At 69.8% G+C, this 113,556-nt stretch carries 105 protein-coding genes (2 of these 105 running past the window's edge); 62 read left to right on the plus strand and 43 right to left on the minus strand.

The features are described 5' to 3' along the window. On the plus strand, nt 1-1,065 hold the final stretch of the coding sequence (locus AB0395_RS00280) for a transglycosylase domain-containing protein (protein WP_366275582.1). It extends 1,155 nt beyond the left edge of the window; 1,065 of the gene's 2,220 nt are visible here — the last part of the coding sequence; the start codon falls outside the window, past its left edge; its stop codon occupies nt 1,063-1,065. Nucleotides 1,066-1,083: 18 nt separating this feature from the next. On the opposite strand, the gene AB0395_RS00285 is transcribed toward AB0395_RS00280, so the two are convergent. Together AB0395_RS00285 and AB0395_RS00290 are read right to left on the minus strand one after the other, a co-directional pair. Continuing rightward, nucleotides 1,084-3,150, minus strand: a complete 2,067-nt coding sequence (locus tag AB0395_RS00285) for a thioredoxin domain-containing protein (RefSeq protein WP_366275584.1) — start codon at nt 3,148-3,150, stop codon at nt 1,084-1,086. Nucleotides 3,151-3,306: 156 nt separating this feature from the next. Then, nucleotides 3,307-4,518, minus strand: coding sequence for a pyridoxal phosphate-dependent aminotransferase (locus tag AB0395_RS00290; RefSeq protein ID WP_366275585.1), 1,212 nt, complete (start codon nt 4,516-4,518; stop codon nt 3,307-3,309). A 958-nt stretch (nt 4,519-5,476) separates the two neighbouring features. Between AB0395_RS00290 and AB0395_RS00295 the strand changes: the two genes are divergently transcribed. Beyond that, the gene (locus AB0395_RS00295) at nt 5,477-6,616 is read left to right on the plus strand and encodes a hypothetical protein (RefSeq protein ID WP_366275586.1); all 1,140 of its coding nucleotides are present in this window, start codon (nt 5,477-5,479) and stop codon (nt 6,614-6,616) included. A gap of 60 nt (nt 6,617-6,676) precedes the next feature. On the opposite strand, the gene AB0395_RS00300 is transcribed toward AB0395_RS00295, so the two are convergent. Both AB0395_RS00300 and mca read right to left on the minus strand, forming a co-directional pair. Beyond that, nucleotides 6,677-6,856: a hypothetical protein gene (locus AB0395_RS00300; protein WP_366275587.1), complete on the minus strand. Its 180-nt coding sequence runs from the start codon at nt 6,854-6,856 to the stop codon at nt 6,677-6,679. Nucleotides 6,857-6,993: 137 nt separating this feature from the next. Further along, nucleotides 6,994-7,878, minus strand: a complete 885-nt coding sequence (gene mca / locus AB0395_RS00305) for a mycothiol conjugate amidase Mca (protein WP_366275589.1) — start codon at nt 7,876-7,878, stop codon at nt 6,994-6,996. Between the two features lie 226 nt (nt 7,879-8,104). On the opposite strand from mca, the gene AB0395_RS00310 reads away from it, so the two are divergent. The 3 genes from AB0395_RS00310 (at nt 8,105) to AB0395_RS00320 (ending at nt 10,626) form a co-directional block, all read left to right on the plus strand. Continuing rightward, nucleotides 8,105-8,533, plus strand: coding sequence for a DUF4307 domain-containing protein (locus tag AB0395_RS00310; RefSeq protein WP_366275590.1), 429 nt, complete (start codon nt 8,105-8,107; stop codon nt 8,531-8,533). Between the two features lie 105 nt (nt 8,534-8,638). Next, complete coding sequence (gene greA / locus AB0395_RS00315) at nt 8,639-9,139, plus strand: transcription elongation factor GreA (protein WP_271220028.1); 501 nt, start codon at nt 8,639-8,641, stop codon at nt 9,137-9,139. A gap of 200 nt (nt 9,140-9,339) precedes the next feature. Then, nucleotides 9,340-10,626, plus strand: coding sequence for a C40 family peptidase (locus tag AB0395_RS00320; RefSeq protein ID WP_366275592.1), 1,287 nt, complete (start codon nt 9,340-9,342; stop codon nt 10,624-10,626). A 32-nt stretch (nt 10,627-10,658) separates the two neighbouring features. Here AB0395_RS00320 and AB0395_RS00325 read toward each other — a convergent pair whose 3' ends face one another. Beyond that, on the minus strand, nt 10,659-11,261 hold the full coding sequence (locus tag AB0395_RS00325; protein WP_366275593.1) for a TetR family transcriptional regulator: 603 nt from the start codon (nt 11,259-11,261) through the stop codon (nt 10,659-10,661). A gap of 29 nt (nt 11,262-11,290) precedes the next feature. On the opposite strand from AB0395_RS00325, the gene AB0395_RS00330 reads away from it, so the two are divergent. From AB0395_RS00330 to AB0395_RS00375, 10 genes are all read left to right on the plus strand, one after another. Continuing rightward, nucleotides 11,291-11,455 (plus strand): hypothetical protein, encoded by a 165-nt coding sequence (locus AB0395_RS00330; protein ID WP_366275594.1) that lies wholly within the window; start codon nt 11,291-11,293, stop codon nt 11,453-11,455. A gap of 10 nt (nt 11,456-11,465) precedes the next feature. Then, nucleotides 11,466-11,993: a hypothetical protein gene (locus AB0395_RS00335; RefSeq protein ID WP_366275595.1), complete on the plus strand. Its 528-nt coding sequence runs from the start codon at nt 11,466-11,468 to the stop codon at nt 11,991-11,993. A 290-nt stretch (nt 11,994-12,283) separates the two neighbouring features. Then, the gene (locus AB0395_RS00340; RefSeq protein ID WP_366275596.1) at nt 12,284-14,083 is read left to right on the plus strand and encodes a phosphoenolpyruvate carboxykinase (GTP); all 1,800 of its coding nucleotides are present in this window, start codon (nt 12,284-12,286) and stop codon (nt 14,081-14,083) included. Nucleotides 14,084-14,331: 248 nt separating this feature from the next. Continuing rightward, complete coding sequence (locus AB0395_RS00345; RefSeq protein WP_366275597.1) at nt 14,332-15,327, plus strand: TIGR04222 domain-containing membrane protein; 996 nt, start codon at nt 14,332-14,334, stop codon at nt 15,325-15,327. A gap of 197 nt (nt 15,328-15,524) precedes the next feature. Beyond that, nucleotides 15,525-16,400, plus strand: coding sequence for a TIGR04222 domain-containing membrane protein (locus tag AB0395_RS00350; RefSeq protein ID WP_366275598.1), 876 nt, complete (start codon nt 15,525-15,527; stop codon nt 16,398-16,400). Between the two features lie 7 nt (nt 16,401-16,407). Further along, nucleotides 16,408-17,220 carry a DUF692 domain-containing protein gene (locus AB0395_RS00355; protein ID WP_366275600.1) on the plus strand — a complete coding sequence of 271 codons (813 nt, stop codon included), beginning with the start codon at nt 16,408-16,410 and terminating at the stop codon, nt 17,218-17,220. Further along, nucleotides 17,213-17,626, plus strand: coding sequence for a hypothetical protein (locus tag AB0395_RS00360; RefSeq protein WP_366275601.1), 414 nt, complete (start codon nt 17,213-17,215; stop codon nt 17,624-17,626). The genes AB0395_RS00355 and AB0395_RS00360 overlap by 8 nt, the downstream gene beginning before the upstream one ends. Before the next feature lie 177 nt (nt 17,627-17,803). Continuing rightward, nucleotides 17,804-18,313, plus strand: coding sequence for a hypothetical protein (locus AB0395_RS00365; RefSeq protein ID WP_366275603.1), 510 nt, complete (start codon nt 17,804-17,806; stop codon nt 18,311-18,313). 47 nt (nt 18,314-18,360) lie between these two features. After that, a complete protein-coding gene (locus tag AB0395_RS00370; protein WP_366275604.1) occupies nt 18,361-19,128 on the plus strand; it encodes an isoprenyl transferase in 768 nt (255 codons plus the stop codon). 222 nt (nt 19,129-19,350) lie between these two features. Then, nucleotides 19,351-20,697: a PhoH family protein gene (locus tag AB0395_RS00375; RefSeq protein ID WP_366275606.1), complete on the plus strand. Its 1,347-nt coding sequence runs from the start codon at nt 19,351-19,353 to the stop codon at nt 20,695-20,697. Nucleotides 20,698-20,713: 16 nt separating this feature from the next. Here AB0395_RS00375 and AB0395_RS00380 read toward each other — a convergent pair whose 3' ends face one another. The 3 genes from AB0395_RS00380 to AB0395_RS00390 are packed head-to-tail and all read right to left on the minus strand — an operon-like array spanning nt 20,714 to nt 23,420. Continuing rightward, nucleotides 20,714-21,322 (minus strand): hypothetical protein, encoded by a 609-nt coding sequence (locus AB0395_RS00380; RefSeq protein WP_366275607.1) that lies wholly within the window; start codon nt 21,320-21,322, stop codon nt 20,714-20,716. Next, nucleotides 21,319-22,749 (minus strand): ATP-binding protein, encoded by a 1,431-nt coding sequence (locus AB0395_RS00385; protein ID WP_366275609.1) that lies wholly within the window; start codon nt 22,747-22,749, stop codon nt 21,319-21,321. The genes AB0395_RS00380 and AB0395_RS00385 overlap by 4 nt, the downstream gene beginning before the upstream one ends. Further along, nucleotides 22,746-23,420, minus strand: a complete 675-nt coding sequence (locus tag AB0395_RS00390) for a response regulator transcription factor (protein ID WP_366275610.1) — start codon at nt 23,418-23,420, stop codon at nt 22,746-22,748. The genes AB0395_RS00385 and AB0395_RS00390 overlap by 4 nt, the downstream gene beginning before the upstream one ends. Nucleotides 23,421-23,813: 393 nt before the next feature. Between AB0395_RS00390 and AB0395_RS00395 the strand changes: the two genes are divergently transcribed. Then, nucleotides 23,814-24,455, plus strand: coding sequence for a lytic transglycosylase domain-containing protein (locus AB0395_RS00395; protein WP_366275612.1), 642 nt, complete (start codon nt 23,814-23,816; stop codon nt 24,453-24,455). A 60-nt stretch (nt 24,456-24,515) separates the two neighbouring features. Beyond that, a complete protein-coding gene (locus tag AB0395_RS00400; RefSeq protein WP_366275614.1) occupies nt 24,516-26,492 on the plus strand; it encodes a glycosyltransferase family 2 protein in 1,977 nt (658 codons plus the stop codon). A gap of 67 nt (nt 26,493-26,559) precedes the next feature. Here AB0395_RS00400 and AB0395_RS00405 read toward each other — a convergent pair whose 3' ends face one another. The 10 genes from AB0395_RS00405 to AB0395_RS00450 form a co-directional block, all read right to left on the minus strand. Further along, nucleotides 26,560-28,452, minus strand: coding sequence for a helix-turn-helix domain-containing protein (locus AB0395_RS00405; RefSeq protein WP_366275615.1), 1,893 nt, complete (start codon nt 28,450-28,452; stop codon nt 26,560-26,562). Between the two features lie 38 nt (nt 28,453-28,490). Continuing rightward, on the minus strand, nt 28,491-29,237 hold the full coding sequence (locus tag AB0395_RS00410; RefSeq protein ID WP_366275616.1) for a 3-hydroxybutyrate dehydrogenase: 747 nt from the start codon (nt 29,235-29,237) through the stop codon (nt 28,491-28,493). Between the two features lie 142 nt (nt 29,238-29,379). Next, a complete protein-coding gene (locus tag AB0395_RS00415; RefSeq protein ID WP_366275617.1) occupies nt 29,380-29,943 on the minus strand; it encodes a GyrI-like domain-containing protein in 564 nt (187 codons plus the stop codon). A gap of 108 nt (nt 29,944-30,051) precedes the next feature. After that, nucleotides 30,052-30,438, minus strand: a complete 387-nt coding sequence (locus AB0395_RS00420; protein WP_366275618.1) for a tautomerase family protein — start codon at nt 30,436-30,438, stop codon at nt 30,052-30,054. Continuing rightward, nucleotides 30,435-31,856 (minus strand): class II fumarate hydratase, encoded by a 1,422-nt coding sequence (locus tag AB0395_RS00425; RefSeq protein WP_366275619.1) that lies wholly within the window; start codon nt 31,854-31,856, stop codon nt 30,435-30,437. The genes AB0395_RS00420 and AB0395_RS00425 overlap by 4 nt, the downstream gene beginning before the upstream one ends. Nucleotides 31,857-32,195: 339 nt before the next feature. Next, entirely contained in the window at nt 32,196-34,001 is a 1,806-nt protein-coding gene (locus tag AB0395_RS00430) for a protein kinase (protein WP_366275620.1), read from the minus strand. Between the two features lie 35 nt (nt 34,002-34,036). Continuing rightward, nucleotides 34,037-35,191, minus strand: a complete 1,155-nt coding sequence (locus AB0395_RS00435) for a serine/threonine-protein kinase (RefSeq protein ID WP_366275621.1) — start codon at nt 35,189-35,191, stop codon at nt 34,037-34,039. 69 nt (nt 35,192-35,260) lie between these two features. Then, nucleotides 35,261-35,869: a superoxide dismutase gene (locus AB0395_RS00440; protein WP_366275623.1), complete on the minus strand. Its 609-nt coding sequence runs from the start codon at nt 35,867-35,869 to the stop codon at nt 35,261-35,263. Nucleotides 35,870-36,370: 501 nt separating this feature from the next. Then, nucleotides 36,371-36,787, minus strand: coding sequence for a TIGR03668 family PPOX class F420-dependent oxidoreductase (locus AB0395_RS00445; RefSeq protein WP_366275624.1), 417 nt, complete (start codon nt 36,785-36,787; stop codon nt 36,371-36,373). 262 nt (nt 36,788-37,049) lie between these two features. Beyond that, nucleotides 37,050-38,702, minus strand: coding sequence for a fumarate hydratase (locus AB0395_RS00450; RefSeq protein WP_366275625.1), 1,653 nt, complete (start codon nt 38,700-38,702; stop codon nt 37,050-37,052). Between the two features lie 279 nt (nt 38,703-38,981). Here AB0395_RS00450 and AB0395_RS00455 point away from each other — a divergent pair, with 279 nt between their 5' ends. Next, nucleotides 38,982-39,218 carry a hypothetical protein gene (locus AB0395_RS00455; protein WP_366275627.1) on the plus strand — a complete coding sequence of 79 codons (237 nt, stop codon included), beginning with the start codon at nt 38,982-38,984 and terminating at the stop codon, nt 39,216-39,218. Here the strand turns inward: AB0395_RS00455 and AB0395_RS00460 are convergent. After that, entirely contained in the window at nt 39,187-40,074 is an 888-nt protein-coding gene (locus AB0395_RS00460; protein ID WP_366275629.1) for a DMT family transporter, read from the minus strand. The two genes, AB0395_RS00455 and AB0395_RS00460, sit on opposite strands and share 32 nt — an antisense overlap. A gap of 67 nt (nt 40,075-40,141) precedes the next feature. On the opposite strand from AB0395_RS00460, the gene AB0395_RS00465 reads away from it, so the two are divergent. After that, nucleotides 40,142-41,659 carry a PLP-dependent aminotransferase family protein gene (locus AB0395_RS00465; protein WP_366275630.1) on the plus strand — a complete coding sequence of 506 codons (1,518 nt, stop codon included), beginning with the start codon at nt 40,142-40,144 and terminating at the stop codon, nt 41,657-41,659. A gap of 90 nt (nt 41,660-41,749) precedes the next feature. On the opposite strand, the gene AB0395_RS00470 is transcribed toward AB0395_RS00465, so the two are convergent. Further along, the gene (locus AB0395_RS00470; RefSeq protein ID WP_366275631.1) at nt 41,750-42,505 is read right to left on the minus strand and encodes a GntR family transcriptional regulator; all 756 of its coding nucleotides are present in this window, start codon (nt 42,503-42,505) and stop codon (nt 41,750-41,752) included. Nucleotides 42,506-42,889: 384 nt separating this feature from the next. On the opposite strand from AB0395_RS00470, the gene AB0395_RS00475 reads away from it, so the two are divergent. From AB0395_RS00475 to iolB, 5 genes are all read left to right on the plus strand, one after another. Then, nucleotides 42,890-43,105, plus strand: coding sequence for a hypothetical protein (locus AB0395_RS00475; protein ID WP_366275632.1), 216 nt, complete (start codon nt 42,890-42,892; stop codon nt 43,103-43,105). Continuing rightward, nucleotides 43,102-43,518 (plus strand): hypothetical protein, encoded by a 417-nt coding sequence (locus tag AB0395_RS00480; RefSeq protein WP_366275633.1) that lies wholly within the window; start codon nt 43,102-43,104, stop codon nt 43,516-43,518. The genes AB0395_RS00475 and AB0395_RS00480 overlap by 4 nt, the downstream gene beginning before the upstream one ends. Before the next feature lie 80 nt (nt 43,519-43,598). Next, entirely contained in the window at nt 43,599-43,826 is a 228-nt protein-coding gene (locus AB0395_RS00485; protein WP_366275634.1) for a hypothetical protein, read from the plus strand. A gap of 296 nt (nt 43,827-44,122) precedes the next feature. Beyond that, nucleotides 44,123-44,320 carry a BldC family transcriptional regulator gene (locus tag AB0395_RS00490; protein ID WP_366275636.1) on the plus strand — a complete coding sequence of 66 codons (198 nt, stop codon included), beginning with the start codon at nt 44,123-44,125 and terminating at the stop codon, nt 44,318-44,320. A gap of 320 nt (nt 44,321-44,640) precedes the next feature. Then, nucleotides 44,641-45,462, plus strand: coding sequence for a 5-deoxy-glucuronate isomerase (gene iolB / locus AB0395_RS00495; RefSeq protein WP_366275638.1), 822 nt, complete (start codon nt 44,641-44,643; stop codon nt 45,460-45,462). A gap of 60 nt (nt 45,463-45,522) precedes the next feature. Here the strand turns inward: iolB and AB0395_RS00500 are convergent, their stop codons facing one another. Beyond that, nucleotides 45,523-46,719: an MFS transporter gene (locus tag AB0395_RS00500; RefSeq protein WP_366275639.1), complete on the minus strand. Its 1,197-nt coding sequence runs from the start codon at nt 46,717-46,719 to the stop codon at nt 45,523-45,525. A gap of 217 nt (nt 46,720-46,936) precedes the next feature. Between AB0395_RS00500 and AB0395_RS00505 the strand changes: the two genes are divergently transcribed. Then, nucleotides 46,937-47,503: a DUF1707 domain-containing protein gene (locus tag AB0395_RS00505; protein ID WP_366275640.1), complete on the plus strand. Its 567-nt coding sequence runs from the start codon at nt 46,937-46,939 to the stop codon at nt 47,501-47,503. A gap of 96 nt (nt 47,504-47,599) precedes the next feature. Here the strand turns inward: AB0395_RS00505 and glpX are convergent, their stop codons facing one another. Next, entirely contained in the window at nt 47,600-48,634 is a 1,035-nt protein-coding gene (gene glpX, locus AB0395_RS00510; RefSeq protein WP_366275642.1) for a class II fructose-bisphosphatase, read from the minus strand. A gap of 84 nt (nt 48,635-48,718) precedes the next feature. Here glpX and AB0395_RS00515 point away from each other — a divergent pair, with 84 nt between their 5' ends. Both AB0395_RS00515 and AB0395_RS00520 read left to right on the plus strand, forming a co-directional pair. After that, complete coding sequence (locus AB0395_RS00515; RefSeq protein WP_366275643.1) at nt 48,719-49,324, plus strand: TetR/AcrR family transcriptional regulator; 606 nt, start codon at nt 48,719-48,721, stop codon at nt 49,322-49,324. Between the two features lie 38 nt (nt 49,325-49,362). After that, the gene (locus AB0395_RS00520) at nt 49,363-49,911 is read left to right on the plus strand and encodes a DUF4245 domain-containing protein (protein ID WP_366275644.1); all 549 of its coding nucleotides are present in this window, start codon (nt 49,363-49,365) and stop codon (nt 49,909-49,911) included. 35 nt (nt 49,912-49,946) lie between these two features. On the opposite strand, the gene AB0395_RS00525 is transcribed toward AB0395_RS00520, so the two are convergent. After that, nucleotides 49,947-50,177, minus strand: coding sequence for an exodeoxyribonuclease VII small subunit (locus AB0395_RS00525; protein ID WP_366275645.1), 231 nt, complete (start codon nt 50,175-50,177; stop codon nt 49,947-49,949). A 63-nt stretch (nt 50,178-50,240) separates the two neighbouring features. Between AB0395_RS00525 and AB0395_RS00530 the strand changes: the two genes are divergently transcribed. Beyond that, a complete protein-coding gene (locus AB0395_RS00530) occupies nt 50,241-50,711 on the plus strand; it encodes a GNAT family N-acetyltransferase (RefSeq protein ID WP_366275647.1) in 471 nt (156 codons plus the stop codon). Here the strand turns inward: AB0395_RS00530 and xseA are convergent. Further along, nucleotides 50,689-51,897 carry an exodeoxyribonuclease VII large subunit gene (gene xseA / locus AB0395_RS00535; RefSeq protein WP_366275648.1) on the minus strand — a complete coding sequence of 403 codons (1,209 nt, stop codon included), beginning with the start codon at nt 51,895-51,897 and terminating at the stop codon, nt 50,689-50,691. The two genes, AB0395_RS00530 and xseA, sit on opposite strands and share 23 nt — an antisense overlap. Before the next feature lie 28 nt (nt 51,898-51,925). Then, nucleotides 51,926-53,176: a hypothetical protein gene (locus AB0395_RS00540; RefSeq protein WP_366275649.1), complete on the minus strand. Its 1,251-nt coding sequence runs from the start codon at nt 53,174-53,176 to the stop codon at nt 51,926-51,928. Between the two features lie 121 nt (nt 53,177-53,297). Here AB0395_RS00540 and AB0395_RS00545 point away from each other — a divergent pair, with 121 nt between their 5' ends. Beyond that, complete coding sequence (locus tag AB0395_RS00545) at nt 53,298-54,266, plus strand: 4-hydroxy-3-methylbut-2-enyl diphosphate reductase (protein ID WP_366275650.1); 969 nt, start codon at nt 53,298-53,300, stop codon at nt 54,264-54,266. A 142-nt stretch (nt 54,267-54,408) separates the two neighbouring features. Here the strand turns inward: AB0395_RS00545 and AB0395_RS00550 are convergent, their stop codons facing one another. Together AB0395_RS00550 and AB0395_RS00555 are read right to left on the minus strand one after the other, a co-directional pair. Further along, nucleotides 54,409-54,933, minus strand: coding sequence for a DUF6542 domain-containing protein (locus AB0395_RS00550; RefSeq protein ID WP_366275652.1), 525 nt, complete (start codon nt 54,931-54,933; stop codon nt 54,409-54,411). A 130-nt stretch (nt 54,934-55,063) separates the two neighbouring features. After that, nucleotides 55,064-56,368, minus strand: coding sequence for a DNA recombination protein RmuC (locus AB0395_RS00555; RefSeq protein WP_366275895.1), 1,305 nt, complete (start codon nt 56,366-56,368; stop codon nt 55,064-55,066). A gap of 97 nt (nt 56,369-56,465) precedes the next feature. Here AB0395_RS00555 and ychF point away from each other — a divergent pair, with 97 nt between their 5' ends. The 11 genes from ychF to AB0395_RS00610 all read left to right on the plus strand — a co-directional run bounded on the left by ychF (nt 56,466) and on the right by AB0395_RS00610 (nt 73,037). Further along, the gene (ychF, locus tag AB0395_RS00560; RefSeq protein WP_366275653.1) at nt 56,466-57,554 is read left to right on the plus strand and encodes a redox-regulated ATPase YchF; all 1,089 of its coding nucleotides are present in this window, start codon (nt 56,466-56,468) and stop codon (nt 57,552-57,554) included. 773 nt (nt 57,555-58,327) lie between these two features. Then, nucleotides 58,328-59,104 carry a conjugal transfer protein gene (locus tag AB0395_RS00565; RefSeq protein WP_366275654.1) on the plus strand — a complete coding sequence of 259 codons (777 nt, stop codon included), beginning with the start codon at nt 58,328-58,330 and terminating at the stop codon, nt 59,102-59,104. Between the two features lie 149 nt (nt 59,105-59,253). Then, the gene (locus AB0395_RS00570; RefSeq protein ID WP_366275896.1) at nt 59,254-59,529 is read left to right on the plus strand and encodes a hypothetical protein; all 276 of its coding nucleotides are present in this window, start codon (nt 59,254-59,256) and stop codon (nt 59,527-59,529) included. Nucleotides 59,530-59,576: 47 nt separating this feature from the next. Continuing rightward, nucleotides 59,577-62,339: a TcpE family conjugal transfer membrane protein gene (locus AB0395_RS00575; RefSeq protein WP_366275655.1), complete on the plus strand. Its 2,763-nt coding sequence runs from the start codon at nt 59,577-59,579 to the stop codon at nt 62,337-62,339. A 207-nt stretch (nt 62,340-62,546) separates the two neighbouring features. After that, a complete protein-coding gene (locus tag AB0395_RS00580) occupies nt 62,547-65,039 on the plus strand; it encodes an ATP-binding protein (protein WP_366275656.1) in 2,493 nt (830 codons plus the stop codon). Next, entirely contained in the window at nt 65,036-67,471 is a 2,436-nt protein-coding gene (locus tag AB0395_RS00585) for a hypothetical protein (protein WP_366275657.1), read from the plus strand. The genes AB0395_RS00580 and AB0395_RS00585 overlap by 4 nt, the downstream gene beginning before the upstream one ends. A 2-nt stretch (nt 67,472-67,473) precedes the next feature. Beyond that, entirely contained in the window at nt 67,474-68,133 is a 660-nt protein-coding gene (locus AB0395_RS00590; protein ID WP_366275658.1) for a hypothetical protein, read from the plus strand. Continuing rightward, nucleotides 68,130-69,218, plus strand: a complete 1,089-nt coding sequence (locus AB0395_RS00595) for a bifunctional lytic transglycosylase/C40 family peptidase (RefSeq protein ID WP_366275660.1) — start codon at nt 68,130-68,132, stop codon at nt 69,216-69,218. The genes AB0395_RS00590 and AB0395_RS00595 overlap by 4 nt, the downstream gene beginning before the upstream one ends. Before the next feature lie 13 nt (nt 69,219-69,231). Next, on the plus strand, nt 69,232-69,624 hold the full coding sequence (locus AB0395_RS00600) for a (deoxy)nucleoside triphosphate pyrophosphohydrolase (protein WP_366275661.1): 393 nt from the start codon (nt 69,232-69,234) through the stop codon (nt 69,622-69,624). Nucleotides 69,625-70,855: 1,231 nt separating this feature from the next. Continuing rightward, a complete protein-coding gene (locus AB0395_RS00605) occupies nt 70,856-71,200 on the plus strand; it encodes a hypothetical protein (RefSeq protein ID WP_366275663.1) in 345 nt (114 codons plus the stop codon). 82 nt (nt 71,201-71,282) lie between these two features. After that, complete coding sequence (locus AB0395_RS00610; protein ID WP_366275665.1) at nt 71,283-73,037, plus strand: hypothetical protein; 1,755 nt, start codon at nt 71,283-71,285, stop codon at nt 73,035-73,037. Between the two features lie 204 nt (nt 73,038-73,241). Here the strand turns inward: AB0395_RS00610 and AB0395_RS00615 are convergent, their stop codons facing one another. The 7 genes from AB0395_RS00615 to AB0395_RS00645 all read right to left on the minus strand — a co-directional run bounded on the left by AB0395_RS00615 (nt 73,242) and on the right by AB0395_RS00645 (nt 81,252). Continuing rightward, nucleotides 73,242-74,003, minus strand: coding sequence for a succinate dehydrogenase/fumarate reductase iron-sulfur subunit (locus tag AB0395_RS00615; protein ID WP_366275667.1), 762 nt, complete (start codon nt 74,001-74,003; stop codon nt 73,242-73,244). A gap of 2 nt (nt 74,004-74,005) precedes the next feature. Then, entirely contained in the window at nt 74,006-75,901 is a 1,896-nt protein-coding gene (locus tag AB0395_RS00620) for a fumarate reductase/succinate dehydrogenase flavoprotein subunit (RefSeq protein WP_366275669.1), read from the minus strand. A 9-nt stretch (nt 75,902-75,910) separates the two neighbouring features. Further along, the gene (locus AB0395_RS00625) at nt 75,911-76,696 is read right to left on the minus strand and encodes a hypothetical protein (RefSeq protein WP_366275671.1); all 786 of its coding nucleotides are present in this window, start codon (nt 76,694-76,696) and stop codon (nt 75,911-75,913) included. 290 nt (nt 76,697-76,986) lie between these two features. Then, nucleotides 76,987-77,436 carry a response regulator gene (locus AB0395_RS00630; protein ID WP_366275672.1) on the minus strand — a complete coding sequence of 150 codons (450 nt, stop codon included), beginning with the start codon at nt 77,434-77,436 and terminating at the stop codon, nt 76,987-76,989. Further along, nucleotides 77,429-79,012, minus strand: a complete 1,584-nt coding sequence (locus tag AB0395_RS00635; protein ID WP_366275673.1) for an ATP-binding protein — start codon at nt 79,010-79,012, stop codon at nt 77,429-77,431. Before AB0395_RS00635 ends, AB0395_RS00630 begins: the two co-directional genes overlap by 8 nt. Next, the gene (locus AB0395_RS00640; protein ID WP_366275674.1) at nt 79,009-80,163 is read right to left on the minus strand and encodes a SpoIIE family protein phosphatase; all 1,155 of its coding nucleotides are present in this window, start codon (nt 80,161-80,163) and stop codon (nt 79,009-79,011) included. Before AB0395_RS00640 ends, AB0395_RS00635 begins: the two co-directional genes overlap by 4 nt. 156 nt (nt 80,164-80,319) lie before the next feature. After that, the gene (locus AB0395_RS00645; protein ID WP_366275676.1) at nt 80,320-81,252 is read right to left on the minus strand and encodes a LysR substrate-binding domain-containing protein; all 933 of its coding nucleotides are present in this window, start codon (nt 81,250-81,252) and stop codon (nt 80,320-80,322) included. A 327-nt stretch (nt 81,253-81,579) separates the two neighbouring features. Here AB0395_RS00645 and AB0395_RS00650 point away from each other — a divergent pair, with 327 nt between their 5' ends. The 11 genes from AB0395_RS00650 to AB0395_RS00700 all read left to right on the plus strand — a co-directional run bounded on the left by AB0395_RS00650 (nt 81,580) and on the right by AB0395_RS00700 (nt 92,398). Continuing rightward, nucleotides 81,580-82,245 carry a succinate dehydrogenase cytochrome b subunit gene (locus AB0395_RS00650; protein WP_366275897.1) on the plus strand — a complete coding sequence of 222 codons (666 nt, stop codon included), beginning with the start codon at nt 81,580-81,582 and terminating at the stop codon, nt 82,243-82,245. Beyond that, nucleotides 82,242-84,167 carry a fumarate reductase/succinate dehydrogenase flavoprotein subunit gene (locus AB0395_RS00655; protein WP_366275678.1) on the plus strand — a complete coding sequence of 642 codons (1,926 nt, stop codon included), beginning with the start codon at nt 82,242-82,244 and terminating at the stop codon, nt 84,165-84,167. The genes AB0395_RS00650 and AB0395_RS00655 overlap by 4 nt, the downstream gene beginning before the upstream one ends. Before the next feature lie 84 nt (nt 84,168-84,251). Beyond that, nucleotides 84,252-84,989, plus strand: a complete 738-nt coding sequence (locus AB0395_RS00660; RefSeq protein ID WP_366275898.1) for a succinate dehydrogenase/fumarate reductase iron-sulfur subunit — start codon at nt 84,252-84,254, stop codon at nt 84,987-84,989. A 217-nt stretch (nt 84,990-85,206) separates the two neighbouring features. Beyond that, a complete protein-coding gene (locus AB0395_RS00665) occupies nt 85,207-85,530 on the plus strand; it encodes a hypothetical protein (protein WP_366275680.1) in 324 nt (107 codons plus the stop codon). A 237-nt stretch (nt 85,531-85,767) separates the two neighbouring features. After that, nucleotides 85,768-86,988: a helix-turn-helix transcriptional regulator gene (locus AB0395_RS00670; protein WP_366275681.1), complete on the plus strand. Its 1,221-nt coding sequence runs from the start codon at nt 85,768-85,770 to the stop codon at nt 86,986-86,988. Nucleotides 86,989-87,277: 289 nt separating this feature from the next. Beyond that, nucleotides 87,278-87,508, plus strand: coding sequence for a hypothetical protein (locus AB0395_RS00675; RefSeq protein WP_366275683.1), 231 nt, complete (start codon nt 87,278-87,280; stop codon nt 87,506-87,508). Nucleotides 87,509-87,629: 121 nt separating this feature from the next. After that, the gene (locus AB0395_RS00680) at nt 87,630-87,812 is read left to right on the plus strand and encodes a BldC family transcriptional regulator (RefSeq protein ID WP_366275899.1); all 183 of its coding nucleotides are present in this window, start codon (nt 87,630-87,632) and stop codon (nt 87,810-87,812) included. 139 nt (nt 87,813-87,951) lie between these two features. Continuing rightward, on the plus strand, nt 87,952-89,997 hold the full coding sequence (locus tag AB0395_RS00685; protein WP_366275685.1) for a PQQ-binding-like beta-propeller repeat protein: 2,046 nt from the start codon (nt 87,952-87,954) through the stop codon (nt 89,995-89,997). A gap of 385 nt (nt 89,998-90,382) precedes the next feature. After that, on the plus strand, nt 90,383-91,294 hold the full coding sequence (locus tag AB0395_RS00690) for an ABC transporter ATP-binding protein (RefSeq protein WP_366275687.1): 912 nt from the start codon (nt 90,383-90,385) through the stop codon (nt 91,292-91,294). Continuing rightward, complete coding sequence (locus AB0395_RS00695) at nt 91,281-92,045, plus strand: ABC transporter permease (RefSeq protein WP_366275688.1); 765 nt, start codon at nt 91,281-91,283, stop codon at nt 92,043-92,045. The genes AB0395_RS00690 and AB0395_RS00695 overlap by 14 nt, the downstream gene beginning before the upstream one ends. Then, on the plus strand, nt 92,042-92,398 hold the full coding sequence (locus AB0395_RS00700; protein ID WP_366275690.1) for a hypothetical protein: 357 nt from the start codon (nt 92,042-92,044) through the stop codon (nt 92,396-92,398). Before AB0395_RS00695 ends, AB0395_RS00700 begins: the two co-directional genes overlap by 4 nt. A 71-nt stretch (nt 92,399-92,469) precedes the next feature. Here AB0395_RS00700 and AB0395_RS00705 read toward each other — a convergent pair whose 3' ends face one another. Next, nucleotides 92,470-93,138, minus strand: coding sequence for a TetR family transcriptional regulator (locus tag AB0395_RS00705; protein WP_366275691.1), 669 nt, complete (start codon nt 93,136-93,138; stop codon nt 92,470-92,472). A gap of 91 nt (nt 93,139-93,229) precedes the next feature. Between AB0395_RS00705 and AB0395_RS00710 the strand changes: the two genes are divergently transcribed. Next, nucleotides 93,230-94,030, plus strand: coding sequence for an SDR family NAD(P)-dependent oxidoreductase (locus AB0395_RS00710; RefSeq protein ID WP_366275693.1), 801 nt, complete (start codon nt 93,230-93,232; stop codon nt 94,028-94,030). Nucleotides 94,031-94,089: 59 nt separating this feature from the next. Here AB0395_RS00710 and AB0395_RS00715 read toward each other — a convergent pair whose 3' ends face one another. Both AB0395_RS00715 and AB0395_RS00720 read right to left on the minus strand, forming a co-directional pair. Continuing rightward, nucleotides 94,090-94,647, minus strand: coding sequence for a Clp protease N-terminal domain-containing protein (locus AB0395_RS00715; protein WP_366275694.1), 558 nt, complete (start codon nt 94,645-94,647; stop codon nt 94,090-94,092). Between the two features lie 2 nt (nt 94,648-94,649). Next, nucleotides 94,650-94,883 carry an RNA polymerase subunit sigma-70 gene (locus AB0395_RS00720; protein ID WP_366275695.1) on the minus strand — a complete coding sequence of 78 codons (234 nt, stop codon included), beginning with the start codon at nt 94,881-94,883 and terminating at the stop codon, nt 94,650-94,652. 110 nt (nt 94,884-94,993) lie between these two features. On the opposite strand from AB0395_RS00720, the gene AB0395_RS00725 reads away from it, so the two are divergent. From AB0395_RS00725 to AB0395_RS00740, 4 genes are all read left to right on the plus strand, one after another. Next, the gene (locus AB0395_RS00725) at nt 94,994-96,766 is read left to right on the plus strand and encodes an ABC transporter ATP-binding protein (protein WP_366275696.1); all 1,773 of its coding nucleotides are present in this window, start codon (nt 94,994-94,996) and stop codon (nt 96,764-96,766) included. Further along, nucleotides 96,763-98,508, plus strand: coding sequence for an ABC transporter ATP-binding protein (locus AB0395_RS00730; RefSeq protein WP_366275697.1), 1,746 nt, complete (start codon nt 96,763-96,765; stop codon nt 98,506-98,508). The genes AB0395_RS00725 and AB0395_RS00730 overlap by 4 nt, the downstream gene beginning before the upstream one ends. A 141-nt stretch (nt 98,509-98,649) precedes the next feature. Further along, entirely contained in the window at nt 98,650-100,488 is a 1,839-nt protein-coding gene (locus tag AB0395_RS00735) for a hypothetical protein (protein WP_366275698.1), read from the plus strand. Between the two features lie 170 nt (nt 100,489-100,658). Further along, nucleotides 100,659-101,045, plus strand: coding sequence for a hypothetical protein (locus tag AB0395_RS00740; RefSeq protein WP_366275699.1), 387 nt, complete (start codon nt 100,659-100,661; stop codon nt 101,043-101,045). A 245-nt stretch (nt 101,046-101,290) separates the two neighbouring features. Here AB0395_RS00740 and AB0395_RS00745 read toward each other — a convergent pair whose 3' ends face one another. Beyond that, nucleotides 101,291-102,457: a hypothetical protein gene (locus AB0395_RS00745; RefSeq protein ID WP_366275701.1), complete on the minus strand. Its 1,167-nt coding sequence runs from the start codon at nt 102,455-102,457 to the stop codon at nt 101,291-101,293. A 538-nt stretch (nt 102,458-102,995) separates the two neighbouring features. On the opposite strand from AB0395_RS00745, the gene AB0395_RS00750 reads away from it, so the two are divergent. Then, nucleotides 102,996-103,676: a hypothetical protein gene (locus AB0395_RS00750; protein ID WP_366275702.1), complete on the plus strand. Its 681-nt coding sequence runs from the start codon at nt 102,996-102,998 to the stop codon at nt 103,674-103,676. Between the two features lie 158 nt (nt 103,677-103,834). On the opposite strand, the gene AB0395_RS00755 is transcribed toward AB0395_RS00750, so the two are convergent. After that, nucleotides 103,835-105,895 carry a prolyl oligopeptidase family serine peptidase gene (locus tag AB0395_RS00755; RefSeq protein WP_366275703.1) on the minus strand — a complete coding sequence of 687 codons (2,061 nt, stop codon included), beginning with the start codon at nt 105,893-105,895 and terminating at the stop codon, nt 103,835-103,837. Nucleotides 105,896-105,980: 85 nt separating this feature from the next. On the opposite strand from AB0395_RS00755, the gene AB0395_RS00760 reads away from it, so the two are divergent. From AB0395_RS00760 to AB0395_RS00770, 3 genes are read left to right on the plus strand one after another with little or no spacing between them, the layout of a single operon-like run. Further along, a complete protein-coding gene (locus tag AB0395_RS00760) occupies nt 105,981-107,498 on the plus strand; it encodes a hypothetical protein (RefSeq protein WP_366275704.1) in 1,518 nt (505 codons plus the stop codon). Further along, complete coding sequence (mshB, locus tag AB0395_RS00765) at nt 107,458-108,366, plus strand: N-acetyl-1-D-myo-inositol-2-amino-2-deoxy-alpha-D-glucopyranoside deacetylase (protein WP_366275705.1); 909 nt, start codon at nt 107,458-107,460, stop codon at nt 108,364-108,366. Before AB0395_RS00760 ends, mshB begins: the two co-directional genes overlap by 41 nt. A gap of 5 nt (nt 108,367-108,371) precedes the next feature. Continuing rightward, nucleotides 108,372-108,830 (plus strand): DUF6113 family protein, encoded by a 459-nt coding sequence (locus tag AB0395_RS00770; RefSeq protein WP_366275707.1) that lies wholly within the window; start codon nt 108,372-108,374, stop codon nt 108,828-108,830. A gap of 21 nt (nt 108,831-108,851) precedes the next feature. Here AB0395_RS00770 and AB0395_RS00775 read toward each other — a convergent pair whose 3' ends face one another. The 3 genes from AB0395_RS00775 to AB0395_RS00785 form a co-directional block, all read right to left on the minus strand. Next, on the minus strand, nt 108,852-109,241 hold the full coding sequence (locus AB0395_RS00775; protein WP_366275708.1) for a PPOX class F420-dependent oxidoreductase: 390 nt from the start codon (nt 109,239-109,241) through the stop codon (nt 108,852-108,854). A 135-nt stretch (nt 109,242-109,376) separates the two neighbouring features. Then, nucleotides 109,377-110,654: a glycosyltransferase gene (locus AB0395_RS00780; RefSeq protein WP_366275710.1), complete on the minus strand. Its 1,278-nt coding sequence runs from the start codon at nt 110,652-110,654 to the stop codon at nt 109,377-109,379. 94 nt (nt 110,655-110,748) lie between these two features. Further along, entirely contained in the window at nt 110,749-111,678 is a 930-nt protein-coding gene (locus tag AB0395_RS00785) for a WecB/TagA/CpsF family glycosyltransferase (RefSeq protein WP_366275712.1), read from the minus strand. Nucleotides 111,679-111,906: 228 nt separating this feature from the next. Between AB0395_RS00785 and AB0395_RS00790 the strand changes: the two genes are divergently transcribed. Next, complete coding sequence (locus AB0395_RS00790; protein ID WP_366275713.1) at nt 111,907-112,332, plus strand: hypothetical protein; 426 nt, start codon at nt 111,907-111,909, stop codon at nt 112,330-112,332. Nucleotides 112,333-112,395: 63 nt separating this feature from the next. Next, on the plus strand, nt 112,396-113,364 hold the full coding sequence (locus AB0395_RS00795) for an MBL fold metallo-hydrolase (protein WP_366275715.1): 969 nt from the start codon (nt 112,396-112,398) through the stop codon (nt 113,362-113,364). Between the two features lie 62 nt (nt 113,365-113,426). Here the strand turns inward: AB0395_RS00795 and AB0395_RS00800 are convergent, their stop codons facing one another. Then, a protein-coding gene (locus tag AB0395_RS00800; RefSeq protein WP_366275718.1) for a hypothetical protein crosses the window boundary here: on the minus strand, nt 113,427-113,556 show its 3' portion. 443 nt of this gene lie beyond the right edge of the window; 130 of the gene's 573 nt are visible here — the last part of the coding sequence; the start codon falls outside the window, past its right edge; its stop codon occupies nt 113,427-113,429.

The raw sequence follows: 113,556 nt of genomic DNA on the forward strand, positions 1-113,556 counted from the left end.
GGCCTCGACACCCGGGTCGACGGCAACTCCCCGCTGCGGATCACCTCTGACGGTAAGGGCATCCCCAACTCCGGTGGTTACTCCTACGGCCAGATCAACCTGGTCAAGGCGACTCAGAGCTCGGTCAACACCGCGTTCGTCGACCTGGGCCAGAAGGTCGGCCTGGACAAGGTCGTCGAGACCGCGGAGAAGTCCGGCATCCCCGCCGACCAGCTGGCCCCGCACCGCGCCGCCGCCACGCTCCCGCTGGGAGTCGCGTCGGTGAGCGCCGTGCAGAACGCCTCGGGCTTCGCCACGTTCGCCGCGGAGGGCGTCCACCGCGAGGCCCACGTGATCCGCTCGATCACCGACACCGACGGCAGGATCACCAAGACCGAGACCAAGGGCAAACGGGCCTTCGCCGCGCAGGCGGCGATCGACGCCACCTACGCGCTGACCCAGGTCGTCACCGCGGGAACCGGCTCCGCCGCCCGCCTCTACGACCGTCCGGTCGCCGGGAAGACCGGCACCACGGACAAGTCGGCGTCCGTGTGGTTCGCCGGGTTCACCCCGCAGCTCGCGACCGCCGTCGACATGTTCCGCGACGACAACAAGCCGGTGGTCGTCGACGGCAGCGCCCTGTACGGCGGGACGTACCCCGCCCAGATCTGGCGCGCATTCATGACGGAGGCGATGGCGGGCAAGCCGGTCAAGGAGTTCGGCGAGCCGTCCAGCTACGGCTACTCGACCTACGACGACTCCTACGACTCGGGCACCGACGACTACGGCACCGGCGACGGGAACCAGGACAGCACCCTCCCGCCGACGCAGCGCTCCGACGAGACGGCTACTCCCGTCCCCGACTACACCTCCTCGTCTGACGGCACGGGTGACGGGACAGGCGCAGACAACACCGGACCCGGTGACGGCACCGGGAACGGAACCGGGAGCGGCGACGGGAACGGCGACGGCACGGGGAACGGACCCGGTGACGGCACCGGCACGGGAACCGGCGACGGCACCGGGATAGGCGGCAGAGACCAGTCCCCGGCCCAGGACAACCCCACCCAATCACGTCCGAACTAACCGCCTCCCCGGGTGGGTTTAGGAGGTCAGTTCGGCTCGCAGGGCTGCCGGGGTGGTGACGGGCATCCTGCAGGTGAACCCGCGGCACACGTAGGCCGCGGGGACGCCCCCGGCCAGGCCCCGGCCCTCGAGCAGCGGGACCCCGGCGGCGCCGGGCTCGCCGAGCGCGATGACCAGGCCGGGGACGGACGACAGCAGGGCGGTCCTGTGCAGGGCCGAGGTGGCCGGGTCGCCGGGCGAGCCCACGACCGCCACCTCGACGGGCCCCGAGACGGCGGCCTGCGCCACCGCGAGGCCCCATCCGGCGAAGCGCGCGTGCTTGCCCGCCAGGACCGTCACCGTGCCGAGGGCCGCCTCTGCCGCCTCCCTGTGCCTGGCGGAGCCGGTCAGGGCGGCGTAGGAGAGCAGCGCCCCCGCGGCGGCGAACTGGCCGGACGGGGTCGCGTTGTCCGTGGGGTCCTGCGGGCGCTGGAACAGCCGCTCCGCGTCGTCCGCGGTGTCGAAGAACCCGCCCGCGCCGTCGGTGAACCGGTCGAGCACCGTCTCCAGCAGGATTCCCGCCCGATCGAACCAGCGGACCTCTCCGGTCACGCCGTACAGGGTGAGCAGCCCTTCCGCCAGATCCCCGTAGTCCTCGAGGACCCCGGCGTTGCTCCCCGCTCTGCCGTCGCGGGAGGTGCGCAGCAGCCGGTCGCCGTCCAGGTGGAGCTCGTCGAGCAGCGTGGCCGCCGCCCGCGCGGCCTCGACCAGGTCGGGCCGTTCGAACACGGCCCCGGTCTCGGCGAGCGCGGCGATGGCGAGCCCGTTCCACGCGGCCACGATCTTGTCGTCCCGGCCGGGCCGTACGCGCAGGGCACGCGCGGCCAGCAGCGCGGCGCGTACCCGGGCGAAGCGTTCGGCGTCCTCGGGGTCGGACGGCAGCTGGAGCACCGAGGTGCCGTGCTCGAACGTGCCGGTCACCTCGAACAGGCCGATCGCCCAGGCGCCGTCCTCCTCGCCCAGGACCTCGCGGATCTCCTCGGGGGTCCAGACGTAGAACTTGCCCTCGACGCCCTCACTGTCGGCGTCCAGGGCCGAGGCGAAGCCGCCCTCGGGGGTGCGCATCTCGGCCAGCAGCCAGTCGGCGGTCTCCAGCGCGACCCGCCGGGCCAGGACCGACCCCGTCGAGCGCCACCAGTGCGTGTAGACCCGCAGCAGCAGCGCGTTGTCGTAGAGCATCTTCTCGAAGTGCGGCACCACCCAGTCGGCGTCCACGCTGTAGCGGGCGAACCCACCGGCGAGCTGGTCGTAGATCCCGCCCCTGGCCATCGCCTCCAGCGTCTGTTCCGCCATCGACGTCGCCAGGCTCGCGCCGTTCCCCGACGAGAGTCGCCCCTGCGCCGTCTCGCCGTTTTCCGGTGAGAGCCGCTCCGCCGTCTCGTCGTTCCGGGAGGCGGGGCGTCGTTCGGTCGCGGCGCCGTACCGCAGCAGGAACTCCAGCACCATCGACGGCGGGAACTTCGGCGCCCCACCGAACCCGCCGCGCACCGGATCGAAGGATCGGTTCAGCGTCTCGACGGCCTCGGTGAGCGTCTCGGCCTTCGGCAGCGGGCCCGCGGGCAGCGCGGTCCGCTCGTTCAGCGCCTCCACGATCTTCGAGCCCTGCTCGAGAACCGCCTCCCGGTCGCCGGTCCAGGCGTTCGAGACTCCGGCGAGCAGCCGCTGGAAGTGCGGTCTCGGGAAGTAGGTCCCCGTGTAGAAGGGGTGGCCCTCCGGGGTCGCGAAGACCGTCATCGGCCAACCGCCCTGACCCGTCATGGCCTGGGTCGCCGCCATGTAGACCGCGTCCACGTCGGGCCGCTCCTCGCGGTCAACCTTCACGTTGACGAACCGCTCGTTCATCATCGCGGCAGTCGCCCCGTCCTCGAACGACTCGTGCGCCATCACGTGGCACCAGTGGCAGGCCGAGTAGCCGACGGAGACCAGCAGCGGCACGTCACGCCGCCTGGCCTCGGCGAACGCCTCCTCGCCCCACTCGAACCAGTCGACGGGGTTGTCCGCGTGCTGCAGCAAGTAGGGACTCGTCGCGTCCTTCAAGCGGTTCATCAACGCCTCTCCCGCGTACGCGGTGCGTACGTTCTGCTCGCGCGAGGCGCGCGGAGGCCGCACGCCACGGTTCTACCTGGTCCTGCCTGCACGGTCCTTCTCACAGTAGACCGGGAAGGGGAAACGCCGCGGCCGACTGTCCGGGGGCGGTTCGGGTCAATGCCGGTAGGTGGTCAGGAAGTCGCCGAGCCGTCCGATGGCCTCCTCCAGGTCGTCGGCGCGCTGGAGGGTGACGACGCGGAAGTGGTCGGGGCGGGCCCAGTTGAACCCGGTGCCCTGGACGACGAGGAGCCTCTCCCGCTCGAGCAGGTCGAGGGCGAACCGGACGTCGTCCGAGATCGGGTGGACCTCGGGGTCAAGGCGGGGGAAGACGTACAGGGCGCCGCGGGGCTTGACGCAGCTCACCCCGGGGATGTCGTTGAGCAGCTTCCAGGCGCGGTCGCGCTGCTCGCACAGCCGTCCGCCGGGCCGTACCAGGTCGTTGATGCTCTGGTGTCCGCCGAGCGCCGCCTGGATGGCGTGCTGGCCGGGCACGTTCGGGCACAGGCGCATGTTGGCGAGGATGTCGAGACCCTCGATGTAGGACGACGCCCGGGCCTTGGGGCCGGAGATCGCCATCCAGCCCGAGCGGTACCCGCACACGCGGTACGTCTTCGAAAGGCCGGAGAAGGTCAGGCAGAACAGGTCGGGAGCCAGTGACGCGATCGAGGTGTGGACCGCGCCGTCGTAGAGGATCCGGTCGTAGATCTCGTCGGCGAGGACGACCAGGCCGTGCCTGCGGGCGAGGTCGGCGAGGCGCTCGAGCACCGCGGGCGGGTAGACCGCGCCCGTCGGATTGTTCGGGTTGATGATCACCAGGGCCTTCGTCCGGTCGGTGATCTTCGACGCGATGTCGTCGACGTCGGGCAGCCAGTCCGCCTGCTCGTCGCAGACGTAGTGGACGGGGGTTCCTCCGCTGAGCGAGACCGCGGCCGTCCACAGGGGGTAGTCGGGGGAGGGGACCAGCACCTCGTCCCCGTTGTTGAGCAGCGCCTGCATGGCCATCACGATCAGCTCGGAGACGCCGTTGCCGAGATAGACGTCCTCGACGTCGAGACCTGGGATGCCGTGCTCCTCGTAGTGCTGCACGACGGCCCTGCGGGCGCTGAGAATCCCCTTGGAGTCGCCGTATCCGTGGGAGACGGGAAGGTTGCGGATCATGTCCTGCAGGATCTCTTCGGGAGCCTCGAAGCCGAAGGGGGCCGGGTTGCCGATGTGCAGCTTGAGAATGTGGTGGCCCTGGGCCTCCATCTCGGCCGCTCGTTTCAGCACGGGACCGCGGATGTCGTAACAGACGTTTGCGAGCTTGTCTGACTGCCTTACGTGCATCGTCACACTTTAACGTCGTATGAGCGTGACAGATCTACGTGAGGTGGCCCCCGGAACGGCCCTTCCGGTTCCCGGAACGGGCTCCGCGCTGGGCACGCCACACAGCGCCACACAGCGCCACACAGCGCCACACAGCGGTCCGGGAGCTCGCGGGGCGCGCAGTCCGATGGTCCGGGGCCTCGTGGGGAGGGCGGGATGCCGTTCCGTGTCCGTATCCATGTCCGTACCCGCCCCCGCCGGTGGGGTCTCGCCCGGCGGGGACGGGAGTTCAAGGTGATGTCGGCGGATCTCCCACGGGGTCAGCGGGCCGCCGTGGGAACCTGGTCGGCGTGCCGTTCCTGCTCATCCGCGCGAGGTAATCGACGCAGAAAACGCGGAAGCCCCGGTAGTGCCGTTCGAATCGGACGATTTCCTTGAAATCATCACGAACCATATCGAATGGCACTGGATTGGTGTCCACCCTCTGTATTTCGTACCGTCTGTCGCAGAGACGATCCCGGGTAGCGGGGTCACCGCTCACCGGCGCCTCGCCGAGACCGCTCGCCAGGCCGGGGCGCCGGTGTCGACACGGGCCTCCACCTGGGCGGGAGGGAAGGCGGGAGTGTGAGAGGGGTCCCTGTCGCGAGAAGGAGCGCCACGGCCGGAGGGGCGGTCGTGGCGAGAAACGCGGAGGGGGGTGACACGGGTTCTCCTGACGTCTCGAGGTGCTCCGAGATTGACCGGTTCGGCGACACTATGATTTATCAGGAGTCTGGTAAAAAACCATGACTATCAGTCGTGATCATTGTATGTTAACGTGAGAGTAAAGAGAAATTTCCTCTTTCTTGACTTTATGGCCCCCTTGCGGTACGGACGTCCCTTCGCGGAGCGTCGGAGGCTCCTGGTGGCTAGAACGGGAAAAGGGCGTTTCCGGGGTGGGAGATGTGTTCGCGCGGCTTCGAGCGTAGGCTCACTGGGCGTGGATCTCGACTTCGTCTGTGTGCATGCGGGGCGGCCTGCCGCCGAGCTGACCCGGCGCGACGTGGCTCGCGCGTTGCTCGCGGTGCCCTCAGGGGTGGCCCTGGTGGCCGTTCCCGACCTGCGGCGGGCGCTGGTGGCGCTGGGCAACCCGCTGTCCTCCCCCTTCTGGGACTCCGCCAAGACGACGCTTGGCGCGATCGAGTCCGGCAACGCGACGGTCGGCGACGTGCAGCGGTGGCTCGAGTCGACCGGCACTGAGCCGCTCCTGCTCACCCGGAGCTTCTTCGTCTGGCCGGAGGAGGACGAACGGGGCCCGGTCGCCAGGGAGATGTTCCTGAGGCTGGTGGCCTATCTGGAGGAGCGGGTCGCCAAAGGGGAGGTCGACCCGGACGCGCTCGCGCTGCGGGAGGAGGAGGCGAGAGAGGCCTACGAGGACCTGCAGGAGCGCTGGCTCAACAGCCCGCTGCCCGACGGGCGCGTGCCGGGGGTCGCGGTGAGCGACGAGCAGGATGAGGAGCTGTTCGCGGCCTGGGACGAGGAGGAGGCCTTCGCGCTCAGCGAGCTGCGGCGCATCCTGGCGGAGCTGCCCGCCCCCGAACGCCCCGCCGCCGACCTGCGGGCCGCCTGCGTACGGCTCCGCGAGGTGCTGGCCGATCCCGGCTACCCGGGCAACGTGCTGCGGGCGTGCGCGGGCTACGAGGGGGAGCCGCTGCCCGCCGACGACGAGGAGCTGTGGCTGAGCGTCACCGCGGGCATCGCGGGGCCCGTCTCCGACCTGCCGGAGGACGAGGAAACCCCTGAGACGTTCGCCGACCTTGAGGGCGAGCTGAGCCACGAGGACGCCGTGCTGGCCGCACTGTGCGCGATCCACCACGCCGACTGGCTCGCCGTGGTCGCGACGCTGGCCAGGCGCGGGCCCGGGGTGCTCGCCTCCCCTGAGCGGATCGCCCGCTTCATCGCCGAGTCCGAGGACATCGACGTCCAGATGGACGACCCGGAGGACCTGGACGCGGCCGAGACACTCTTCAGCTCGGTCACGCCGCTGTGGGCGTGCCTGGGGATCGTGGACAAGAGCGAGGTGCTCACCCCGCTGGGCCGCTGGGGCCTGCCGAAGGCCCTGGAACGGGCCTGGTCATAGGCCGAGGCCCTGGAACGGGCCTGGAACAGGCCTGGTCACAGGAGGACGGAGGCAGGGGCGCTAGCCGACGGTGCCCTTGCCCTGGTTCCTCAGCTCGGCCTCTGACGGAACCTCGATCTTGGAGATCTGCCGTCTCATCGACTTGACGAGGAGGTAGAGGGCGAGCCCCAGGGCGGCCACGACCAGGAAGCCGAGGAGACCGGGGCTGACCATGTCGTTGAGGGCGTTGGTGTCTGTCACACCTCAAGTCTGCCACCGGGACCCCGTGGTCCCGCCGTCGGCGTGTCGGCGGCGGGAGCGAGACGTCCCGTTCGCCCGCGCGTCGGCGGGCCCCGGGGCCGCTGACAGAGCCCGCGCGCCGGCGGCGGATCCGCGGATCAGTGGCAGGCGCGTGAGACCTCTTCCGCGTGGATGCCGGTGAACAGGTCGTCCTCGGGCAGCTCGGTGTCGACCAGGGAGCGGGCCAGGTGGTAGTCCTCCGTCGGCCAGATCTCCTCCTGCAGCTCACGCGGGCAGACGAACCAGAAGCCGTCCGGGTCGACCTGGGTCGCGTGCGCGAGAAGCGCCTGGTCGCGAACCTCGAAGTAGTCGCCGCAGGGGACCCGGGTGGTCACCGGCCACTTCTGCGGGCGGTCCTCCCAGCGGGAGATCCAGTCGGCGTACGGGGAGCCCATGCCGCGGGCGTCCATGGCCGCGTGAAGCGCCTCGAACCGCTCCTTGGTGAACCCCATCTGGTAGTAGAGCTTGAGCGGCTGCCAGGGCTCGCCCGCCTCCGGGTAGCGGTCGGGGTCGCCCGCCGCCTCGAAGGCCTCGACCGAGACGCGGTTGGTCATGATGTGGTCGGGGTGCGGGTAGCCGCCGTCGTCGTCGTAGGTGAGGATGACGTGCGGCCTGAACTCGCGCATCGCGGCGACCAGCGGAGCGGAGGCGACCTCCAGCGGCTGCAGGGCGAAGCAGCCCTCGGGCAACGGCTCGCTCTCGTCGTCGGGGAGGCCCGAGTCGACGAAACCCAGGAAGCGCTGCTTCACGCCGAGGATCTCCCGGGCGCGCTCCATCTCAATGCGCCTGACCTCGCCGATGTTCTCCAGGATGTCGGGGCGGTCCATCTTGGGATTCAGGATCGAGCCGCGTTCCCCTCCGGTGAGGGTGCAGACAAGCACGTCCACGCCTTCGGCGACGTAGCGCGCCATGGTCGCGGCACCTTTGCTCGACTCGTCGTCGGGATGCGCGTGAACTGCCATCAGCCTCAGCGGTGCACTCACGGACTCGATGTCTCCTCTTTTTCGGTCGCGCTCGGATCCGCGCCGGTCCTACGGACGGCTCCTCGCCGTGTCGTCCGCTCGGCCCGCGTCGGTGCCGCGCCGCTCCCCCGGTTGGGCTGGGTCACTCTAAAGAGAGGTTAGTTTCTCTTGGGCGGTCGCGAGGGCAAGGCCCCCGCGAGAGACAATTGTCTTGGATAACGCCGAGGTAGTGCAGGGAGATTCCGTCATGGCCACCAGCGAGGCCGAGCGGGGCCGTCAGACCGGTCCCGTGCTCGGCACCCCCGGCGACTTCCCCGACCGCCCGGAGCGTAGAGGGCGCTTCGTCGTGCATGTCGTGATCGCGATCCTCTGCGCGGTGTGCGCCGGAGGGTGGGGCTACGTGATGTGGGCCTCCAAGGGCAACACCCAGGTCATCGATCAGGTCATCGCTTTTGACGCCAGCCGCGGAGATTCTCTTCAGATCACGTTCGAAGTGGTCAAGCCGTCCGACCGCAAGGCCGTCTGCAGGATCCGGGCCACGGACGTGGGGCACGCGGAGGTCGGAAGTCGCGAGGTCAGTATTCCGGCTGGTGAGGGATATGTCCGCCTTACCGAACGGCTAGAGACCAGTGCCCAGGCAACTTCTGGCGACGTCCACTACTGCTATCTCGTATAGTGAGACATTTGGGGAAGCGTTCGAGCCGTTAACTTGTTAGCCTGTCGAAATTCGAACGACCGCTACCCCAAGTACGAAGCCCCACAGAGGAAGCAAGGAGAACCCGTGGCCGACTCCCACAACGAGAGCGTCACCTGGCTAACTCAGGAGGCGTACGACCGCCTGAAGGCGGAGTTTGAGTACCTCTCGGGGCCCGGGCGCGTCGACATCGCGAAAAAGATCGAGGCCGCCCGGGAAGAGGGCGACCTGAAGGAGAACGGCGGCTACCACGCCGCCAAGGACGAGCAGGGCAAGATGGAGGCCCGCATCTTCCACCTCCGTCAGATCATCGACAGTGCGAGGGTCGGCGAGGCGCCCCGCACCGAGGGCGTGGTCGGTCCCGGCATGACCGTCACCGTCCGCTTCGAAGGCGACGACGAAGAGGTCGCCTTCCTTCTGGCGTCCCGCGAGGAAAGTGGCGCCCCGATCGACGTCTACTCGCCCAAGTCGCCGCTCGGTGCGGCGATCAACGGCAAGAAGATCGGGGAGAAAGCCACCTACACCATGCCGAACGGCCGTTCCAACACGGTCGAGATCCTCGAGGCCGTGCCGTACATCGGCAACTGACCTCGACCTGACCCGCTGATCCGCCGGGACCGCGTCCCGGCGGATAGCCATCTTCCGCCCGAACCGTAGCCAGAGCCGAATCCCTGCCGCCGCTTCGCAGCGTGTCGTGTTTGGAGCGTTTTGGTGAGTTCCTATGCATCATGGCGTCGTGTGCGGCACCCTCATAGGGCTGGATTCGAACGGGTGAAAGGGAAGATGTCGTGCCCGACAGACGGACGCGTGTCTCCCAGCTCATCGACGAGGCCCGGCAGGACCTCGCCTACAGCCCGCGCATCCGGTACGGCAGGCAGGATCAGCCCGGCCAGTACGGCACCACTCGCACGCTGAGACCGGCCATCCCCATCATCGCGGTCCTTGTCGTCGCGATGCTGACGGCGGCGGTGGTGATCGTCGTGCGGCTGCCGGACGACTCGCCCGAGACGGTCCTGCGCAGGCCCGTCTCCAGTCAGACCCTTCAGGGGGCCCTGCAGAACCCGCCCAAGGACGTGGTGGCGGCGCCGTCGAAGAGCGCGCCGCCTCCCGTCGCCCCGCTGACCTCCATCCGCAAACCACACCTGTTCGTCGTGGCGAACAAGCCGCTGAGTTCGGCGGTCGTGGCGAAGGTGACCCAGCTCGCCGGGGTGCGGGCGGTCGAGCGCGCCGACGCCGCCGAGGTCGCCCTCGACGGCAAGCGGGTGCAGACGCTGGGGGTCAACCCCTCGACGTTCCGCGCCTTCACCCCGAAGCCGACCGCGCGCTCCGACAGGCTCTGGCGCAACGTCTCCGCCGGGGAGCTGGTCGTCTCCTTCGTTCTCGGCAACGACGGCGGAATGTCCCTGGGCAAGACCGTCTCGACGGCCGGGCTCAACCTGCGCGTCGGCGCGTACGCGACCATGGGCATGGGCGCCATCGACGCCGTGGTCTCACGCGCGACCGCGCGCGCCCTGGGCATCCCCGAGGACAACGCGCTGGTTGTGAGCGCACCGAACACCGACTCCGCCGAGCTGCGCCGCAAGCTGCTGCGCGTCCTGCCGAAGGGCAGCCAGGTCGCGACCATCAACCCGGTGTTCACGGAGCCCCGGCGTACGGTCTGGCCGGAGGGCGCGTTCCTGACGGTGCCCCAGATCAAGATCGTCCTCACCGCGGCGGCCAGTAAGCTGGGCCGCCCGTACGTGTGGGGGGCGGAGGGGCCGGACACCTTCGACTGCTCGGGACTGGTCCAGTGGGCCTACGCGCAGGCGGGCGTGCGGGTCCCCAGGGTGACGCACCAGCAGTTCGTCGCCGGACCGCAGATCCCGCTCTCCCAGGCCCAGCCCGGAGACCTGCTGTTCTGGCGCCACGACCCGACCAATCCGGGCTACGTCTCACACGTGGCGATCTACTGGGGTAACGGCCAGATGCTGCACGCGCCCAGGACCGGGGACGTGGTCAAGATCGTCCCGGTCAGCACCCGCAACTTCGCCGGCGCGGTACGGATCAGCCCCCAGATCGCCGCCCGCGTCCGCTAGCTGTGTTCCCGCGACGCCGCCAGGCGGCGCCATCAGTAGGGCCGCAGGGCTGTTTCCAGGAGGGAGAGGGCCTCGTCCACGGTTTCGGCGAGGCGTCCTGCGCCGTCCGACTCGGCCCAGCCGAACAGAGCGGGCAGCATCGCGCCGACGACCGCCCCCGCGGCCGTACGGCTCAGCGGGTCGGCGATCGCGCGTCCCCTGCGCGCCGCGAGGCTCTCGGCAAGCATGTCGATCGTGCTGATCATGCTGTCCACGGCCCTGGCGCGTAGCGCGGTGTGGCGGAGCTGCAGTCTGGTCCTGGCGAGGATCCGCGCCTCCTCCTCCGGAGAGATCTGGGTGAATGCGGCGTGTACGGCGGAGCGCAGCGCCGGGATCGGAGCCAGGTCCGCAGGCTGTACGGCCAGCACGGCCATCACGAGGGGGGCGTAGTCGTCCTGGACGACGACGTCCTCCTTCGTGGGGAAGTAACGGAAGAAGGTGCTCGCCGAGACCTCCGACGCCTCCGCGATCTGCTCGACGGTCGTCTCGTCGTAGCCCTGCCCGGCGAACAGGCGCAGTGCCTGTTCCTGGATGGTTCGCCGGGTTCTGGCCTTCTTGCGTTCGCGTAGTCCCTCAGGGCGTGGAGGTGAGCTCATGTACCGATTGTCGCGTCTCGACCACGCACATGAACACTGCAGCCAGCGCCGCCCTCGCCGGTCCCGCCGATGGCCGTGCGGTTCCCGGGGCGATGGCTGAGGGCATGTTCCGGAGCGGCATGTTCCGGAGCGGCTCCGTGAAGGTCGTGCTTATCGATGCCGGAATGATGGCCATTGAGGATGAAGCGATGTAATCTCGATTACATGGATACCGATGAAGCAGTGGAGAAGCTGCGAGGCTGGTTCTCTGGACGGCTGCCCGAGGGGTGGTTCGACGGTCGTCCCGAGATCGTTCTCGACCGTGAGGAGATCACGGTCGTCGGCAAGCTGGCGCCGCCCGCGCTCGCCGAGGGCGTTTCCGAGGTCGAGCGGGCCGCCGCCGTCGAGGGCGGGGTGCAGCGCTTCCGTGAGGAGACCAGGGAGCGGCGCATCGAGATCGCGCGGGAGGCGGAGCACCGCTTCCGCAGGAAGGTCTCGTGGGGGGTCACCTTCGGTGACGAGACGGTGATGTTCACCACACTGTCGGTGCCGGTGATGACCCGGTTGCGCCAGTCGGAAAGGCGGGTCCTGGACACGCTCGTGGCTGCCGGGGTCGCCCGCAGCCGCAGTGACGCGCTCGCCTGGTGCGTGCGTCTGGTGGGCACCCACACCGACACCTGGTTGGCCGATCTGCGGGACGCGCTTCAGCACGTTGACCGTGTGCGCGCCTCGGGGCCCGACATCGGTTCCTGAGGCGGGCCAGGGACAACGGCCGGAAATTGGTCTGAACCTGTTCATCGATTGGTTTAGACCTCTGCGATTGGCCTATACCACTGGCCAAACGAGCTCCTTTAGATTCGCTTCTTTTGGGTAAGTCACTCAGAACGCCGCGACTCCTGCCAGCTCATATGCCCGTGACCATGGGCGGTTCGGAGGCGTTGCGACGACGGACCACGTCTATTCACTGGTCTATGCCAATTGGATTAACGGTGGTTTGGTCGTCAATGATGATTTGGCCCTGAGGAGTGTAAGGAGCCGTAGCAGTGTCCGTTATCGAGGACGTAACCGCCCCCAGTCCCACCACCCACGAAGAGTTGGCCGCGTGGGTCAAGGAGATCGCCGAGCTGACCCAGCCCGACCGGATCGAATGGTGTGACGGCTCGGAGATCGAGTGGACGCGCCTGACGAACCTGCTGGTCGAGCAGGGCACGTTCAAGCGCCTGGCCAAGCGGCAGAACAGCTTTTATGCTGCCTCGGACCCGACGGACGTCGCCCGTGTCGAGGACCGGACCTACATCTGCTCCGAGCGTGAGGAGGACGCCGGGCCGACCAACAACTGGATCGCTCCAGATGAGATGCGCCGTACCTTCGGCGGCCTCTTCAAGGGCTGCATGCGCGGCCGCACGATGTATGTCGTGCCGTTCTGCATGGGCCCGCTGGGCGGCGAGATCTCCCAGCTCGGCGTTGAGATCACCGACTCGCCGTACGTCGTCGTCTCGATGCGGATCATGACGCGCATGGGCGAGCGGGCGCTGCGGCTCATCGAGGAGCGTGGTGGCTACGTCAAGGCCGTCCACTCGGTCGGCGCCCCGTTGGAGCCCGGCCAGGCCGACGTGCCGTGGCCGTGCAGTTCGACCAAGTACATCAGCCACTTCCCCGAGACGCGCGAGATCTGGTCGTACGGCTCCGGTTACGGCGGCAACGCGCTGCTCGGCAAGAAGTGTTACGCGCTGCGCATCGCCAGCACGATGGCGCGTGACGAGGGCTGGCTGGCCGAGCACATGCTCATCCTCAAGCTCACCCCGCCGTCCGGGCAGACCCGCTACATCGCGGCGGCCTTCCCCAGCGCCTGCGGCAAGACCAACCTGGCCATGCTCCAGCCGACCATCCCCGGCTGGAAGGTCGAGACGGTCGGCGACGACATCGCCTGGATGCGCTTCGGCGACGACGGCCGCCTGTACGCCATCAACCCCGAAGCGGGCTTCTTCGGCGTCGCGCCCGGCACCGGCGAGTCCACCAACGCCAACGCGATCAAGACGCTCTGGGGCAACAGCATTTTCACCAACGTCGCCCTGACCGACGACGGCGACGTGTGGTGGGAGGGGCTCACCGACGAGCCCCCGGCGCACCTGACCGACTGGAAGGGCCGTGACTGGACACCGGACAGCGACGAGCCCGCCGCCCACCCCAACGCCCGCTTCACCGTGCCCGCAGGGCAGTGCCCGACCATCGCCCCCGAATGGCAGGACCCCAAGGGCGTGCCGATCTCGGCCATCCTCTTCGGCGGACGCAGGGCGACCGCCGTCCCCCTGGTGACCGAGTCGCTGAGCTGGAACCACGGTGTCTTCACCGGGGCGAACATCGCCTCGGAGAAGACGGCCGCCGCCGAGGGTAAGGTCGGCGAGCTGCGCCGCGACCCGTTCGCGATGCTTCCGTTCTGCGGTTACAACATGGGCGACTACTTCGCCCACTGGATCAGCCTCGGCAAGCGTGCGAACGTCCAGCTCCCGCGCGTCTACTACGTGAACTGGTTCCGCAAGAACGAGGACGGCAGGTTCATCTGGCCGGGCTTCGGAGAGAACAGCCGCGTCCTGAAGTGGATCGTCGACCGTCTCAACGGTGAGGCGGAGGCCGTAAGGACCCCCATCGGCCTGCTGCCCGCCGAGCTGGACAGCGAGGGTCTCGACGTCTCCGCCGAGGACCTGCGCACCCTGCTCACCGTCGACGAGGAGGTCTGGCGGCACGAGGCGTCGCTGATCCCGCCCTTCTTCGAGACCTTCGGCGACCACCTGCCCAAGGAACTCTGGGACGAGTACAGGGCCCTGGTCGAGCGCCTGGGCTGATCGCTCGCGGAATCCGGCCCGGCCCCCTCGTCGGGGGCCGGGCCTTCGCGTGTTCCGTGAGATGGCGGCGACCGGACGCGCCCCGGCCTCGACGGGGGTGTGAACGGCGAGTCCGGGGCGGTTGGCCACGCGATCCGGCGGACATCCATGGTCATCGGACTCGAACCCGATTCCCGCAACTTTCGGGAAGCTCCACACGTCTACAAGACAGCGAGGCACAGGCCTCGCTTTCCCTCCCGGAGGCGGACATGGGAGTCACACTGCTTGTCGTAGCCGTCGTGCTTCTCGCAGCGATCTGGGTGACGGCGGTGGCGGTGCGTACCGAGCATCGCAGAGTGAGTTCGGCCGCCAAGGGGGGCGCCGGTGTGAGCCTGAGCCCGTACGAGCTCGCCTACCTGTCCGGCGGGCCGCTCAGGGTGGTCAACACCGCTGTCGGCGTGCTGTCCAGGGCCGGGGCGGTACGGGTGTCCAGGGGCGGCCAGGTCGGCCTCGTGACGGGCGCCCTGTCGCGTTCCGAGGCGATCGAGCAGACCGTCCTCGACACCCTGCGCAGCCGCGGCGGCTCCTGCTCGGCGACGGAGCTGCGCCGTACGGTCGCCGAGGGCGTGGTCATGGACGGCCTGCGGTACCGCCTGCTGGGGATGGGCCTCCTGTTGCCGGAGAACACGCTCGGCGAGGCGCGCAGGCTGCTCGGCCGGTTGCGGGTCCTCATGGTGGTCACGGTCGTGTTCGAGCTCTACCTCCTCTACTCCCTCGTCTTCCTCACTTCGAGCGGCTCCCTCACCCCGGTCTCGGCACTGGTCGGTGGAGTGGCATCGGCGGTCGGCATCGCCTCCCACGACAGGATGAGGCGCGTGCTGCGGGGAGTCGTCAGCGAGGCGGGGAACCAGGCGCTCATCTCCGCCCGCAAAATCCACGTGCGCGGCCTCCAGTCCTCGACCTCCAACCTGGCCCTCGCGGTCGCCTTCCCCGTCGCCCTGTACGGCCTCGGCGAACTGGGCGACCCGACCCTGGAGGAGGAGCTGAACCGGACCAACGCCCAGAACGCCTCAAGTGGCTCGAACTGCGCGTCGGGCGCCTGCGGCGGTGGTTCCTCAGGTTCGTCGGACAGCGTCTCCTACGGAGGGGGCGGTGACTTCGGCTCCGGCGGCTGGGGTGGAGGTGACTCCGGCGGCGGGTCGAGCTGCGGAGGGGGATCGAGCTGTGGAGGTGGTTGCGGCGGAGGTGGTTGCGGCGGAGGCTGAGCGATTCAAGCGAGCTCCGCGACAGTGATCTGAAAGTGACCTGAAAGGTCTGAACGGTAAGGATCGGGGCGGGTGTCACATGCCGATTGGTCGGCTGTCCAATCGGCTGAGGGCCTGAGAACAGCACTTCACGCAAGGACCCGTACTTCTTCTGACATTGGGGCGGAGGCCCCGTTCGCCCAAGAGGTGATTTGAGGATGGAAGTCGTGCTGTTTGTCCTGGCTCTTCTGATTCTCCCGGTGGTCGGCTCGACGGTGGTGGCGCTGCGCGCCGAACGGCGGCGGATCCTCTCGACCGGGTCCTACGACGGCCGAGAACCGCTCGGCCACTACGATCTGGCCTACCTGTCCGGCGAGTCCGGCCGGGTGACCGACACCGTGCTCGGCCTGCTGGCCAGGTCTAAGGCGATCCAGGTGACGCCGGACGGCGAGGTCAGTCGCGGGGTCGAGGGGACTCCCTCCTCTCCCGACGAGATCGAGCGGATCGTTTTCGACGCGCTCGACACCCAGGGCGGCTCCGCTCACGTGGTGCGGCTTCGCTCCGCGATCACCAACGACCCCGCCGTGCGCGGTTTGCGTGATCGGCTGAAAGGCCTGGGTCTGTTGCTGTCCTCCGACATCCTCGCCGGGAAGGCGAACGGCCTGTGGAGGAGACTGTTTCAGGCTCTCTGCCTGGAGGGCGTCCTGGTCGCCCTCGCGATCTACCTGTCCGGCGTCACCTGGTCGTTCTCCGTCGCCGTGCTGGTCGGCGTCGCCGTTTCCACATACGGATTCGTTCACTACAACCAGCTGAGGCATGAGACGGAGAAAGGTCTGAGCAACGCCGGACACGAGGCGCTCGCCGCCGCTCGCGGGGCCCACGCGCAGGGCTACGAGCGGTCAACTGCCCCGGAAGACTCCGAGATCGGTGTCCTGGTCGCTCTGTACGGCCTGGGCGAGCTGGGAAACCTCGTCATGTCGGTGGGGCTGAGAAATGATGGAGTGCCCAGACGGAGAGCCGGCGGCTCTTCCCTCAGTTTCCACGTCAGTGCCGACGGCTTCGGCATCGGCTTCGGCACTCGGGATCGGGAGTGAGGTGACAGTGGCCGGATCGGGATCGTTGGGGGTCGGGATCGGGTGGCGGCCGGAGATCGACCTGACCGTCGAGCGGCTGCCCGGCGTCGACTTCGTGGAGGTGATCGCGGAGAACGTCCGTCCCGACCGGCTTCCCGAGTCGTTGCGGGTGCTCCGTGCCCGTGGGGTCCCGGTGATCCCGCACGGGGTCGGGCTGGGGATCGGCGGTGCGGAGCCGCCGGACCCGGCCAGGCTGGCGCATCTGGCGGCCTGCGCGCGGGCCCTGGACGCCCCTCTGGTCAGCGAGCACCTGGCCTTCGTGCGGGCGGGCGGCATGGAGGCGGGGCACCTGCTGCCGGTGCCGCGCACCAGGGCCGCCCTCTCGGTCGTCGTGGAGAACGTACGGCGGGCCCAGGACGCGTTGGCCGTACCGCTGGCGCTGGAGAACGTGGCGGCCCTTTTCGGCTGGCCGGAAGACGAGATGACCGAGGCGCGGTTCCTGGGTGAACTGGTCGAGGCGACCGGGGTCGGGCTGCTGGTCGACGTGGCCAACCTCTACACCAACCAGGTCAACCTGGGGCTGGGGGCCGTCGCGGCGCTGGACGGTCTGCCGCTGTCCGCGCTGGCCTACGTTCATGTGGCGGGCGGCCACTCCCACCACGGCCTCTGGCATGACACCCACACCACCCGCGTCCCCGACGACGTGCTGGACATCCTGTCGGAGCTGTGCGCCAGGGTCGAGCCGCCCGGCGTGCTGCTCGAATGGGACGGCGACTATCCCAGCGACGCCGTGTTCGAGACGGAGCTCGGCCGCATCCGCGGCGCGATGAGCCGTGCCTGACCGTTCCTCGGAACCCCAGGCAGGCGCGCGGGAGGCGTTGGGGAGGGCTCAGGCGGAGCTGGTGGCCGCTCTGGTCGCGGGCGGCGAGGTGCCGGAGGGGTTCGACGCGGGGCGGCTGCGGGTCCAGGAGGCCGCGCTGATCTCCAAGCGGCGCGGGACGGTGGCCCGGCTCAGACCGGACCTGGTCGCGCTGCTCGGCGGCGGCTTCGTGGCGGAGTTCGACGGTTACGCCCGTGGCCGCCCCAAGCCGCAGGGGGGCTCCAGGGCCGACGCCGCCGATTTCGCCGTCTGGCTCGGGGAGAGGGGGCTGCTGCCCGAACCCGAGCCGGAACCCGGGCGGCCCGCCCGGCCTCGCCGAGGGCTCTGGTTTCTGCGAGGGTTCCTCCGAGGTCTCTCTCGATCTTGAGATTGCGCGCTCGAGAGAGGGGCGGGGCTGGGGAGTCTGTCCTGTCCTGCGGTGAGGTCTGCGGCCCGTGGGGCGCTTCTCGCGCTTGAGCACGTTTTGGCAGCCTGTGCCGGGGATACCCTCTCTGAGGTGGGGGGAGTGCGTTGCCTTGATGGGTCATATCTGACCGTTACACCGGTGGCGTGCCGGGACAGCATCGGTTCGCCGTACGAGATCACGCTCGAACTTCACCGGGACGGCGCGCTGTACGGGACGGTGGGCGAGCGGTGCGGCTGGTTCCTCGCCAGGCTGGCAAAGGGCGTCGCGGAGGCTCGCGCGGGCCAGCAGGAGCAGTGGCCGGACCCCGACGACCGCTTTCCCGAGGACGAGGAACTGTTCGCCTTTCGTTACCGGACGAGGAAGGGGATCGTCAGCGGCGGCGAACTCCGATGTCAGCTGCGCACCATCCCGATCTGGATCCCCGGGCGGCGGGGCCCCGCCGGAGAGTGGCGGCTGGCGAGAAGGGCCTTCTTGGAGGCCTGGGGCGGCGGCGGGGTCGGGATGCGAGCGGTGCTCACCTCTGCTGAGCTGGGAGCCTTCGTGGACGGTCTCCTCGCGGAGGCGGAGGAGTGCCTGGGGGCGCAGAAGTCCGGCAACTCATCCAGAACCCCGATAGAGGGGGCGGAGAGGTCCCCGGGGCGGCGATAATTGCCTGTCAGCGCCCTTCGACGGTGGGCGTTTAGGGGAGGGCTCCAATGGGCGTGCGTGATCTCGTCTACCGGCTCTACGAACGACGGCTTGAGGGAAAGCTGTCCCGGCAGAGCGAGATGGTTCCCCGGCATGTCGGGGTGATCGTCGACGGGAACAGGCGTTGGGCGCGCTCGATGGGTCTCGACGACGTCAGCCGAGGTCACCGCAAGGGTGCGGACAAGATCTCCGAGCTGCTCGGCTGGTGCCGGGAGGCCGGGGTCGAGGTGGTCACCGTGTGGCTGTTGTCCAGTGACAACATCAATCGGCCCAAGGACGAGCTCGACCTGCTGATGAAGATCATCGAGGACGTGGTCCAGGAGCTCGTCGCTGACGGATGGCATATCAAACCCATGGGAGCGCTTGATCTCCTGCCCGATCACACGGCCCGTGTCCTGAAAAACGCAAAAGAAGCAACATCACACCGTCCGGGTTTGATTGTGAACGTTGCCGTTGGGTATGGAGGAAGGCGTGAGATCGCTGATGCGGTGCGCTCCCTTCTCCAGGAGCACGCCAGCAAGGGCGCGAGCATCGAGGACCTCGTGGAGGTCCTCGATGTTGAGCACATCGCGGAGCATCTCTACACGCGCGGCCAGCCCGACCCTGATCTGGTCATCCGGACCTCGGGAGAGCAGAGGCTGTCCGGCTTCCTGCTCTGGCAGAGCGCCCACTCCGAGTTCTACTTCTGCGAGGCCTACTGGCCTGACTTCCGCAGAGTCGATTTCCTGCGGGCTCTCCGCTCCTACGCCGCGCGGCATCGGCGGTACGGCTCCTGAAACAGGACATGAACACCCGCTTTCGGCCAGGATTGCCCTGTTGGAAGACGGGTATTCAGGACGTACCGTAACAAGTAGGCGGGCGCAGCTCGCCTACTCCGGAGAGGGCCCACCTTTGCGTCACGACCTGCCAAGGAGGGCCGGCCATCGGTGCCTCCTCGGCAAGCCGCGAGCGTGGTCCCGGGTCCGGTCCGCATCCCAGCTCATGGCAGGGCGCCCCCCATGGCGCCCGGGGGAGAACGCGTGGCAAACCCTTCGTCCTCACCCACGTCGCCGGTCACCAATCGGCGTACGTACGTCCTGGACACTTCGGTCCTCTTGGCGGATCCAGCGGCGATAAGCCGTTTCGCCGAGCACGAGGTCGTCCTCCCAATCGTCGTCATCACCGAGTTGGAGGGCAAGCGCCATCATCCAGAACTCGGATACTTCGCGCGCAAAGCGCTGAGGTCTCTCGACGACCTGCGGGTGACACACGGACGGTTGGACGAGCCCATGCCGATCGGTGAGGGCACCATCCGGGTGGAGCTCAACCACAGCGATCCGTCGATCCTTCCCGTCGGCTTCAGGCTCGGCGACAACGACACCCGCATCCTGACCGTGGCACGCACGCTCGCCGCCGAGGGACACGACGTGGTGCTGGTCTCCAAGGACCTGCCGATGCGGATCAAGGCCGCCTCGATCGGTCTCGCCGCCGAGGAGTACCGCGCCGAGCTGGCTCCCGTCGAGTCGGGCTGGACGGGCATGGCCGAGCTTCAGGTGACCACGGAGGACGTCGAGGCGCTGTTCGAGCACGGCACCGCCGAGCTGCTTGAGGCCCGCGACCTACCGACCCACACCGGTCTGCGGCTGCTGTCAAGCCGCGGCTCCGCGCTTGGCCGGGTGCTGCCGGACAAGTCGGTCCGTCTGGTGCGCGGCGACCGGGAGGTCTTCGGACTGCACGGCCGCTCCGCCGAGCAACGCATCGCCCTCGACCTCCTGATGGACCCCGAGGTCGGCATCGTCTCGATGGGCGGAAGGGCGGGCACGGGCAAGTCGGCCCTGGCCCTCTGCGCGGGTCTCGAGGCGGTCCTCGAGCGCCGTCAGCACCGCAAGGTCATCGTCTTCCGCCCGCTGTACGCCGTCGGCGGCCAGGACCTGGGCTACCTGCCCGGTTCTGAGAACGAGAAGATGGGCCCGTGGGCGCAGGCCGTCTACGACACCTTGGGCGCGGTCACCACGCCCGAGGTGATCGAGGAGGTCATCGACAGGGGAATGCTCGAGGTGCTCCCCCTCACCCACATCCGCGGCCGTTCGCTGCACGACGCCTTCGTGATCGTGGACGAGGCGCAGTCGCTGGAGCGAGGGGTGCTGCTCACGGTCCTGAGCCGGATCGGCGCCAACTCCAGGGTCGTGCTCACCCACGACATCGCCCAGCGCGACAACCTGCGGGTCGGCAGGCACGACGGCGTGGTCGCGGTGGTCGAGAAGCTCAAGGGACACCCGCTTTTCGCCCACGTGACGCTGACCCGTTCCGAGCGTTCGCCGATCGCCGCGCTGGTCACCGAGATGCTTGAGGACGTCACGCTGTAACGGGCGGCCCGTGTGATCACGGGGGGAGCCGCACTCCTTTGGCCGCGAGATCGCGGTACTCAAAGCAGGTGTGCTCCCCCCACGTCTTCGGCTGGCCGGGGAACAACCGGGTGACCTCGACGCTCCAGATGCTCTCCTGCTTGTTCTGCCGGATGGTGCAGGTGATCTGGGCGAGTCCTTCCCTGGACATCTCGTGCCCGCCCGTGACGATCACGCTCAGCCGGTAGCCGAGGTTGCCCGCCGGGTCGTTGCGCTGGTTGTCGTCGTGATACCTGGTGGTCTCGGTGCCGTGGTGGCTGAAGTCGTTGAGTGCGCTGGTCAGGCCCTTGATCGGCAGCTGCTTCCCCGTCCTGAACCTCGGCAGCTGCTTTCCCGCCCTGAACAGGGTGTCGACGATGTTCTTCGCGGAGTCGGAACCCACCGGGATCTTTTTGGGCACCAGGCGGCCGTCGCTGAGTAGGTAGACCGTCACCCATGTGGGGCTGTAGCTGATCACCGGAGGGCGGCCCAGGCCCCGCACCTCGGTCGGCGCGATCCCGCACGCGCCCAGCGTCAGAACGGCCGCGAGCAGGCAGGTGAACCGCCGTACGCCGTGCCTTGCCTTCTTCGTCGTGCGTCGTCTCATGCGGGGGGCAGCCAGACCGTGAAGAGCGTGCCCGGGTCCTGAGGGCGCACCGAGATGGTGCCGCCGTGCAGGTGCGCGTTGGCCCGCGCGATGGACAGGCCGAGCCCGCTGCCGTCGCCCCTGGCGCCGGCCTTGTAGAAGCGGTTGAACACATGGGGTAGGTCGGAGGGCGGGATGCCCTTGCCGTGGTCGCGCACTTTCATCTCCAGCCCGTTGGGCGTACTGCGGGCGGTCACCACGACGGGTGGCTCGCCGTGGCGCAGGGCGTTGCCCACCAGGTTCGCCAGGATCACGTCGAAGCGCCGCGGATCGAGGGAGAAGGCGAGGCCCTGCGGCACGTTCACCCGAACCTGGTCGAGCCAGCCTCGCACCTCCAGGCAGTCACAGATCGCGTCGGCGATGTTCACCGTGTCCAGGTGCAGCGTGGCCGTCCCCGAGTCGAACCGGCTCGCCTCGATGAGCTGCTCGACCAGGGTGCGCAGCCGCCCGATCTCCTTGAGCACCAGCCGTACGGCCGCCGCGGGCTCGCTGGGCAGCCGCTCGGCCTCCTCGGAGAGCATGTCGGTCACCGCCGTCATGGCCGTCAGCGGGGTCCTCAGCTCGTGGGACACGTCGGCCACGAACCGCCGGGACATCGCCTCCAGCGAGCGCAGCTCGGAGACGCTCCGTTCGAGGGCGGCGGCCGTGTCGTTGAACGTCGCGGTCAGTTCGGCCAGCTCGTCCTGGCCGTGCACCGGCAGCCGGGTGTCCAGGTGGCCCGCGCCGAGCGCGCGGGCCGCGGAGCCGAGCCGCCTCACCGGGAGCAGCACCCGCCTGGCCGAGAGCAGGGCCACCGCCAGCGCGATGAACAGCATGATGGCTCCCGCGGCCGCCAGCGGCTGGCGAAGGTCGTTCAGGAGCTGTTCCTCCTCGGAGAGGGGAACGAAGACGAAGACGCTCATCCCGGTCGGCTGGGCCGTGTGGATCGGCTCTATCCGCCACACCGGGGTGCCGATGAGCAGCCACATCCGACCGTTGATCCGCTGGCGTTTGACCACCATCTCGCGGTCGGCCTTGGCGACGAGGTCGGAGGGCACATCGCTCATGCTGAAGTCGCGGTCGGGGTAGTAAAGGTAGTTCTCCTGCGGGGAGCGGGGGTCCTTGTAGCGGACGACGACGTCGCCGTTCGGCCTCCGCAGGCTCTTCTGCAGCCCGTTGATCTCCGCGTCGGTCGGCGGGCTCTCACCGGGCCAGAGGCCGCCGATCGGCACCCTGATGCCCTCAAGGGTGTCGCGCACGTCGCCGACCGCCACCTGCTCCGCGCGCGCGATCACGCGGGTCCTGACCAGCTCGTAGCCGATCCCCGCGACGAGCGCTGAGGCCGTGACGGCGATCAGCGTGAAGGTGATGATCAGGCGCCCGCGCAGGCCGGTGTAGATCCGTCTCACGGCGGGCTGAAGCGGTAGCCGAAGCCGCGCACCGTGTGGATGAACTCGGGTTCCGCGGGCACCGCCTCGATCTTGGCGCGGACCCGCTGGACACAGGCGTCGACCAGTCGGGAGTCGGCGACGTGGGTGTGGTCCCACACGGCCCGCAGCAGGTACCTGCGGTTGAGCACCTGGCCCGGGTGGCGGACCAGCTCCAGCAGCAGACGCAGCTCGGTCGGGGTCAGGTGGACCTCCCGGCCCGCGAGCGAGACCTTGAGCGCCCCCCGGTCGACGACCAGGTCGCCGAAGGTGATGCGGTCGGAGGCCAGCGACTCGACCCTGCGCAGGACGGCGCGGATCCGGGCGTCGAGCACCCGGGGCTCGACCGGCTTGATCACATAGTCGTCCGCCCCCGCCTCAAGGCCGACGACCACGTCGAGGTCGTCGCCCCTCGCGGTGAGCAGGATCACCGGAAGCTGGTCCAGCTTCCTGATCCTGCGGCACACCTCGACCCCGTCGATCCCGGGCAGCATGACGTCCAGGATGGCGATCTCGGGACGGCGTGACCGAATGTGGTCAAGCGCCTCCTCACCGCTGCCGTACGAGGTCACGGTGTGGCCCTGACGGCTCAGCGCCAGCTCGAGCCCGGTCCGGACCGAGGGGTCGTCTTCTACAAGGAGGATGCCAGCCACGCGGTCATTATTGTTCCAATGCCCGATAGCACCCGCCACGTCACGAAACTGTGACGTGGGTCAGGCGAGATCAAGACGCTGCTCTGCCAGCCTTGATGAGGACACTTCCCCCGGAACAGGGGCCCGCGGGACGGGTCACATTAGAAAAATGTGATTAAAATCACATCTGTCCGCTAAACCCCGGGAAAGACCATGTAACCAGGCAGTAAGTCACACAAAAACCATTGGACGTCCCGGGGAACACCGACCAACTCTCCCGTTCAGGTTGCGGACCACCCCCCTGTGCACGGCAAGCTCATAGGTCGTGAGTTCAGGATCACCGTACTTGAAGGAGCGCTCGGCTCCCCGCCCCCGCCGTACGACCCGGCAGTCCGCCCCGGCCAAGGCGTCGGGATGCTGACTCCGAAGCGTGCCGTCATTCTTGGCGCGGTGCTCCTCGTCGTGGTCGGCGGCGGAGGTTTCACCGTCCACACCGCGATCCAGAACGCCTCGGCCCCGGCCTCGGAGTCCGCGCTCTCCCTGGACGACATGGCCAAGATGTTCGGCGGCGGCGACCCGTTCGCGTCCGACCCCAAAACCGACGTGCTGAAGGCCCAGGCGGCCCAGGCGCTCAAGGCCGACGAGCTGAAGGCCACACGCGACGACCGCGACCCGCTCGACCCGATCTTCATCCCCAAGGAGGCGCCGGGCGGCGGCGGCTTCGACCCCAAGGAGCTCCCGCCGGGAAGCTCCAACCCGACGGGGAACAAGGCGATCGGCAAGCAGATGCTCGAGGCGCGCGGCTGGGGCGACCAGTGGGGCTGCCTGGAGAAGCTGTGGACCAAGGAGAGCGGCTGGAACGAGCGGGCGATGAACCGCTACAGCGGCGCCTACGGCATTCCGCAGTCGCTGCCCGGTCACAAGATGTCCAGCGCGGGCGCCGACTGGCAGACCAACGCGGCCACCCAGATCGAGTGGGGGCTCGGCTACATCAAGGGGCGTTACGGCACGCCTTGTGGTGCTTGGGGCCATTCCCAGGCCACGGGCTGGTACTGAGACTCCAAGAGTCGGCAAGTCTGACCGCCTCAGGGACGCGGACATCGCACGCTTGGCCGCATGGATGTGAAAGTCAGCGTCGTAGTACCGGTTTACAACCCCGGTGATACCGCCGACGCGTGTATCCGTTCGGTGCTCGAGCAGTCGATGGTCCCTGAGGAATACGAGGTCATCTTCGCCGACGACGGATCGGATGACGGGATCCAGCTCCGCCTCGACGCCATCGCCGCCGTCCGCTCGAATGTCCGGGTCCTCCATCTCGGGCGGACCGGCTCGCCGATGCGCGGCCGTAACGTCGCCATGGCGGTCGCCAGGGGCGAATACGTCTACCTGCTCAACCAGGCCGACCGCCTCGAACGGGCCGCCCTGGAGCGCATGTACGCCCGCGCGGTCGAGACCGACGCCGACATCCTGATCGGGCGGCTGGTCGACGGCCAGGCGCCGCCCTCCAAGATCTTCGAGCGCAACCGGGAACGCGCCGACCTGCTCAGGGACCGGCTGCTCACCCTGCTGACGCCGCACAAGCTCTACCGGAGGGAGTTCCTGGACGCTGAGGCGCTGGCCTTCACCGACCCGGGAGGCCTCATGGCCGAGCAGACCTTCGTCACGCGGGCGTACCTGCGGGCCAAGGTGGTCACCGTCCTCGCCGACCAGGTCTGCTGTCATCTCGGGGAGCGTTGCGAGCCCGAGGAGGACCCCTACGTCCACGGCGCGGAGTTACGTGAGCTCCTCGACGTCGTCGACTACGAGGTTCTCCCGGGACAGCGGCGCGACCGCATGTACGCGCACTGGTTTCGCACCGCCGTGCTGCGGCGCCTCGCCGGGAGTGACTTCGTCCTGTCGTCCAAGGACAGGGCGGCGACCTTCACGACCCTGCGCGAGCTGGTCGTCCAGCGCTTCCCTCCGCGCCTTGATCGCTACCTGCCCGTTCACCTGCGCGTCCGGGCGGCGCTGCTCCGCGCGGGCAGGCTCGACCAGCTCCTCCTGCTCGCCCAGGCCATGCGCGGCACCCGGTTGCGGGCCGAGCTCAAGGACCTCCTCTGGGAGGACGGCGCGTTCACCATGGAGCTCAGCGTGGAGATCGTCCGCGCGGGCGGTGACCCGGTGCGTTTCGTCCCGCACGGAGACGACGGCCTGATCTGGGAGCCTCCCGTCCCCCTCGACGGCCTCGCCCTCCCACCCGAGCAGGCCGACGTCACCCACGCCGCCTCCAGGGCCAGGTTCGAGGTCTACATCAGGCACGAGGACACCGGGCTCATCTACTTCCTGCCCGTCACCTGCTCGGTGACGCGCAGCAGGCACCGCAACGGGATCAGGCTCCAGGTCACCGGCAGGGCCAGGCTCGACGCCGCGTCCGCCGCCCTCGGCGCCCCGCTGCCCTCCGGCCTGTGGGAGATCCACGTGCGCATGTACGGCGGAGCCAACCAGGCCCGCGCCCGGGTGACCGGCTCCCCGTTGAACTGCACGGGGACGCTGGCCAACCACTCAGAGCGCCTGGTCATCCCCTGGTGGTCCGACCGGGGCGAGCTGGGCGTCTGCGTCGAGCCCCGCTCGTTCGCCGAGTCGATCGTGCTGGTCTCCCCGGGGGCGACGGTCACCCCGCAGCGTGACCACGTCTTCGTTGTGGTGCCGGTGCCGTACGTGCCGCCGAGCGGGGGACCGCCCGCGGAGCTGGTGCTGCGCAGGGCGTCCAGGGGGGAGCACGAGATCTGCGCGCCCGCGCTGGTCGAGCCCGGCGTGCCGGGGCAGCTCGCCGGGCGGCTCATCGCCAAGGTGCCGACCCGGCGGATCTACCGCGAGGGCTTCCTCGCCCCCGGCGACTGGCGGCCGTTCCTGCGGGTCGAGGACCGGGAGGTCGGGCTTCGTTTCAAGGTCGGGATGAGCTTCGGCGGCAGGGTCGAGGTCCGCGCCGCCGTCGCGGCCGGGAGGCCGGCCTTCCGCTACCCGCTGTTCAAGCGCGTCGCGCTGCGCATCCCGGGAATCCGCAACGCGATCAGGGTGACCAGGACCGTGCAGCGGCGCTACACGGCGGGCTGACGTCCGCCGCGTTCTCGCCTTCGAGTGGCGCCCGTCGCCATATCGCAGGGGGTTTCTGTGTGGACGGTCATCGGCCGCCGAGCTGGTGCAGTCGCAGGGCGAGCTGGATCTCCAGGGACCTGTCCGGGGTCTGCCAGCCGGGGCCGAGGAGCTGCGCGACCCGCTCCAGGCGCTGGGTGACGGTGTTGACATGGATGTGGAGGGTCTCGGCCGTGCGGGAGAGCGAGCACCCGGTGCCGAAGTAGGCGGTGAGCGTGCGCACCAGCGCGGTGCCCCGCCGGGCGTCGTAGTCGAGCACGGGCCCGAGGGTCGACAGGAGGAACGCCTCGACGTCGTGCCCCTCGCCGACGAGCAGGCCGACGAAGCCCAGCTCGGCGGCGCTCGCGCCCTCTCCCGCCCTGCCCAGGGCCAGCAGGGCGTCGGCGCAGCGCCTCGCCTCCCGGTGGGCCGCGCCGACCTCGGCGGGGCCGCAGACCGGACCGCAGGCGCCCGCGGTCGCCGGGCGGCCGAGGGAGGCACTCAGCTCGGCCGCGACCCGCCTGGCGAGCCTGCCTGGGTCGTCGCCGGGCAGCAGCAGCACCACCTCGTCCCCGCGCTGGGCGGCCAGGCCGTGGTTCAGCGCGGCGTGCGAGGAGGCCCAGAATCCCGCGCGTTCGCGCTCGTCGCCGTGGCGGGCCACGACGACCACGTGGCTCGCGTCCAGGTCGACGCCGACCCTCCTGGCCCGCTCGGCCAGGCCGTCCAGGCCGGGACGGGCGATCAGGTCGTCGAGCAGCTCGCCCCTGACCCGTCCCTCAGCCTCGGCCACGGTACGGCGGAACAGCATCAGCAGCGCGGTGACCAGCGCGGCCCGTTCGAGGATGCGCTGGTCGGTGTCGGCGACTCGCTCCTCGGCCCGCAGCACGAGCGTGCACAGCGGCTCCGCGCCCACGTCGACGGATGCGACCAGCAGGTTTCCCCTCCTGACCGTACGGCCGAGCGCGCGGGACGACCGTGCGGCCTCCGCGATCACCGTCGCGACGTCGTCGCGCCCGTCCCCGGTTGGCCGGTCCGCCTTGAGATCGTCGGGATCACCGGCGATCGGCCGCCCCGCGTCGTCCAGCACGAGCAGCGAGCCGCCCAGCACCTCGGTCACCACGGCGGCGACGTCCTCGACCCCGCCGCCGCGCAGCACCAGCCCGGCCATCCGGTCGTGGGCGAGCGCCGCCCGCTCGACGGCCCCGCTGTGCGCGCTCGCCTGCAGGTTCGCCTCGCTCAGCTCCTCAAGGGCGTTCCTGGTCTCCTGCAGCAGCCTGGCGTTGTCGATCGCGACCGCCGCGTGTGCGGCCAGCGAGCTGAGAAGCACCACCTCGTCCTGGGTGAAGGGCCGGACGCTCCGGTTGGCCGCGAACAGCACGCCGATGACCCGCGCGCCGAGCTTGAGCGGCACGCCCAGGATGGCGACCAGGCCCTCCTCGATCACGGCGTCGTCGATGTCCGCCTTGTGGCGGAAGCGCGCGTCGGCGAAGTAGTCGGCCGTCGAGTACGGCGTCGCGGTCTGCGCCACGAGGCCGCCGAGACCGGCACCCATGGGCAGCCGGAGCGCCCTGAACTTGGCCGAGACAGAGCCGTCCGTCACCCGCATCCAGGTGTCACCCCGGTCGGGGTCGTGCAGCGTCATGTAGGCGGCGTCGGTGCCCAGGAGCTGCCTCGCCCGGTGCACGATGGCCTCGAGCACGGCGTCCAGATCCCGCAGCCCGGCCAGGTCGCCCGCGGTGTCGAACAACGCGGACAGCTCCGCCTCGCGCTTGGCCCTGCGCCGCAGCAGCGCCCGCACCCTCAGCGCGGCGAGCTTGGCGTCCTCCAACTCGGCCAGCGTCTCGGCGTCCGCCCCCGTGCTCCTGGCGGCCAGGACGGGCCCCTCGAACTCGACCGCCGACGCCTCTCTGGCCAGCAGTTCGAGGAAGATCCGCGTGCTCATGACATCCATTGTCGCGCCTGCGTCCCGGCCGCGTGGGGTCAGCGGGCCGTCCAGCCGCCGTCGACGGGCAGGGACGTCCCCGTGACGAACGAGCCGTGCGGGCCGCACAGGTAGGCGACCAGCTCGGCCACCTCCTCCGGCTCGATCAGCCGCTTGATCGCGGCGGAGGCGAGCATGATCCGCTCGACGACCTCGTCCCCGCCGATGCCGTGACTCCTGGCCTGGTCCTCGATCTGGTTCTCCACCAGGGGCGTGCGCACGTAGGCGGGGTTCACGCAGTTGGAGGTGACGCCGTGCGCGGCGCCCTCGAGGGCGATGACCTTCGACAACCCCTCAAGGGCGTGCTTGGCGGTGACATAGGCCGACTTGTACGGCGAGGCACGCAGGCCGTGGACCGAGGAGATGTTCACGATCCGCCCCCAGCCCCGCTCGTACATCCCCGGCAGAACCGCCCTGACCAGCAGGAACGGCGCCTCGACCATGACCTTGAGCATCTTCGCGAAGACCTCGGGAGGGAACTCCTCGATCGGCGCCACGTGCTGGAACCCGGCGTTGTTCACCACCACGTCCACGTCGGCGGGGAGCACGTCCACGAAATCCGGCGCGGACAGGTCGGCGATCACCGGTGTCCCGGAGATCTCCTCGGCCACCTTCGCCGCGCCCTCGGGATCCCTGTCGACCACGAACACGTGCGCCCCCGCGGTGGCGAGCCGGTGCGCGCACGCCCGCCCGATCCCGCTGCCCGCCCCGGTCACCACGGCCCGCCGTCCCGCTAGGTCAGTCATGACGCCGAATCTAGGCAACGGCCGCGACCTCGCCCATGTCGCCCCCCGACACAGTCCGCCCCCGACCTGTGTGCTCCGTCTCCTCGCCGTACGCGGACTCGCCCCGCGCGTACGGCGGCGTCGCCGGGTACGCGGGGAGGGCTCAGCGGACGGGGTAGCGGATGATGGTCCGCACCTTCTCCGGCGCGGTGCGCTCGAGGTTCGACAGGTAGATCTCGTGGTGCCTGCCCGCGAGGCTCAGGCCCTGCTCCGCGATGAACTTCATCAGTTTCCCGACCGTCGCAGGCTCCTCGCTGAAGGGGCCCGTGTGCAGGATCTGGGCGGACCTGCCCTCGGCCAGGGTCGCCAGCCGTATGTCGTCGACCCGCGCGGAGGGCTTCTTCCTCCGCACGGCGGCCACCGCCCGCTCGACCATCTCGGCGGTGACCTGCTCTGGCTGGGGGATGAGGGAGGTCCATCGCATGGACGTCAGGTCGCCGGGGTCTCCCTCCCAGAGTCCTTCGAGCGGGGCGACGGAGAAGGTCAGGGTGGGCTTCAGTTCCGCGCGGACCGCGTAGGCGACGCCGTACATGGCCTCGACGGTGCTCCGGTAGCGCTCGCCGGAGGGGGCTCCCGCGCCGTCGGCCATGAGGCAGGGGAGTTCGGGGACGTCGAGAAGGGCCGGAACGTCCTTGGCCGCGTAGAGGTCGCGGTGGATCTTCTTCATGACACCAGGCTGGACTCTCCCGCTGTGGGAGAGTCCAACCCTCGGGCGGTCAGACGGTCGATCAGGGGCAACGGTCGTCGAAGGGAGCGTCAAGCCCCGCGCGGGCGGTCAGACGGTCACCGGGTAGGTCAGCGTGAGCTCGTCGCCCGGCAAACCGCGAATGCCCCAGTTGACCTGCGGAGATTCCATGATCACGATTTCCAGGTCCTCGGCGGGGAGGTCGAGCTCCTCCTGCGCCCTGGCGAACAGGGTGCGGATCAGGTCGCGTTTCGCCTGGTCCGACCTGCCCTGGAAGCAGATGATCTCCACGATCAGGTAGCGCTCGCTCCGCTGCGGGCAGACGAAGTCCTCGGCGTCCAGCAGCAGGAAGCGGTGGAACCGCTTGTCGGCGGGCAGCCGCCACACCTCGGTGAGGCACCCTTGCACGGTGTCGGAGAGCTCCTGGCGCCTTTCCGACCAGACGTCACGACGACCGTAGAACTTGATCTGTGTCATGCGCGGGAGTCTCCCAGTTCTTCCGTCCCGGACGGTGATCGGGTCATGGAGAGCACGTCGAGCAGGGCGTCGAGCTGCTCCTCGGTGAGGGTGCCGTTGGCGACGTGCCCGCGCTCGACGACGACCTCCCTGATGGTCTTGCGCTCCGCCAGGGCCTGCTTGGCGATCTTTGCGGCCTCCTCGTAGCCGACGTGCCGGTTGAGCGGCGTGACGATCGAGGGGGAGGATTCGGCGTACTCGAGGAGGCGGTCGGTGTTGGCGGTGATGCCCTGGACACATCGGTCGGCCAGCAGCCGGGAGACGTTGGCGAGCAGCCGGATCGACTCCAGCACGTTCCTGGCCATGACGGGCAGCGCCACGTTGAGCTCGAAGTTGCCCGAGGCCCCGGCGAAGGCGATGGCCGCGTCGTTCCCGATGACCTGGGCCGCGACCATGCACACGGCTTCGGGAATGACCGGGTTGACCTTGCCCGGCATGATCGACGACCCGGGCTGGAGGTCGGGAAGGTTGATCTCACCGAGCCCGGCACGCGGTCCCGAACCCATCCAGCGAAGATCATTGGCGATCTTGTTGAGTGAGACGGCGACCGTGCGCAGCTGGCCGGAGAGCTCCACGACGGCGTCCCGGGCGCCCTGTGCCTCGAAGTGGTCGGGAGCCTCGGAGAACGGCAGCCCGGTGGCCTCACGGAGCTTCTCGATGACCTTGGCGGCGAAACCGGGCGGGGTGTTGATCCCGGTCCCGACGGCCGTGCCGCCCAGCGGGAGCTGCACGAGGCGCGGGAGCGCGCCGCGCACCCTGGCGATGCCGTTGTCGATCTGGGTGGCGTAACCGCCGAACTCCTGGCCGAGCGTCACCGGGGTCGCGTCCATCAGGTGCGTACGGCCGGACTTGACCACCTGCTCGAACTGCAGCGACTTGTTCCTGAGCGCGGTGGCCAGATGCCGCAGGGAGGGGATCAGGTGGTAGGTCACCTCGGTCGTCGCGGCCACGTGGATCGAGGTCGGGAACACGTCGTTCGAGGACTGCGAGGCGTTGACGTGGTCGTTCGGGTGGACGGGACGGCCAAGCCGTTCCTCGGCGAGGGTGGCGATCACCTCGTTGGCGTTCATGTTGGAGGAGGTGCCCGAGCCGGTCTGGAAGACGTCGATGGGGAACTCGGCGTCCCACTCGTTCTCGGCGATGTCCGTCGCGGCCTCGGCGATCGCCACGGCCATCTCCTTCTCGAGCACCCCCAGCTCGGCGTTGACCTCGGCGGCGACCGCCTTGATCAGTCCGAGCGCGGCGATGTGCGGGCTCTCAAGACCGCGCCCGGAGATGGGGAAGTTCTCCACGGCCCGCTGCGTCTGCGCCCGCCACTTCGCGCTTGCCGGAACCCGTACGTCGCCCATCGAGTCATGTTCGATCCGAAACTCGCTCATGGCTCCAGTCTGCGTCCTGCCCCCCGAAGCCCGAATCCACCCCGGGAATCCCCACACCACGACGTTCCCCGCGCGACGTTCCCCGCACCACGAGGTTTCCCACGCCGCGACGTTCCCCGGGCCACGCTGTTTCCCCTGCGCCACGGTGTTCCCCGCGCTGCGCCGTGGGCCGTCCATGCTCCACCGTGTGCGAGGTCTTTCACGGCGCCGGTACGGCGAGCAGCGGCATGGGCCTGTTCGGCGCCGGTGTACGGCGCGCGACCGGAACGTTCGCAGCGGTCGCGAACGTCCACGGCGATACGCTCGGTGCCCGGTCCGGTGGCCGGGCACCGTGTTTCGTCAGCCGGTGAAGGCAGAGACCGCCAGGATGACGATCACCACCAGGGCGAGGGCCGCGACCCCCATGAGGACGAGCACGCCGACCCGGCTCCTGGACGAGGAGGTCTTCTGGGACGCCTGGCCGTTCTGGGCGGGCAGGCCGTTCTGGCCGGCGATCGCGAACAGGTCGGTGCCGAGGCCGGAGGGGGGCGGGGGACCTCCGGCGACGTCCCCGGGCTGTCCGGGCTGTCCGTACTGTCCGGGAGCCCCAGCGGGCTGCCAGGGGCCCTGTGGTGCGGCCCCCGGGGCGCCGGACGGCCCTCCGAGGCTGCCGGGCCGGTCGTTCGGTGACGCCCCTCCAGGTCCTTCCGGCTGCCGGTTCCGCGGAGCGCCGGGTCCCGGCGCGGCCGGGAACGCGTGCGGTGCCGTGTCCGGGTACTCGTCGTGCCCGGGGGCCGGGGGGAATCCCCGCCCCGGGGCCGCCGGGGCGCCGGAGGCGGCCAGGCCGGGTCCCGCGACCGGTGTTCCGAGCCCAGAGGGAGCGGGCCGTCCGGCGACCGGTGTCCTGGGCGCGGAGGCGACAGGCTTCTCCGGGCGCGCGCCCGCCGGTGAGGCGGCGGGGGAGGACGGGGAGGGAGCGGCGGCCGATCCAGGGCCAGGGGGCAGGCGCAGGCCGCCCTTGGGGCGGATGACCAGCACGGTGCGGTCGGCGTCGAACCCCTCATCCTCCGAGGCGCCCTCCAGCGCAAGCGGCTCCGCGTCCTTCGCGGCGGTGCCTGCGGGCTTCGCGGTGGAACTCGCGGGCTTCGCGGTGGCACCTGCGGGCTTCGCGGGCGCAGCCCCGGTGGATTGGGCCTTGGCGGCTCCGGCGGCTCCGGTCGAGCTTCCGGCGGCTCCGGCGGCCTCGGTAGAGGGGGAGGACGTCGAGGGAGAGGACATAGTGGACGCGGCCGGGGCGGCAGGCGCGGGGGCCGTGCTCGCGGGGGTGCTCGCGGGGGTGCTCGTGGGAGTGTCCGCCACGGTCCTGAGCATCGCGATCGCCAGGGCGTGCGACGGCCGTACCGTGTAGTCCCTCTCGAGAAGCTGCTCGAGCACCGGGCGCAGCGGTCCGGCCTGGGTCGGTGTGTCGGCCTTGTCGGTCATCAGCGCGGCCAGGGTCTCGGCCACAGAGGACCGCTCGTACGCCGGGCGGCCCTCGACCGCGAAGTACAGCGTGGCGCCGAGCGACCACAGGTCGGACTCGGGCCCGGTGTGCTCCCCGCGGGCCCGCTCCGGTGCCGTGTATCCGGGGGAGCCGATCACCATGCCGGTTTTGGTGAGGCTGCTGTCCCCCTCGGCCTTGGCGATGCCGAAGTCGGTGAGCACCACCCGGCCGCTTTCGGTGATCAACACGTTGCCGGGCTTGACGTCGCGATGGAGCACACCCTGGTCGTGGGCGGCGCGCAGCGCGCCCAGCAGGTCAACCCCGATCTCGGCGACGAGCCGGGGCGGCAGGGGTCCCTCCTCCTCGATCACCTGCTCCAGGGAGCGTGCCTGCACGAGCTCCATGATGATCCAGGGGCTGTCGCCCTCGACGATCGCGTCGTGGACGGTGGCCACGGAGGGATGGCTGATGCGGGCAGCCGTACGACCCTCACGGATCATGCGCTCCCGAAGTTCGGCGCGTTGTGCTTCGCTGAGCCCGGGTTCCTGACGGATCTCTTTGATCGCGACCTCGCGGCCGAGGGAGCGGTCATGGGCACGCCAAACCGTGCCCATCGTCCCCCGGCCGAGCGGTGCGATCAGCTCGTAGCGGTCAGCGAGCACGCGCGTCTGCTGTTCCGGCATGAGAAGAAGATAGCGATTCTTCCTTGAAGCTCGCTTTATCCTCGCTTACGGAGGTCTCTGGGCCACAGCTGGCGCGGAAGCACCAGGCGGATCAGTGGCGTAATGAACCGAACAAAAGGGTGAGGCTCGGGGAGCCGCTCGACCGGCTTGCGATGCACGCCCTCCGCGGGGCGGCGGTGCAGGCGAGGCGGGGGCACCGGTGCAGGCAGAGGTGCGGGAATGAGCGGCGGAGGCGGCATCGGCGCCGAGCCCGCACGGTGCAGCCCGCGGTGCTGCGGGCGGCGGTTGAACGAGGGCAACGAGGGCACTGTGATCGTCGCGGTGCTTCTCCCACTCCTGCCCACGGTCCTGGAGAGCGGCTCCTCAGCCGTCCCGCCCGCCGCGACCCTGGCGAGCATCATCGAGGCGCGCACCGCGTCGAGCCTGACCGCGGGGTCGATCATGAGCAGGCCGCGCAGCACCGGGGTCAGCGGTCCCGCCTTCTCCATCGGGATCGGTTCGCCGCTGGTCAGCGCGGCCAGCGCGGCGGCGGCCGTACGGCGTCCGTGCAGGCCCCTGCCCTCGACGGCGGTGTAGAGGGTCGCGCCGAGCGACCACAGGTCGGCGGAGGGGGTCGCCTTCGCGCCGAGCACGCGCTCGGGGGCGATGTATCCGGCGGACCCGAGCACGATGCCCGCCTGGGTGATCGACACGTCGCCCTCGAGCGCGGCCAGGCCGAAGTCGGTGAGCACCGCGCGGTCGTCGGTCACCAGGACGTTGCTGGGCTTCACGTCACGGTGCAGGATCCCCTTGGCGTGCACGGCCCGCAGCGCGCCCAGGACCTGGCGGCCGATCTCCGCCGTCTCACGTGGCGGCAGCGGGCCCCGGTCCTGCAGGAGCTGCTCCAGGGATCTGGCGCGGAGCAGCTCCATCACGATCCAGGGGCGCTCGTCCTCGGTCACGACGTCGAAGACGGTGATCACCGAGGGATGGGCGACCATCGCGGTCGCCCGTCCCTCGCGCTCGGTCCTGGCACACAGCTCCGCCCGCAGGTCCTCGTCGAGGACGAGGGGCAGCCGGACTTCCTTGACCGCGACCTCGCGGTCAAGCAACTCGTCGTGCGCTCGCCAGACGGTGCCCATGCCACCGCGCCCGACCGGCTCGAAAAGCCGATAGCGCGCTGCAAGAAGGTATCCGGACGGCGCACGCATGTGGGGCAGCTTACCGATTTGCGTAATGCGACCAGTAGAGACCGGGCCGAAACTTCTTGCGATCTTAAGTCAGATTTTCGTGCTCGTCGCTGTCGAGAAGCGCTGCTTCACATCGTTCCAGTTGATCAGCGACCACAGTTTCTCGACGTAGTCGGGGCGCACGTTACGGTACTGCAGGTAGTAGGCGTGCTCCCAGGCGTCGAAGACCAGCAGCGGCGTGGTGTTGATCCCGACGTTGCCGTGGTGGTCGTAGACCTGCTCGACGACCAGGCGGCGGCTGAGCGGCTCCCAGGCCAGGATGCCCCAGCCGGAGCCCTGCACTCCGGCGGTCGCGGTGGTCAGCTGCTTGCTGAAGGCCTCGAACGAGCCGAAGTGCTCGTCGATGGCCGCGGCCAGCTCGCCGTCGGGGCGGTCGCCGCCGTCGGGGGAGAGGTTCTGCCAGAAGATCGAGTGCAGCACGTGGCCGGAGAGGTTGAAGGCGAAGGTCTTCTCCAATCCGACCAGGCCGCCGAACTCGCTCTTGTCGCGGGCCTCGGCCAGCCGCTCCAGGGTGTCGTTGGCGCCCTTGACGTAGGCGGCGTGGTGCTTGGAGTGGTGCAGCTCCAGGATCTCGCCGGTGATCGCGGGCTCGAGCGCCGCGTAGTCGTAGGGCATATCCGGAAGGGTGTACTCACCCATGAAGGTCTACCTCCTCGTTGGTCAATGCTCCGTCGACGCTATTGCCGGAATACATGCATGCGCATCGGACCTATGACCTAGGTCTCTTGGTAGTTGCAAGCAATTCGCAATTACATCATGATGGCAAGTGTCAGTTGGTCCAGAGGGGGTCTCGCGCAGCCGGGACGGCGTACGGCGCGGCGCCGCAGATCGTGCCGTCAGAGTCGTTCCACGCTGAGGATCGTTGAGCCGGTCCACGCGGTGGCGTTCGCACCGCCGCCGCGGCGCGAGACTTCCGACCACCTGTCGGCGTGTGCGGTCGCCGGTGCGCGCGGACGCCAGGGCGAGTGCGGATGCGGGGATACACGCGGACGCCTGGGTGTGCGCGGCAAAGGGGATACACGCGGTCGCCGGGGCTGCGCGGCCGGGGGTGTGTGCGGCGCGTCAGGGCCGTTCAGGCACGTCGCGGATCCCACGGGATGGGAATGGGCAGGGAGCCTCGCCGAGGGGCCCCTGGAGGGGCTACAGGCCGCTGGAGGACCATCCTGTCCAGGACTCCACCTCGATGAGCACGACGGGGCCCCGCGGAGGCCGGTCGCGGTACTGCGGGTAGCGTTCGGCGAGTCGGGCGACGGCCCGTTCCCAGGCCGCCCCGCCCTCGACGATCCTGGCCCTTCCATCGGCGCGCACCCACCACAGCCGCGACCAGTCGTCCTCGTAGTGGTCGACCAGCAGGCACACCCGGTCATCGGCGGCGATGTTGCGCAGGCGGCGCAGATTCGTCGTGCGCTTCGGCTTGTGGTCGACCGCGAACGCGATCGTGTCGCCGTCGACCTCGAAGGTCACGGGGACGAGATGGGGCGTGCCGTCCGCGCCGACCGTGGCCAGCCGCGCGACCCGGGCGGCCAGGAACCTGTCGCGTGCCTGGAAGGCGTCCATCCGGCCATTGAAACAGGCCCCCGTCGGCCTTCCCGGCAGGCGCCCCGCCGGCCTTCCCGGCAGGTTCTCCGTCGGTCTTGTCCGTGAGCTCTCCGGCGAGCCCGGTGGGTCCGTGCCCGCCGGGAGAAGCGCCCGGATCGGGCGTTCCCCGGGCGTTCCCCGGGGGAGCCCCGCCCGGCCGTCACCGGGCGTCTGTCATTCGCCGGTGAGCGGAAACGAAGGCCGGTTTTCCGGCGAACCCGGCCTTCGTTCCCGCCGGGGGTCAGCGGCGGCCGATGGACAGCACCGGGCCGGTCGTGTCGGTGAAGAAGTCGTCTCCCTTGTCGTCGACGACGATGAACGCGGGGAAGTCCTCGACCTCGATCTTCCAGACCGCCTCCATCCCCAGCTCGGGGTACTCCAGGACCTCCACCTTCCTGATGCAGTCCTGGGCGAGGCGAGCCGCGGGGCCGCCGATGGAGCCGAGGTAGAAGCCGCCGTGGGTCGCGCAGGCGTCGGTGACCTGCTTGGAGCGGTTGCCCTTGGCGAGCATGACCATGGAGCCGCCCGCGGCCTGGAAGCGCTCGACGTAGGAGTCCATCCGGCCCGCGGTCGTCGGCCCGAAGGATCCGGAGGCGTACCCCTCCGGAGTCTTGGCGGGACCGGCGTAGTAGACCGCGTGGTCCTTGAGGTACTGCGGCATCTCGCCGCCCGCGTCGAGCAGCTCGCCGATCTTGGCGTGCGCGATGTCGCGGGCGACGACCAGCGGGCCGCTCAGGGACAGGCGGGTCTTGACCGGGTACTTGGTCAGCTCGGCGAGGATCTCCGGCATCGGGCGGTTGAGGTCGATCCGCACCACGTCGTCGGACAGGTGTTCGTCCGTGGTCTCGGGCAGGAACCTCGCCGGGTCGGTCTCCAGCTGCTCCAGGAAGACGCCCTCGGGCGTGATCTTGGCCAGGGCCTGGCGGTCGGCGCTGCAGGAGACCGCGATGGCGACGGGGCAGGAGGCGCCGTGCCGGGGCAGGCGGATGACGCGGACGTCGTGGCAGAAGTACTTGCCGCCGAACTGGGCGCCGATGCCGAGCTTCTGGGTGAGCTCGAAGACCTTCGCCTCAAGCTCGGTGTCACGGAAACCGTGGCCGCTGGGGGAGCCCTCGGTGGGGATGGCGTCCAGGTAGCGGGCGCTGGCGTACTTGGCCGTCTTCAGGGCGAACTCGGCCGAGGTGCCGCCGACGACGATCGCCAGGTGGTACGGCGGGCACGCGGCGGTGCCGAGGGAGCGGATCTTCTCCTCCAGGAACTGGAGCATCCGCTTCTCGTTGAGGACGGCCTTGGTCTCCTGGTAGAGGAACGACTTGTTGGCGCTGCCGCCGCCCTTGGCCATGAACAGCAGCTTGTACTCGTCGGCGTGGCCGTGCGGGTCCTCGGCGTACAGCTCGATCTGCGCGGGGAGATTGGAGCCGGTGTTCTTCTCCTCCCACATGGTGATCGGGGCCATCTGGGAGTAGCGCAGGTTCAGCTTGGTGTAGGCGTCGTAGACGCCGCGCGAGACGTGCTCGGCGTCCGCGCCGTCGGTGAGCACGTGACGGCCGCGCTTGCCCATCACGATCGCGGTGCCGGTGTCCTGGCACATCGGGAGCACGCCGCCCGCCGAGATCGAGGCGTTCTTGAGCAGGTCGAGCGCCACGAAGCGGTCGTTCCCGCTGGACTCGGGATCATCGATGATCTTGCGGAGCTGGGCCAGGTGGGACGACCGGAGGTAGTGGGAGATGTCGTGGATCGCCGTCTCGGTCAGCAGTCGCAGCGCCTCGGGGGCGACCTCCAGGAATCTGCGGCCCGCGGCCTCGACGACGCGCACCCCCTCGGCGCTGATCAGACGGTATGACGTCTCATCCGGACCCATGGGGAGCAGGTCGGTGTAGTCGAACTCGGGCATCGTCTTCGGTCCTCCGTGCCGGGGGCCTTCTCCGGTCCCATAGAGGGTAAGCCCTGCCGATCGCGCCCTTTCGCCGTGGTCGGGCGCGGGAACGTCCTTCTCGGCCTCGGTCTCCGCCGATCTTTCGCCGACCAAAGCGATAAGAGATGAGAAAAAGGGATTTTATATAAATATTGATCTTTTGTGGCGTCTCATGCCCCTCTGCTTCCGAAGACTCAGAGGAAGCTGGAAGTGAGGCCGGGCCGGGCCCGGTGAAAGCCGGAGGACGTCATGCAGATTATGAGCAGCAACATCGTGATGCTCGCGATCCTCGCACTTCTCGTGGTCGCAGGGCTCGCGATCTCGCTGATCGCGATCGCGCTCGCGACCATCAGGAGTGTCGACGGCCAGGTTCCCCAGCAGCCCGCCGACATCTCGAAGGCCGAGCAGCGCAGGCGGCAGCTGGAGCAGATGGAGCTGCCCCGGCCGCGGACGGACTCCGACTCTACGCAGGCCCACGAGAAGCTGTCGCACTGAGGCCGACGACGATTCCGGTGACCACCAGCGCCGCTCCGAGCAGGTCGGGCGCGGAAGGCGTCGCCACCCCGAGGACCGCCCCCGTCGCGATGGCGCCAACCGGGATGAGCCCGGCGAACAGGCCCGCGGTCCCCGGCCCGAGCCGGGGCAGCGCGTCGTACCAGAGCAGGAACGCGGCGGCCGTGACGACCACCCCCTGGTAGCCGAGCCCGAGCGCCTCGGCGGAGGTGGGCACGCGCAGCATCGCCGTGCCGTCCGCGATCAGGCCGATGACCACCAGCAGCGGTACGGCCGCCGCCGCCGAGTAGGCGGAGACGCGGACCGCGCCCAGCCTGGGCAGCAGCGGGATGGCCAGCAGAGAGAAGGAGATCTCGCAGCCCAGCGCGCCCAGCGACCACAGCAGCCCGGCCAGGTCCCCGCTGCCCGCGCCGGTGGCGAGAACCGTCCCCGCGGCCACCACCGCGGCGCCCCCGAGAAGCCGCGCCGAGGGACGCCCGCCGAACAGGGCGAGCACCAGCGGGACGGCGCCCAGCACGGTGCCGACCAGCGCCGGGCCGCCGCGCCTCGTCGCCTCGATCACGCAGACGTTGAAGAGCACCAGCCCGAAGAGCGACAGCGCGGTCAGCAGCGCGGTCTCGCGGGGCGTCGGCCGTACGAACCGCAGGCCCCTGACCCGCGCGACGGCGAACAGCACGCAGGCGCCGCCGAGGTAGCGCAGTGCCTGGCCTCCGTAGACCGGATAGTCCTCGATCACACCGGAGACGGCGGCCAGCGTTCCCACCAGCGACATGGCCACGGCCGCCTGGCACAGGCCGCGGAGCCGAGGGCGGGGAAGGACGATGACATCTGCGCTCATGTCGGGAATGCTAGGAAGCAAATGGTTCCCCTGGCGGGTCCAATCATCATGGGAAATCGAGGACCAATTGGCCGATCTGCATCTGGTCGTCGACAGGGCGGCGGGCGGGATCGCCGACCAGATCGCCCGCGAGCTGCGCGAGGCCGTACGGCACGGCAGGCTGACCGCGGGGGCGAGACTGCCCGCGAGCAGGGAGCTGGCCAGGGACCTCGGGCTGTCGCGCGGCGTGGTCGTCGAGGCCTACGAGCGGCTGGTCGCGGAGGGCTTCCTGATCTCCAGGGTCGGTGCGGGCACCGTGGTCGCCCCCGCCGCGACCAGGTCCCAGGACGCCTCGGAACGCGACCCCGTCGTTCCCGCCTGCAGGCCGTACTACGGGCGCCGCTCGACCTCCCCCGACCTGAACGCCTTCCCGCGCGGGCGCTGGCTGGCCGCCATCAGGCAGACCCTGGCCACCCTGCCCTCCGACGCGCTCGACTACGGCGACCCGGGCGGCGCGCGGGAGCTGCGCGAGGAACTGGCCGCCTACCTGCGAAGGGTCCGCGCGGCCGACGTGACCCCGGACAACCTGGTGATCGTCGGCGGAGTCGCCCAGGGGCTGTACCTCACCGTCCAGGCCCTCGCGGGACGGCTTCCCCAGGCCCTCACGGAACGACTTTCCGAGGCCCTCGCGGGAGGGCTTCCCCAGGACCTTGAGGGACGTCTTTCCCAGGGCAGGGCCGTACACGACCTGGACTGGTTCGTCGACCGGATCGCGAACCCCGCGCCGAGGCCGGGCCGTGTCCGCCTCGCGGTCGAGGACCCGACCAGCCTGCGCCAGCTCCCGCTGCTGCGCGCCGCGGGCGCCGACCTGGTCGCGGTCCGCGTCGACGAGGAGGGCGTCGACATCGGCGCCCTGGCCGCGAGCGGGGCGCGGGTCGTGCTGCTCACCCCCGCTCACCAGTACCCGACCGGGGTCGTGCTCGCCCCGTGCCGCCGCGCCGAGCTGATCGAGTGGGCCACCGTGACCGGCGCGACGATCCTGGAGGACGACTACGACGCGGAGTTCAGATTCGACCGCGACCCGGTCGGATGCCTGCAGGGACTCGCCCCCGACCGGGTGATCCTGGTGGGGAGCGTGAGCAAGTCCCTGGCCCCGGGGCTCAGGCTCGGCTGGGTCGCGGCCCCCGCCGAGGTCGCCGAGTCGATACGGCAGGTGCGTGGCGAGCTCGACCTCGGCTCGCCGGTGATCGAGCAGCACGCGCTGGCCGACCTCATCAGGACCGGCGACTACGACCGGCAGCTGAGGAGGATGCGCAGGGAGTACCGTGCCCGCCGCGACGCCCTCGTGCGGGCGCTGGCCGAGCACCTTCCCGAGATCACCGTGCGTGGCGTCTCCGCCGGCCTGCACCTGTTCGCCGAACTGCCCCGGAACTGGGACGAGCTCTCCACCGTCGAGACCGCCCAGGCCTGCGGCCTCGCCGTCGAGCGAGTCGCCCCCATGCGGCACGCCCCCGGCCCGCCCGCCCTGGTCATGGGCTTCGCCCAGCTCCCCGCACACCGCGCGGACGATGTCGTCCGCACCCTCGCCGAGAGACTTCCACGCTGACCGGCGGGCGGACGAATCCCGTTGAAGACCCCGTGGTCAGTCAGACCACGAGCCAGGTCTCACCGGAGGCGTTCACCCGCATACTCATGATCAGAGGAAGATCTGGTCGACGCGGACGGCGCGGTCTCCTGGGATGACGATCGGGGCGGCCACCTCGACCACGCGGCCACGGGAGAGCATGCGGCGAGTGATCGCGAACACCGGGACCCCGCTGCCGATGGCGAGAGTCGCGCTTTCCTCCGCGTCTGGCATCCGGACGGCCGTCTCCTCGGTGATCTCGTCCACTTCGATGCCCAGGCTTCTGAGCTGGGCGAGATTACCTCCAGGCCATGGCTCGTTCTGCGGGTCGGCTACGGCAGTGCCCTCGACGTCGGCGGCCAGCAGACATGATCGTGACATCTGAGACGGGACGCCTTTGGCGTAGAAGACGAACCTGCGCTCCAGCACCCTGACGCCGGAACCGACGACGAACAGGTCGGCCAGGAGTGGGTCAGCGATGATCCATCGGTAGGCCTTGTCGAGGCGGTATTCCGACCACGTGACGCCCGCGTCCCTGGTGAAGGAGGTCTGGGGCACGGTCTGCGGACCGGCGTCGGCACGGTAGCGGTCCATCGAGATCCGGCGCACCGGCGGGCGTTCCCGGACGGTGGTGCCGCCCCGGCCGCGTGTCTCGACGAGTCCCTGGCTTTTCAGGTCGTCGATGGCCTTGCGGATGACGATCTCGGAGACGCCGTACCGCTGAGCGAGGTCGGCATGTCTGGGCAGCCGCGCTCCCGGAGGGTAGTCACCTCGCAGGATCGCCTCACGCAGCTCGGCTGCGACGTGCTCGTAGGCATGACCCCGCACTGGCTTCCTCCTTCTCGACGCGGAGATCTTCGGTGAACGGCTTGACAGGCACGATACCGGGCCTCCATTCTCGTATACGTCAATAGCTTAGCGTATACGAAAACGAAGGCCGGTGACGACTCCACGTGATTCGGTACATCTCGCATGCCTGACCTTGCGATGGCGTGATGAGTGCTGGCGCCTCCATGGACTACGTCCGACCGAACCACGTGCCAATGCTTGCTCAGTATCGGCCCGAGCGGGCCACCATGCGAATGATCATGACTGTCTCGGACATGGCAGTCCGCATCGAACGAAGAGTCCGAATTCTTTCCCCATACGAGGTGGACCTGCCCGGACGTCGTGATCGCCGGACAGGCCCTTGATCGCAAAGGAGTGCGCCCCATGGAGAATGCCAGGTCCCTCCCGACGAGCCCGGCGATCCCGGGCTGGCGGCTGATCATCAGTGACGCCGGGCGATTCTGGGCCATCCGCCAGACGCCCTTCCCGATCGCGGCGATGCGGGCCGGAGCCGATCCGGCGGTGGACGCCGACACCTTCGCCGAGGTCCGGGCCATGGTGGAGCGGCAGGAGGAGATCGCCCGGCAGGTGACCTCGTGATCGGGCGCCTGTCTCGGCCGCCGGGACGCCACCGCGCCGGACAGCCGCACACCAGCGTGCACCGCCGCCTGTGGGATGGTCCGGCTCGTGCCGAAGCCGAGCGGATGGAACGTTCCCATCCCGCCTGGCTGGTCCTCTACAGCCTGGGCACCCGCCGCTTCTACGCCCTGGCCACCTGGCCAGCGTCCGAGTCGGTCATCGTCTGCGACGACACCGCCGCAGGGCTGGAGGAACAGATGCGTGAGAAGGAGACGGCCCTCACCTGGCAGGCGCCGCCCACACCCTCACCGCCGTCCCCGGGCGTGTTCCCGCCCCCGTCCCTGGCCAGGCGCGGCGGCATCGCCTCCCCGGCACCCGTCGCCCCGTCCCCGAGGCGGGCCGCCGTACCGCGTTCCTCCCGGAGGGCCGCATGACGCCCACCCCGGCCCCTCGCCCCGAACAGTCGGACCCCGCCGCTCCGGACTCCGGTGTTGCACGGCAACGATGCAACACCGTGCAACAGGCCCACCCCGGCTGGCTGATCTTCCACAACTCCGGAACCGGTGCCTGGAGCGCCTACCGGCGGACCTTTCCCGATAAGCAGGAGATCGCGGCGGGCGTCAGGCTCCTGATCAGGGCGGACTCGGCCGAGCGGCTGGAGGGGAAACTGGCCGCCCAGGCCGAGATCCTGCCCGCCCCCGAGCCGCTGCCGGGCATCTCCTGGACCTTCCTGCGGTCCTGACCCCACCCGGTACGGCGCCGCGAACCTGCGGCAGGCCGTACCCCTTGAACGTGCGATCCGGGAGGAGGGGCCCGGGTCGCACCTCCTCGTGCGGTTCCCGGAACACACCGGGGAAGCGGGAACCGCACGAGGCCATACCGTGCGCCGGTGCGGCCTCGGGTGCCCGGTCTGGACCCCACATCCGGTCGGGCACCACTCCGGCCCTCCAGAGACGGCCGACACGCCCCACCCGCACCCAAGACCCCCGTCGCGCCCCTTCACCCGAAAGCCTTCAGCCCCCGTTAGGAGAAGAACCCGTGAAAGGCATCGAGATCACCATCGAAGCCCTGCTCACCCCCTCCGAGGTCGCCGCCCTGTTCCGGGTGAACCCCAAAACCGTCGCCCGCTGGGCCAGAACAGGAAAACTCACCTCCGTGCGCACCATCGGCGGCCACCGCCGCTACCGGGAAACCGAGATCCGCGCCCTGCTGACCGGCGAACACCCCTACCCCTGACCGGGGATGGTCCCCCGTACTGGGCAAATGTCGCTTCGAGCGTGCTCCGCTCCCCTCGCACGTGGGGACGGCCGTGGTGGCGCCCTGCCCGCGTCGGCGAGGAGGGCGGCCGGGGGTGTTGTGGGTGTGGGGGCTTGTGGTCGGGCGCGCTGTGTTGTAACCCTCCGATTACGACGTGGCCACGGCCGTCGTGACCGCCGTGGCGAGGATGGAGGTGGCATGAGCGGAAGATCGGGCGGGTACGGTGCGGGCGGCCGGTGTCCCGGCGGGGCGCGAGGCCGGGGCTCGCGTTCCTGTGGACCACGAGGCCGGGAGCGGTCATGACCCTTGTCCCGGCGGGCAGCGCCACGCTGGCGCCCTGGGCGTTGTGGATCACCCCCGAGTCGGCGGGGTGGACCTACACCGGGCTCCGTCTGCTCAACCTGTCCGGCGAGAGCGTGCGGTTCAGCACCGGAGACGAGGAGATGCTGGTCCTGCCGCTCTCCGGTTCGTGCCAGATCGAGTGCGACGGCGTACGGCTCGCCCTCGAAGGGCGGGTCTCCGTCTTCCACGCGGTCAGCGACTTCGCCTACCTGCCCGTCGGCGCGACCGTCCGGATCACCGGCGCGGGGCGGTTCGCCTTCCCCGCCGCCCGCGCGACCAGGAGCTTCCCCGTCAGGTACGGCCCGGCGCGCGAGGTCCCCGTCGAGGTGCGCGGGGCGGGCCAGGCCAGCCGTCAGGTCAACGGCTTCTGCGCGCCCGACGCCTTCGACTGCGACAAGCTCGTCGCGGTCGAGGTGCTCACCCCGGGGGGCAACTGGTCGTCCTACCCGCCGCACAAGCACGACTCGCTCTCCGCGCGCGAGGCCGTGCTCGAGGAGATCTACTACTTCGAGGGCGGTCCCGGATACCAGCGGGTCTACGGCACCCACGACATGCTGGCCGAGGTCTCCTCCGGGGACGTGGTGCTCGTCCCGCATGGCTATCACGGCCCGTCGATGGCGGCGCCCGGCTACGACCTCTACCACCTGAACGTGCTGGCCGGCCCGGCGAAGGAGCGGTCGATGACCGCCTGCGACGACCCCCGGCACGCCTGGGTCCGCTCCTCGTGGGCCGAGCAGGTCGCCGACCCCCGGCTGCCTATGACGAAGGCGTCCCGCTGACCCGCGCCCGCCGTCCCCGGAGCCGGGAGCGCGAACCCTCGGCGCAGGGGCGCGGCGCCGTCAGGCCGGGACGGGGCCGCTGTCCGCCGTGACCTCGACCTTCGGCTGGAAGCCTCCGGCCAGCGGCACGATCAGGGCGACCAGGATCGCGGCGGGCACGAACGCGGCCCTGGGGCCGACGCCGTCGTTGACGGTGCCGACCACGGCGGCGCCGACGAGGAAACCGACGTAGTTGAACATGTTGACCCGGGCGATCGCCGTCTCCGCTCCCGCGCCGAGGCGGCCCGCCGCCGAGAACGACTGCGGCGCGATGATCGAAAGCCCGACGCCGACCAGCCCGAACGCCAGGACGGCCACGAGGACGCCGGGGGCGAGAACGACGCCGAGCGTGCCGACCGCCGCGATCACCGCGCCCACGCGGACGACCGGGGCCGGGCCGTATCTGCGCACGGCGAGGTCGCCGGGGACCCGGGCGAGGAGCATGGCCGCCTGGTACAGCAGGTAGGCGAAGGGCACCAGCCAGCCGCTCGCCGCCAGGGCGTTCTTCATGAAGAAGGTGCTGTAGTTGGAGACCGCCGCGTCGCCGACGTACAGGAACGCCATGGCCAGGCAGAGCGGGATGATCGGCCGCCACGGCACCCTGGCCGCGACCCGGACCTCACGCGCCGTCGCCCGCTCCCCGTCCCGGTCGTAGAGCCGGGGGAGCATGACCGCCGAGATCGCGGCGCCGATCAGCACGGGCACGGTGAACGACCAGCCGAGGCCGACCCCGAGGGCGCTGAAGGCGGAGTTGAACCCGGCGCCCAGCATCGAGCCGACGCTCCACACGGCGTGGAAGCCGGTCAGCACGCTCATGCCGTACCGGCGCTCGACCGCGACCGCCTGCATGTTCATCGCCGCGTCGACCGCCCCGACGAACAGCCCGAACGCGGCGCTGAGCGCGTACAGCCCGGCCAGCCCGTCGTTCCACCCGGAGAGGGCGACGATGACGCAGACGCCCACCTGGGAGATCCGCAGGACCGGGCCGCTGCCGTACCTGGTGGCCAGCGGGGCGGCGACGGCGCTTCCCACGCCCGCGATCACCGGGACGAGCAGCAGGACGAGCAGCAGGTCGTCGTCGCTCAGCCCGAACCTGGTCTGCAGGTCGACCACGTGGGTGAGCAGGGTGGCGAAGCACAGACCCTGGACGAAGAAGGCGGCCCAGGTCGCCACTCGTGCCTGTCTGTCGCGCTGAGCCGGGAGGGGGGCGGGCGGCACAACGACCTCCATCAAACATGAGGAGTGTTCAGGTTTCCGTCAGGGTAGGGGCGCCGTCCCCGAGGGTCAATGGCCGTGTGGATGCCCTGTCCTTCAGGAGGGGAGGACGTCAAGCCGCAGTCTTCCAGGTACGGCCCCGCACCGGAAACCACGATGTGGCCGCCGGGACTATGGTCGAGGAGTGGACAGCTTCCCGCCTCCGGCCCCCCGTGATCCCGTGCACGAGCCACGCCCGGGAGACCTGAGAGCGGGCAACGACGACCGCGAGCGGGTGGCGGCCGTGCTGGCCGACGCGCTCGCCGACGGACGGCTCACCCACGACGAGCACGAGGAGCGGGTCGCCCTCCTCTACCGGGCCCGGACCCTGGGCGAGCTGGCCGTGCTCACGACCGACCTGCTCCCGCCCGAGGCGCAGCCGCTGCGGACCGATGTGCGTCCCGTCGCGGCGTTCTTCGGCACCCAGCGGCACGCGGGCCGCTGGGTCGTGCCGACCAACTTCTCCGCGACCGCGATCTGCGCCAACGTCACCCTCGACCTGCGTGACGCGGTGCTGCAGTCGAGCCACGTGACCCTGCGCGTCACCGTGATGGCCGCGACCCTCACGCTGATCGTCCCCGAGGGCGTCCGGATCCTGATGCCCGCCTCCGGCGTCATGTCGAGCAGGAAGAACCAGGTCCCGCCCTCCCCGGACGGGCCGGTGATCGAGATCACCGGCCTCGTCACCATGGGCAGCATCGTCGCCAAGTCGCCGAAGCGCCCCCGCCGCTCGTGGTTCCGCCGCTGACCGGCGACCGGGGAGACCTGAGCCCGCTGGGGGCGTGCGGTCACCACAGCGGTGTCCCGGGAAGGTGCTCCCCGCCTCTCGGGGAGGCGTCCCGGTTCAGCTGGCGTTGTCGAAGTTGATGGCGCTGTAGGCGCGCAGCTTCCCGAGCTGGTGCTCGCTCTGGATCTTGCGAATCGTGCCGGAGCGGCCCCGCATGACCAGGGAGTTGGTCACGGCCCCGCCGCCCCGGTAGCGGACGCCCTGCATGAGCTCGCCGTCGGTGATCCCGGTCGCGGCGAAGAAGACGTCGTCCGACCTGACCAGGTCGTCGGTGCTCAGCGTCGCGTCCAGGTCGAGGCCGGCGTCCAGCGCCCTGCGCCGTTCCGCGTCGTCCTGCGGCCACAGCCTGCCCTGGATGACGCCGCCCAGGCACTTGAGCGCGCACGCCGCGATGATGCCCTCCGGCGTGCCGCCGATGCCGAGCATCAGGTCGACGCCCGTGCCCGCGCGGGCGGCCATGATGGCCCCGGCCACGTCGCCGTCGGTGATGAGCTTGATCCGCGCGCCCGCCTCCCGGATCTCTCTGATGATCTTGTCGTGGCGCGGCCGGTCGAGGATCACCACGGTCACGTCGGAGGGCTCGCCGCCCTTGGCGCGTGCCACCGCGGCGATGTTGTCCGCGACCGGGGCGTTGATGTCCACCGCCCCCGCGGCCTCGGGGCCCGTGACCAGCTTGTCCATGTAGAAGACCGCCGACGGGTCGTACATCGAGCCGCGTGAGCTGACCGCGATGACCGAGATCCCGTTCGGCATGCCCAGCGCGGTGAGCCGGGTGCCGTCGATCGGGTCGACGGCCACGTCGCACTCGGCGCCGCTGCCGTCGCCGACGTGCTCACCGTTGTAGAGCATCGGCGCGTTGTCCTTCTCACCCTCGCCGATGACCACGACCCCGTTCATCGACACGGTGTTGATCAGCTGGCGCATGGCGTTCACCGCGGCGCCGTCTGCGCCGTTCTTGTCACCGCGCCCGACCCAGCGGGCCGCGGACATCGCCGCCGCCTCGGTGACCCGGACGAGTTCAAGGGCAAGGTTGCGATCAGGTGCGTGTTCACCTGTGGCGAGCGCGGCAGGGACGGACGTCTGATCGGACATGGCGGAGGGCCCCTCTCGTGGATTGCTGCACAACGATCGTAGTTGCCCCCCTCTAACCGGTCAGCGGAGGATAATGTCCCCACGATGAGCAGCGACACGGAACGGGTGGTGACAGGCGTGACCGCACGCACCTCCGAACGGGGTGCCGCGACGCGCGTCGCCCTCCTCGCCGCCGCCAGGGAGGTCTTCGTCACGAGCGGCTTCGCCGAAGCGGGCGTCACCGAAATCGTCTCTCGCGCCGAGGCCAGCGTCGGCAGCCTCTACCACCACTTCTCCGGCAAGGCCGACCTCTACCTGACGCTGTTCGACGAGTTCCAGGAACGGCAGGCCCAGCGGACCAGGCAGGCGGTCCACACGGCCCGCGCCGCGGGCGAGACCGACCCGATGCGGCTGTTCGTCGCGGGCGCCCGCGCCTACCTGGAGGGCTGCCTGGCCGAGCGTGAGATCTCCGCGCTGTTCCTGCGCGGGGACGGGCCGCCCGGGTTCGAGGTCGTCATGCGCGACAGGCTGCGCCAGTGGGCCAAGCGCAACGCGGCCCTGTTCGAGGGCGACGAGGGCCCGCTGGTCGTGGTGCTCACCGGGGCACTCGCCGCCGCGGTCTCCGAGGTGGCCCTGTCCGAGGACGAGAACGCCTCCCGCGCCCTCGTCGACGGAGTGCTGGCCATCATCGGGCAGATCCGGCGCCCCTGAGGCGGGGGCACCCTCCGGAACGGATAGTCTCGACGGTCGTGAGACGGTTCACTGAGGGTTTCTACGGATACGCGTTCGCGATGCTGGTCTGCCTCGCGGGCGTCGCTGTCTTCCTGCTGGTGACCCCGCAGAGCCGGACCGAGCACATCCCCAAGATTGACTTCTCCATCGACGTGGCCAACATGCGCCGTGCCGCGCCGTACCAGGTGTGGTCGCCGGACCCCGTGCTGCCGAACTGGGTGCCGACGAGTTCCAGGAAGACCGACGGCAAGAGCGCCGACGGCAAGCCGACGGTGACCTGGAAGCTCGGCTTCGCCACCGCCAAGCGCGCCCACGCGCTGCTCGGCCAGAGTGACGAGAAGCCCCAGGCGGAGTTCGCCAACCGGATGGCCAACACCGACCAGGCCGGGGGCAGCATCCAGATCAACGGGGTGACCTGGGAGAAGCGTTTCCGCGAGGACAAGAACCAGCGTTCCCTGATCAGGTTCCTGCCCGACGTCACGCTCGTCGTCACCGGCACCGCCCAGTGGGACGAACTGTCCGCCCTGGCCGGATCACTCAAGCAACAGACGAAACTCACCCCCTGAGACCCCCGGCGACTCACCCTCCAAAGGACACGGGGTCAGAAGGGGCTGTCCCCCGCGGGGTCGGAGTGCCTGCGCTGTGCCATGGCTGCCGCCAGTTTCACCCGCGCGCCCTGGAGCCACTCCTCACACAGCGCCGCCAGCTTCTCGCCGCGCTCCCACAGCTGGATGGACTCCTCCAGGGTGAGCCCGCCCGCCTCCAGACGGCGGACCACCTCGGTCAGCTCCTCGCGTGCCTGCTCGTACGACGGTGTCTTCTCATCGGCCACCTTCCCACCCTAGAGCGCCCCACCGGCCGTCGTCGCCGATCACCCGCCTGGAAGACTGGACCGGTGAGTGTTCGTTCTGCGATCTCTGAAGACATCCCCGAGCTGGTACGGCTCCGCCAGATTCTGGCCGACCGGATGGCCGTGGACGGCAGCTACCCGATCGACGACGACTGGCACGTGTCCTACGCGGAGAGTCTTCAGGAGCGGCTCGGCACCCAGGACACGGCCGTCTACGTGGTCGACGCCCCCGAGGGCGGACTGGCGGCCTGCGGGATCGGCCTCATCTTCGACCGGTTTCCCGGGCCCAGCCTGCCCGACGGGCGCTACGGCTACATCCAGGGCATGACGACCGACCCGGGGCACCGGCGGCGGGGGTACGGCAGGGCCATCATGGTCACGCTCATGGACTGGTACCGCGACAGGAACATCCGCAGGATCGACCTGCACGCCACCTCGGACGCCGAGCCGCTCTACCGGGAGCTCGGCTTCGCCGACGACGGCTACCCCTCGCTCACGTGGCGGAGTCCCTCCTGACGGTCACCCGGTCGTCGGGGAACCTGATCGTCAGCTCGTCGCCGGGGGCGACGTCGGCCGCCCGCCGTACGACCTCGCCCGTGGGGCGCTGCACGATCGCGTAGCCGCGTTCGAGGGTCGCGGCGGGCGACAACGCGATCAGGCGGGCACGCAGGTGCCCGAGGGAGTCCTCGGCGCGGTCGAGGGAGGCGGTCAGGGAACGTCTCGCGCGGTCCCTGAGCTGCTCGGCCCGCTCCGCCGCGCGCTCGATCTCGCGGACCGGGTCCGCCAGGGCGGGCCTGGAACGGACGGCGGTCAGCCAGGCCATCTCACGCTCGAGCCAGCCGCCCGCGACCCTGCGGCCCCGGTCGCGGAGCTGGCGGACGAGCGTGAGTTGCTCGCCCACGTCGGGCACGACCTTCTTGGCCGCGTCCGTCGGCGTCGAGGCCCGCACGTCGGCGACCATGTCGAGCAGCGGGTTGTCCTGTTCGTGGCCGATGGCGCTGACCACCGGTGTACGGCACGCGGCCACCGCCCTGACCAGCGACTCGTCGGAGAAGGGCAGCAGATCCTCGAGGGACCCGCCGCCTCGCGCGATCACGATGACCTCGACCTCGCCGTCCGCGTCGAGCTTGCGCAGCGCCTCGGTGACCTCGCCGACGGCGTACGGCCCCTGCACGGCGACGGGCTCGACCTTGAACCGCACCGCGGGCCAGCGGCGCCGGGAGTTCTCCAGCACGTCGCGTTCCGCGGCCGAGTCGCGGCCGCAGATCAGCCCGACCGTGCCGGGCAGGAACGGCAGCCGTCGCTTGCGGTCGACCCCGAACAGTCCCTCGGAGGCGAGGAGCTGGCGCAGGCGCTCGAGCCGGGCCAGCAGCTCGCCGACGCCGACCGGGCGCATCTCCAGGGCGGTGAACGCGAAGGAACCCTTGTTGACCCAGAAGTCCGGTTTCAGGTGCATGACGACCCGGGCGCCGTCCACGGGACGCGGGACGGTCGCCTCGTAGACACCGCGCGGGCAGGTGACACGGGCTGACACGTTGGCCACCGGGTCGCGCAACGTCAGGAACACCGTTCCGCCTCTGGCGGTCAGCTCGGTGATCTGTCCCTCGACCCAGACGGTGCCGAGCTTGCCGATCCAGCCGCCGACCATCTGCAGAACCGTGCGGACGGGGAGCGGCTGCTCGGGGGAGGTCTTCGAGGTCATGCTCGCAGAGCCTACGCGGCGGGCGTGGCTACTCGGCGGCTTCGAGTTTGGCCAGGCGGTTCTCGTACATGCGCACGACTTCGGGCCTGGCCGAGGTGGCCCGCTCGTAGGCGAGGATCTCCTGGATCTGCTCGGCCGACTTGCCGCGCATCCGGGCACGCAGAGAGGCGATCGTCAGCTCCGCGTAACCCGGCATCGGCTCCACAAGCGCGGTCTCCGCCTCGGACTCCGCCTCGACCGTTACCGCCTCGGGCTCCGCCGCCGCCGTCTCCGTGGCTTCCGCTTCGGCCGTCTCCGCCTCGACCGTTACCGCCTCCGGCTCCGCCGCCGCGGTCTCCGTGGCTTCCGCCTCGGCCGTCTCCGCTTCAGGCTTGGCCGTCTCTGCCTCGGGCTCGGCCGTGGCCGTCTCCGCTTCAGGCTTGGCCGTCTCTGCCTCGGGCTCGGCCGTGGCCGCCTCTGTGGTTTCCGGCGTGGCCGTCTCCGTTTCCGGCTCGGCCGTGGTCGTCTTCGCGGTTTCCGCTTCGGCCGGCTCCGTCGCGGCCACTGCCGCCTCTGGCTCCGCCGTCGCCTCCACGGTTTCCGTCTCAGCCGTCTCCGGCTCCGCGACCCTGGTCCCGGTGACCTCGACCGCGGCGGCCTGGGCCGTCTCGGTCTCGGTGACCTTGACCTCCGTGACCTCGATCTTCACGGCCGTGGGTTCCGCGACCTCCGGCTCGACGGTCTCCTCGGTCTCCGGCTTCGTGAGTTTCGGCTCCGCGGTTCGTGCCTCAGCCGCCCTGGGCTCGGTGACCTCTGACTTGACGGCCTCTGGCTCGGCGGCCTGCGGCTCGGCGGCCTGCGGCTCGGTGGTCTCGGCGGCGGGCTTGGACTTGGCGGGGGCGAAGATGACCGGCTCGGGGCGCGTCTTCGTGCCGTTTGCCTCCGCCCTGGACTCCTCGGCGTCCTTGGGCGTGGCCTTCTCCGGACGCGGAGCGAAGATCACCGGCTCGCGGCGGGCCGGCTTGGCCACGGTCTCCTCGACATGCTCCCCGGCCTCGACCTGCTGGTCGGCGGTCTTGCTCGCGCTCTCCTCCGTCTCCTCTTCCTGCCCTTGTCCGGCGATACGCTTGATCTTGTTCTTCACGCGGTCGCCGAGCAGCAGTGCCTGGCCGACCCCGCTCAGCGCGCTCTGGAGCACGTAGAGCGGCAGATCCTTGGCCTTCTCCTTGAACTCCTCACGGCTGGAAAGCGCCTCGCGCACGTTTCTGGTGACATTGCGAACGATGTCGGGGACTGCCATGTCGTCTCCCTGAAGGATCTGTATTGGTCGTTCCGTATGGCAAGTGTTAGGCAAGACTGTGCCTTATGAGGCCATAGGGCGAGTGGGCGGGCCCAGAGGGTGCTCCACGTAGCATGAGAACATGACTGCAGAGACCTCCGCGACCCGACGTGTACTTGTGGCGAAGCCCCGTGGTTACTGCGCCGGGGTCGATCGCGCGGTCCAGGCCGTGGAGAAGGCCCTGGAGCAGTACGGCGCGCCAATCTACGTCCGCAAGCAGATCGTCCACAACACCCACGTGGTCAAGACGCTGGAGCAGCGCGGAGCGATCTTCGTCGAGGAGACCGAGGAGGTGCCGGAGGGCGCCATCGTCGTCTTCTCCGCGCACGGGGTCTCCCCCGTCGTCCACGAGGAGGCGGCCAGGCGCAGCCTGAGGACGATCGACGCCACCTGCCCGCTGGTGACCAAGGTCCACAACGAGGCGAAGCGTTTCGCCTCCCAGGACTACGACATCCTCCTCATCGGCCACGAGGGCCACGAGGAGGTCGAGGGCACCGCGGGCGAGGCCCCTGACCACATCCAGCTCGTTGACGGCCTCGACTCGGTGGGCGCCGTCCAGGTGAGGGACCCCGAGCGGCTGGTGTGGCTGTCGCAGACCACGCTGTCGGTCGACGAGACGATCGAGACGGTCTCCCGGCTCAAGGAGCGCTTCCCGAACCTCATCGACCCGCCGAGCGACGACATCTGCTACGCGACCCAGAACCGCCAGGTCGCGGTGAAGGAGATCGCCGCCCAGGCCCAGCTGGTCATCGTCGTCGGCTCAGAGAACTCCTCCAACTCCAAGCGCCTGGTCGAGGTCGCTCTCGACCACGGGGCCGACGCCTCCTACCTGGTCGACGACGCCTCGTTCATCAGGGACGAGTGGCTCGACGGCGTCACCACGGTCGGCGTGACGAGCGGTGCCTCGGTTCCCGAGGAGCTGGTCGCCGGAGTCCTGACCCGCCTCGCGGCGCACGGCTTCGGTGACGTCGAGGAGGTCGAGTCCGTCGAGGAGAGCGTCCGTTTCGCGCTCCCGCACGAGCTTCGCAAGGACCTCCGCGTCACGCTCTGACCCGGTCCCGACGTCGTACGGCGGCGCCCAGCGCGGCCGTGCGACGTCGGTCCTCCGACGCCCGTCCGCCTGTCTACGGGGATCCCCGTTTCGTGCTCTGACCAGGCCCGAGGTGTACGGCGGTTCCTCGGAGCCCGCCCGTCTACTGCCCGTCGCGGGGCTTGCCGTACACCTTGGGCTCGAAGTAGCCCTCCGGCTCCGGGGCGAAGCCCGCGCCGTCACCGACCCTCGGGCGGGGGATGTCGGGGCCCGCGACCCGAAGTTCCTCGCGCAGCTCGCGGACGCAGGCAGCCAGGCCGCGTCGCCAGGCGACGACCAAGACCAGGAGCGAGCCGAGGAACAGCCACGGCGCGTTCGCGGAGAGCGCGGCGAACATGCCCAGCCCGAAGGCCTGGATCGGGGTTGGCGCGCTCAGGGAGCCGACGGCCTCGGCGATCAGCGTCGCGACGAAGAAGACCAGCGGCGGGGACACCACGAGTGAGAGCAGGTCCCGCCGGTTCACCAGCGCGACCGCGCCTCCGCATCCGGCCACGAAGGCCAGGCCGACCAGCGCGGACGGCCCGAGCAGAGCCTGAAAGACCCTGCCGGCCAGGGTGAACGCCAGCACGAGCGCCACCGCGCCTCTGGCGGTCAGCCGGATGCCGCCCTTCCGCTTTCGCTCGTTCACGCGATCACCTCGCCAAGCGGCTGCCCGTCTCGCTCGTCCACCACTCGCCCCCCTCGACCTCGGCCCTCATCGACCCCCCTTTTCCCGCCTGCGGTTTCCGGCCGCCTGCGGTTTGCGGGGAACAGCATCTCTAGGGCAGGTCGCTCGTCAACTTACCGTTCAGGCGGGAGATGGGAGACGGGCTTGACTCCTCTTCTCCCAGCAGTTCGGGTGAGGTCAGGGCCCGTGGCAGGTCCTCGACGCTCTGGGGGCTGTCCAGCTCACCGTCGACCAGCCCCAGATCGTTCAGTTTGCGCGCGCTCACCAGGACCCGGGTCTCCAGGGAGCCGACGGTGCGGTTGTACGACTCGACCGCGCGGCTCAGCGAGCGGCCCATCGTCTCCATGTTCCGCCCCAGGCTGCTCAGCCGTTCGTAGAGCTCCTTGCCCAGATCGAAGACCGCCCGCGCGTTCTCGCCGAGCACGGCCTGCTGCCAGGCGTACTGCGCCGTACGGAGCATGGTGATCAACGTGGTGGGGGTGGCGATGTGGACGCGCCGCCGCATGGCGTACTCCAGCAGCGAGGGGTCGCGTTCCAGCGCGGGCGCCAGGAAGGCCTCACCGGGGATGAACAGCACCATGAACTCCGGCGCCGGGCTGAACGCCTGCCAATAGGCCTTCGCCGCCAGCCGGTCGACGTGATCGCGCACGTGCCGGGCATGGGTGTCGAGCCGGGCCGACTGGTGGTCGGGGTCGGTGGACTCGGCGGCCTCCAGGTAGGCGGCAAGGGAGACCTTGGAGTCGACCACGATGTTCTTACCGCCCGCGAGCCGTACGACCATGTCGGGCCTGAGCGCGCCGTCGACGGTGGTGACGCTCGCCTGCTCGTCGAAGTCGCAGAACCGCTGCATTCCGGCGATCTCGGCGACCCTGCGGAGCTGGAGCTCGCCCCACCGCCCCCTGGCCTCCGGTCTCTGCAGCGCCCGCACCAGCGCCGTCGTCTGGAGGCGGAGCTGCTCGTTGCTCTCGCGGACGACGTCGATGTGCTTGGCCAGCTCGGCGTGGGCGGCCCGCTGTCCCGCCTGGGTGTCGCGCAACTGCGTCTCGACCCGGGCCAGGGTGTCCTTCAGCGGCTCGATCAGGTGCTCGACGGCCTGCTTGCGCTGCTCCAGCTCGCCGGCGGCCTCCGCTCGCCCCGCGGCGAGTCTGCTCTCGGCCAACTCGAGGAAGCGCAGGTTGTTGACGTCGAGCGCGCGCGCGGACAGCGCCTGGAACCGGTCGGCGAGCTGTCCTTCGACGTAGGCGAGCTTCTCCTCGGCGGCCTTCGCCCTGGCTTCGGCGTCCGCCATCCTGACGACGACGTCCGCCGCTCCCGAGGATGCGCGCGCCCGGCCGAGCAGGAACCCGATCGCGAGCCCGGCGGCGAGTCCTACGGCGAGTTGGAAGGCGAGCGCCATGACATCCACCACGGAATGATGTCAGGCCCGGTGGTTCCCGGCCTCCCGACACGCCTCGGCGGGTAGCACTGGGTGATTCGCCGTAAACTCGGCTGACGTGAGCCTGAGCATCGGCATCGTCGGATTGCCCAACGTCGGCAAGTCAACGCTTTTCAACGCGCTGACGAAGACCGCAAACGCCCTGGCGGCGAACTACCCCTTCGCCACCATCGAGCCCAACGTGGGCATCGTCGGCGTTCCCGACCCGCGTTTGGAGAAGCTGGCCGAGATCTTCGGCTCCGCGAAGATCCTGCCCGCGAAGGTCGAGTTCGTCGACATCGCCGGACTGGTCAAGGGCGCGTCGGAGGGGCAGGGGCGGGGCAACCAGTTCCTCGCCAACATCCGCGAGACCGACGCCATCTGCCAGGTCATCCGGGTCTTCACCGACCCCGACGTGACCCATGTGGATGGCGGCGTCGAGCCGGGGCGCGACATCGAGACGATCAACACCGAGCTGATCCTCGCCGACCTGCAGACCCTGGAGAAGGCGATCCCGCGTCTCCAGAAGGAGGCCAGGACCAACAAGGACCGCAAGGCCGCCCTGGAGGCCGCCGAGGCCGCCGCCAAGCTCCTCGACGGCGGCACCACCTTGTACGCCGGGGCCAAGGGCGCGAAGATCGACGTGGCCGACCTGCGTGACCTGCACCTGCTGACCGCCAAGCCGTTCCTGTACGTGTTCAACCTCGACGCGGACGAGCTGGTCGACGAGGAGCTGAGGGCGAAGCTGTCCGCGCTCGTCGCCCCCGCCGAGGCCGTCTTCCTCGACGCCAAGATCGAGTCCGAGCTGGTCGAGCTCCCCGAGGACGAGGCCCTGGAGCTCCTGCAGTCCGTCGGCCAGGAGGAGTCGGGGCTGGCCCAGCTGGCCCGCGTCGGCTTCGAGACGCTCGGCCTGCAGACCTACCTGACCGCGGGCCCGAAGGAGACCAGGGCCTGGACGATCCGCAAGGGCGCGACCGCCCCGGAGGCGGCCGGGGTCATCCACACCGACTTCCAGCGTGGCTTCATCAAGGCCGAGATCGTCTCCTTCGACGAACTGGTCGAGGCGGGCTCCATCGCCGCCGCCCGCCAGGTGGGCAAGGCCCGCATCGAGGGCAAGGACTACGTGATGCGCGACGGCGACGTCGTGGAGTTCCGCTTCAACGTGTAGGCGGATCGCCTGCGAACGGGGTGAGGAGGCGTACGCCTCCTCACCCCGTTGTTTTCTCCGTCCTGTCGCGATTCATCCCTTGAAATCCGGGCGGCGCGGTGATCGCATGTCTTCGTCGTGTCCAGAGACGTCCCACGGCGCCGGTACGGCGAGGACGGCGAGGAGAGCCCGAGCCGGGCTGCGGGTTCTCCCGTTCGGTGACGCTGCGTGACGGGATTGGTGGTGAATGTGCAGGTCGGGACAGTCCGAGGGCTGTTTGGATAGCAATGCGTGGCGTTTGGGTAATCGGGGTGCGTGCTGGCCAGGCGTAATGTGCTTTCTTTGCCTGGTTGTCCTGGGATGAGCCGCCAGCCGGGTTCCAGACCCGGTTTGCTCAGTAAGCATGATGCCTGCAGCATAGGCGTGGCTTTCCTGGAACAATCGGCAAGGCGGTTAGAGTAAGTGCTTGACCATGGTTAACGGGGTCGGGAGTAATACGACACCGCGTCAGCCGGGGGATTGGCGCGAGCGGAGGCAAGATGGCTCGAAGGTCAACCGTCCGTGATCCTGGGATCACCGACGACCCTGAGCTGTCGGCATACCCGGGGTCGCCCCGCGATCCCGAGTTCGATCGCGCTCCCGCGCGAGGGCGGGGTGCGCCGTCCCGGGGTCGCTGGTCCGGCAGTGGCGGTCGCTGGCTCATATGGGCAGGTCGCGCCGTACTTTGGGCGCTAATAGTGGTCATCGTGGTGAACGGGGTCCGTGCACCTTTTGAACGCTTCACTCAACAGAACGTGCGGAGCGGGTCGACTCCGGTTTCCACCGAGACCGAATTCCCCGTCAGCCGGGCCACCTCTTTCGCCAGCCAGTTCGCCGCGGTCTATCTGAATTTCGAGGCCGTCCGCTCCCAGGAAAGGGCGGCGCGGCTCGCCCCCTACCTGCCGGACGGCGCCGAGCCGCAGTTCGGCTGGGACGGGCTCGGCCGGATGGCCGCCGGGGCGGTGCAGCCGTACGGCTCGGAGATCATCGACAGGGAGAACGCCGTCGTGACGCTGGCGTTCCAGGCGGGAGACCGCCGTGAGCTGCTGTCCGTGCCGGTGTTCTACGACACCGAGTCCGGCAGGTTCGTGGTCTCGGGGCGCCCTGGCATCCTGCCCGCGCCCGCTCCGGCCGCCCTGCCCGCGATGCCCGCCGGAGAGAGGGACGACGCCGCCGAGACCGAGCTCCGCACGCCCCTGGCCGACTTCTTCAAGGCGTACGCCGCGGGCAACAACGTGTCACTGCAGCGTTACGCCGCCGCGGGGGTCACGCTCGAGGGCTTCGGCGGCGCCTTCACCTTCGTGAACCTCAAGGATCTCGTCGTCCCGGTGGCCGGTGGCACCACCCGGGAGGTGACCGCGACGGTCGTGTGGGGTGTGCCCTCAGGGACGCCCACGTCCGTCGATCCCAGTGTCTCCGATCCCGGTGACATGAGCGGAAAGCTCGAGCAGGCCTACCGGCTCACCGTGGTGAAGCAGGGCGACAAGTGGTTCGTCAAGGACATCCGAGGCGCGAAACGGTCTGTGGGGTAACACATGATCGAATGGTGTCGGTCCACAGTGAGAAAGTCCCCCCTGATCGGTGAGCCGGCAGTGGGCGGGTTCCCATATGCGTGTCGCGAGTCCGTCATCCCCCGGGCCGTGATCATGAGCACGGAGGACGAGAAGTGATCCTGAAGACCATGCTGCTGCACGCGATAGATCTCGCTCAGCCGACGACTCCTCCGGCGACGGTGAACACCCAGGGTCTGGCCAACTTCCTCCGTAGCTTCTTCGCTCCGCTCTTCCTCGTCATCGTGTCCGTCGTGGCGCTCTTCTTCCTCTTCACCCGTGAGATCACCAGGTTCATGCAGTTCATCCTCCTCGCGATCGCCATCGGCGTGATCTTCTACGTGCCCAACATCATCGAGGTGACGGCAAGGGCCATCGCGGGGGCGCTGGGCATCTCAGGGGGTTGAGACCGTATGTAAACGGTCAAAGAACGAGTGGCGGAGAGGAGGAGCGTGTGGATCTACCCACGTATACCAATATCTGGCGGATTGAAAAGCGGCTCTACAAGCTGTACGACCTACGGCTGCCGACGCCGCTTCCGATCGTCTGGATCGGTGTGTTCGTGGGTGTGGTGGCCCCGTGGTCGCTGATGCTCGCGCTGCTCGGCCTCCCCTTCGAAGCGCCGTGGCACGTGGTCTACCTCGTGCCGCCCGGGATCGTGACCTGGCTGTCGACCAGGCCGGTGATCGAGAGCAAGCGGCTCACCGAGCTGCTCCAGTCGCAGGCCCGCTACGTGGGCGAGCCACGCACCTGGTGCCGGATGATCCCGGCCTCGGAGCCCGCCGAGATCGCCCTGACCGGCCGGGTGTGGCGGGCCGAGCCCCAGCCCGCAGAGGCGCGGGGCAGGGCCGCCCGCAAGGCCAGGCAGGGTCAGGCGAAGCGCGCCGCGTCCCCGGCCCGTGAGGTCCGTCCCGTTGTCGCCGCTGCCGCCGCGGCGGCAGCCACGGCCCCGGTCGTCCGCGAGCGCACCGCCCCGGGCATGGCTCCCGTCCCGCGCAGGGGCACCGCTCCGGCCCTCGAGCACGCCGCCCCCGCCGAGGCGTCGAACGGGAAGGTTCCCGCCGCCACGACCCCGGTCGAACGGGTCTTCGCTCCGCCTCCCCGCTCCCTGCCGGTGCCGGACTCCCTCCCCGCACAGGTCAAGACCCGGGAGGACAAGGGGCACGGGGACAGAGCCAAGGGGGGTGTGGCGCCCGCCGTACCCATTGCTCAGGCTCGGCAGGCTCCCCCCGTCCCCGACACTCCGGTCGCCCCCGCGGACCTCACCCCCGTTCCCGCGAGTCCCATCTCCTCGAACCCCGCCCCCGCCCCCGCGAGTCCCGTCTCCGTCTCCTCGAACCCCGCCCCTGCGACTCCCGTCTCCGTCTCCTCGAACCCCGTTCCCGCGAGTTCCGTCTCCCCGGACCAGGATCCCGTCCCCGCCGCCTCGGCCGCCCAGGACGCTCCGATCGGCGCTGAGGCGCTGCGGCGGCTGCGCAGGCTCGCGGCCTCCGCAGAGGCCGAGCGCGCCGCCTCGTTCCAGGCCGAACGGCCTGAGCGGCCTGGGCAGGCTGAGCGGTCTGCGGAGCTTGAGCGGCCTGGGCGACTCGAAGCGCCCCGGCGACCCGAACGGCTTGAGCGGCCAGGGCCCGTCCCGAGGCCGGCGGCCGAGGTCAGACCGGACGTCGAGCACACCGGGCGTATCGAGCACAGCAAGCGCGCCGAGCCCACCGAGCATGTCGAGCCCACCGGACCCGCCGAGCCGCCCTCGGTGGTGTCGCCGGGAGTCGCCGGGCCCGCTGACCTCCCGGTGCGGGAGGTTCCTCGTGAGGAGACGCTGCCCAGGAGCGTCCCGCAGGTGCCTCGTGAGGAGGCGCCGCTCAAGAACGTTCCGCTGAAGAGCGTTCCGGTCAGGGCGGACGCGGACGCGTGGGCCCAGCACCGCAAGGGGCAGCCGATGCCCGCGGAGCGGCCCGTCGACCGGCAGCGGCCCGCAGGAGAACAGCGGTCTGTCCACGGGGAAAGGCCAACCGAGGAACAGCGGCCCGTCCGCCGGGAACGGCCCGCTGACGAGCTGCAGCCTGTTCGCCGGGAAAGGTCCGCTGACGAGCAGCAGCCTGTTCGCGGGGAACGGCCCGCCGACGAGCAGCGGCCCGTCGAGGAGCGGTGGGGGCGTCCGCACGAGCGCCAGCCGGGAACCCCGGCAGGCGTCTCGATCAGGGCTGTTCCCGCCGAGCCTGCCGCGAGCGCGGGCCCGGTGGTGCCCCCGGTTCCCGTGCCACGCCCCGGCCAGGCGGAGACCAAGGTCCGCAGGGTCGAGTCGGTCGTCGGCAGGGACTCGGCGGGAGGCTGGCGGCGTCTCGCACAGGTGGTCATCGGGCCCGGAGGCGGCGGCCGTACGGACGGCTCCGAGATCGACGAGGCGCGGGCGAAGGCGCTGTTCACCGGCAGTCGCAGGGTGGTCGTGCTCGGATGCACCGGCGGCGCAGGACAGACGACGACCGCGCTCATGCTCGGCCACACGCTCGCGCGCTACCGCGAGGACCGGGTGCTCGCGGTCGATGCGAACACCGGCACGAACGCCCTGTCCGGCCGGATCCAGGCGGAGTCGCCGGAGACGCTGACCTCTCTGCTCGCGGGGCTCGACAACGTCCACGGCTACCTCGGCATGCGCGCGTACACCAGCCGCTGCGCCTCCGGTCTCGAGGTCCTCGCAGGGGACACCGACTCGGGCGCCGAGCAGCGGCTCTCCGACCGCACGCTCTTCTCCGACCGGCGGCTCGGCCAGACCGTGGACATGCTCGACCGGCACTACAAGCTGATCGTCGTCGACCCGGCCGCCGCGCTGGCGGCGCGGGTGCTTCCCTACGCCGACCAGCTCGTCCTGGTCGTCCCGGCGAGCGAGGACGGCCCTGACGCGGTCGCCATGACCTACGAGTGGCTTGACGGGCACGGGTGCGCGGACCTTCGCAGGCGCGCGGTCATGGTCGTCAACGGGGTGAGCCGTCGCAGCATGGGCGACGTTGAGCAGGCGGAGGCGGTCGCCAGAGGCCGGTGCAGGGCGATCGTGCGGGTGCCCTGGGAGGACGAGCTGGCCCCCGGCAGGTCGGAGCGGGTGGAACCGTCCCACCTGCGCGCACCGGGCCGCAGGGCGTATCTCGCGCTTGCCGGGGTCGTGGTCGCGGGTTTCGGAGCGGCGCAGGCGGTTCGACCGAGCGAGGAGGAAGTGGCCCAGTGATCCCCCGGGCGCGAGGAGAAGTAGTGAACGGGCGTAACGAGGTGCTCAGGTGAACGAGCTCGGCGAGGGGGCTCTCGGTTCAGGAGGGCCCGCCGTACGACCGGAGAGGCTCGGGACGCCGGCCGTACCTGGGAGGTTCGGGGCCGGGGCCACACGACCGGCGCGGGCCGTGCGACCGATGGTCGCGCGACCGGTGAGGGAGGGCGTGTGAGCCGCTCGTCGCGGGCGCGCAACCGCCTCGCGGTCCGATACTTCGACGACCGGATCCTGCTGACTGACTCGTCCGTCTGGGCGTACTTCCGGCTGCCGACCGTGAGCTACGAGTTCATCACCCCCGAGGAGCGGGAGGCGCTGGCCACCAACATCACGATCGCGCTCGCCGCGATCCGGATGCCGGACGCCGAGGTGCACCTGCGGATCGCGCACCGCACCTACCCGGCGGCCGAGTGGGCGATGGCGCTGAACGCCACCTCGGACGAGGGCCCGGGCTGGCGCGACTACCTGGAGGAGATGTACCGGCACGTCTGGGCGAAGGATTTCTGGACCAAGGAGACCTACCTCGGCGTACGGCTCGGCGCACGCGGCAGGCAGCTTGGCAACGGGGTCCTCTCCCAGCTGTTCGGTTTCTACCAGCGCAGTGAGAAGGCCCTGGGCATCGAGGACGACCACGTCCCCAAGGCCGAGATCGCCAGGTGGAGCGAGCAGGCTGAGCGTCTCGGCCGTGCCCTCTCCTCAAGCGCCCTGTACGCCAGGCACGCAACCTCGACCGAGATCGCCTGGCTGTTCCAGCACGCCGCGAACGGCTCCCTGGGCGACCCGCCCGCCTCGGCCAGTCCCAAGCGGCAGTGGGGGAGGGGTGAGATCGAGTCGCTCGTCGAGGGGCAGATCCACAACGGCAGGTCGCTGCTGCGGATCGAGCAGCCGGTCGGCGACTCCTACGTCGCGCACCTGTCTTTCGCCCGCTTCCCCGACCTGATGGCTTTCCCCGACGGCGAGCCGTGGATGCACTTCGCCGACCAGCTGCCCTTCCCCGTCGAGATCAGCTCCAGGATGCGGCTGATCTCGCCGATCAAGGCCAGCAAGGACGTGGCGCGCAAGCTCGCCCACGCCCGTGACATGGACATCCACATCCGCGAGGCGGGGGCGGAGGCGCCGCTGGCGCTCGCCGAGCAGATCGACGCGGCCAGGATGCTCGAACACGGCATCACCAAGGAGCGACTGCCCTTCGTGTACGGCTGGCACCGGCTGATCGTGTCCGCCCCGACCGAGGAGATCTGCGTGCAGCGGGTCGAGGCGGTCGTCGAGCACTACCGTGACATGGGCATCGACATCGTCAACTCGACCGGCGACCAGTTCTCGCTGTTCTGCGAGGCGCTGCCGGGTGAGAAGGTCCGGGTCAACGCCTACGCCCAGCGGCAGCCGCTGCGCACCATCGCGGGCGGCATGGCCACCGCGACCGTTGACCTGGGTGACCGGGTCGACGAGGGCAACGCGGGATGGATGGGACCGTACATCGGGGAGACCCTGGGTAGGGCCCGCAGCATCGTGCACTTCGACCCGCTGGTCGCGGCCACCCGTAACCGGCCGACGGCCATCGCGATCACCGGTGAGCCCGGCGGGGGCAAGACCACGCTGGCCCTGCTGATGATCTACCAGATGGCGCTGCGCGGCGTGACGATCGCGGTCATCGACCCGAAGGGCGACGCCGAGTCCCTGGTTCAGCTGCTGCGGGCGCGGGGCAGGAAGGCGCGGATCATCCCGCTCGGCTCCGCCGCGCCCGGCTTGCTCGACCCCTTCTCCTTCGGCGACGACATCGCGACCAAGAAGACCATGGCCAGTGAGACCCTGCGCTTGCTGCTTCCCCGGATGTCCGAGGAACGCGAGTCGGCGATGATCCAGGCGGTCGCCGCGGTCTCGAACGGACCGCACCCCTCGCTGGGCAAGGTCGTCGACTTCCTCGACCAGACCGAGGACGCCGCCTCGAAGAACCTGGGCGCCGTGCTCCGCTCGATGTCGGAGATGCATCTCGCGAGGCTGTGCTTCGACCCCTCGGGCGGCGACCAGATCGACACCGAGGGCTGGACCACGGTCTTCACCCTGGGGGGCCTGACCCTCCCCGACGCCTCGACGGGCCGTGACGACTATTCCTACGAGCAGCGCCTGTCCGTCGCGCTGCTCTACCTGGTCGCGCAGTTCGCCCGGGGTCTCATGAACGGCCTCGACCGGCGGACGCCCAAGGCGATCTTCCTGGACGAGGCGTGGGCCATCACCTCGACGCCCGAGGGCGCCAAGCTGGTGCCCGAGGTCAGCCGGATGGGGCGTTCCCGCAACACCGCGCTGGTGCTGGTCTCGCAGAACGCGGGCGACCTGCTGAACGAACAGGTGACGAACTGCCTGTCTTCGGTGTTCGCCTTCAGGTCCACCGAACGGGTGGAGGTGGACCATGTGATGGCGCTCCTCGGGGTCGAACCCTCCGAGGAGCACAAGGCGGTGCTGCGCTCGCTGGGCAACGGCGAGTGCGTGTTTCGGGATCTGGACGGTCGTGCGGGCCGGATTGGGGTGGACCTCATCTCCGATGAGCTGGTCCGCTGGCTCGACACGAATCCGACCCACGACAAACCCGATGAGAACGTGCATGATCCTTCTGGGGGCAACAGAGTCAGTAGGCCGGGGGCCGCGGCGCTGGAGGTACGGTCATGAAGGGCTCCCGTGAGGGCAGCAAGCACTCCCGCAAGGGACGACTACGCAGGCGGATAGCCATCACCCTGGTGGCCCTGGCCGCCTTCTTCGCTCTACCACTGCTGGTGCCGACCGACGCGTCGACCGCCGTCGCGGCCGGCCCCTGCGACCTCTCCCCGGACCTGGCTCCCGAGATCGCGGGCTCGGGCGTCGACGGCCTGCTCAAACCACCGCCCCCGGACGCGCCCGTGGCCGGGACACCGGCCGCGGTGCCCTCCCCGGCACCGGCCGCGGCCGCGCAGGAGGCCGTCCCGCAGGGCAACTACGCCAGATACGGCATGAGCGGCCTGTCCTGGCACACCTACCAGCTCGGCTGTGGAGACATCGCGGCGGTCATGGGCAACATGACCGCGAACACCGTCTTCTCCTGGGCCAAGGCGATGGACCGGCTGACCATCACGACCTACCAGGCGGCGGCGACCGAGGGGCCGCTGGAGTCGATCAAGAACGTCGTCGACGACATCGTGCGCAACCTCGCGGACGCGATGTACTGGCCGTACCTGCGGCCCATCGTGATCCTCGGCGCCATCTGGCTCGCGTGGTACGGCCTGATCCGCAAGCGCGCGACCACGACCGCGGAGGGCATCATCTGGATGGTCCTCGCGGTCACCGTCGCCGTGTGGTTCTTCAGCCGCCCCGGCGACTTCACCGGTGTCGGCAAGACCGTCACGGACAAGACCGGAGAGATCGTCAACTCCGCCTTCTCCAGTCTGCCCAACGCGGGCGGGGCCTCCTGCCTTGCTGCCAAGGGTGACACCAATCCCCAGGCGAAGCCCGGTGGTTACGGCCAGACCGGCGTTCCGGGGGTGGATCAGAACGCCGAGGCGCTCTGGTCGACCCTGGTGTGCAAGCCGTGGCTGATGGGTGAGTTCGGTACCGCCGACCCCAACGCGCCGGTAGTAAAGGTTTTCGGTGCCAAGCTGCTGGACATCCAGGCGCTGGACGTAGACGAGATGAAGGCGAAGCAGACCCCCAACACCAATGCCCATCAGGCAAGGTACGAGGAAGAGATCGCGACCCCGCTGCAGAACACGCCCATTTTCTTCCTCTTCCAGGGAAAGGATTGGACGAGCAGACTCGGCATCGCGATCGGCGCCCTGATGGCCGCCATGGTCGCGGGACTGCTGATCTTCCTGGTCGCGGTCTCGCTGCTGGTGCTGAAGGTCGGGTTCCTGCTGCTACTGATCCTCGCGCCGGTCTTCCTGCTGATCGGCGTCCACCCGGGATCGGGGCGGATCATCGCGATGCGCTGGGTCGAGATGCTGGTCGGCACACTGCTCAGACAGGCGGTGCTGGCCCTGGTCCTGGGCGTCCTGGTGTACGGCTACGCGCTGATCATCGCCACCGAGCTGCCGTGGGGCATGCAGGTCATGTTCATGGCGCTGCTGACGAGCGCGGTGTTCTTCTACCGGCGGCCGTTCCAGCACTTGTTCGCCTCCATGGACGGGCACACGCTCACCACCCGCATGCTGGGTGACGCGGCCTCCGCCCCGACCCTGCAGCGTGCCGCGGGGGTGCTGCCCCCGGTCACGGCGGCCAGGGTGGGCCGCTGGGGTATGCGCAAGGCCGAGCCCGTGCTGCAGGCGGCGGCTCTCGCGGGCGGAGCCTCCGTCGCGACGGCCGCGGCGGCGGTCGCCCAGGGCAAGGTCAGAGGCGAAGACGGCGCGCAGGGGACGGGGACGCCCTCGGGCACTCGGGTCCCGGTCGGTGCGCAGCCGGTGCCGCTGGACACCGACGCCCAGTCGGGCACCCGGCGCAAGGCCACCGGCCGTCCCGTCACCGCGGCGCGCGCCGGTGCGGCACCGCCGCTCAACCTGTCAGGCGGCGGTACGGCGGGCGGCGCGTCCCCGGCCAGGTCGGGCGGGGCCGCGCGTGGCGGTACGGGCGGCGGTGGCGGCTGGTTCGGCGGCGCCGGTGGCGGCTGGGCCTCGCAGCGGAGCTCGGGCTCCACGGGCGGGTCCCCCTCCGCGCCGTCGGGAGGCAGGTCCTCGGGAGGCGGCAGGTCCGCCGCCCCCTCGTCCGGGAGCAGGCCCTCGGGATCCTCGGGCGGTGGCGGCCGGTCGGGCGGGAGCATCTTCGGCAGTGGCGGCAGTGGCGGCAGTGGCGGCAGTGGCGGTGGGGGCGGCGGCGGGTCCCGGCGCGCCGAGCCCAGCTCGCGCGGTTCTGGCTCGCGGAACGGTTCGGGCTCGGGCGGCTCGGGCGGCGGCTCCCGAGGCTCCTCCAGGTCCGGCAGCAGCATCTTCGGCTCCTCGGGAGGGTCGAGGGACGACGCGGGACGCGGCAGGTCCTCCGAGGCACCGCCGCTCTGGCTGTCCAGCAGGCCGGAGCGCGACAGGCAGGCCGACGAGGCGGCGCCGTTCTGGCTCCGTGCCTCGAACCCCGATAAGGACTGACGATGGAAGGCAACCGGCGGGGCGTCGTCTTCGCGGTGCTGGTCGTGATGCTCGCCCTGGTCGGGATCTACCTGACCATGTGGCCCAGCTCAGGCGGCGGGCAGGAGCCCGCCGCCGAGCCGGTTGGGGCGAGCCGTACGGTGCGCGGGGCGCAGGGGGACACCGAGCCCCCACGCCCTGCGGCGACGGCCAGCAACGCGCCCTTCGACGTCTACTCCTACCTGCCGATGACCAAGCAGGAACTGGCCGCCGCGGCCGACTACGCCCAGCGGTTCACCGCCGAGTACGGCACCTTCAGCTACGACGAGCAGCCCGCCGCCTACGGTGACCGCCTCAAGGGATACACCACGGCCGAGTTCGCCGAGGTGCTGCTGCGCACCATCACCTCGCCGGGCACGATCGCGGCGAACACGTCCGACCAGGTGGTCTCCGTCGGGACGGCGAAGGTGAAGGAGATCAGGCAGATCGAGAAGTCGTCGGTGATCTTCGTGGTCACCGGGACCCAGAACGTCACGGCCAAGAGCGGGGCCAAGGAGCGGACCGAGGACTACGCCGTGACGCTGATCGAGGTCGGCGCCGACTGGCGGGTCCACGACCTGCAGCCCGCCGACTCGGGGCAGGACGGAGACGACCAGTCCTCGCAGACCGGCAGGGTGGGATGACGGGCAACAGGAAGGTCTATCTCGCGCTGATCGTGGCCGTCGTGGGACTGTGCCTGTTCACGCTGAGCATGGCGCCGATGCTGATGGTCGGCTCCTTCCCCTCGTTCTCTGGCGGGACCCTGCCCGACTGCGACGACAACGCCCAGCTCGCGGCCGACCAGTCGGAGAGCGCGACCTCGGACATCCCGCCGGAGTACCTCAAGCAGTACCGCGAGAGCGCGAAGAAGATCGGCGTGCAGTGGAACGTGCTCGCCGGGGTCGGCAAGCGGGAGACCGACCACGGGCGCTCGAAGCTGCCGGGGGTCAGCAGCGGCACCAACTACGCGGGGGCCGCGGGGCCGATGCAGTTCCTGATCAGCACCTGGGGCGGCAAGGCCAAGATCAAGATTCCGTCGACGTTCAGCGGCTACGCCTCGGACGGCGACGGCGACGGCTGGGCGGACATTTACAACCCGGCGGACGCCATCCTCGGCGCGGCGAAGATGCTCAAGCGCAACGGCGCTCCCGAGAACGTGCGCAGGTCGCTGTTCGTCTACAACCGGGCCTGGTGGTACGTCGACCAGGTCATGGAGATCGCCCAGAGGTACGCCAAGGACGGAGCGGTCAGCCTGCCGCCGCAGGCGGAGCCGGCCTGCGACGAGCCCCTGCTGGAGGCGGCGCCCTCCGGTACGGTGTCCGGGATCCTGGAGTACGCCCTGGCGCAGCGCGGCAAGCCGTACCTGTGGGGCGGCACGGGACCCGACGCCTTCGACTGCTCCGGGATCATCTACATGGCCTACCGGAGCGTCGGCCTGACCATCCCGCGCACGACCTTCGGGCAGTGGCCCTTCGGGATCCGGGTGCCCGAGGGGCAGGAGCAGGCAGGCGACCTGGTCTTCTTCAACGCCGGTCCCGGCACCGGGATCGACCGTCCCGGCCACGTGGGCATGGTGGTCTCACCGGGCAACATGGTCGAGGCCAGATGCCGTCTGTGCGGGCCGATCAAGGTCACCTCCTACAAGGACCGGACCGGCATCGTCGGTTTCACCCGCCCATTGCAGAATCCCCAGATTCTTGAGCAACTCAAATTGAAGGAGCAGGGCTGACACAATCGGGCTCATGGACAAGGTCGTTGTGGGAGCCGCGATCGTCGACGGCAGCGGTAGGTTGCTCGCCGCCCAGCGCGCCGACCCTCCAGAGCTCGCCGGTGGATGGGAGTTCCCCGGGGGAAAGGTCGACCCCGGGGAGGACGATCGCACCGCGCTGATCAGGGAGTGCCAGGAGGAGCTCGGCGTCCTGGTCGAGGCGGGGGAGCAGGTCGGCGGAGACTGGCCGCTGGCGGGCGGCTACGTGCTCAGGGTCTGGCTGGCGGAGATCGTGGAGGGGGAGCCGGAGGCCAAGGAGCACCTGGACCTGCGCTGGCTGGCCAGGCACGAACTGTACGACGTCGAGTGGCTCCCGGCGGATCTGCCGATCGTGCGAGCCGTGCAAGGTCAGCTTGACGGGGGTTGATCGGCTACAGGGTGTGACATAAAAGCACTGGACGTGTTGTTGTCGCGTGTCCGTATCGGGGGATCGGAGAAATGCGGTGACCGGATGGTGGCGGCGTGCCCGAGTCATGTCGGCGATGGGGGCGGGGACGCTCGTTCTGGGCGGAGGGACGGCGGTCTACGCGATTGAGGCGGCCGAGCCCGCCCCGTCGCCGCCGGACGCCGTGGGGGCGGTCAGGCTCGCCCCACCGGCCGCCGGAGTCGGCTTCACCGAGAGCGGAGCTGTCGCGAACGGAGTCCCGGGCGGGGCCTGGGCCGGGGGAGAACGGGCAGGGTTCGCCGGGGAAGCCGGGTTCGCGAGGGAAGCCGGGTCTGCGGGAGTTGGGTTGGCGGGGGAAGCCGGGTCTGGGGGAGTCGGGTTCGCGGGGGAAGAGGTCACTGAGGAAGGGGGACTTCCGGGGGCGGGACGATGGGCGGATCCCGCGATGCCCCATCCCGCGCCGGGAGTGTTCCCGGTGCCTCCGGGCGTGCGCTCTCCCGTGTCCGAGGCGGCCTCCGGCACCTCCGCGGCGTCACACGACACTCCCACGCCGGTTCTCGATGCCGAGGCGGTGGTTGCGGGTGCCTCCGTGGCGGTTCCGCGCACCCCCGCGCCGCTTCCCAGCACCTCCGCGCCGCTTCCCAGAACCGAGGCGGTGGGCAGCGGGGCTGCCGGTGGGTCCGGAGCGGTGGGCGCGGCCGTCGTCCCGCAGGTCCGGGTACGGCAGCCCGCCCCCTCGGCACCGGCTCGACCATCCGCCCTCCCGCCGCTGTCCGTGCCGTTCGCCCCCTCGGTTCCTTTCGTCCCTTCCTCCGCACCGGCTGTGCCGGGTGTCCTCGTGGCACCGTTTGCCTCCTCCACGCCTGCGGTGCCGTCTGTGCCCGCCACACCGGGTGTCCCGGAGGAACCGGGCGTCGTGGGGGAGCCCGAGGCGCATGTCGTGTCTCAGGTTCCGGATGTTCCGGGGGAGTTGGGAGTGGTGGGGGAGCCGGAGGCGCATGCCGTACCGGAGGCGCCGGATGGGGAGCCCGGACCGGTGCCCTGCGTGAGGGGTCCGGCACCCCAGGCGGCGGATGTTCCGCAGCAGGGCTGGATCGGGGAGCCGACGGCGGCCGCGCGCCCCGCACCCCGGCCGTTCATGTCGCTCAAGCCGCTCACGCGGCGGGCGGGGCCTCGTCACCCGGCTCCGCGCACCGGACGGCGGGAGGCGGCCGTGTCTCCTGACACGTTTGGGCCTCCCGCCTCGGCCGGGTTGGCCGAATCCGGACAGATTCCCGAGCTCTGGAACGACCCCAACCTGCGGATGCCACTGGCGGCGCCGACGCCCCTCGTCTCCTCGCCCGCCTCGATCATGGCGGACTCCCGGCCGATGGGCGCGCCGCTGCCCCGCGACCTGGACGGCCCTGGCCAGGAGATCGAGCCGGTGGCCCTGTGGAGTCCGTCCTTGACAGGAGCGCGGGGGCTTCCCTTGGTGGGGGGAGCGGTCGGCGGCCTGCTCGGTCTGCTGTGGCTACAGGGACGAATTCACCGGCGGCGCAGAACTCGGCAGGTGTTGTGAAACCGAGCTTGTTGTTACTTTTACCCGACTAGTATTTCCTTGACTTGACTTGGCTTGTATAGGGAATCCACGGAGGGCACCTGTGACGCGATCACGGCGTGCGGCAGCCATCTCCGCCGTTCTCATGTCGGTGGGGTTGTGTGCTGGGGCGCTACTCGCCGCGGCGCCGTTCGCCGAACCGGCACCGGCCGACGCGGCCGCAGCCCGGGTGCTCGCCGCGAACCCCTCCGAGGTCCCCGGGTGTGACGTCGATCCCGCAGGGCCGTGCGAGGAGGAGCCAACACCGGTCGTCACCGTCACGGTCACCAGCGACCCCGGCGACCCGGCCCCTCCCCCGGCCTCTCCGGTGCCGCAGAAAACGGTGACCACCACGGTCACCGTGCCGCCGAAGACCAAGTCACCCAAGCCGAAGCCGCCGAAGACGACGGCCCCGCAGGCGACCACGGCCCCGGTGCCGACCACGGTCCCCGTGCCGCCGATCCAGCCGCCGTCCTCCGAGCCCATCGTCCCGCTCCCCGAGGCGACGCCCACGCCGACGGCGACCGAGCAGGAGCCGGTGTTCCCCGGCACCGAGCAGACCCAGCAGACGCCGACCCCCGTTCCCAGCGCCTCGGTTGAGCCGACCGGAGGCGCGACGTTCGAGGACAACGGGCCCGCCGCGGTGCCCTACGAGATCCGCAACGCGGGCTCCGAGTTCGACGCCTCCCAGCTGAGCCAGCAGCTCGGCATTCCGGCGCTGATCCTGGTGCTGCTGGTGCTGTTCGCCGTGCTGATCTTCGAAGGCAGGCTGCGCCGCATGGCCCACGCCTCCGCCGTCCGCAGGGCCGGTCCTCGCTCCGCGGGCCACAACCCGCCGGGCTACCCCGCCGGTGCCGTGTACACGCCCGCGCCGGGCTTCCCGACCATCGTCCACCAGGGCGGCACGGCTTACGCGCCGATCATCAGCTTCGTTCCCATGCACATGTACGCCCCGACCCATCCCGAGGGCTACGCCCCGACCTACCCCGAGGGCTACGCGCCGGAGCAGCAGCCCCAGTCCTACGACCAGCCGACGGTCTACATGCCCGCGCCCGGGCACGAGCAGCCCACCGGTTACGGCGACCAGCGGCACGACGCGCCCCTCGCCGACCAGGAGCGGCAGCCGTACGGCCCCGCGGGGCACGAGCGGTCCCCGTTCCCCGGTCAGGGCGCCTCGCAGCACCCAGAGGGGGCGTTCCCGCACGGTCCCGGCGACTTCCCCGGCGGTCCGGTGCCGCCGCAGAGGTCCGAGGAGTTCCCCGGCGGTCCGGTGCCGCAGGGGCCTGGAGAGTTTCCCGGGGCGCCCTTCCCGCAGGAGCCGCCGCGCTCCGCCGGGAACACGGGCGAGTCCTTCCCCGAAGGGCAGGGATGGCCCCACGACCGCTCCATGATCGAGGGCTCCGAGGGGCCCGGGCCCCTCGGCGGCCCGTTCCCGCAGGGGCCGGGGCAGTTCCCCGGCGGCCCGCAGTCACAGGGGCCGGGGCAGTTCCCCGGTGGTCCGATGTCGCAGGGGCCTGGTGAGTTCCCCGGGACGCCGTTCCCGCAGGAGCCGCCGCAGGCCCGCCGTCCCTTCGGCCTTGAGCCGCTTCCCGGCACCAAGCCTAAGAAGCGGTCGAAGTCCGCCCCTCCCGAGGCCCCACAAGCTCCGCAGACACCGCAGGAGCCGCCGCAGGGCCGCCGTCCCTTCGGCCTCGAACCGCTTCCCGACACCAAGCCGTCGAAGCCCGCCTCCGCCGACGAACACACCGGTACGGCGGTCTATCCCCTTCCCGGCCAGGAAGGCAAGAAGAAGCGCGGGCTGTTCCGACGTCCCAAGTAACCGCCGTTCCAGTGGTCGTCGCGCGGGGCGTCGGGAACGCCCCGCGTATGAGCCCGTGTCCCCGACCCACCTGACCGCGCACCAGGATGACCCGCACGTCCGCCTGGCCACGCACCCCGGATGACCTGTGCGCCCAAGACGCGCCTTTCGCGTACACGAAGGCGCCGGCCACGTGGGGACGTGACCGGCGCCGGGGTGTGAGTGTCAGCTCTTCGAGGCGGACCTCTTGAAGATCTTGTTGCCCAGCCAGACCAGCGGGTCGTACCTGCGGTCGACGACCCGTTCCTTCATCGGGATCAGCGCGTTGTCGGTGATCTTGATGTGCTCGGGGCAGACCTCGGTGCAACACTTGGTGATGTTGCAGAAGCCGAGGCCGTGCTCCTCCTGCGCGGCGTCCTTGCGGTCGGCCACGTCGTAGGGGTGCATGTCCAGCTCGGCGATCCGCATCAGGAAACGCGGACCGGCGAAGTTGGTCTTGTTCTCCTCGTGGTCACGGATCACGTGGCAGACGTTGTTGCACATGAAGCACTCGATGCACTTGCGGAACTCCTGGGACCGCTCGACGTCGATCTGCTGCATGCGGTACTCACCCGGCTGCACGTCCGCCGGAGGGGTGAAGGACGGGATCTCCCGTGCCTTCTGGTAGTTGAAGGACACGTCGGTGACCAGGTCCTTGATCACCGGGAACGTCCGCATGGGCGTCACCGTGATCGTCTCGTCCTCCGTGAAGGTGGACATCCGGGTCATGCAGCCGAGCTTCGGCTTGCCGTTGATCTCCATGGAACACGAGCCGCACTTTCCGGCCTTGCAGTTCCAGCGGACCGCGAGGTCGGGGGCCTGGGTGGCCTGGAGCCTGTGGATGATGTCGAGGACGACCTCGCCCTCGTTCACCTCGACGGTGAAGTCCTCAAGCTTGCCCTCGCCGCCCTCGCCCCGCCACACGCGGAACTTCGCCTTGTAACTCATGGTTACTCCTTGACCAACGCGTCGAAGTCGGCCAGCTCTTCCTCGGTGATGTACTTCTTCAGCTCGGCCCGGTCGAACAGCGTGATCAGGTCGTCGCGCATGGACGTCTGCGCCTTCTCCACGACATCCACGCCCGAGCCGTCCGAGGACAGGCCGCACACCAGGAGCTTGCGGCGCCACTCGGCCGACATGGCCGGGAAGTCGTCACGGGTGTGGCCGCCGCGGCTCTCCTGGCGGATCAGTGCCGCCTTGGCCACGCACTCGGAGACCAGGAGCATGTTGCGCAGATCCAGGCAGAGATGCCAGCCGGGGTTGTAGATCCGGCTGCCGGTCGCGCCGACCCCCTGGGCCCGCTCCTTGAGCTTGCCCACGGCCTCCAGCGCCTCGGCGACCTCCTCCGACTTGCGGATGATGCCGACGAGCTCGTTCATCGTCCGCTGCAGCTCCTGGTGAACCTCGTACGGGTTCTCCCCGGCGCGCTCCAGCGGGGCCAGGGCCTCCGCCTTCGCCGCGGCCACCGAGTCCTCGGAAACCTGCGGCCGGGAGGCGAGACCGTTCACGTAGTCGGCCGCTCCCGCGCCCGCGCGGCGGCCGAACACCAGCAGGTCGGACAGCGAGTTGCCGCCGAGCCTGTTCGAGCCGTGCATGCCGCCGGAGACCTCGCCCGCGGCGAACAGGCCGGGGACGCTCGCGGCCCCGGTGTCGGCGTCGACCTCGACGCCGCCCATGATGTAGTGGCAGGTCGGGCCGACCTGCATGGGCTCGGCGGTGATGTCGACGTCGGCCAGCTCCTTGAACTGGTGATGCATCGACGGCAGCCGCTTGATGATCTCGGCGGCGGGCAGCCGGCTGGAGACGTCGAGGAAGACCCCGCCCTGGGGCGATCCGCGTCCGGCCTTCACCTCGGAGTTGATGGCCCTGGCGACCTCGTCACGGGGCAGCAGCTCCGGAGGACGGCGGTTGTTCGCCTGGTCGGTGTACCAGCGGTCGCCCTCCTCCTCGGTGGTCGCGTACTTGTCCTTGAACACCTCGGGGATGTAGTCGAACATGAAGCGCTTGCCCTCGGAGTTGCGCAGCACCCCGCCGTCACCGCGGACCGACTCGGTGACGAGGATGCCGCGAACCGAGGGCGGCCAGACCATCCCGGTCGGGTGGAACTGGATGAACTCCATGTTGATCAGCTTCGCCCCGGCCAGCAGCGCCAGCGCGTGGCCGTCCCCGGTGTACTCCCACGAGTTGGAGGTCACCACGTAGGACTTGCCGATGCCGCCGGTGGCCAGCACGACCGCGGGGGCGTCGAAGAGGATGAACTTGCCGTTCTCCCGCCAGTAGCCGAAGGCCCCGGAGATCGCGCCGTCGTCGTCCTTCAGCAGGCGGGTCACCGTGCATTCCTGGAAGACCTTGATGTACGCCTCGGCGTCGCCGTGCAGCTTCTCGTCCTCCTGCTGGAGCGCGACCACGCGCTGCTGCAGGGTGCGGATCAGCTCGAGACCGGTGCGGTCGCCGACGTGGGCGAGCCTGGGGTACTCGTGCCCGCCGAAGTTACGCTGGCTGATCTTGCCGTCCTTGGTGCGGTCGAACAGCGCGCCCCACGCCTCAAGCTCCCAGACCCGGTCGGGAGCCTCCTTGGCGTGCAGCTCGGCCATGCGCCAGTTGTTGAGGAACTTGCCGCCCCGCATGGTGTCTCGGAAGTGCACCATCCAGTTGTCGTCGCTGTTGACGTTGCCCATGGCGGCGGCGGCGCCGCCCTCCGCCATGACGGTGTGCGCCTTGCCGAACAGCGACTTGCAGACGATCGCGGTGCGCTTGCCCTGCTGGCGGGCCTCGATGGCCGCCCGCAGTCCCGCCCCGCCAGCGCCGATGACGACGACGTCGTATTCGTGACGCTCGATTTCCACAGGTGATCCTTATGCGAACGGGAAGTTGACGATGCCCTTGGCGACCAGCCGCACGTAGAGGTCGGCTCCCATGACCGTGAACATCGAGATGAGCGCGAGCTGCTGGTGTTTGGCGTTGAGCTTGGAGACGAAGCCCCAGGCCCGGTACCGGATCGGGTGCTTGGAGAAGTGGTTCAGGCGCCCGGCGGTGATGTGGCGGCAGGAGTGGCACGACAGCGTGTACAGGTTGATGAACACGGCGTTGACCACCAGGATCAGCGTCCCGAGCCCGACCGGCTTCTCGACGAGGGCGAGCACCGCGTCCCAGGCGAGGATCAGGCCGATCACGATCGCCGTGTAGAAGAAGTAGCGGTGGACGTTCTGCAGGATCAGCGGGAAGCGGGACTCACCGGTGTACTTGCTGTGCGGCTCGTTGACGGCGCACGCGGGCGGCGAGAGCCAGAAGCCGCGGTAGTAGGCCTTGCGGTAGTAGTAACAGGTGAAGCGGAAGCCCGCGGGCAGGCCCAGGATCAGCAGTCCCGGCGGCAGGGTGTACCAGTCGCCGAACGGCGCGAAGCCGAACAGGCGCGCCCCCTCGGGGCAACTCGTCGCCAGGCACGGGGAGGAGAACGGTGCGATGTACGGCGACGCGAAGTAGCTCGTATCAAAGATCGCCCACGTGGCGTAGACGAGGAACGCTGTGAAGATGATGAAGGTGACCAGCGGATAACGCCACCACTGGTCGGTTCGCAGCGTGCGCTCCTTGATCTGCGCGCGCTGTCTTCTGGCCGGGCTTTCGGCCGTTGTCTGGGTCATCGGAGACCTCTCCACCTCCCACGGACCCCGCTCGCCAAAGGGGTCCGGGTCGTTTCAGTTGTCCCGCGCGCCGGGCCGCGGTCGCGCCGGACTCACCGTGCGCGCGCTTATTGGTGGGGATACGTTACGACGCTGCTACCCGCTCATGTGAGAAGCGTCACTCACATTTTCACCGGGCCGGTGTGATTCCTGTCACGTTGGTCAGGCGGGGGGTAAGGGTCTGCCATGTTCTGCGAGCTGGAGAGGCCTTTGTGGAGATCTTCGGTCACGGGCCCGGCGAGCCGCCCCTGTCAGTAGTGCTGGTCCGGATTGGGCAGCTTGACCACGGTGACGAAGAAGTCGTCGATCCTGCGGACCACGCTGATGAACTGGTCGAAGTCGACGGGCTTCGAGACGTAGGCGTTGGCGTGCAGGTTGTAGCTGCGCAGGATGTCCTCCTCCGACTCGGACGTCGTCAGCACGACCACCGGGATGCCACGGAGCCTCTCGTCCCCCTTGATGTCCTGGAGCACCTCCCTGCCGTCCTTACGGGGCAGGTTGAGGTCCAGCAGGATCAGGTCGGGACGGGGCACGTCGGCGTACTCGCCCTCCTTGCGGAGGAAGGCCATGGCCTGCTCGCCGTCGTTGACGACGTGCAGCTTGTTCCTGACCTTGTTCATCTCGAACGCCTCCCGCGTCAGCAGGACGTCGCCCGGGTCGTCCTCGACCAGGAGCACGTCGATCCAGCGCAGGTCATTCATCCGTCTCTCCAATGGGAAGGGTCCAGCGGAAGGTCGTTCCTGGTTTGTCGGGCGCTTCGCTCTCCACCCAGATGCGTCCGCCGTGATACTCGACGATCTTCTTGCACAACGCCAGGCCGATGCCGGTGCCCGCGTAGACGTCCCGCCCGTGCAGGCGCTGGAAGATCAGGAAGATCCGGTCAGTGTATTTGCTCTCGATGCCTATCCCGTTGTCGGAGCAGGAGAACTCCCACACGTCCCCGTCGCGCCGTACCCCGATGTGGATCTCCGGGGGCTCCTGCGACCGGAACTTGACCGCGTTGCCGATGAGGTTCTGGAAGAGCTGGGTGAGCTGCGGCCGGTTGCCGCGCACCGTGGGCAGCTCGTCGGAGGTCACCGTCGCGCCGGACTCCTCGATCGGCGCGGCGAGGTTGTCCAGCGCGGTCCGCAGCGGCACGTTGGCGTCGACCGGGGCCGGCTCTCCGCCCGTCCTGCCCACGCGGGAGAAGTCGAGCAGGTCGTTGATCAGGAGCTGCATGCGCTTGGCGCCGTCGACCGCGAAGGCGATGTACTGCTTGGCCCTGTCGTCGAGCTGGTCGCCGTAGCGCTGGTCCAGCATCTGGGTGAAGCTGGCCACCTTGCGCAGGGGCTCCTGCAGGTCGTGGCTGGCCACGTAGGCGAACTGCTCAAGCTCGCCGTTCGAGCGCCGCAGCTCCGCCGCCTGCTCCTCGAGCTTGTTCTGCGTCTCCTCGACCCTGTGCCACTCGGCGATGATGCGGCGGCGCATGGAGTTCACATGGCTGGACAGCTCGGCCAGCTCCGACGGGTGCTCCACCTTCAGCTTGTGCTCGAAGTCGCCCTGGGCGACCGCGCGAACCTGCCCGTTGAGCTCGGCCAGCGGGCGGAGTACGGCGAAGCGCACGATGAGCGCGGCGCCGATCATGGCCAGGAGCAGGGCCAGGACCACCCCGCCGAGCGCGACGTACAGGGTGCGCCAGCCCTGGTCCAGGCGGTAACTGCCCTCGGTGTGCAGCTGGTTGAGATGGTCCTGCAGAACGGCGAGCGCGTTGCGTATCTCGGCGAACCGCTCGGCGTTGACGGGGGCGTTCCGCGAGGCGGCCTCGGTCCTGAGGGCGGGGACGTCGGAGATGACCTTCTCCGCGTAGTCGCGCCGCCACGCCTGCCCCGCGGCCTTCAGCCGGGCGATCTCCGTGCCGACCGCCCGCGTCTGCGGCATCCTGGGCACCAGGCCCTCGAGCGTGGCCATGGCCTTGGCCTCTGTGACGACCGCGTCGCGGTAGGCCTGCAGGGACGCCGCCTCGTTGGTCCTGCCGTAGGCCCTGACCGAGCCCTCCTGCGTGGCCAGCGCGCTGGCCACGTCCAGGGTGCGCAGCGCGGCGGGGTCCACGACGTCGACCACGGCTATCCTGGCCACCCTGGTCTCCTCGATCGAGGAGACCGTGAAGGCGGCGGCGATCGTGAACAGCAGGGCGACGATCGCCCCGGTGAGCAGGAACCACTGCCCGACCCGCAGCTTGCCGAAGCCCGTCGCCGGGGCGGGGGTCGGCAGCGGCCGGATCCCCGTCCGCCCGCTCATCGGCCGTTTCCTCGTGAGATGAGCACGGTGGCCAGGTCGTCGCTGAGCGAGTCGCCGTTGAGCTCGATCACCCGCTCGATCAGCCGGTCGAGGTGGATCCCGTCGTGCTCGTGCACCAGGGCGAGCAGCCCCTCGGTGCCGAGCAGGTCGGGTCCTCCGCCGACGGTCGCCTCGATCAGGCCGTCGGTGTAGAGCAGCAGCGACCAGTCCTCGCCCAGCGTGACCTCGATCTCCGACCAGCTCACGCCCTGGAAGATGCCCAGGGGCGGTCCGGAGGGGGTGCCCGGCACCACGCCGATCACGCCGTCGCGGATCAGCAGCGGCGGAGGGTGGCCGACCACGTGCATCCGCGCGTGGTCGAGGGCCGGGTCGATCGTGACGATGCACAGGGTCGTGAAGATCTCCGCCGACTTCCGCTCCAGGCGGAGCACCGAGTCCAGGACGCCCAGCAGCTCGTTGCCGGTGTGCCCGGCCAGCACGAGAGCCCGCCACGCGATCCGGAGCGCGACCCCCAGCGCGGCCTCGTCGGGGCCGTGCCCGCACACGTCGCCGACCACCACGTGCACGGCGCCGTCGGGGCTCTGCACGGTGTCCCAGAAGTCGCCGGCGAGCAGGGCCCGTCTGCGCCCCGGCAGATAGCGGGCGTCGTGCTCCAGCTCTCCGGGGTCCAGCAGGGGGACGGGCAGCAGGCCGCGTTCGAGGCGGGAGTTCTCCTTGGTGAGCAGCTCGGCCTCGACCAGCCTGCGCTGGGCCAGGTCGGCGCGCTTGCGCTCCATCGCGTAGCGGATCGCCCGCGCCAGCAGCCGGGCCTCCACGTCCTGCTTGACCAGGAAGTCCTGCGCGCCCGCCGCCACGGCCTCCGTGCCGACGTGGGTGTCGTTCAGCCCGGTCAGCACGAGCACGGCGGCGTGCGGCGCCATCGACAGCACCTGCTCAAGCGCCTCCAAGCCGTGCGCGTCGGGCAGGGAGAGATCGACGAGCACGCACTGCACGTCGTCATTCAGCCGCTCGCGGCTCTCCTGGAGACTGCGCACCCAGATGATCTTCGGCGGGTTGTCCGCCTGCGAGAGCAGCTCCTCCACGAGAAAGGCATCGCCCGCGTCGTCCTCGATGAGCAGGAGCGTGAGCGTTTCATTGGGAGGGGCGGTCACTGACGCCTCTTAGGGGGAATCGGGGAACCTACTTAACGGTATGCAGAATAGTGCGGCATCCGGACCTATGGGACGATGATCACTGAGCTCCGGGGGTGTCCGGCCTGGGCACCCGCGGTCCTCTCTCCGGCACGCCGCTCCCGGGGATCCGGCCGCTCACCCAGGGGGGATCAGCTCAAGGCCCTCGGGAAGACTACCCTCATGGGAGGCCTCGGCCAGGAAGAACAGCAACGTGTCGCGGAACGCCTGGGCGGCGCGGGTCGGCTCGACGTCCTTGCGGTGGGCGATGGCGATCGTACGGCGCAGCCCCGGAGGCGCAAGCGGCGTCCCCGTCAGCCCGGGGCGCCCGTCCAGGACCATCGAGGGGACCAGGGCGATGCCGAGCCCGGCCTCGACGAAGCGCAGCACGGCGTCCATCTCGCCGCCCTCGACGGACAGCCTGGGCTCGAACCCCGCCTGGCGGCACGCCCCCAGCGTCGCCTCCCGCAGGTCGTAGCCGCGCCGGAACATCACCATCGGCTGCCCGCGCAGATCCTGTATCCGCATGTACGGCCTGCGCGCGTGCGAGATGGAGGGGGAGACGACGACCAGGTCCTCCCGCAGCACCTCCTCGGTGACCAGGGCGGGGTCGTCGCTCTGCAACGGCATGATGATCAACGCCAGGTCGAGCTGGCCACGGGCGAGGACGCGGACCAGGTCGCGGGAGCCCCCCTCCTCGACGAGCAGCTCGATGCCGGGGTACTCGCGGTGGAACCTGGCCAGGGCGTCCGCCATCAGCCCGGCGCAGAGCGAGGGCGTCGCGCCGAGCCGTACCCTGCCGCGGCGCAGCCCGGCCAGCTCGCCGACCTCGCGCCTGGCGGTCTCCGCGTCGGCCAGCATCCTGCGGGCCAGCGGCAGCAACGCCTCCCCGGCCGCGGTGAGGGTGACGTTCCCCCGCGCACGGCTGAACAGCGGCGCGCCGAGGTCGGCCTCCAGCGCCCTGATCTGCTTGCTCAGCGAGGGCTGCGCGACCCGCATCCGCTCGGCGGCCTGGGTGAAGTGCCGAGAGTCGGCCACAGCCACGAAGTAGGCCAGTTGCTGGAGCTGCACGTTTCCCTAGCGTACGGAGGAGCCGGTGGCGGATCCGGGGCGGCCCCCCACGTCGGCGACGATGGAAGGTCGCCGGTCGAGGCGCGGTGTGAGATTGCTCGCATCGCGCCGGTGACCGCCGCCATAAAACCGGTATAAACCCAGAGCCGATAGTCACAGGCTATGGAAACCACATCCGCGATGACTTGGACGAGGAGAAACCACCCTACCTAGCGTCGACCTGTGACTGCCACGATTGAGCGCGGATCCGCCACCGCGCCGGTTAAACCTTCCGGGAACGCCCCCGCGAAGGCTGCGAATGTGACGCCCAAGAGGTCCGGCGGGCTCCTGGGCTCATCCAACGGAAAAAAGGCCGTGATGGCCGTCACGGGCGCCATCCTGGTGCTCTTCCTGATCGGCCACATGGCCGGAAACCTCAAGAGCTTCTTCGGCGCGGAGACCTTCAACGCCTACGCCGAATTCCTGCGGACCATGGGCGAGCCGATCCTGCCGCGCCGGGTCCTGCTGACCGTCGTCGAGGTCGTGCTGGTCGTGGCGGTCGTGCTGCACATGTGGTCGGCGATCTCCCTGGCCCGCCGGGCGAGCAAGGCCCGCCCCGTCAAGTACGCGGCCAGGCGCAAGTCCCAGGCGGGCGGCTACGCGACCCACGTCATGCGCTGGGGCGGCGTCACCATCGTGCTCTTCGTCGTCTGGCACCTGCTCGACCTCACCTTCGGCGTGGTCAACCCGGCGGGCTGGGACGGCACGCCGTACGAGAAGCTGGTCCAGGGCTTCGAGCCGTCGCGCTGGTGGGTGACGCTCTTCTACGTGCTCGCCGTCGTCATGGTCGGTCTGCACCTGCGGCACGGCCTGTGGAGCGCCTTCCAGACGCTCGGTCTGGCGAGCTCGCGCAGCTACCGTCCGCTGAAGGCGGGCGCGGCCGTGCTTTCCGCGGTGCTGGTGCTCGGCTTCCTCGCGGTTCCCGTCGGGGTCATGATCGGAGTGGTCAAGTGACGAAGTACACCGAAGGCGAGCCGATCCGCGACACCAAGGCTCCCGAGGGGCCGATCGAGGACCGCTGGGAGAAGCGCAAGTTCGGCGCCAAGCTGGTCAACCCGGCCAACAAGCGCAAGCTCAACGTCATCGTGGTCGGCACCGGCCTCGCGGGCGGCTCGGCCGCCGCGACCCTCGGCGAGCTGGGCTACAACGTCACGTCGTTCTGCTACCAGGACACGCCCCGGCGAGCCCACTCGATCGCGGCCCAGGGCGGGATCAACGCGGCCAAGAACTACCGGGGCGACGGCGACTCGATCTACCGGCTGTTCTACGACACGGTCAAGGGCGGCGACTTCCGCGCCCGCGAGTCGAACGTCTACCGGCTCGCCCAGGTCAGCGTGAACATCATCGACCAGGCGGTCGCCCAGGGCGTGCCGTTCGCTCGTGAGTACGGCGGCCTGCTCGACACCCGCTCCTTCGGCGGCGCGCAGGTCTCCCGTACCTTCTACGCCAGGGGCCAGACGGGCCAGCAGCTGCTGCTGGGCGCCTACCAGGCCCTGGAGCGGCAGATCGCGGCCGGGACCGTGCAGATGCACACCCGCCACGAGATGCTCGACCTGATCATCTCCGACGGCAGGGCGCGTGGCGTCATCGTCCGCGACATGGTCACCGGCGAGATCGAGCGGCACATGGCCGACGCGGTCGTGCTGGCCAGCGGCGGCTATGGAAACGTGTTCTTCCTGTCGACCAACGCCAAGGGCTGCAACACCACGGCGATCTGGCGCGCGCACCGGCGCGGCGCGATGTTCGCCAACCCCTGCTACACGCAGATCCACCCGACCTGTATCCCGGTCAGCGGCGACTACCAGTCCAAGCTGACCCTGATGTCGGAGTCGCTGCGCAACGACGGCCGCGTGTGGGTGCCGGTGAAGGCGGGCGACGACCGTCCGGCCGCGCGGATCCCCGAGGACGAGCGCGACTACTACCTGGAGCGCATCTACCCGGCGTTCGGCAACCTGGTCCCGCGTGACATCGCCTCCCGCGCCGCGAAGAACGTCTGCGACGAGGGCCGCGGCGTCGGCCCCGGCGGCCTGGGCGTCTACCTCGACTTCGCCGACGCGATCCGCCGCCTCGGCCGCGACGCGGTCGAGAAGAAGTACGGCAACCTCTTCGAGATGTACGAGCGCATCACCGGCGAGGACCCCTACAGCCAGCCGATGCGCATCTACCCCGCCGTGCACTACACGATGGGCGGCCTGTGGGTCGACTACGACCTGCAGTCCACCATCCCCGGTCTGTTCGTGATCGGCGAGGCCAACTTCTCCGACCACGGCGCCAACCGCCTCGGCGCGTCCGCGCTGATGCAGGGCCTGGCCGACGGCTACTTCGTGCTGCCGACCACGATCGGCGACTACCTCGCGAACGGCCCCTACGGGGAGATCGACGAGGAGGCCGTGGCCGAGGCCGAGATCGCGGTCCGTGAGAAGATCGACAGGCTGCTGACGAACAACGGCACCCGCACCGCCGACTCCTACCACCGCGAGCTGGGCAAGCTCATGTGGGACTACTGCGGCATGGAGCGCACCGAGGAGTCGCTGCGCAAGGCGCTTGAGCGGATTCCCGAGCTGCGCGAGGAGTTCTGGCAGAACGTGAAGGTGTCCGGCGAGGCCGACGAGCTGAACCAGGCGCTGGAGCGGGCAGGCCGGGTCGCCGACTTCTTCGACCTGGCCGAGCTGATGTGCATCGACGCGCTGCACCGCACCGAGTCGTGCGGCGGCCACTTCCGCGCCGAGTCACAGGACGCCGACGGCGAGGCCCTGCGCGACGACGAGCACTTCGCCTACGTCGCGGCCTGGGAGTACGGCGAGCAGGGCCCGATCCTGCACAAGGAAGACCTCAACTACGAGTACGTCAAGATGAGCCAGCGGAGCTACAAGTGAGCGCACCCGACGCAGTGAGCGAAGCGGCCCACGAGGGACGAGTGGTCCGTGCAGCGAATGAGGAGTGGTAAGCGAACCATGGGTATGAACCTCACTCTCAAGGTCTGGCGGCAGAAGGGCCCCGAGGACAAGGGCCACATGGTCACCTACCGGGTCGAGGACGTGTCGCCCGACATGTCCTTCCTGGAGATGCTCGACGTGCTCAACGAGCGTCTCATCCTGGAGGGCGACGACCCGGTCGCCTTCGACCACGACTGCCGCGAGGGCATCTGCGGCATGTGCGGCATGGTCATCAACGGTGTGGCGCACGGCGAGCAGGTCGCCACGACCACCTGTCAGCTGCACATGCGGCACTTCGAGGACAACGCGGTCATCACCATCGAGCCGTGGCGCGCCGCGCCGTTCCCGGTGGTCAAGGACCTGGTCGTGGACCGCTCGGCGTTCGACCGGATCATCCAGGCGGGCGGCTTCGTCTCCGTCCCGGCCGGTTCCGCGCCCGACGCGCACAGCGTCCCGGTGAAGAAGGTCGATGCCGACGCGGCGTTCGACGCGGCCACCTGCATCGGCTGCGGCGCCTGCGTCGCCGCCTGCCCCAACGGGTCGGCCTCCCTCTTCACCGCAGCCAAGATCACCCACCTGGGTCTGCTGCCGCAGGGCCAGCCCGAGCGCGACTCCCGCGCCAAGGCCATGGTCGAGCAGATGGACGCCGAGGGCTTCGGTGGCTGCACCAACACCGGCGAGTGCACCGCGGTCTGCCCCAAGGGCATCCCGCTGGACACCATCGCCCGGATGAACCACGACTACCTCAGGGCCGCCAAGTAGGTCCCGCCCTCCGAAGGCCCGGCTGTCTTTCCACGACGGCCGGGCCTTCGGCTTGCCGCAGGACCGGGGGCCACCGTTGGGTCGGCGCCGTGGACACGGGAAAGATCGGACTTGACGATATGCCAGGTCAATCTATCTTCTAAATAAGAAGCTTTCTTGAAAGTGCGCCACCTTCGGGGGACCGTTCACGGCCCATCAAGCAGTTGGAGGCAAGTAGATGCACCTCAGAAAGCACGCCGCGGCCCTGTCCGTGACCCTTCTCACCGCCGCCACACTCCTCGTCACGGCGGCTCCCGCGTACGCCCAGCCCACCAACTGCCGCAGCGGCAAGGAGAACATCACCAACACGGGCTTCGACTTCTGGTACATCTGCACCGGTGGTGACGGCGGGTACGCCATGGAGTACCGCGTCAAGCACCCCAACCCCCAGGTCGACGCCTGGATCTACGGGTATCGCACCCCCTGCGTGCCCGTCGGGCAGTTCCTCGACTTCCACCAGACCTGGGGCCAGCGCGAGGGCACGTCGATAGTCAACTGCTGACGTCGGCCCCGTGATCCCGTTCCGCCGACGGCCACCGGGCCGTCGGCGGGAACTTCGCCGCACAGCGGGCGCAGGCCTGGTGAGGGACCTGCCGGGCCCCTCACGCTCCCCGGCCCCCGACCGGTTCCCCGACGAGGCGACGCCGACCGGTGAGCCCCCTGCGTTTCCATGACAGGCCAGAACCCCGCACGTAGCCTGAGGCTGTCGCAACCGTTACGGATCCCCGCGGGGCTGCTCATGCGCGATCGTGACACGGATGTCCCGACCGCCGGGGACGGGATCGGACGGCGGATCGCCCGGGCTCGCAAACTTCGTGGCCTGACACAACAGCAACTCGCCGACCGTGTGCCCTGCTCCAAGAGCCTGATCGCCCAGGTCGAACGAGGACACAAGCCCGCGACACAGGCGCTCGTCGCCGCCGTGGCGCGGACTCTGCGCATCGAACCCGGCGAACTGACAGGGCAGCCGTACCGTGATCCCGCCGCTCGCGAAGACAGGGTCCACGAGTGCGTTCCCGAGATCCGGCGTGCACTCCTCGCGTGGGATCTGCCCGACGAGGACCTGTTGCCGCCGTCAGCGGAACTGCTTCGAGCTGATGTGCGTCGAGCGTCCGCGCTGGGCAGGCAGGCCCAGTACATCCGGCTTGGCGAGATGCTCCCGGGCCTGCTGGATGAGCTGACGCGAGCCGCTCACGCCAGTGAGGGAGCGCGGCGTGATGAGATCTTCGGACTGCTGTCCGAGGCGTACACCGGGGTGACGGCGATCGCCTACACGCTGGGTTACTTCGATCTGCGCAGCTCGGCCATGGACCGCGTGGCATGGGCGGCCCGAGCCTCACAGGACCCGCTGCGTGTCGCCCGCACGCAGTGGCAACGTTCGACGCTGTTCCTGGCGACGGCCACCTACGACAGGGGGCTGGCACTCCTGGGGCAGGTGAGGCGGGACATCGGTGAGGATCTCGGCCGGATGACCCCCGCCGAACTGAGCGTGTACGGTGCCGCCCATCTCCGTTCCGCGATCTTCGCCGCTCGCGCGGCGGACCGTCAGACCGCCTTCGATCACATCGAACACGCCCGAGAGGCCGCCCGAGTGCTGGGACGAGACGCCAACCACTACGGCCTCGAATTCGGCCCCTCCAATGTGAGCATGCACGAGGTCGCGGTCGCCGTGGAGATGTACGACGGCGGGGAGGCCGTCCGTCGTGCTCAGAACGTCACGCTTCCCGCAACGGTCGCGCCGGTCCGTCGCGGCCACCACTACATCGATCTGGCGCGTGGCTGGCTCTACCACGGCGATCGTCAGAAATCCCTGGAGATGCTGTTCGCCGCCCGCCGTGTCGCGCCCCAGCAGACGCGCAACCATCCGATGGTCCACGAGACCGTCCGGATGCTCGTCGACCTGGAACGGCGGCGACCGCACACGCTCAGTGGGTTCGCGCGCTGGCTCGGCATGCCGTGATCCACAGGTGTTTCACGACCTGTGAAACTTCGCGGCCTTCCATGAAGGTCACGCTGTGTTCATGCAATCGGACATTGAGCCATCGAATGCGATGGGTGGCCGAGACCTGTCGTCCGCTCCGCCGTCCGACAACCGGTCCGGTACTCCGCGTGATCATCCCCGGCGGGAGGGACGCGGGGACGATCGAGCGGTGAACCCGCCCCCGGACACCTCTGTCGCACCTCATGGGCAGACCCGGTCGCCTGTCACGGACGCGGGGCGGTCCTTCGGCCGGGTGGAGGTCCAAGCCGTGGACGAGGCCGGATCCACAACCGCCAGGCCGGCCATCCCCGGCTGGCGGATCATCCGCAGCGACACCGGGCGGCTGTGGGCGAGTCGAGAGAGTCCGTTCGCCGACGCTGTGACGCGGGGCCAGGCGCTCAACGTCCCGCCCTTCCGTACGGTGGACGCCGACACCTTCGATGAGCTGTGTGAAGAGGTCGAGCGACAGGAGGCGGCGGCCGGGCTGGTGATCCCGTGATCGGTCACCCTCGCACGCCCGGCCGGATCTCATTCCGGCCAGGCACTCTCTCGGTCCCGACACCCACCAGGAGATCCCTGTGAACGCCATTACGAGCATCGCCTCGGACGGCACCTTCGTCATCGGCTCCACCGCCGAGCGGCTGCTCACTCCGGGCGAGGTCGCCGCCCTGTTCCACGTCGACCCCAAGACCGTCAACAGATGGGCGCAGACGGACCTGCTCACGTCCGTCCGTACTCCGAGCGGTCAACGCCGCTACCGGGAAGGAGAGGTCCGAGCCCTGCTGAACGGCGGGAGGAAGTAGGTGGGGTGCATAACAGCTAAATTGTGTGGCTATTAGTGATTTATAGGGCTTTGGTATTTATTTGAAATTCGACTCCCCAATTCTGTTGTGATCCGATTACATTCCGTGGCTCTGGGATTTGGGATACCAAAATGGGGGCATGGATGGGCGCCAGCGGAACGGGTGGCGGTGGGCGGCAGCCGGGCTGACGATCGGCGTGTCGACCGCCACCCTGGGATTCGCGCTACGCACCAGGGATCTGGCGACGGCGGCGAACGTCGCACAGTTGTTGTCGTTGCTCCCCATCGCGGTCGGTGTGATCGGCTGGGCGCGTGCGCGAGGTGAAACGGCCACTCCTTCGCCAGGGCCGGAGCCGGAGGAGCCGGGCGTGCTCGTGCTGGACGAGGTGGCGCGGGCCGTTCAGGGAAAAGCCGACAGACTCGCGCAGTCGATGGACCGCCAGAGAGTCCTCGGCGAGGCACTGCGGGAGCCGCTGGACCGGCTGACCCGGACCGCGGACCGGCTGCTGGCGGAACGGCGGTCGCTGAGTGGTCGGCTCGCGGCCGGGCGATCCGGCACCGTCGGCGGGCCCGCGAACCTGAGCGAGGGGGAGCTCGCGCTGCCTGAGGGCTCGGTCGCCCGCCTGTACCAGGCTCTTGGGCGAATACGGCGGCGGCGGGAGGCGGTCGCCCGGCTGCGTCGGGCTCTTCGGCGGGCAGGGCGGCGGCTGGAGGCGGTCGAACGACTGGGCGAGGAGACGCGACGGCGACTGGAGCAGTCCGAGCGGCAGGGGACACAGGCCGGACAACTCCTGCACGAGGCACAACTGCAGGCCGCCGCCGTACGGCGCAGCCTTGCCGAGGCCGGTCACCCGATACCGGAGGCCACTCCCAGTGCCTCTCCGCCACCGCTCGTTTTCGACGGGGCGAAACTGACGGGGGAGAGCGACCGGTGGACGGCCGAAGAGATCTTTCGCCCCGTCGACGACCTCCTTCGGCGGGAAGCCGCCGCCCTGGACCGGATCCGAAGTGACCTCGCCTCGACGGCCGACATCGCGTACTTCGAAACGACCGACCCTACGGAGGAGAGCGGCTTCCCGGATTGGCGAAGCTGGAAGACGATCACCGCGGCGAGCCTGTCGCTTGTCTGCGTCGTCCTGGTGGTCTATCTGGTCGGACCATTTCTGAACCCTCCCACGTCACATGATCCCGCCCCTCGTCAATCACCGCCGAAACCGATCCAAAAGATTCTCTGGGCCCACAGAATCGGCCGTTGGGTCCAGTCCAGTCCGGCGGTGACCGGAGGTGTGGTCTATGTCGGCAGCGACGACGGCAGGGTGTACGCCCTGGACGCGATGACCGGTGCCGAACGATGGGCCGGTGAAACCGGCAGAGCGGTCCAGTCCAGTCCGGTGGTTGCCGGGGGTGTGGTCTATGTGGGCAGTGACGACGGCAGGGTGTACGCGCTGGACGCGGCGACGGGTGCCGAACGCTGGTCCTACAAGACCGGCGACGAGGTCTTCTCCAGTCCGGTGGTTGCCGGGGGTGTGGTCTATGTGGGCAGTGATGACGGCAGGGTGTACGCGCTGGACGCGGTGACCGGTGCCCGGCGCTGGGCCCATAGAACCGGCGACTCCGTCGGCTCCAGTCCGGCGGTTGCCGAGGGCGTGGTCTATGTGGGCAGTGACGACGGCAAGGTGTACGCGCTGGACGCGGCGACCGGCGCCAGGCGCTGGACGTACAAAACCGGTGACGAGGTCTTCTCCAGTCCGGCGGTTGCCGGGGGTGTGGTCTACGTCGGCAGTGATGACAGCAATGTGTACGCCCTGGACGCGGTGACCGGTGCCCGGCGCTGGGCCCGCAGAACCGGTAAAGAGATCAACTCCAGTCCGGCGGTGGTCGACGGTGTGGTCTATGTGGGCAGTGCCGACGGCAGGATCTACGCCCTGAACGCGGCGACCGGCGCCGAACGCTGGAGCACCATAACCGGCGACTGGGTCCGATCCGGTCCTGCGGTGGTCGACGGTGTCGTCTACGTCGGCAGCGACGACTACAACGTGTACGCCCTGGACGCGGCGACCGGCGCCGAACGCTGGACCTGCAAAACCGGCCGATGGGTGCAGACCAGCCCGGCGGTGGCCGACGGTGTGGTCTACGTCGGCAGCCATGACGGCAAGGTGTACGCCCTGAACGCCATGACAGGGTGACTCGCCGTCCACCGGTCGGCCGTCTGTCTCGCCGCCTGAGCCCGGTCGCTCCCGTCGCTCCGCTCTTCGTCGAAGCCGTGGCCGTGGCCGGTGTCGGGCACCTCATCGTGATGCTCGGCGGCACACTCCTGAGGAGTTCCGAAAGTCACGTGAGGCACGGTGTCGTCTGGTTACATTGGTACCGATTTGATCACAGACTCATGGCGGGGGGCTCTGATGAGACGGATACCGGTTCGCAGGCTCCGGACTTCGGGGGGCGCCGAGGTGGTCGTGTTCTCGGCCTGGGAACGGGAGGGGTGCGCGACGAGAACGGTGTTCACGGTCGGCGGCGGGGTGGGCGTTGGTCGCTGAACCCGCGGACTCCGTCTCCGTGTCCGGCGTTTCCGTGCCCGACGTCCCTGTCTTCGATGTCGCCGGGCTCACGAAGGTGCACGGGCGGGAGCGACGGGTCGCGAACGACGACCTGACGCTGTCCATCGCGCGTGGCGAGATCTTCGGCATCCTCGGCGACAACGGCGCGGGGAAGACGACGCTGGTGCGGCAGATGGCCGGGCTCATCGCCCCGACATCGGGGGAACTGCGCTTCATGGGCACCCCCGTCGAGGAGGCGGAACGTGAGCTGACGACCCAGGTCGGCTACATGCCGCAGTCGGCGTTCGCGCTGAACAACCTGACGGTCAGTGAGGCGATCTTCTTCACCGCCCGGTTCCGCGGGCTCAGCCGCCGCGCGGCACGTGGCGAGGTGGCCCGCCTGCTCTCCCAGTGGGCGATCGAGCCGCTGGCGAACCGCGTCGCCAAGCAACTGTCGGGAGGGCAGCGACGCCTGCTGCAGCTCGCGGTCACGATGGCGGGAAGCCCGCCCGTCCTGATCCTGGACGAGCCGACGAACGACCTGGACCCGGTCAACCGCAAGCGCGTGTGGCACCTGCTCACGGCCGCCAACCAGGACGGAGCGACGATCATCTTCGTGACGCACGACGCCGTCGAGGCGGAGAAGGTCGTGCACCGGGTGGCCATCATGCGGCAGGGGCGGATCGTCGCCCTCGGCAGGCCGCTCGATCTCAAGCAGGAGATCGGCCATCGGTTCCGCCTCGAACTGATCGGGACACCGGGCGACCCGCCCGCCCCGCTCGCCCGGGTCCACTGCACCGAGGTCGAACCCGGTAGGTGGCTGGCGATCCTCGACAAAGCGGATGTCGGCGAAATCATGACAAATCTTGATATGCAGAAGTTCGATGACGTCCGGCTGAGCTCCTCAACCCTCGAAGACCTCTACCTTCACTATGCGACCACATAACAGCGTCCAGCACCCCGCCGCCCAACTGGCCGACCTGATCCTGGTCCAGCTCTCCAACTGGCGCTGGGCCTGGCCCCAGCTCGTGCTGACGGGACTGGTCGCGCCCCTGGCCAGCATGCTCGCCCTGTCGACCGTCTCCGGCGGAGCGAACCGGTCCCTGAACGAGCACATCCTCGTCGGCATGCTCATGTTCGCCTTGCTCTTCCAGAACCAGAACCAGGTGGCGGGCAACTTCTCCTTCATGAAGGCGAACGGGACCCTTGAGTTCTTCGCCGCGCAGCCCGTCAGCCGGGTACTGCTGGCGATCGCCACGGTCGGCGCCTTCTTCCTGCTGTCGTTGCCCGCCCTGCTGGTCATCGTGGTGGTCGGGGCGCTGGTCCTGGGCGTCGGGCTGTCCCTGAGCCCGTGGCTGCTCGTCGTCGTGCCCCTGTGCGTCGTGTCCGCGGCGGGTATCGGCGCGCTCATCGGCAGCCTCACGAACACGATGGAGGAGAGCGGCGCGGCGAGCCTGGTCGTGACCTTCCTGATGACGGGGTGTGGCCCGGTCCTGATCCCGGCCGACCGCCTGCCGGCCGCGATCAACGCGATCGGGGTGCTCAACCCCGCCACCTACGCCGCCTCTGCGCTCCGGGCATCCCTGACCGGGACGGTCGGCTCGCGCCTGCCGGTTGACCTGGCCGTGCTCGCGTTGTTCGCCGCCGGAGTCCTTCTCCTCCTCGTCAAGAGGATGCCGTGGCGGATGCGCCGGTGAGGAGGATTCGGATCGGCCGGATACTGCTCCTCGCGTTCGCGGCGTGGGTCGCGGGATTTTTCTCCTGGTGGACGGTCAGCTGGTCGATCGAAGCGGAAGAATGCGGTCTCGATCCGTACACGGAGTACGAGACGGAGAAATGCGTTCCGGTGAGCGCGTGGGGGGCCGCGGCGGCGTATATGTGGGTCGCCACTCCGGTGGTCTGGATCGCGGCGGCCCTTTTTCTTTGGCTCGCTCCCAGGCGTCTGGTGCGGGTCCGGCGGGCCGCGCTGTGGAGTGTTCCCCTGCTCCCGGTCGGCACCGTCGTCATACAGGTCCTCGTGTACGTCCTCTACGGGCCGCCACCCCCCTGACATGTCGTGGTAGGCATTCCCGTCAAGGCCGGACGGCAGGCGGCGCGAGGCCACGTGCCGTATCGGCTCCTTCATGGCCCCGATCCTGCTCCTGGTTCCGGCTGCGGTGATGCGGCGGTAGCGGGCGTCACCAGCACCTGAAAGAGCGATTCGATCCACTGGGCAAGCTCCTCCGGCTGTCCCTGAGTCAGTGCCGTCGTGCCCAGAACGCTGCGCATGAGCCACACCCCCGCCTGTAGGGAGAGCATCAGTTCCGCCCGGACGTCGGCTGCGGTACCGGACAGTTCCTCGTTGAGGTGCCGCCCGGCATGCCGCCCGATCGCCTCGCGCATGATCTGGGCGGCTCTGGGATTGGCCGTCGACCTCAGCATGAGCAGGAACGGCCCGAGTTCCTCCGCCTCCGGCGCCGTCCGCGCCACCAGCGCCCGCGCGGTCTTACCGGCCAGTTCCACGCCGGTGCCCGCGATCACCGTGCGCGGCGCGAAGGCCACGTCGACGGCCTCGGCGAACAGCCGTTCCTTCGATCCGAAGTAGCGGTTGATGAGCATCGCGGTCACGCCTGCGCTCTGCGCGATGTCGCGGACTCCCACTCCGTCGTAGCCGTACCGGGTGAAGGCGGCGACCGCCGCGTCCAGGATGGCCTGCCGGGTGGTGGCGGCGTCGCGCCGGCGTCTGCCCGGGGTGGAGCCCTGTGGTTCTGATCGGCTGAGGGGGGAGCTGGGCTCGGCGGTGTCACTCATGTCTACAAGCGTATACTTTTATGTAAGTCTACGAGCGTAGACATCGGGCGTTCAACGTATCTCGCCACCCGAACCACGATGCGAGGATGAAATGGATCTTCAACTGACGGGCAAGCGCGCCCTGGTCACCGGCTCCAGTTCCGGCCTCGGCGAAGCCATCGCCAAGGCCCTGGCCGCCGAAGGTGCCGACGTCGTCGTGCACGGCCGCGACCGCCTGCGTACCGAAACCGTCGCCGCCGCCATCCGGACAGCCGGCGGCAGGGCTCATGCCGCGATCGGAGACCTGACCACCGACGACGGCGCCGACGCCGTGGCCGAGGCCGCGCTGACCGGCGGCCCAATCGACATCCTGGTCAACAACGCCGGCGCCTACCTCCACCGCTCATGGAAGGAGGCCACCGCCGGCGACTGGAGCCACACCTACGAGGTCAACGTCATCTCCGGGGTCCGTATGATCCTGCGCCTGGTTCCCCGCATGCACGAGCGCGGCTGGGGTCGCGTCATCCAGATCGGCGGCGGGCTCGGCCTGCAACCGAGCGCGGACCTGCCTCACTACACCGCCACGTTGGCCGCCCGCCACAACCTCACGGTCTCGCTGGCCCGCGAGCTGAAGGGGACCGGAATCACGGCCAACACCGTCGCCCCCGGCGCCATCCTGGTCGACAGCGTTCAGCGGTTCCTCACCGACCTTGCTCCGGCTCGCGGCTGGGGCGAGACGTGGGAGGACATCGAACGCAACGCGATCGAGGAACTGGTGCCCAACGACGTCGGCCGGATGGGCCGTCCCGAGGAAATCGCCGCCGCGGTCCTCTATCTCAGCGGCCCGCTCGCCGACTACGTCACGGGCGCCACCCTACGGGTGGACGGCGGCACCATCCGCGGTGTCCACTGATCGCCCGTCGCTTTCACGATCGCCGGGGCCGCCCGTTTGCGTGGGCGGCCCTGCCGCTCTCAGTGGAGTTCCAGGACGATCTCCTGGCGCAGTGTTCCCGCGTCGATGCCCGCGTCGGCGATGACGCGGGAGGCCAGGCCGCCGCCTTCGCGCAGGAGGCCGAGTAGCAGGTGGCCGTCCTGGATGCTCTTCTGGCCGAGGGCCAGTGTCTCGCGCAGGGACAGTTCCAGGGTCTTCTTGGCCCGTGAGGTGAGGGGGATGTGGCGCCCGCTCAGGCGTCCTCTGCGGGTGGTCACGGGGGCGCGGTCCAGGGAGCCGGGCCCGAAGGCGGCTTCGACCTTCTCCCTGATGGCCGACAGGTCGATGCCGATCGACTCAAGGGCCTCGGCGTCCAGGGTTTCGGTGGGCCGCTGGGGGATCAGGCGGGTGACGGCCTGGTAGGCGCCTTCGTAGTCGAGGCCGTGCCTGCCCAGCACCCGGGCCGAGAGTGTGGCGCGCTGGTCGAGCAGGCCGAGCAGGAGATGCTCGGTGCCGATGTGGCCGTGGTGCAGCCGCCTGGCGTTCTCCTGGGCGAGGACGACCGCCTGGCGGGCATCCTGGTGGAACCGTTCGAACATGGCTATTTCTCCCGTCTCAACAGGCCTCGGCCCCCGGCGTACTTCTTGTGGACCGCCTGCTTGGTCACTTCCAAGCAGTAGGCGATCTCCTGCCAGGACCAGCCCTGCTCCCTGGCGTTCTCAACCTGCAGTGCCTCCAGCCGATCCACGAGCATCCGCAACGCCCGTACGGCCCGCAGGCCGACGGCCGGATCGCGGCTGCCTGCGTCGGAGGCCAGCTGTGCCGTATCGCTCATGAGTGTCAATGTAAGTTGACGCCCTCTTCGTGTCAACCTTGATTGACGCCATCTCACGGTCAGAAAACGGTTTGCCTGGTGATCGCTGGTTTTGTCAGGCTGGAAGGGCTATGCGCTCCCTACCTGTCGCCGATCCCGGCGTTCCCGATGCCCGCAGCCCGTTCCGCTACCTCCTCTGGGTAGCCCGCACCCAGGCGGGTCCCCTGTTCATCGGCATCGGCTACGCCACCCTGTGGTGGATCGCGATGGCACTCGTGCCCGCCGCGATGGGCAGAGGCATCGACGCCCTCAGGGCGAAGGACATGCCGGGCCTGCTCACCTGGGCGGCGGTGGTGCTCGGCCTGGGGCTCGTGCAGGCGACCGCGGGCATCCTGCGGCACCGGATGGCCGTCTACAACTGGCTGGCCGCCGCCTACCGCACCGTCCAGGTCACCGTCAGGCAGGCGACCAGGCTGGGCGCGACCCTGCCGAAGAGGATGTCGACCGGCGAGGTGGTCAGCGTCGGCAACTCCGACATCGCCCACATCGGCAACGCGATGGACATCCTGCTCCGAGGCACCGGAGCGGTCGTCGCCATCGGCACGATCACCGTCATCCTCATCAGTACCTCGCCGCCGCTGGGCCTGGCGGTGCTCGTCGGCGTGCCGATCATGGCCGTCGCCGTCGGCCCCCTGCTCAAGCCGCTGCACCGGCGCCAGCACGCCCACCGCGACCTGCAGGGAGAACTGTCGACCCGCGCGGCCGACATCGTCGCGGGCCTGCGCGTGCTGCGCGGCGTCGGCGGCGAGCAGATCTTCGCCGAGCGTTACACCGACGAGTCCCAGAAGGTACGGCACGCGGGCGTGCGGGTCGCGGCGGTCGAGGCGACGCTTGAGGGAGCGCAGATCCTGCTGCCCGGCCTGCTGATCGCGGGTGTGACCTGGCTGGGTGCGACGTTCGCGATCAGAGGCGAGATCACCGTGGGCCAGCTCGTCGCCTTCTACGGCTACGCGGTCTTCCTGATCGCCCCCCTGCGCGCGCTCACCGAGGCGGCCGACAAGCTGACCAAGGGGCACGTGGCCGCCCGCAGGGTGGTGCGGATCCTCCAGCTGCAGCCCGAGGTCACGGGCGGCACCGGCGGCTCGGCGGGAGGCCTGCTGCGCGACGTCGCCTCGGGCGTCGCGATCCGCCCCGGCGTTTTCACCGCCGTCGTCTCGGCCGCGCCGGAGGAGACCGCCGCGATCGCCGACCGGCTCGGCCGCTACGCCGACGGCGACGTGGACTTCGGCGACGTGTCCCTGGACACCCTGCCGATCTCCGAGGTCCGCCGCCGGATCCTGGTCGCGGACAACGAGGCGGGGCTGTTCGCCGGAGTGCTCAGGGACGAGCTGGACGTCACCGGTGAGGCCTCGGACGAGCGGATCGCGGACGCCCTGCGCGCCGCGTGCGCCGAGGACGTCGTCGAGGCGCTCCCCGGCGGTCTCGACGAGCACGTCGCCGAGTCGGGCCGGGAGTTCTCCGGCGGTCAGCGGCAGCGGCTGCGGCTCGCCAGGGCGCTGACCGTCGACCCGGAGGTGCTCGTCCTCGTCGAGCCGACCAGCGCGGTCGACGCCCACAGCGAGGCGCGCATCGCCGGTCGGCTGGCCAAGGCCAGAGCGGGGAGGACCACCCTGGTCTGCACGACCAGCCCGCTGGTGCTCGACCGCGCCGACCACGTGATCTACGTGGAGGAAGGCCTCCTGCGCGCCCAGGGAACCCACCGGGACCTGCTGGCCGCCTACCCGGGCTACCGGGCGGTCGTCACCAGGGGCGAGGACCTTCTGAGCGAGGGACCGGAGGAGACAGGCGGGATTCCCGAACCCGCCGCCGCAGGGTGCGGGTCACGGGGCGAGGAGATGGCATGAGCAGGCAGATCCTGCCGGTCGCCGACCAGGCGCAGGTCAGGGCGTACGCCCGCAGGCTCACACTGAAGTATCCCGGCGCGCTGACGGTCGCGCTCGGCCTGCACGGCCTGGCCGCCATGGCGGGGCTGGCCGTGCCCTGGCTGCTCGGCGGCCTCGTCCAGGGCGTCCAGGACGGCACCGGGACCGATGTCACCCTGGTCGCGCTGGCCATCGCGGGCTTCCTGGCCGCGCAGGGGGTGCTGGTCAGGTTCGCCGTCTACGCCTCCTCAAGGCTCGGCGAGAAGGTCCTGGCCGAGTTGCGCCAGGAGTTCGTCGGCCGGGTCCTCGGCCTGCCGCTGTCGACGGTCGAGCGCGCCGGGTCGGGCGACCTGATCACCCGCACCTCCCGGGACGTGGACACGCTGTCGCGCAGCGTACGGCACGCGGTACCCGAGACGATGATCGCTCTGGTCACCTGTGCGATCACCGTCGGCGCGCTGCTGCTGGTTGGGCCGCTGCTCACGCTGCCCGCGCTGCTGGCCGTACCGATCCTGTGGGTCTCCACCCGGTGGTACCTCAAGCGGGCGCGGGACGGCTACCTGCGCGAGAGCGCCGCGTACGCCGACATGACCGACGGCCTGGCCGAGACGGTCGGCGGCGCCCGCACCGTCGAGGCCCTGGGCCTGCAGGAGCGCAGGCACCGCCGTACCGACGCCGACATCGCCAGGTCGTGGGCCGCGGAACGCTACACCCTCGGGCTGCGCACGGTCTGGTTCCCCACGGTCGAGCTCGGCTACGTGATCCCGATCGTGGCGACCCTCGTCGTCGGTGGCGCCTTCTACATCCAGGGCTGGGTCTCGCTGGCCCAGGTGACCGCGGCCACGCTCTACGTGCAGCAGCTCATCGACCCGCTCGACCGGCTGCTGATGTGGATCGACGAGCTCCAGGTCGGCGGCGCCTCCATGGCCCGGCTGCTGGGCGTCGCCGCGGTGCCCGACGACCGTGAGGCGGGTTCCGGCGTGCCGCGGGGGGAGGAGCTGCGGGCCGACGGCGTCCGTTACGCCTACCGCGAGGGGCACGACGTGCTGCACGGCATCGACCTGGTGGTCGAACCGGGGGAGCGGCTGGCCATGGTCGGCCCCTCCGGCGCGGGCAAGTCGACGCTCGGCCGCCTGCTGGCGGGCATCCACGGGCCGCGTACCGGCTCGGTCACGGTCGGCGGCACCCCGCTGGTCGAGCTGCCGCTTGACGACCTGCGCGGGCACGTCGCCCTGGTGACCCAGGAACACCACGTGTTCCGGGGCACGCTGCGCGAGAACGTGCTGATCGCCCGGCCCGAGGCGGACGACTCGCAGGTCCGGGCGGCGCTTGAGGCCGTCGACGCCTGGGAGTGGGCCTCCGCCATGCCCGACGGGCTCGACACGATGGTCGGCTCCGGCGGCGAGCCGGTCCCGCCCGCCCAGGCGCAGCAGCTCGCCCTCGCCCGTCTGGTGCTGGCCGACCCGCACACCCTGGTCCTGGACGAGGCGACCTCGCTGATCGACCCCAGGGCGGCCCGCTCGCTGGAGCGCTCGCTGGCCGCCGTCCTCGACGGCCGTACCGTGATCGCCATCGCCCACCGCCTCTACACGGCGCACGACGCCGACCGGGTCGCGGTGGTCGAGGAGGGGCGGATCAGCGAGCTGGGGTCCCATGACGAGCTGGTCGCGGCCGACGGCTCCTACGCCGCACTGTGGAGCAGCTGGCACGGCACGCCCCGGTGAGGTGACATCGCGCGCCGGCCGCCGCGGTGCGTTTTGGTCGTGGCGTGTTTTCCCGCGAACCTATCCATAATCAACCGTCGGCAGCACACTTCATTGGGGCCCGCTCAGCGAGAGCGCAGGATGAGGTGGAATGTCGGATGGATGGCGCGGTGCGGGGGACGCCACGTGGTGTGGCTGGACGGCCACGAGCTGCCCCGGAGTCCGGAGGACGCCGCGGGGGTGCTGGGCGAGGTCCTCGACGCCTCGCCCGAGGAGTTCCACACGGTCAAGGACCTGGTCCTGCTGGTGGACACCGCGGAGTTCCTCGGCCCGCTGGAGCCGTGGCTGCGCCGGGAGCTGATCCCCGCGCTGGCCGCGGACGCGGTGGTGGTGCTGGCGGGCCGGGACCGGCCCTCGCCCGCCTGGCGGGCCGACCCGGGGTGGCGGGAGCTCGTCGGGATCCTGCAGCTGGGCAACCTGAGCCGTCACGAGGGGCGTCGCCTGCTGGAACTGCGCGGGGTCCCCGCGGACGAACGGGCGGCGGCGCTGGACTTCACCCGGGGGCATCCCCTGGCGCTCGCGCTGGTCGCCGACGTCTCCGCGCAGCGCATCTTCTCAGAGACCTCGGCGCACGAGGTGATGGGCACGCTGCTGCGGAGCTTCGTCGACACCGTGCCAAGCCCGCTCCACCAGCAGGCGCTCGAGGCCTGCGCGATGGTGCTGGCGACCACGGAACCGCTGCTCGCCGCGTTGCTGGGCCTCGACGACGCCGCAGAGCTCTTCGCCTGGCTGCGGGACCTGTCCATCGTCGAGTACGGCGCGCGCGGGCTGTTCCCCCACGACCTGGCCAGGGACGCGCTTGGCGGCGAGCTGCGCTGGCGCGACCCCGACGGCTGCGCGCAGATCCGGCGGCGGGCCGAGGCGTACTACCGGCAGCGCTTCGCCGCCGGTGAGCCCGCCGTACGACAGGCGGTGCTGCTGGAGTTCGTCTACCTGCACCGTGACACCTCCGTGCTCGGTCCCTTCGTCGCGGGGTACCCGGAGACGGGAGCGCTGTCCGCGGGCCCTCCGACCCGATCCGAGCTGGGCACCATCGTGGCCTGGGTACGCGAGCACGAGGGGGAGGAGTCCGCGCGACTGTGCGGGGCGTGGCTGGCGGAGCAGCCGCGTTCCGCGGTCGTCGTCCGGGGCGAGGCGGGCGAGGCGCTCGGGTTCTACCAGCTCATCGACGTGGGCTCCGGGGTCGCCGACCAGGCCGTCCCGACGGGCGGCGAAACGGGGCGGACGCGGATGGTCAGGTTCTGGATGGACGGGCGGACCTACCAGGACCCGTCACCGGTCCAGCTCTTCATCACCCTGCACCTGTTCCGGTCCTTCCTCACCCCCGCCTGCCCCGACCTGACCCTGCTGACCTTCGCCGAGCCCGACCCGTGGGTCACGGGCTGCGCGCACCTCGACTTCCACCGCGTCCCCGACCTCGACTTCGAGGTGGGCGGGCGCCGGTTCGCCGTCTTCGGGCACGACTGGCGGGCGGTGCCACCGCTGGCGTGGATCTCCCGCCTGGCCGAGCGGGACTCGCTGATCGAGCTGTCCCAGGGGGCCGAGCGGGCGCCGCTGTCCGAGCACGAGTTCGCGGAGGCGGTCAGGTCCGCCCTGCGCCTGTACGGCAGGGCGGACGGGCTGCGCGGCTCAGCCCTGCTCGGGACGGCGATGGTGACGGCCGGGCTCGGCGGCGAGGACGACCCCTCCGCGCCTGCCCGTGAGCTGCGGGCCGTACTCGCGGACACGGCGGAGCGGATGGCGGCCTCCCCGAGGGACAGGCGGGGCTACCGGGCGCTGCACCACACCTTCCTCCAGCCCGCGGGGACCCAGGGCGCCGCGGCCGAGCTGCTCGGCCTGCCGATGACCACCTTCCGCAGGCACCTGGCGGCCGGGGAGGCGCGTTTCACCGAGATCCTCTGGCAACGCGAGCTGGACGCCCGCCACGGCCGGCCAAGCTGACACGACAGGCCTGCTCTCCATACCCGCGTCGGAGCCGCGGACTCGGGCATGAACCGGCCGGGGAGTGGACGGCGATCGGATAGGGAAGGGGCGCGGAACGGTCTCCAGACCGGCTATCGATCGCTTCTACCTTCATGGCATCCGCAAACCCCCATGAAGGGATCCACCTCATGAACCTCAAGCGCGTCCTCGCCCTCGCAGGTGCCACCGCCGTCACCGGTGCGCTGTTCCTGACCGGTACGGCCAGCGCCGACACCCCCGGCTCGAAGAACCTGCTCCCCGGCGAGCAGTACTGCGTCGCCCAGCAGGGCGCCTACCAGGTCAGGGGCGACGGCACCGCCACCCGTGACGGAGCCAAGTTCAAGATCAAGAAGTCCGGGACGAGCTGGGTCGTGATCGGCTCGCCGGGCCTGGTGTGGAACTTCCAGGGCGAGGGCCGATCCCCGAACAGCAACTTCTACGGCCCCGGCTTCTACGAGCTGTGCGCCACCAACAACGGCACCCGCAGCACCTTCGTCACCCTGCGGATCCGCACCGACACCGAACTGCCGAACTGACCGTGCCAGAAGGCGCTCCCGCCCGGGAACGTCTTCGTCCATCCGCCCGCCGCCTGCTTCCTCGGCGGCGGGCCGTACATGATCGACGGTGCCCGATGAGCGGTCGCCCCGGAACCGGATGGCAGCGGCCTCGGGGGCTTTCCCCTGGGGCCTGTCCCCGCGACCGTCGCTCCCGCGACGGCCTGCAGGGCGGCTCTGTCATCCGTCCGCCGGGCGCGAGGGCCCGGCGACGGGAACCGAGGATGTCACGAGCAGCCGGGCACGATCCCCGCGCAGTTCGTGGGCAGGTTCCTGATGACCCTGCTCCTCTTGAGCGTGACTTCGGCACCGGTCCAGTTGTTGATGCCGCCGCCGACACCGGCGGCGCGGTTCTCCGAGACCGTTGAGTATTCGAGGGTCAGCCGGGTCCTGTCGGCTTCCGCTTCCTGCTCGTTGTTGATGCCGCCGCCGTTACGGCCTGCCTGGTTCCACTCGACCTCGCTCTCCTTCAGGGTCGCGGTGCCCTCGTTGTTGATGGCGCCGCCGTCCCGGCCCGCCCTGTTGCCTTCGAAGGACGTGTTGTAGGTGTTCAGCGTCCCGTCCTCGCCATTGTTGATGCCACCGCCCTCGATGCCAGCCCAGTTGTCCTTGATCTCGCTTTCCTTGATGGTCGCGTTGCCGAGGTTGTTGATGGCGCCGCCGTCGTCGTCGCGAGCCTCGTTGTTCTCGATGTGGCTCCGCTCGACGATGAGCGTGCCCTGGTTCTGGATGCCACCGCCGTCCTCGTCGGCCGTGTTGCCCCTGACGGTGGTCTTCTTGAGTGTGAGGGTGCCGGTCGCGTTGTTGCTGAGGCCGCCGCCGTCGCCGGCTTCGTCCGGGGTCGGGTTCGTGACCACGTTGGTCAGGATGTGGCTGTCGTAGAGGTTGACGGTGCCGCCCTCGTTGGAGATGCCCCCGCCGTCCCCGCCGGACTGGTTTCCGGCGACGGTGCTGTACTCCAGCTGCAGCCTCCCCTCGTTGGCGATGCCGCCGCCGTCTCCCGGGGTGTCGCCGCCGGTCACGGTGACGCCCTTCAGAGTGAGTTCGCCTCCCTCGTTGACCGAGAGAAGGCGAAAGAGGTTTGCCCCGTGGTACGAGGACCGGATCAGGGTGGAGTACTCGCCGACGATGGTGACCTTTCCGGTGATGGCCGGCAGGGCGTTACCCGAGTTCTGGTAGTCGTCCTCGAAGCGGTAGGCGCAGTACGGGGCCAGCTTGACCGTGCCTCCCCAGGGGTTCGCGTTCGTCTGAGCGACGGCGGTGATGAGCCCGGCGACGTCGCCGCATCTCACGGTCACGTCCGCCGGTGTTTGAACGGCCATGGCGGGTGCGGTGCCACACAGGCAGAGGCTCGACGCCACAGCCGATCCGGTGAGCATAAGACGCGTTTTCATACGTTTCCTTTCCTGTTCGGTTCCGGGGGGCCCGAAAGGCTTACCACGCGTTCGGGGAACGTTTCTTCGCGTCTCCGTGCGATATTTGTAATTCCATACCGATGGCTGTCGGTATTTGGCCTGAACGGTCCATGCAACGGGGTTGGTCAGGTAAAGCAATTCCAGAAGTCCGGCGGCGTCGCAGTTTCTGCGAACCTGGCGCATTACGTGGGAAAGGCGCGCCTCCTCCTGTCGTGACCTGGCCGGACGCTTGTCCGGTAGCCGTTGGACTGGAGCCGATGAACACATGCCCACACTCTTTTCATGTAGGACCTAATTCATCTATTTGGGCATGCGTAAAATCTCGCTGGATAATGCGTTTTGACTGCTGGTGTACTTTCTTATCAATCGCCTGATGAGGTGGGGGGAAAGGGGTGGGAACCTCCTGGAGTCGGCGGGCTCACCTCCAAGGGGAAACGGGTCTGGGCGGCTACGATGATCATCGCTGACCGTGGTCAGTTGAGTGCATGTAGTCACCAGACTGGAAAGGGGTGTCCTCGTGTCACCTGAATCGATCGAGTCCGTCGTGGGCGACGTGAGCTCAGGGCGGGGCGCGATGCTGGGCAGGTTCCTGGCGAGCGCGGTCTTCGTCGTTCCCGTCGTCGTGTCCTGCGGGGGGCTCGCCATGGCCTCGACCGCCGGGCCGGGGACCCACACTCCCGGCGTCATCGGCTCAGCTCTGGCGATCACGGCGAGTGCGACCGACGTGTCCTCGTCCATCGTCAGGTCGGGCCCGGTTCCCGTCCCCGCCTCCACGCCCCCGCCCGCCGCCGCGCAGGAGGCAAGCCAGCCAGGATCCAACCAGTCCGGAGCCGATCAGCCCGGGACCGACCAGCCCGCCACCAAGCAGTCAGAAGCCAAGCAGTCCGAGGCCAAGCAGTCCGAAGCCAAGCAGTCGGGAACCAAGCAGCCGGGAGCCAAGCAGAACAGGCCAAGACACTCGGCCGGGAAGGCCAACGAGGACGCCCACGCGACGAGCGGCGGCAGGAGCGGGGGCAAGGTCGGCGGCAGGGGCGGCGGCAAGGACGGGGGCGGGAGCGGTCCCGACGGCGGGAACACCTTCGACCCGGAAGCCGAGGCCGATGACAGCAGCCCGGGAGGCCGCAACGCCGACATCGGCCCGGGCAGCGGCTCCAAGGACGCGAAGAAGTCCGCCACGAGCTGGAAGAAGTGGGAATAGGAGCCGCTCACCCCGCCACGGCCCACGTTGATCCGAGGCTGTGACGGGGCTTCGAGACAGATGGCGGGCAGGTGAGACCTCCCGCCCGAGCCAGGGGACGGCACCGCGTTCACGGTGCCGTCCCCGCTGGTTCTCCTACGGCGCCGTCTCCCGCCGGTTCAGGTCAAAGCCTTCTTGAGGAAGTCGACCTGGAGGAGGAGCAGGTTCTCGGCCACGATCTCCTGCGGGGTCATGTGGGTGACACCGGACAGCGGCAGCACGTTGTGCGGCCGGCCCGCGGCGAGCAGGGCGGACGACAGACGCAGGGTGTGGGCGGCGACCACGTTGTCGTCGGCCATGCCGTGGATCAGCAGAAGGGGCCGGTCCAGCTTCTCCGCGTCGGCGAACAGGGACGAGGAGTCGTAGTGGCCCTCGTCGGGGTGGCCGAGGTAGCGCTCGGTGTAGCAGGTGTCGTAGAGCCGCCAGTCGGTCACCGGTGCCCCCGCGATGGCCGCGTGGAAGACGTCGGGGCGGCGCAGTACGGCCAGCGCGGCGAGGTAGCCGCCGAAGGACCAGCCCCTGATGCCGACCCGGGACAGGTCGAGATCGTCGGGGAACCGCGCGGCGGCGCCGTGCAGGGCGTCCACCTGGTCGTCGAGGATGGGCGTCGCCAGGTCGTGCAGGATGGCCCGCTCAAACTCGGGGCCCCGCCCGGGAGTGCCCCGGCCATCGGCGACGACGACCGCGAAACCCTGGTCGGCGAACCACTGGCTGGTCAGGTACGCGCCGGAGGCGGCCAGGACACGCTGGGCGTGCGGGCCGCCGTACGGGTCCATGAGGACCGGCAGCTTCGCCGAACCCGGCACGTGCCCCGAGGGGAAGAGCACGGCGGTCGACAGGTCGCGCTCGCCCGCGCGGATCAGGGAGACCCGGAGGTCGAGGCCGGGGCGCTCCGCGTGGGAGGCGATGGGGCCGACGGGCCTGCCGTGGTGGGAGACACGCGTGGTCGACCCCTCACCGTCGAGGGTCTGGCCGGTGACCACGAGGGTGCCGCCCGCGGTGTGGCCGGTGTAGACGCCACTGTCGGACGGGCTGACCAGGGTGATCCGCCCCTCCTTGTAGGCCCAGAGGGCGACCTCGGTGGGCTCGCCGCTCGCGCGGAACAGCACCGCGTCGCCGTCGATGTCGACGATCTCGCGGACCTGGAGCGAGGACGGCGTGACGGGCTGGTCGCCGATGACCAGGCGGCGGCCGCCGTCGAGGTTCGCCGCCCAGACCAGGGTGCCGTCCGACAGGTGGCCGGGGACGCCGGTGACGATGTCCACCCAGGCGGGGTCGGTGTCCTCGCGGACGAGGGCCGAGGTCCCCGTGGCCGGATCGACGTCGAACAGGCGCATGGTCCTCTGGTCGCGGGACAGCGTGACGATCGACAGGCCGTGGGCGTCCCACGAGACGGTGACGAGGTACTCGTCGTCGAAGGGGACCGGGACGCGGGCGCCGTCCAGGGTCAGCACGAACAGCTCGACCCGGGCGTTGGCCGTACCGGCGGCGGGATAACGCTGCTCGGTCACCTGCTTGGCGGGATTGGCCGGGTCGGCGATGTGCCACCTGTCGACCGGTGAGTCGTCAGCCCGCTCGACGAGTACGGCGTCGCCGGACGGCGCCCACCAGTAACCCCGCATCCGGTCCATCTCCTCGGCGGCGATGAACTCGGCCAGGCCGTACGTCACCTCGGAGGACTCGGGGCGGGCCAGCGCGTGGTCGACCTCGTCCTCGAGGTCCTGGATGTGGAACGCGCCGCCCGTCACGTAACCGACGTGCACGCCGGTCGGGGAGACCCGCGGGTCGACCACCGGGCCCGCCGTCTTCAGGTGGCGGACACTGCGGGTCTTCAGGTCCACGACGTACAAGCCGCCGGAGAGCGCGAACGCCGCCGTGGTCACCGCGGCGTCCGTGCTGTAGCCGACGATGCCTCCCGCCTGCTCCCTGCTGCGCTCGCGGCGTGCCCGTTCCTCGGGAGGGAGGTTCTCCTCGTCGGCGGCGATGACGCGTGGGTCGGCGATCAGCCGCTCCGTGCCGCTCGCGACGTCGAACTCCCACAGACAGGTGACCGGGTCGCAGCCGCCCTTCGTCCGCAGGAAGACAATTCGCGCACCGTCAGGCGCGATGGTGAAGGCACGCGGCACTCCGAGGGTGAATCGGCGGGTCCTTGCGTGCAGACGAGGAAAACTCTCACTCATACCAGTCATCTTGCCAGTACCGGCCCTCTCACGGATCTCTCCGGTGCGGTCCAAATGATCGCGATCTTGGGAGAAACTTGGGCGAGTGACGCTTACCGCGCGAATTCTTCGCTCTCCTGCGACACCTGCGGTTCTGGCCTTCGCGTTCGTGCTCTGGGGGATCGGCGTCCCGTCGTTCTGGCGGGACGAGTCGGTCAGCGTGCTGGCGGCGACCATGCCGCTCGACGAGCTGCGGGAGCTGCTCGACCACATCGACACCGTCCACGCGCTCTACTACCTCCTGCTGCGCCCCTTCGCCGCCTTCGGTGGCGAGTTCGCGGTCAGGCTGCCTTCCGCGCTCGCGGTCGCGGGGGCGACATTCGGCGTCGCGGCCATCGGGCGGAAGCTGGCGGGACCGAGGACGGGCGCCTGGACGGGGCTGTTCGCCGGACTGGTCTACGCGATGCTGCCCATGGTCAGCCGCTACGGCCAGGAGGCGCGGAGCTACGCGCTGGTCAGCGCGATCGCGGTGGCCGCGACCTGGGTCCTGCTCGGTGAGCGCAGGTCACGCTACGCCGGGTACGGCCTGCTGGTCGCCCTCCTCGGCTGGTTCCACCTCTACGCGCTGCTCCTGCTGCCCGCGCACGCCGTCACCGTCCTGCGCAGGCGCGGGGAGTTCCTCGCGTGGCTGGCCTCGGTCGTCGGCGCGGGGGTGCTGCTGGCGCCGCTGGTGTACGTGGCCTCGGGGCAGCGGGACGAGCAGCTCTTCTGGCTGAAGGTGCCCGGTCTTCCCGAGCTGGCGGAGCTCGGCGTCGAGATCTCCGGAGGGCCCGTGTCCTGGCAGGACTCGGGCACGCCGCCGTTCTTCCTCGGCCTGCTCGGCCTGCTGGCCCTGCTCGGAGTCTGGTACGGCATGCGGCCACGTGCGCGCGCGGCCGGGGCGGCGGAAGAGACCGGGGAGGGAACGGCCGCCAGGCCCGACAGGTCCGACAGGCCCGCCGAGGGGACGGGGGAGAGGTCGCTCGGGGCGGGGCGGTTGTCCATCACGGCGGTCGCCGTACCCTGGGCGTTCCTGCCGGTCGCGCTGTCCTACGCGATCTCCCAGGTGTATCCGGTCTACAACCCGCGCTATGTCCTGTTCGTGCTGCCGGCCCTGGCGCTGCTGGCCGGAACCGGTCTGGCCGCGCTGCGCCGTACCCCGGTGAGCCTGACGGTCCTCGCGGCGCTCGCGGTGCTGTCCGCGAGTGCCCAGCTGACCGTCCGCGGCCCTTCCAACCGCCCCGACGACCTCCGCACTCTGGCGGCGGAGCTTGGCGCCCAGGAGCAGCAGGGCGACGCCGTGCTCTACATGCCCGAGCGTTTCCGGCTCTTCGTCGCCGTCTACGGCGAGCCGTACCGCAAACTGACGGCCTTCAGTGAGAAGGCCGACCGGGTGTGGCTGGTCTCGCGGCGCATTCTCGCCACCGAGTGGCAGACGGACTCCCGGCTGGTCGAGCTCAAGCGCTCTTTCAAGAAGGCGGGGGAGACCCGGATATCCGGGGCGGTCCGCATCACCCTCTACGCGAGACGGCTACCCTCGAAGCATGAACGACCGCCGTCTGCTGCTCGTGCACGCCCATCCTGACGACGAGACGATCGGCAGCGGGGCGACCATGGCGAAGTACGCCGCCGAGGGCGCCCAGGTCACCCTGGTGACCTGCACGCTGGGTGAGGAGGGCGAGGTCATCCCGCCCGAGCTGGCCCACCTGGCCGCGGACCGTGACGACACCCTGGGCGGGCACCGCGTCGGCGAGCTGGCAGCGGCCTGCGAGGCCCTGGGCGTCACCGACCACCGCTTTCTCGGCGGTCCCGGGCACTGGCGCGACTCCGGCATGATGGGCGGCGCCTCCAACCATCGGGACAACGCCTTCTGGCAGGCCGACCTGGACGAGGCGGCGGGAGAGCTGGTCAGGGTCATCCGCGAGGTGCGGCCGCAGGTCCTCGTCACCTATGACGAGAACGGCTTCTACGGCCACCCCGACCACATCCAGGCCAACCGCGTCGCGTGGCGGGCTTTCGAGCTGGCCGCCGACCCGGCGTTCGGCGAGGGCGAGCCGTGGCGGATCGCCAAGTTCTACTTCACCGCGGTGGCCAGGTCCACGATGCGCAGGACCGCGGAGGCGATCCGCGAGGCCGACGTGCGCTTCCTCGTCGAGGACGCCGTGGACGACCTGCCGTACGGCTGCGCCGACGAGGACGTCACCACCGAGATCGACGCCCGTGCCCACATCGGCCGCAAGGTCGACGCGATGCGGGCGCACACGACCCAGATCAGCGTGGACCCGCCCTGGTACGCCCTGTCGAACGACATCGGCCAGGAGGTGCTCGCGGTCGAGCACTTCATCCTGCGGTCCGGCGCGCAGGGGCCGACGGCTCCGGCCGCCCCGATCGAGGTGGGGGGTCTCGGCGAGCCGTACAAGCTGGAGGACGACCTCTTCGCCGGGATCGACTAGCCTCGATGGTTGTGATGGAGCAGGTCCCGGCGGTCAAGCGGCCCTCGGAGAGAGCGGTCACCGGAGCGGCGTACGCCGTGCTCTTCGTGCTGGGTCTCCTGATGGGCCTTCTCGGCGCGTTCCAGCACTCGTGGTACCTCAAGCCCGCGGCGATCCCGATCTCGGCCGTCGGATGCGTCCTGTTCCTGTTCGCCGTCTGCTACGGCGCGGGGCGGGCGATGCGGGGCAAGCTGGCGGCGCTGGCGCCCGCCTCCGGCTGGCTGGTGATGACGATGATCTGGCTGGCGGGCAGGACGGAGGGCGACGTGATCATCGCCGGTGACCTGTCGGGCTACATCTACCTCTACGGAGGCCTCGCCGCGGTCCTGACGGGCGTTCTGCTCTCCCCGACCGCGCACGGCGGCTCCTGGCTCCTCACCCAGCACTCCTACGGCACCCGCCCCTCCGAGCCCCGTCAGCCGTAGGCCGACGGCGCTGTCGAACTTTCACACCTTGCGGCTTGACCGAGCCCCGTCCAACCCCCAAGAGATGATCTTGCTGGGCGTGATCGTGATGATTTCCCGCGAGAAGTACGGCACCGGCGGCTCGTGGTCCGTCAGAGCCACCGCCGAGCCCCGGATCTCGATGCCGCGCACCACCCACGGGTCCACCGAGGCCAGATCGTCCACGACGAACGACACGGTGCTGCCTTGCTGAACGTTCCTGAACTTCTTGGACGCCCCCAGCGCGTGCCCGCCGATGGTGATCGTGCCCGAGGCGGCGTCCACGAAGAACCCCACGGGGTTGTTCTGCACCTGGCCGGAGGGGGAGACGGTGGCCAGGCGGCCGAGGCGCTGTTCGGCCAGATAGTCGAGTTCTGCCTGTGTGAAGACCATGCGGCCAGTATGTAACCTTGACGCCAGTGTCAATCAAATGCGACAAACTCCCCGATCACTACGTGGCGGCCCTTGCCATCGCCTGCCTCCTGCTCCTGCTCCTGCTCCGGCTCCGATGAGATCACAAAGCAGGTTTCAGCGCGTCGGCGGCGGCGTCTCGGCGAGCGTCATCAGCTGGGTGGCTCGCGCGGACCAGGAGGCGTCGAGCACGGACTCCCGCAGGGCCTCCGCGGACAGCGGGCCGCCCTCACGCAGCGTCGTGCGGATGGCCTCAACGAAGAGGGCGGGGTCGGCGGCGATCCGCACACGGTCGGCATATTTCCGGATCTGGTGGAAGTCGGTGCTGACCACCGGCAGGCCGAGTGAGAAGTACTCCTTGAGCTTGATGGGGTTGGAATGCCTGACGAAGGAGTTGTCCAGCCAGGGCATGAGCGCCACGTCGAAGCCCGACCCGTACGCCGGGACCTGCTCGTACGGGCGGTAGCCGAGCCAGTGGACGTTGGGGTGCCTGGTGAGGCGCCTCATGGAGATGTTGGCGCTCCCGACCAGCACGAGCGAGACGTCCGGCAGGTCGACGGCGACGCGCTCCAGCAGGTCGAAGTCCACCAGATAGTCGTCAAGCGAGCCGAAGAAGCCCACGCGCGGTCCGGGGATGCGGAGCAGGTCCGCCGGTTGCCGCTCCGCGGGCCGGGACCGGAAGTGCTCGACGTCGACGCCGTGGTCGAGGAAGTACGCCCTGGGGCCGGTGAGGTCGCGCTCGCTGTCCATCAGCACGTTGCTGACGTAGATCACATGGTCGGACCGTTTCAGCAGGTCGTGCTCCATCACCTCGATGACCCGCCGGTCGGATTCGGGGAACGCCGAGTGCTGGTCGGAGCGGTTGAACACCAGCGTCCGCCTGGGCATCGGCTTGACCGCGTCCCAGGCGGTCGGGAGGGTCACCATGATCACGGGCTTGCGCAGTCCCAGTGCCCTGGACACGGCCAGCACCTGTGTCCTGACCAGCCACGCGTTCACCCGTCGCGCCAGCGGCGACCCGTAGAACGGCAGCGGCAGCGGGGACATCACGAAGAAGTTCGGCAGGTCCCGCAGCGGTCTCCGCACCAGCATCGCGACGCTGCGCAGCTTGCGCAGGACGCGCCGTACCACCTGGGTCGATCTGCCGGGCGTCGGCATGCGCAGCCCGATGCTGTTGACCACGAGGACCCTGCGGTCGGCGGCGATCGACCGCATGAGCTGGAAGTCCGAGTGCGCCTGGTTGTGGTACCACCAGTCCTGGGCCGCGAAGCACACGTAGTCCGCGGGGGGAGCGGTCCTGTCCCGCGTCCGGCGGATGAGTGTCCCGCCAAGCAGGGCGAGCATCCCGCGGATCAGGCGGGACGGGGTGAGCGGGGACCGGGACGGAGCACTCATGTCGGGCCGTTTCTGTTCGGGGGAACGGACGAGGAGGGGACGCTCCCCGTTCTGTTCGGGGGAACGGGCAGGGAGGGGACGCTCCCGGCGGGGGTCATCTCGCCGTCAGCCGGCTGCGCAGCGCGCCGGTGAGCATGACGAGGGCGAACGGGAGATCGTTTCGCAGGTAGCGTCGGGCCAGGCGGCGCGGTTCCTGGGCCAGCCGGAACAGCCACTCCGCGCCGATCCGCTGGATCACCTCGGGGGCGCGCCTGAACTGACCGGCGGCCATCGGGATTCCGGCTCCGCAACCGACGTACCAGGCGTCCGGCAGCTCGGCGCGGAGCGCGTGGATGAGGTGTTCCTGCTTGGGAAAGCCCAGTCCCACGAGAACGAGGTCGGGCGCGGCCGAGGTCACCCTGCCGATCACCTTTCTGAGGCCCTCCGCCGTGGTCTCGAACCCGAAGGGGGGCGAGCAGGTGCCGGCGACGCGCAGTCCCGGATAAAGGTTGCCGAGGATCAGCGCGGCGGTCTCCGGTATGCCCAGGTCGCCGCCGAGCAGGTAGACGGACCGCCGCTCGCGTGCGGCACGCGCGGTGAGGGTGTGGACGAGCGAGGATCCGGTGACCCTGCCGGGGATGGGGAGCCCGGCGAGCCTTCCCGCCCACACCACCGGCATGCCGTCCGCGACGACCAGCTCGGAGTGTGTGATCAGGTCGGCCAGGGCGGGGTCGCGGGTCGCGGCGCGGACGATGTCCACGTTGGCGGTGACGATCGAGCCGCCGCGCCGCAGGTGCCACGAGTGCGACACGAGGTCGAGGACGTCTGCCTCGCTGATCGCGGTGACCTCGACGGCGCCGAGCCGTACCCGGGAGAGCCCGCAGCCGTCCTCCTGGGGTGGGCGTCCGCCGTCGGCCCTCCGTCCTGCCCGCTCCGGGGCCTCGGCCGTACCGGCCTGCTCCCGCGCCCCACGGGAACCTCGAGTCCTCAGGGAACGCGGTACGCCCCCGGGGATGCGCAGCCACTTCGGCGATCGGGTCGCCATATGTCCACCACCAGACACAAACGGCCTTATCAGCTCCAAGTGGCTGCAATCGTAACTCTGCAGATGCAAATGGTCACGCATCGGATGATCTGGTCGATCCGAAATGCCGGCCGTCCCGGGCAGGGGGTGGCCGCGTGCGCCGTCACCGCGTCGTCGTCGCGGCGAAGCCACCGGGCCCTCGCCGTGAAGTCGCTGGTCTCATGCCATGGGGCGGCGCACAATCCTGGTATGCGGCGGTTGCATCGCGTACGGCGGACGCTCAACTACCTGAACCTGTCCACCCCGCTGGGGTTGCTGGTGGTGCGCATCGGCCGGGCCAGAAAGGCGGCGGGCCCCGACGGGCTGATCCTGGCGTACGGCTACCGCATCCCCTTCCCCATCGCGGGGGCGTTCACCATCGGCAACGTGGTGCTGACCAGAGAGCAGGAGGGCTACTTCACCGAGACCCTGCTCAGGCACGAGGGCAGGCACGCCTCCCAGTACATGCTCTGCGTCGGCCTGCCGATGCTCCCGCTGTACGTCGTCGCGGTGGCCGTCTCCGTGCTGATCTGTGGTGACCACGCCTCTTGGAACGTTTTTGAGCGCCTCGCGAACCTGGAAGACGGGAACTATACCCGTAAATCGCCCTGGTGGTTCCGGCTGAAGTCATCTTAATGGGAATAAATCACCTCATATAGGGATCATCGCCCGGACCGATGGTTACCAAGGGGGTCACCCATGTCTCAGACGATCCAGCCTGAGATCTCGCCGCGCCTGCCCGAACGGTCCTGGCCCTACAGCTTCAGGGACCGGCTGACCTCCCCGCTTCCCGCGTTCCAGGAACTGGTCGCGGCGGTGTGGCACGGCGGGCTCAGACCCGATGTCGGCGACGCCGACCGGATCCCTGTGTCCCGCAGGGGGTTGCCCAGGCCCGTCTCGACCGAGACCGTGGTCACCTGGGTCGGGCACTCCACCTACGTGCTGCAGATGGGCGGCCTGACGATCCTCACCGATCCCGTCTGGGCGAAGAAGATCCCCGGAGTCCGGCTGCGGCTCACCCCGCCCGGCGTCGCGTGGACCGAGCTGCCCCGGGTGGACGCCGTGGTGATCAGTCACAACCACTACGACCACCTGGACGCGCCGACCATGCGGCGGCTGCCCAGGGACACCCCGATCTTCGTCCCGGCCAAGCTGAAACCCTGGTTCACCCGGCGGCGCTTCACCGACGTCACCGAGCTGGACTGGTGGGAGAGCGCCAAGATCGGCGACGTCGCCTTCGACTTCGTGCCCGCGCACCACTGGAGCCGCAGGTCGATCCGCGACACCTGCAAGACGCTGTGGGGCGGCTGGGTGATCAGGTCCTCGGAGCGGACGGTCTACTTCGCGGGGGACAGCGGTTACGGCGAGCGCTTCGCCCAGATCGGGGAGCGCTACCCGGGGGGCGTCGACCTGGCCCTGATGCCGGTCGGCGCCTTCGAGCCCCGCTGGTTCATGAAGGCCTCGCACGTCGACCCGCTGCAGGCCGTACAGGCGTGCCAGGACGTCGGCGCGCGGCGGATGGCGACCATGCACTGGGGCACCTTCCTGCTGTCCGGCGAGTCGCTGCTCGCCCCGATCGAGGAGGCCCGCGCGGCCTGGGCTGCGGCGGGCCGCGACCGCGCCGACCTGTGGGACCTCGCCGTCGGCGAGTCTCGAATCCTCCCCTGAGACCCGGAACCGAGACACCAAGACTCGGGACGCCGATTCGCTTCCGCCGGACCGTGCCCGTGTCATCTGTTGCCCTCACCCGAGTTCAGGAACGTCCAGACACCGACGACGGCCGTCCGCAGGACGGTCAGCCCGCTTCGGTCGGTGACCTGCAGGATGAGATCCAGAGCGAGATCGGTGGTGTCGGCGACC

The sequence above is a fragment of the Streptosporangium sp. NPDC051023 genome (assembly GCF_040689595.1).
Classification (GTDB): domain Bacteria; phylum Actinomycetota; class Actinomycetes; order Streptosporangiales; family Streptosporangiaceae; genus Streptosporangium.

Bases quoted from the DNA above. Each gene is read 5' to 3' on its own strand.
- AB0395_RS00285 (WP_366275584.1), bottom strand. From the start codon at position 3,150: ATGAACCGCTTGAAGGACGCGACGAGTCCCTACTTGCTGCAGCACGCG.
- AB0395_RS00290 (WP_366275585.1), bottom strand. From the start codon at position 4,518: ATGCACGTAAGGCAGTCAGACAAGCTCGCAAACGTCTGTTACGACATC.
- AB0395_RS00310 (WP_366275590.1), top strand. From the start codon at position 8,105: ATGGCCACCAGCGAGGCCGAGCGGGGCCGTCAGACCGGTCCCGTGCTC.
- AB0395_RS00325 (WP_366275593.1), bottom strand. From the start codon at position 11,261: ATGAGCTCACCTCCACGCCCTGAGGGACTACGCGAACGCAAGAAGGCC.
- AB0395_RS00330 (WP_366275594.1), top strand. From the start codon at position 11,291: ATGAACACTGCAGCCAGCGCCGCCCTCGCCGGTCCCGCCGATGGCCGT.
- AB0395_RS00335 (WP_366275595.1), top strand. From the start codon at position 11,466: ATGGATACCGATGAAGCAGTGGAGAAGCTGCGAGGCTGGTTCTCTGGA.
- AB0395_RS00345 (WP_366275597.1), top strand. From the start codon at position 14,332: ATGGGAGTCACACTGCTTGTCGTAGCCGTCGTGCTTCTCGCAGCGATC.
- AB0395_RS00350 (WP_366275598.1), top strand. From the start codon at position 15,525: ATGGAAGTCGTGCTGTTTGTCCTGGCTCTTCTGATTCTCCCGGTGGTC.
- AB0395_RS00370 (WP_366275604.1), top strand. From the start codon at position 18,361: ATGGGCGTGCGTGATCTCGTCTACCGGCTCTACGAACGACGGCTTGAG.
- AB0395_RS00375 (WP_366275606.1), top strand. From the start codon at position 19,351: ATGGCGCCCGGGGGAGAACGCGTGGCAAACCCTTCGTCCTCACCCACG.
- AB0395_RS00380 (WP_366275607.1), bottom strand. From the start codon at position 21,322: ATGAGACGACGCACGACGAAGAAGGCAAGGCACGGCGTACGGCGGTTC.
- AB0395_RS00395 (WP_366275612.1), top strand. From the start codon at position 23,814: ATGCTGACTCCGAAGCGTGCCGTCATTCTTGGCGCGGTGCTCCTCGTC.
- AB0395_RS00400 (WP_366275614.1), top strand. From the start codon at position 24,516: ATGGATGTGAAAGTCAGCGTCGTAGTACCGGTTTACAACCCCGGTGAT.
- AB0395_RS00405 (WP_366275615.1), bottom strand. From the start codon at position 28,452: ATGAGCACGCGGATCTTCCTCGAACTGCTGGCCAGAGAGGCGTCGGCG.
- AB0395_RS00410 (WP_366275616.1), bottom strand. From the start codon at position 29,237: ATGACTGACCTAGCGGGACGGCGGGCCGTGGTGACCGGGGCGGGCAGC.
- AB0395_RS00415 (WP_366275617.1), bottom strand. From the start codon at position 29,943: ATGAAGAAGATCCACCGCGACCTCTACGCGGCCAAGGACGTTCCGGCC.
- AB0395_RS00420 (WP_366275618.1), bottom strand. From the start codon at position 30,438: ATGACACAGATCAAGTTCTACGGTCGTCGTGACGTCTGGTCGGAAAGG.
- AB0395_RS00425 (WP_366275619.1), bottom strand. From the start codon at position 31,856: ATGAGCGAGTTTCGGATCGAACATGACTCGATGGGCGACGTACGGGTT.
- AB0395_RS00430 (WP_366275620.1), bottom strand. From the start codon at position 34,001: ATGCCGGAACAGCAGACGCGCGTGCTCGCTGACCGCTACGAGCTGATC.
- AB0395_RS00435 (WP_366275621.1), bottom strand. From the start codon at position 35,191: ATGCGTGCGCCGTCCGGATACCTTCTTGCAGCGCGCTATCGGCTTTTC.
- AB0395_RS00440 (WP_366275623.1), bottom strand. From the start codon at position 35,869: ATGGGTGAGTACACCCTTCCGGATATGCCCTACGACTACGCGGCGCTC.
- AB0395_RS00445 (WP_366275624.1), bottom strand. From the start codon at position 36,787: ATGGACGCCTTCCAGGCACGCGACAGGTTCCTGGCCGCCCGGGTCGCG.
- AB0395_RS00450 (WP_366275625.1), bottom strand. From the start codon at position 38,702: ATGCCCGAGTTCGACTACACCGACCTGCTCCCCATGGGTCCGGATGAG.
- AB0395_RS00455 (WP_366275627.1), top strand. From the start codon at position 38,982: ATGAGCAGCAACATCGTGATGCTCGCGATCCTCGCACTTCTCGTGGTC.
- AB0395_RS00460 (WP_366275629.1), bottom strand. From the start codon at position 40,074: ATGAGCGCAGATGTCATCGTCCTTCCCCGCCCTCGGCTCCGCGGCCTG.
- AB0395_RS00475 (WP_366275632.1), top strand. From the start codon at position 42,890: ATGGAGAATGCCAGGTCCCTCCCGACGAGCCCGGCGATCCCGGGCTGG.
- iolB (WP_366275638.1), top strand. From the start codon at position 44,641: ATGACCCTTGTCCCGGCGGGCAGCGCCACGCTGGCGCCCTGGGCGTTG.
- glpX (WP_366275642.1), bottom strand. From the start codon at position 48,634: ATGTCCGATCAGACGTCCGTCCCTGCCGCGCTCGCCACAGGTGAACAC.
- AB0395_RS00515 (WP_366275643.1), top strand. From the start codon at position 48,719: ATGAGCAGCGACACGGAACGGGTGGTGACAGGCGTGACCGCACGCACC.
- xseA (WP_366275648.1), bottom strand. From the start codon at position 51,897: ATGACCTCGAAGACCTCCCCCGAGCAGCCGCTCCCCGTCCGCACGGTT.
- AB0395_RS00540 (WP_366275649.1), bottom strand. From the start codon at position 53,176: ATGGCAGTCCCCGACATCGTTCGCAATGTCACCAGAAACGTGCGCGAG.
- AB0395_RS00545 (WP_366275650.1), top strand. From the start codon at position 53,298: ATGACTGCAGAGACCTCCGCGACCCGACGTGTACTTGTGGCGAAGCCC.
- AB0395_RS00555 (WP_366275895.1), bottom strand. From the start codon at position 56,368: ATGGCGCTCGCCTTCCAACTCGCCGTAGGACTCGCCGCCGGGCTCGCG.
- AB0395_RS00570 (WP_366275896.1), top strand. From the start codon at position 59,254: ATGCTGCTGCACGCGATAGATCTCGCTCAGCCGACGACTCCTCCGGCG.
- AB0395_RS00585 (WP_366275657.1), top strand. From the start codon at position 65,036: ATGAAGGGCTCCCGTGAGGGCAGCAAGCACTCCCGCAAGGGACGACTA.
- AB0395_RS00590 (WP_366275658.1), top strand. From the start codon at position 67,474: ATGGAAGGCAACCGGCGGGGCGTCGTCTTCGCGGTGCTGGTCGTGATG.
- AB0395_RS00595 (WP_366275660.1), top strand. From the start codon at position 68,130: ATGACGGGCAACAGGAAGGTCTATCTCGCGCTGATCGTGGCCGTCGTG.
- AB0395_RS00600 (WP_366275661.1), top strand. From the start codon at position 69,232: ATGGACAAGGTCGTTGTGGGAGCCGCGATCGTCGACGGCAGCGGTAGG.
- AB0395_RS00615 (WP_366275667.1), bottom strand. From the start codon at position 74,003: ATGAGTTACAAGGCGAAGTTCCGCGTGTGGCGGGGCGAGGGCGGCGAG.
- AB0395_RS00625 (WP_366275671.1), bottom strand. From the start codon at position 76,696: ATGACCCAGACAACGGCCGAAAGCCCGGCCAGAAGACAGCGCGCGCAG.
- AB0395_RS00630 (WP_366275672.1), bottom strand. From the start codon at position 77,436: ATGAATGACCTGCGCTGGATCGACGTGCTCCTGGTCGAGGACGACCCG.
- AB0395_RS00635 (WP_366275673.1), bottom strand. From the start codon at position 79,012: ATGAGCGGGCGGACGGGGATCCGGCCGCTGCCGACCCCCGCCCCGGCG.
- AB0395_RS00660 (WP_366275898.1), top strand. From the start codon at position 84,252: ATGAACCTCACTCTCAAGGTCTGGCGGCAGAAGGGCCCCGAGGACAAG.
- AB0395_RS00665 (WP_366275680.1), top strand. From the start codon at position 85,207: ATGCACCTCAGAAAGCACGCCGCGGCCCTGTCCGTGACCCTTCTCACC.
- AB0395_RS00670 (WP_366275681.1), top strand. From the start codon at position 85,768: ATGCGCGATCGTGACACGGATGTCCCGACCGCCGGGGACGGGATCGGA.
- AB0395_RS00685 (WP_366275685.1), top strand. From the start codon at position 87,952: ATGGATGGGCGCCAGCGGAACGGGTGGCGGTGGGCGGCAGCCGGGCTG.
- AB0395_RS00695 (WP_366275688.1), top strand. From the start codon at position 91,281: ATGCGACCACATAACAGCGTCCAGCACCCCGCCGCCCAACTGGCCGAC.
- AB0395_RS00705 (WP_366275691.1), bottom strand. From the start codon at position 93,138: ATGAGTGACACCGCCGAGCCCAGCTCCCCCCTCAGCCGATCAGAACCA.
- AB0395_RS00710 (WP_366275693.1), top strand. From the start codon at position 93,230: ATGGATCTTCAACTGACGGGCAAGCGCGCCCTGGTCACCGGCTCCAGT.
- AB0395_RS00715 (WP_366275694.1), bottom strand. From the start codon at position 94,647: ATGTTCGAACGGTTCCACCAGGATGCCCGCCAGGCGGTCGTCCTCGCC.
- AB0395_RS00720 (WP_366275695.1), bottom strand. From the start codon at position 94,883: ATGAGCGATACGGCACAGCTGGCCTCCGACGCAGGCAGCCGCGATCCG.
- AB0395_RS00725 (WP_366275696.1), top strand. From the start codon at position 94,994: ATGCGCTCCCTACCTGTCGCCGATCCCGGCGTTCCCGATGCCCGCAGC.
- AB0395_RS00730 (WP_366275697.1), top strand. From the start codon at position 96,763: ATGAGCAGGCAGATCCTGCCGGTCGCCGACCAGGCGCAGGTCAGGGCG.
- AB0395_RS00735 (WP_366275698.1), top strand. From the start codon at position 98,650: ATGGCGCGGTGCGGGGGACGCCACGTGGTGTGGCTGGACGGCCACGAG.
- AB0395_RS00740 (WP_366275699.1), top strand. From the start codon at position 100,659: ATGAACCTCAAGCGCGTCCTCGCCCTCGCAGGTGCCACCGCCGTCACC.
- AB0395_RS00745 (WP_366275701.1), bottom strand. From the start codon at position 102,457: ATGAAAACGCGTCTTATGCTCACCGGATCGGCTGTGGCGTCGAGCCTC.
- AB0395_RS00755 (WP_366275703.1), bottom strand. From the start codon at position 105,895: ATGAGTGAGAGTTTTCCTCGTCTGCACGCAAGGACCCGCCGATTCACC.
- mshB (WP_366275705.1), top strand. From the start codon at position 107,458: ATGAACGACCGCCGTCTGCTGCTCGTGCACGCCCATCCTGACGACGAG.
- AB0395_RS00770 (WP_366275707.1), top strand. From the start codon at position 108,372: ATGGTTGTGATGGAGCAGGTCCCGGCGGTCAAGCGGCCCTCGGAGAGA.
- AB0395_RS00775 (WP_366275708.1), bottom strand. From the start codon at position 109,241: ATGGTCTTCACACAGGCAGAACTCGACTATCTGGCCGAACAGCGCCTC.
- AB0395_RS00780 (WP_366275710.1), bottom strand. From the start codon at position 110,654: ATGAGTGCTCCGTCCCGGTCCCCGCTCACCCCGTCCCGCCTGATCCGC.
- AB0395_RS00785 (WP_366275712.1), bottom strand. From the start codon at position 111,678: ATGGCGACCCGATCGCCGAAGTGGCTGCGCATCCCCGGGGGCGTACCG.
- AB0395_RS00790 (WP_366275713.1), top strand. From the start codon at position 111,907: ATGCGGCGGTTGCATCGCGTACGGCGGACGCTCAACTACCTGAACCTG.
- AB0395_RS00795 (WP_366275715.1), top strand. From the start codon at position 112,396: ATGTCTCAGACGATCCAGCCTGAGATCTCGCCGCGCCTGCCCGAACGG.